The sequence below is a fragment of the Mesorhizobium sp. M8A.F.Ca.ET.165.01.1.1 genome, assembly GCF_004792065.1.
Classification (GTDB): Bacteria; Pseudomonadota; Alphaproteobacteria; order Rhizobiales; family Rhizobiaceae; genus Mesorhizobium.
This window is the reverse complement of the sequence record NZ_SRTH01000001.1, coordinates 689,118-804,460: the sequence shown is the minus strand read 5'-3', so window position 1 is coordinate 804,460 and position 115,343 is coordinate 689,118. Positions and strand designations below refer to the sequence as shown.

Sequence of the window (115,343 nt, the reverse complement as noted above, 5' to 3'; positions counted from 1 at the left end):
CTCGGCCTTGGTCAACCCGTGGATCGCATCGATACCCCATTTCTCGCTTTCCGACAGCGCGGCGGTCAGGACACCAGCCTGGCGCATCCACAACAGGGCGCGTGAGGGATCGGGGGCCGACAAAAGCTTCTTCAGTTCGGACCAGACGCGTTCGGCCGAGAGTTGGCCAAGGCCGTCCTTCAGCCGGGCGCAGGCCTTCAACCCCTCGGCATCCGGCCGGCCGTCGCCATACCAGGCAAAGAAACGGAAGAAGCGCAGGATGCGCAGATAATCCTCGCGGATGCGCGCCTCCGGGTCGCCGATGAAGCGCAGCCGGCGCGCCTCGATGTCGGAAATGCCGCCGACAAGGTCGACAACACTGCCGTCGGCCTCGGCGTAGAGCGCGTTGATGGTGAAGTCGCGCCGCTCGGCGTCGAGCTTCCAGTCGCGTCCGAACGACACCTTGGCGCGGCGGCCATCGGTCTCGACGTCGGCGCGCAAGGTGGTGACCTCGTAGGGTTTGCCGCCCGCGACCACCGTGATCGTGCCATGTTCGATGCCGGTCGGCACCGCCTTGAAGCCTTCCGCTTCGGCACGGCGGATGGTCTCCTGCGGCAGGCAAGAGGTGGCGATGTCGACGTCGGCGACAGGCTGGCCCATCAGCGCGTTGCGCACGGCGCCGCCGGCGATACGCGCCTCTTCACCGCCTTCGGTGAGCGCGCCAAGCAGGCGCTGCAGATGCTTGTCGGAGAGCCAGTCGGCCCTGCCCGCGATCGAAACACTCACGCATAGAGCCTTTCATAGAGCGTACGGATGATACCGGCGGTGACGCCCCAGATGCGCCGGTCACCATAGGGCATGTCGTAGAAGAACCATTCGAGATCGTTCCACATGCGGCTGTCGCGCTTGTGATTGGCGGCGTCCATCAGGAAGCGCAGCGGCACCTCGAAGGCGGCATCGACTTCGTCGGCGTTCAAAGCCAATTGGAACCCCGGCCGCACGATGCCGAGCACCGGCGCGATGCGGTAGCCGCTGCCGGCAACGTAATCCGGCATGCGGCCGATGATTTCGATACGATCCTGGCCAAGGCCGATCTCCTCGAAGGTCTCGCGCAGCGCCGCCGCCTCCGGGCTCGCGTCGGTCGCATCGATCGTGCCGCCCGGGAAAGCCACTTGCCCGGAATGATTGCGCAGTCTCTCGGCCCGTTTGGTCAGGAGAACCGTCGCCTCGCCGTCATGGTCGACCACCGGGATCAGCACCGCCGCATTGCGCAGCGGCTTGCCCGGGTTGAGGCGTGGGTGGCCGGGATTGAAGCGGTGATCGCCATAGTCGTCGCCGGCATGCGCGTCCGGCTGCGCGGCGAAGCGCGCGCGAAAATCCGCCGATGAGAACGGCGCCGGCGATATCTGGTCCATCACGCGCTCAACCGCTTCAACTGATCCGCAGGCATGATCGGAAACACGGCATTCTTCGAGCGCACCGAAAACATCGTCCGGCCGTCGATCTCGATCTCCTCGCCATGCCCCACCAACTCATACATGACCGGCCGCGCCACCAGCGCCTCCAGCCTGCCGCGCACCAGCAGATATGGCTTCAAACCGCCGGTCTCGTTCTCGTCGACGAAGCGCAGCGGCCGCTCCGGCCCGGCCTCGACCACGTCGCCGACATTGGTGCGGAAGGTGATGACCTGATCCTCGCCTTCGCCCGAAACATCCATCTCGACGGCGATGAACGGCGCATCGGCGACGCGGATGCCGACCTTTTCCACCGGCGTCACCAGATAGGTCCTGCCGTCGGCGTCCTTGCGCAGCACGGACGAGAAAAGTTGCACCAGCGGCATGCGGCCGATCGGCGTGCCCAGGTAGAACCAGGTGCCGTCGGCCTTGATCTCCATGTCGAGATCGCCGCAAAAGTCGGGATTCCAGCGCTCGACCGGCGCCGCGCCCTTGCCGGCACGGGCCGCGCGCGAGATCAGCGCCTCGAGGCCTCGGGCCTCGGTGGCCTGCGTAAGGCTTTGTTGGCGATGTTCGTGGTGTTCGCTCATCGTCACGAAATAGTCACTGTTGTTCCGCTTGTCAGCCTAAGTCTGTGATTTAAGTTCCAGCATAGGCGCTCCGCGAGGCCGAATCGCGGCAACCTATGGTATGGTGCGGGCCAGTATTTCCAAACCATGGCATTTCCAACCAAAGGGATCGATGCGGCATGAGCGTGATGGTCAAGGAAAGCCCGATTAGCGAAACGGACATGGTCGCCGAGGCCGAGAAGGCGCTTGCAGACATCTCCAGGATCCGCGACGGGGTTGGCCGGGTGATCTTCGGCCAGGAGCACGTCGTCGAGCGCACCCTGGTGGCGCTGCTTGCCGGCGGCCACGCGCTGCTGGTCGGCGTGCCGGGCCTGGCCAAGACCAAGCTGGTCGAGACGCTGGGCATCGTGCTCGGGCTCGATTCACGCCGCATCCAGTTCACGCCCGACCTGATGCCGTCCGACATCCTCGGTTCCGAGGTCATGGAGCAGGACGAGACCGGCAAGCGCTCGTTCCGCTTCATCTCCGGCCCGATTTTCGCCCAGCTGCTGATGGCCGACGAGATCAACCGCGCCTCGCCGCGCACGCAATCGGCGCTGCTGCAGGCGATGCAGGAATATCACGTCACCATCGCCGGCGCGCGCTACGATCTGCCCTCGCCCTTCCATGTGCTGGCGACGCAGAACCCGCTGGAGCAGGAAGGCACCTACCCGTTGCCCGAAGCCCAGCTCGATCGCTTCCTGATGCAGGTCGACATCCTCTATCCAGAAATCGAGGCCGAGCGCCGCATCCTTCTGGAAACCACCGGCGTCGAGGACGCCAAGGCCACCAACGTGCTGCAGCCGGCGCGGCTGAAGGAGATCCAGACACTGATCCGCCGCATGCCGGTGCCCGAAAGCGTGGTCGAGGCGATCCTCACCCTGGTGCGCTCGGCGCGTCCCGGCCAAGGCAATGCCGACACCGACAAGCATGTCGCCTGGGGCCCAGGCCCGCGCGCCAGCCAGGCGCTGATGCTGTGCACCAGGGCCCGCGCGCTCTACGACGGACGGCTGGCACCCTCGGTCGACGATGTCAGGGCGCTGGCCGAGCCGGTGCTGCAGCACCGCATGGCGCTGACCTTCGCCGCCCGTGCCGAAGGCACCAGCGTACGCGATGTGGTGGCGAAACTCGTGAAAGGTATTTGATGGCGCGTATCGGCGAGGTCCAGGCTCCGGCAGCGACGCGCGACGCGCTCGCCCGCGGCCGGTTGCGGGCTTCGCTCGTGCCTGACCTGCTGGTCGAGGCGCGCCGCATCGTCAACACCGTGATCGCCGGCTGGCATGGCCGCCGCAAGCGCGGCATCGGCGAGAATTTCTGGCAGTTCCGGCCCTACGTCGAAGGCGATTCCTCGCGCATCGACTGGCGCCGCTCGGCCCGCGACGACCACACCTATGTGCGCGACCGTGAATGGGAAGCCGCCCACACGGTCTGGCTGTGGGCCGATCCCTCGCCGTCCATGCTCTACAAGTCGACCGGCGCCGGCGTTTCCAAGCAATCGCGCGCGCTGGTGCTGACGCTGGCCATGGCCGAGCTTCTGTCGCGCAGCGGCGAGCGCATCGCCTGGCCAGATCTGACCGATCCGTTCACCGCCCGCAACGGCGCCGAACGCATCGCGGCCCAGCTCATGCATGCCGGCGAGCTGCCGGCAAAACCCGATCTCTCCGACATCAGGCGCTTCTGCGACATCGTCATCGCCAGCGATTTCCTCGATCCGGTCGAGGAGACCGTGGCCTGGCTCGACGTGCTCGCCCGCCACGGCGTGCGCGCGCATCTGATCGAGGTCGCCGACCCGGCCGAGGAAACCTTCCCCTATGCCGGCCGCACCGAGTTCACCGATCCCGAGACCGGCGACAAGCTGACCGCGGGGCGCGCCGAAATGCTGGCCGACGAATACCGCCTGCTCTACACCGCCCGCCGCCAGGAACTGGCCAGTTGGTGCAAGCGGCTCGGCTGGAGCTTTACCGTCAACCACACCGACCGGCTGGCGTCCGACGCGCTGGTGCGCCTGCACATGGCGATGACCGCCGATGGCGGTAAGCCCGGCATTTCCGCCGATGGCGGTAAGCCTGGCATTTCCGCCGATGGCGGTAAGCCTGGGAAGGCTGTCGCATGAGCTGGCTGCCGCTCTCCTTCGGCGCCCCCATGGTGCTGTGGGGCCTGTTGGCGCTGCCGGTGATCTGGTGGCTGCTGCGGCTCACCCCACCCAAGCCGCAGACCGAGGTGTTTCCGCCGCTGAAGATCCTGGCCCGCGTGCTGAGGCGCGAGGAGACACCGCAGCGCAGCCCCTGGTGGCTGACGCTGCTCAGGCTGCTGATGGCGGCCCTCGTCGTCGCGGCATTGGCCGAACCGGTCTTCAATCCGCGTGAAAAGCTGCCGGCCGAGGGTGCCGCGCTTGCCCTGGTCATCGACAATGACTGGGCCAGCGCCGCCGACTGGAACAAGCGCGTCGCCACGGCCGAACGGCTGATCAACGACGCCGGCTCGAACGGCGTGCCGGTCGTTATCGCCTTCACCGCCGAAAAGCCCAATGCGGAGATCGGCCCCTTCGATGCCGCCGCCGCACTCGACCGCTTGCGCGCCGCCAAGCCGCGGCCGATCCCGACCGACCGGCCCGCCGTCTATGCCCGCGTCGCCGGCGTGCTGGGGGGCTTGCCCGGCGCCAGCGTCGCCGTGCTCGCCGATGGCCTGGCGGCAAAGGGCGACGAGGCCGCCTTCAACACGCTGTTGTCGAAAAATGCCGCCCGCGTCGTCTGGGCGGTGGCCGACCGGCTTTCCCTGACCGGCCTGACGTCTGCCGAAAACCAGGTCGATGGCTTTGCCCTGACCGCCGTCCGCGCGCCCGGCGATCCCGCCCCGGCTCAGGTCACCGCCGGCGCCTTCGACGACAAGGGCCGCCGCATCGCCGATGCGACCCTGACCTTCGCGCCGGGCGAGGCCGCGGCCACCGGCACCATGGCGGTGCCGTTCGAATTGCGCAACGACTTCGCCTCGATCGCGCTCGATGGCGAGCGGCATGCGGGTGCCGTGCGCGTGCTCGACGAAAGCTCCAAGCGCCGCCGCGTCGGGCTGTTGTCGCAAGCCGAGGCCGACCAGGCGCAGCCGCTTCTGTCGCCGCTCTACTACATCAGGCGCGCGCTGCAGCCCTTCGCCGATCTGGTCGAGCCCTCCAGCGCCGATCTCGCCGACGCCATCCCGCAGATCCTCGACCAGAAGCCGGCGATGATCGTCATGGCCGATATCGGCACCATTCCCGCCCAGGTTCGGCAAAGGCTGGTCGACTGGGTCGACAATGGCGGCACGCTGGTGCGCTTCGCAGGCTCGCGGCTGGCCGCCGCCGGCAATGATGACGATTTGCTGCCGGTCCGCCTGCGCACCGGCGAACGTTCGCTCGGCGGCGCGCTGTCATGGACCTCGCCGCAGCCGGTCACCGAATTTCCCAAGGCCGGCCCGTTCGCCGACCTGGCGCCGCCGACCGAGGTCACGGTGACCAGGCAGGTGTTGGCCGAACCGACACCCGACATCGTCGAGCGCACCTGGGCCGCCCTTGCCGACGGCACGCCGCTGGTCACCGGGCTGAAGAAGGGCAAGGGCACGCTGGTGCTGTTCCACGTCACGCCCGAGGCGACATGGTCGAACCTGCCGATCTCGGGCAGTTTCGTCGAGATGCTGCGCCGCATCGTGCAGCTGTCGCGCAACCAGGGCGCGGCGGTCGCCAATGCCGAAGCCGCCGCCACGTCGCTGGCACCCTATCGCATGATCGCGGCCGACGGCTCGCTGGTGCCGCCGACACCCGATGCACGGCCGCTTGTGCCGGGCGCGGGCACGCTGCCGGTCACCTTCGAGAACCCGCCAGGCCTATATGGTTCGGAGACCGGCGTCTTCGCCCACAATCTGCTCGATGTCGCAAGCACGTTCGAGCCGCTGGCGCGCCCGCAACTGACGGTGCCGGTCACCACCATCCAGTATGCCTTTGACGAATCGCGCAACCTGAAGGGCGCGTTGGTCGCCGCGGCTCTGTTGCTGATGCTGCTCGACACGCTGGCGGTGTTGTGGATGGGCGGCCTGTTTTGGCGCCGGCCGCGCCGGGCCGGTGCCGCTGCAACCACCGCCGCCGTGCTGATCGCGCTTGGCGCGCTGTTCGGCCACGCCGACCTTGCCCGTGCCGACGACGCCAAGCCGGGTGACCAGGGCGCTATCGAGGCAATTTCGAAAACCCGCATCGCCTATGTGCTGACCGGCGTGCCGGGTGTCGATTCGATCAGCCGCGCCGGGCTCGAGGGCCTGACCCGCTTCCTGATCGAGAAGACGGCGCTCGAACCGGGGGCGCCGGCCGGCGTCGACATTTCGAAGGACGAGCTGTCCTTCTATCCCCTGATCTACTGGCCGATCGACCCGGCGGCACCGATGCCGAGCCAGGCGGCCATCGCCCGCATCGACGCCTATATGCAGCAAGGCGGCACGGTGCTGTTCGACACGCGCGACCAGTTCGCCAACGGCATCGGCGCCGATTCCACCAGCCCGGCGACCGAGCGGCTGCGCGATATTCTCGCCAACCTCAACGTGCCGCCGCTGGAGCCGGTGCCGTCGGACCATGTGCTGACCAAGTCCTTCTTCATCCTGCCCGAATTTCCCGGCCGCTTCGCCGGCAGCCCGCTCTGGGTCGAGGCATCGCTCGATGCCAGCAATGCCGACAACCGGCCGGTACGCACCGGCGACGGCGTGTCGCCGATCATGATCACCGCCAATGATTTCGCCGGCGCCTGGGCGGTCGACGAGAATGGCGACCCGCTCTTGCCGACCGTGCCCGCCGACCCGATGCAGCGGGTCTACGCGCTGCGCGCCGGCGTCAACATCATGATGTACATGCTGACCGGCAATTACAAATCCGACCAGGTGCATGTTCCTATCCTGCTCGAACGTCTGGGGCAGTAGGATGATGCGTTTTCTTGCGCCCCTCACGATGATCGATCCTCCCCCGGCGCGGGAGGATAGGGCATGAACTGGTCGATCTCCTTCGAACCGCTTCTATCCTGGCCGCTTTTGGCCCTGGTGCTGGTGCCGTTGGCGCTGCTGGCGCTCGTCGGCCTGTGGTTCCGCCAGCGCGGCGCGGTCCTGCGCTTCGTCGCACTGCTGGCGCTCGCCGCCGCCCTCTTCAATCCGGTGTTCCTCAATGAGGAACGCGAGCCGCTGAAAAGCGTCGTCGCGCTGATCGTCGACCGCAGCCAGAGCCAGGATATTGGCGACCGCACCAAACAGACCGACGAGGCAGTGGCCGGGCTCCAGCAGCGTCTTGGCCGCTTCAAGCAGTTCGACGTCCGCGTCGTCGAGGCCGGCAAGTCCGACGCCGCCGAGGAGCGCACCGAAACACGGCTGTTCGGCGCGCTGGAAGGCGCCTTCCGCGACGTGCCGCCCTCGCGCATCGGCGGCGCCATCATGATCACCGATGGCGAGGTGCATGACACGCCCTCGGGCACGCCCGATTTCAACGCCCCACTGCACGCCTTGATCACCGGCAACGATCACGAAAAAGATCGCCGCATCCGCTTCGAGAACGCGCCGCGTTTCGGCCTTGTCGGCAAGCCGCTCGACATGACTTACCGCGTCATTTCGACCGAAAACGAGACCGGACCGGTCGACGTCCGGCTCTCGGTCAATGGCGAGCAGGTTTCGGTCGAGCATGCCACTGTCGGCCAGGCCATGCCGCTGCAGGTGACCATCCCGGGTGCCGGCCGCAACATCATCGAACTGGCCATCGACCGCGAGCCGGGCGAACTGACCGACACCAACAACCGCGCCATCGCGCTGGTCGACGGCATCCGCGAGAACCTGCGCGTTCTGCTCGTTTCGGGCGAACCGCATGCTGGCGAGCGCACCTGGCGCAACCTGCTGAAATCCGACGCCTCGGTCGATCTCGTCCATTTCACCATCCTGCGGCCGCCGGAGAAGCAGGACGGCACGCCGATCAATGAATTGTCGCTGATCGCCTTCCCGACCCGCGAGCTGTTCGTCGAGAAGATCAAGGATTTCGACCTCATCATCTTCGACCGCTACCAGCACCGAGACGTGCTGCCGATCCTCTATTACGACTACATCTCCGAATATGTCGAAAAGGGCGGCGCGCTGCTGATCGCCGCTGGTCCCGAATATGCCGGCGAGTCGTCGATCGCCCGCACGCCGCTGATGTCGGCCCTGCCGGCGATGCCGACCGGCGAGGTCGTCGACAAGGCCTTTTATCCCCGCCTCACCGAACTCGGCCAGCGTCATCCGGTCACGCGCGGCCTCGACGGGTCGGCCACCGAGCCACCGCATTGGAGCCGCTGGTTCCGCACCATCGGCGTGCAGAACCCGCAAGGCGAAGTGGTAATGAAGGGTGCCGACAACCGGCCGCTGCTGCTGCTCGACCGCAAGGGCGAAGGCCGCGTCGGCATGCTTCTGTCCGATCAGGGCTGGCTCTGGGCGCGCGGCTTCGAGGGCGGCGGCCCGCATGTCCAGCTCTACCGGCGCATCGCCCACTGGCTGATGAAGGAGCCCGAGCTCGAGGAAGAACGGCTGACCGCCGAGGGACGCGGCATGGTGCTGGAGATCCGTCGCCAGACCATGGCCGACGATCCCGGCCCCGCGCAGATCATCACCCCCTCCGGCAAGACGCTCACCGTCAAGCTCGACAAATCCGAACCCGGCGTCTTTCTCGGCAGCGTTCAGACCAGCGAGATCGGCCTCTTCCAGGTCGCCAATGGCGATCTCACCGCGCTCGCCCATGTCGGCCCGGTCAACGCACCCGAATTCGCCGACGTCGTCTCCACGCAGGAGCGGCTGAAGGCGCCGGCGGAAGCCACCGGCGGCAGCGTGCGCCGGCTGGCCTCGTCTACGGGCAGCGACGTGACGCTGCCATCCATCGTGCCGGTGCGTTCGGCCGGCGAAGCGTCGGGCAGCGACTGGATCGGCGTGCGCACCACCGACGACAGCGTGTTGAAGGCCGTGTCGCGCGTACCGCTGTTCGGCGGCTTCCTCGGCCTCGGCCTGCTGCTTCTGGCGATGGGCTCGATGTGGTACCGCGAGGGAAGGTAGCTTCCTTCTCCCCGTTCACGGGGAGAAGGTGCCCGAAGGGCGGATGAGGGGCAGCGCTGAGTCGCCGTGATTGGCGATCCCCTACGATGTGCTCATCTGAACTATTGTCACCCTCCGGCACCGCCCCTCATTGTCCTGCCGGACATTTCTCCCCGTATAGTGACGGGGAGAAAGATGCCGCCGCGGATGGTTTCGCCAATTGCCAGCGTTTCAGCACTGACCAAGCCCCTGCCCTACTCTTCCGGTTCCGTCGTGAACAACAGCGGATAACCCTTCGCCTTGCCAGCGTCGGTCGCCCGCGTCGCCTTGGTCTCGGCGACATCCCTGGTGAAGACCGCGACCACGCAGACGCCGTGCCGGTGCGCGGTGATCATGACCCGGTGCGCCTGGTCCTCACTGAGCTTGAACTCGCCCTTCAGCACCGTCACCACGAATTCGCGCGGCGTGAAATCGTCGTTGACGAGGATGACCTTGTAGAGCTTCGGCCGCTCTGTCTGCGGCTTGACCTTTACGCGCGGTTTTGTGGCGATTTCAGGCATTCGAACCGACTGTTTCGCGATCGAGCTTGAGTCCGCATTTTGCCACGGGCGGCAGCGATCGTCCATTTGCGGACCGTCGGCGGGCACGCCCGGTCCTTCACGATCATGTGGGAAATGGTCTGTCGCGGTTCAACGGCCCTGACGGCCGAAGATGCGGCGACTAGCATCGGCATCCGCCCGGCGTTCCAGCCATGCCGCGATCGGCCATCCGGCAACGCAGATCAGTGTCGCGCCGGCGAGCACGATCAAGAGCCAGGCCTGCACGGGCGTGATGTAATCCCAATTGCTGGAAATCGCCGGCGCGAACAGCGAGGGCTCGGTGCGCCCGCTTGCCGGATCCGGCACGGGGCTGGCGGTGAGCAGAATCAGCACCCTGGCGGCGCCGGTGGCAACCAGGCCGCCGATCACCATGGAGCGAAAAATGGACGAAGGCCGCTTCTTCATGCGGATTGTCCTACCGGGCCGGCATTGCAAACGGGTTAAGCACGATCGAGATGCGTGGCTGGAAGCCGCCGGTGTTCAGCTCATCGATCATGCACTTGGCAGAAGGCCGCCCCAGCCGGTTTGCGGCTGGAGCGGCCTTGCTAGAACTGACCTCGAAGCTGATCAGGGCTTCTTGGGAGCAGCCTTCGCGGGGGCCGCCGTCGCGGGAGCCATCTTCGCGGGGGCCGCCTTCGCGGGGGCCTTCTTGACCGGGCACTTGTGCTTCTTGGTCTCCTTGCAGACGGTCTTCTTGGCGACCTTCTTCGGAGCAGCCTTGGCCGGAGCGGTGGTCGTCGCGGCAGCAGCCGGAGCGGTGGTCGTGGTGGCGGCAGCCGGGGCAGCGGTCGTGGTGGCGGCTGCATAGCCGAGAACCGGCATCGAGAAGGCGAGAGCGACGGAGAGACCAAGGGCGGACAGGATGGACTTGTTCATGGCTTCATTTCCTTTTGTATGCGGGTCTTTTTGAGTCACTGGACCGGGTCGTTCGGTGTCACTCCAAGCAGCTTCAGAGCATTGGCGAGCATCCGGATGCCCTGCGCCTGTTTCTTGGCGGCACAGTACCGGTTGCCCTTCCTCTGAAGTGCCTTTGCCGCGGTGACCTGCGTTGCCGTGGCATGGGTTTCGATGGCTTCATCAAATTGGTGGCTGAGATTGGCGCACCGTTCGCTCCGGGTGAGCGGCGCCTTTGCATCCGATTGGCCGACAGCGGCAGTGAGCAGGCCAAGGCCCAGCAAAACTCCCAACAAACTGATCGACAATCTTGGCATTGGTTTATCCGTGAACCCGGAGACTAGCGTCGCAGCCGATGACCTGACCGCCACGGCACCTTTATGCCGACCTACCTTTTCAGGAGTTTTTCCCGATTGTAGAATTTTGTTTCTGGATTGTGTCTGGCCAGGCCGGGGCCGGGCCGGCCGTCGCTTTCCATGTGGAGAAGGCGGAATTCATTCTCCCTTGAAAAGCAAGGCACTGGCCAACATATGGCCCGAATTCTATCGTGTGGCTCACCAGCCAAGAATGGCTTGGCCGGCAAACCAGACAGGGCAGCTGTGAAATCCGATGCGCACATACTGATCGTCGACGACGACAAGGGCATCCGCGACCTGCTTCAGGAGTTCTTCCAGAAGCGGGGCCTGCACACCTCGGTTGCCGCCGACGGCAACGAGATGGAAGCCATCCTGCGCCGCTCGCAGGTGGACCTCATCGTGCTCGACGTGATGCTGCCCGGCAGGAGCGGGCTGGAACTGTGCCGCGACCTGCGCGCCCAGTATACGACGCCTATCATCATGCTGACCGCCGTCACCGAGACAACGGACCGTGTCGTCGGCCTCGAGATGGGCGCCGACGACTATGTGCCCAAACCCTTCGACCCGCGCGAGTTGCTGGCCCGCATCCGCGCCGTGCTGCGGCGCAATGGCGCCACAGAGCCCAAGCGCGCCACCAGCAAGCAGATTTACCATTTCGCCGGCTGGACGATGGACTGCTCGCGGCGCCGGTTGACCGCGCCCGACGATGTCAGGGTCGAACTGACCATGGCCGAGTTCAACCTCCTGCACACCTTCGTCAAGAGTGCCCAGCGCGTGCTGACCCGCGACCAGCTCATCGAACTGTCCGGCGGCGACAGCGACTATTCCTTCGACCGCAGTATCGACATCCTGGTCAGCCGATTGCGGCGCAAGATGGAAGATGATCCCAAGACGCCCAAACTGATCCTCACCGTGCGCAGCGGCGGCTACCAGTTCCTGCCCGAGACGACCTCCGAATGAGACGTTTCCTGCCGCAGACCTTGCCTGTCTGGGTGCTGCTGATCGTCATTGCCGGCCTGCTGATCAGCCAGGTCGCGACGCTCTACATCGTGTCGCGCGACCGCGCTGCTGCCAATGACGTGGTCGACCTCTACCGCCTCAACGACCGCGCCTTCTCGCTCGTGCAGCTGATGAGTGGCGCCACGCCGGAGGAGCGCAAGGCGACCGCCGCGGGCCTGTTCAACTCAACATACGCGCTCACCGTCTCGGACACGCCCGCCGTCACCTCCTCGATCGCCGGCGATGACGAACTGGCCGAGCTCGAGGACATTCTTGTCGGCCGGCTGTCGAAGTTCGGCATCACCGACGCGCGCGTGCGCCGCGATCCGGCGACGCGCGAAGCCGACGATGCCGGCGGCGCCGCGCCGGGCCCCGATATCGGCCAGGTCGAGCGGGACCTCCTGGTGCTGGCCGCCGATTTCGCCCAGAGCGACAAGCTGACGGCCTCGCTGCGCTTCGCCGACGGCCAGTGGCTGAACTTCACCGAACCGATAACGCCCGTCGGCCCGATCCTGAGCATCGACAGCCTGCCGCTCTATGCGCTGATCGCCGGGCTGGTGGTGATCATGTCGATCTGGTCGCTGCGCCGGCTGACCGCGCCCTACCGGATGATGGAAACCGCCGTCAACCGGATCGGCAATGATCTCAAGAGCCCGCCGGTCACCGAGAGCGGCAGCCGTGAGGTGCGCGCCGCCGCCAGGGCGATCAACGCCATGCAGAAGAGGCTGCGCGAATATGTCGAGGACCGCGAGCACCTCGCGGCGGCCCTTGCGCACGACCTGCGCACGCCGATGACAAGGATGCGGCTGCGTCTGGAACTGTTGCGCAGATCACCGGCGCGCGAAGCGCTCGCCCACGATCTCGCCGACATCGAAGGCATCGCGAGCTCGGTGATAGACTTCGCCAAATTCGAGGTCACGGAAGAGAAGGCCGAGAGGATCGATTTCTGGTCGCTCGTGGAATCGATCGCCGACAGCTACGAGACCGTTTCCTTCGACAATGACGACACCCGCTCACGCGGCCTGATCTGCATGGCGCGGCCGGTGGCGCTCAAGCGCTGCGTTACCAATCTTGTGCAGAACGCCGTCACCTACGGCAAGCATGCGCATCTCAGCCTCAGCCGCTCGGACGGCACGATCACACTCGCCATCCGCGACGAAGGGCCGGGCATACCCCAAGCCCAGATCGACGCCGTGTTCGGCTCCTTCGTGCGCCTCGAACACTCCCGCAACCGCCAGACCGGCGGGCTCGGGCTTGGGCTGACCATCGCCCGCAACATCGCGCGGGCGGCGGGTGGTGAAGTGCGCCTGTCCAACCACCCGCAAGGTGGGTTGCTGACGGAGCTGAGGCTGCCGCTGGCGGCTTGAGCCTTGTCGCTTGGGACCTCTACCGCCGCAGCACCGCGCTCAGCACATCCCTGATGCCGATGGCGCCGACGAAGCGGGACTGGTCGTCGAACAACGCCACCGGCGCCGTCTGCGAGCGGTGCATGGCCAGCATCACGGTTTTCAGCGACGTGCCCGGATTGGCCCAGAACACCTGACCTGCTTCTTCGGGCTGGCCCTCTATCCCGGTGCACGACGTCCACACCGCCGGCTTGCCGTCGCGTTCGGCCGCCGCCACCAGCCCGTGCTCGTCGATCTTGAAACGGGTCGTCTTGCGTCGGTCGAGCCACACCCAGCCGTCCGTGCCCTGTTCGAGATCGCGGCGGTCGCGCATCACGTTCCATGCGGTCAACACCGAGAGCGGGTTCACATTGGCGATGAAGTCGCGGACATAGTCGTTGGCGGGACGCAGCACGATGTCTTCCGGCGCGCCCGTCTGGACGATACGGCCGCCCTCCATGATGGTGATGTGGCTGCCGATCTTCAGGGCCTCCTCGAGGTCGTGGCTGACGAAGATGATGGTCTTCTTCAGCTCCGCCTGCAGTTGCAGAAGCTCGTCCTGCAGCTTGGTGCGGATCAGCGGGTCGAGAGCCGAGAACGGCTCGTCCATCAACAGGATAGGCGCCTCGGTCGCGAAGGCGCGCGCCAGACCGACGCGCTGCTGCATGCCGCCCGAAAGCTCATGGGCGTATTTGTTCGACCATTGATCGAGGTTGACCAGCTTGAGCTGGCGATGCACCCGCTCCTTGCGCTCGGCATCCGGCACGCCGGCGAGTTCGAGACCCAGGCCGACATTCTCTTCCACCGTGCGCCATGGCAGGAGGCCGAACTGCTGGAACACCATCGCCACCTGTTTCTGTCGCAGCCGCCGCAAGGTTGGCTCGTCGCAGGTGACGACGTCGACCGTACGGTCGCCGTCCTTGACCAGCACTTGTCCGCGCGACACCACGTTGAGCCGGTTGACCGCGCGAAGCAGCGTCGACTTGCCGGAGCCCGACAGGCCCATCAGCACCGAGATTTCGCCTTCATGCACGGTGAGGCTGGCGCCTGCGCAGCCGAGCACATTGCCGGTCTTCTCGAGGATCTCGGCCCGGGTAGCGCCCTTGTCGATCATCGCCAGCGAGCCGGCCTGGTCGGCGCCGAAGACGATATCGACATTCCTGAAATCGACGGCGACGGTCATTTCTTGCCTCCAACGCCAATGCGGGTCATCCGGTCGAGCACGATGGCGAGCACGACGATGGCGAGACCGGCCTCAAGGCCAAGGTCGATGCGGCGCGAACCGAGCGCCCGGTTGATTTCCGTGCCCAGACCACCGGCGCCGATCAGGGCCGCGAACACCACCATCGACAGCGACAGCATGATCGACTGCGTCAGGCCCGCCATGATGGTGGGCAGTGCGGAAGGCAGCTCGACCTTCCACAACAGCTGGCTCTTGGTGGCGCCGAAGGCCTCGCCGGCCTCGATGATCGACTTCGGCACCGAGACGACGCCGAGATGAGTGAGCCTGACCGCGGTCGGGATGACGAAAATGATGGTGACGATGAGGCCGGGCGCGTTGCCAAGGCCGAACAGCGTCAGCACCGGGATCAGGTAGACGAAGGTCGGCAGTGTCTGCATCAGGTCGAGCACCGGCAGCATGACGCGGTAGACCTTCGGCTTGTGCGCCGCCCAGATGCCGAGCGGCACGCCGATGGCCATCGCCATGGCGGCGGCGGCCACGACCAGCACCAGCGTCTGCACCGTCTGTTTCCAGAGATTCTGGTTGATGATGAAGATCAGGCCGAGGAAAACGCCGATGGCGAGCGGCCGTGAGCGCTGCAGCAGCCAGGCGACGATGGCGATCACCAAAGCGAGCAGCACCGGCGGCACCATCAGCAGGATGTTGACCAGCCCGTCGAGGATGAAATTCAGGCCATTCGAGAACGCCCTGAACACAGTGTCGAAATGGTCGGTGAGGAACCCGAAGAAAGCCTTGCCCCAGGGCCCGATGGGAATCTTGTAATCGATCAGGAATTTGGAAATCGGATCCATCTTGCCCCTCTTTGGCCTGCGCCGTCCTTGCCGGACGGTCATCTTCTCACAGCATATGAAAAAGGGCAGCCTTTTCCAGTGGCTGCCCTGTTTTTGAGGTCATGGCGAAATCAAAGCCGGCTTAGCCTCCCAGCGCGGTCTTGACCGCCGCCGCCGCGTCGCCGCCGTCGAAGGTGGTCACGCCGGCGATCCAGGGCTTGACCGCATCCGGGTTTTTCTTCAGCCAGTCGGTTGCCACCTTGTTGGCATCGCTGCCCTTCAGGATGGCGTCCATCATCTGGCCTTCCATATCCAGATTGAACTTCAGGTTGGTGATGAACTTGCCGACGTTCGGGCACTCGGTCGTGTAGCCCTTGCGCACGTTGGTCGAGACGGTGGCGGCGCCGAAACCGCTGTCGCCCATGCCGTCGAGATAGGTGATCTTCATGGCGCCCATCACCGGATGCGGCGTCCAGCCGAGGAAGGCGATCCACTCATTGTTCTTCATCGACTGCTCGGCCTGCGTCAGCATGCCGGCCTCCGAGGATTCGACCAGTTCGAACCCGTCGAGATTGTCCTTCGGGTTCTTGATCATGTCGAGGATGATGCGATTGCCGTCATTGCCGGCCTCGATGCCGTAGATCTTGCCGTTGAACTTGTCCTTGAACTTGCCGAGATCGGTCAGCGTCTTGACGCCGGCATCCGCGACATAGGTCGGCACGACGATGCCGTAACCGGCGCCGGCCAGGTTCTGGCTGACGGTCTCGACCGAACCGTCGGCCGTGTAGTCCTTGATGTCGTTGGTCATCGACGGCATCCAGTTGCCGAGGAAGACGTCGAGGTCCTTGTTCTTCAGCGACGCATAGGTCACCGGAACCGAGAGCTGGATCACCTGCGGCTCGTAGCCGAGCGCGGTGAGCAGTACCGAGGCCAGCCCGGTGGTGGCCTGGATGTCGGTCCAGCCGACATCGGAGAGGCGAACCGCCTTGCAGCTCGCCGGATCGCCGGCGAAGGCGGCACTCGTGGACAGGAAGGCCGCCAAGCCGAGGCCGGCGACGAAGGAATTCATACGCGACATCTGTATTCTCCCATTGCGATTCTTTGGCGGGGCGAAGTTACGGTTTTTGTGTCCGCCTTGTTTCGTCAGCCAAACACCATTCTGGAGTGGTTTCAAGCGCTAAGACAATCACGATCAACGGCGCTGGCTGGCCAATCAGCGACACCGCTGACGCTTTCCGTGCCAAGCCTGAGCGCAATCTGCCTCGGCAACGGCGGCTTTTTCAGGGGAATGCGGCGGCGGCCCCTCCCCGCGCGGCGGCAAGTCGGCTTAAGGTCTGTTTGGATTCAGGTCAGGCCGCGCCGAAAATGGTGGGCTCCGAGAACCGGAGCGGAGCGTACTTTGAGTACGCGAGCACCGGAAGCGGAGGAACCGCCTTTTGCAGGCCGGCCTCACCTGAATATGAACAGACCTTAAAGGGCGGCATGGCCAAGCTGTATTTCCATTACGCGACGATGAACGCCGGCAAGACGACCATGCTGTTGCAGGCATCGTACAATTACCGCGAGCGCGGCATGACGACGATGCTGTTCGTCGCCGGCCATTACCGCAAGGGCGATACCGGCCTGATTTCGTCGCGCATCGGGCTGGAGACGGAAGCCGAGATGTTCCGCGACGGCGACGACCTGTTCGCCCGCGTGGCCGAGCATCACCAGCACACGGCGGTGCATTGCATCTTCGTCGATGAGGCGCAGTTCCTGGAGGAGGAGCAGGTCTGGCAGCTTGCCCGCATCGCCGACCGGCTCAACATCCCGGTCATGTGCTATGGCCTGCGCACCGATTTCCAGGGCAAGCTGTTTCCCGGCTCGCGCGCGCTGCTGGCGATCGCCGACGATCTGCGCGAAGTGCGCACCATCTGCCGCTGCGGCCGCAAGGCGACCATGGTCGTGCGCCTCGGTCCCGACGGCAAGGTGGCCCGGCAGGGCGAACAGGTGGCGATCGGCAAGGATGTCTATGTCTCGCTCTGCCGCCGCCACTGGGAAGAGGAAATGGGCCGCGCCGCACCCGACGACTTCATCGGCTTTGTCAGCCGTTGAAACGAAGGCCCGCTGGACGTCGGCCTCGGGTAGCCGGCTGCCACCTCTTGCAGCCACGCCATTCTATGGTGCCTTTGTTAAGGTCAGCGCCGTAGTTTCACGCGCTCAGCCAGAACTCTCCGGGGTCAGCCATGCTTCGAGCCGTCTTGTCCGCCAGCCTTGTTTTGCTTGCCACTTCCCTTGCCGCCCGGGCCGGAGGCGATCCCATCCTGGGCAAACATGTCTTCAATCGGTGCATGGCCTGTCATGAGGCGGCGACCGACCACGACAAGGTCGGCCCGCATCTGATGGGCGTCGTCGGCCGCAAGGCGGGGACCGCCGAAAGCTTCCTCGGCCATTATTCGGATGCCATGAAGAACGCGGGGGCTGCCGGTCTCGTGTGGGACGAGGCAAATCTTGCCGAATACCTCAAATCGCCCAAGCTGAAGGTGCCCGGCAACAGGATGGCCTTTGGCGGCCTGGGCAATGACGACGACATCGCCAACGTCATCGCTTATCTGAAAGCCGATCCCAAGCCCTGAGCAGCCGTTCGTTGTCGGACGGGGCGACTTGTGCGCGCCGGGTCGGGGCTGCAAAGCGCCAGTTGTTGTCGAGTTTCAGAACGATCCGCTTCGGCGTCGACTGATTGCTTTGCCGGCATGAAAGTTCAAAATCAGCTGAACCAGGCTTGGCCGGCCAGTTGATCCCGCCATGACCACGGCTCCATTACCATTCAAGGGTTCGGCCGAATATTTGTTTTCGCGCCGCGCACTCTCTTCACGTCTTTCAATCCCCTGATACCCCACATATATTCGCCGCTGTTCGCAACCAGCGAGCGGAAGCCGAAGCGGGAGGCCCCTATGGCGACATTGCAGAATTTCGATGCCGAAATTGCCAAGACCAAGCAGGTCGTCCAGGATATGCGCACCAAGATCGAGCAATCCGGCACCGTGCTCGACACGCTCGCAACCGCCGACAAGAAGATTGGCGACGCCAATTTCGACATCGAGAACGCCCGCATCGAGGATGTGCTGAAGCAGCAGAAGGTGATGGAAGGCAACATCGCCGACCTGATCATCGGGCTCGAGGACGCCACCAATGTCTTCGGCGCCGAGTTCGAGAGCATGAAGAACTATACCGGCTGGGAAAACTTCGTCGGCGTTTTTTCGGCGCAGCGCAAGCAGCGCATGCGCACCGACCGCGTGCGCAACATGTCGCTCGCCGGCAATTTGCAGGAACTGCTGGCCAAGTCCGACACCATCGTCGGCATATTGAAGGCGCAGAAGGAAGTTCTCGACCAGCGCTACAAGACCTCCGAGGCCAGCCTGTCGCAGGTTATCGAACGCCGCAAGACCACCATGAACAACCTCGAAGCCGTGCAGAAGCGCATCGAGGAGCTCAATCCGATGTTGCTCGACATTGAGAACAAGATCGCCGCCTCGACCAGCCAGAAGGACCGCACGCAGCTCGAGGGCGAGCGCTCCAAGCTCGCCACCGAATACAATGAAAAGCAGGCCAAGGAGCAGGAGCTGCTGGCCGAAAGCCAGACGCTGGAGCGCTACACCTCCATGTTCCAGACCTTCGTCGATTCGCTCAACAACCAGATCGCCGCGCAGTCGACGCTGATCAACAAGCTGACCATCGATACCGAGCAGCGCATCGTGCTGTACAAGGCTTTGGAAGATTCCTTGAAGACCGCCGCCCAGCAGGACGTCGCCCACAAGATCAACACGCTGGGCAGCCAGGTCGACAACACCGCCGAGGAAACCATGGCCGGCATCGGCGCCGCCTCGCAGAAGCACATTGGTGACCTGCTGGAGATGCACGAGAAGAACATGGTGGCCAGCGCCGACATCCAGCGCCGCAAGAAGCTGGCCGACGATGCCTTCGCCCGCCGCTTCGACGAGGTGCTGAAGAAGCACAATTCGGCCAACTACGTGCAGTCATAATTGCCGCGCGCACCGGTGCGACAATCCCAGGGCTGACAGCATGACCCCCGAAAACGACGCTGCGGCGCGGTATTTCTCGGCAATCACGGCCGCGCTTAGCGGCCTTGAAGTGTTCATGCGCGACGACCGCTCGCCGCTCTACCGGCACGGCATCGTCGCCAGGATCGTTGCCGAATACATCGCCCGGCTCGACAAGTCCTTCTCCTGCTGGCGCAATCGGCTGGGCTTCATGGACACGTTCCGCATTTCGCGCGCCGAAAGCGGTTTCCCGGTGTTCCAGAACCTGCTCGAACTGGAGAACGACCGCCGGCAGGCTGATGCACGCCTTGCCAACATCCCGCTGGCCGGCGAACTGCGCGAGGAGATGGCCGACTTCATCCTGCGCCACAAGGCGTTCCCCGAGGCGCTGCAGAAATCGATGGCCGAGCGGCTCTATCTCGAGGACGTCAAGAGCGAACAGACCTTCGGTCCGTTCACGCTGGCGCAGACAGCCAAGGTGTCGGTCAATCCGAAGACGGCGCGGCCTTATTATCTGGTCCACTGGGCGACCTTCGACGGCAGCGCCAACTTGCCCTTGATCTACATGGTGACGGTGGAGGATTCCTCGGAAAGCATGGTCAGCCAGCTTGTCGACCGGAGCGGCAAGCTCAACGACAAGGTCGACATTCCGCTGCCGGTCGACGGCTTGCTCAACCCCGAGCTTGCCCACCGTTTCGACGATTTCACCGAGAAGAATTCGGCCTATACGCTGTCGCCGGCGACCATCGCCGTCAACCTCGACAAGGATTTCGAGCCACTGCACCCCAAGCAGCTGAGGCGCGTGGTGCTCGGTCCCTTCTATTCGGCGGGCATTACCGACAACAATTCGACGGTGACGGAAGTGCTGGCCAAGGTGCGCAAGCCGGAAAACGCCTGGCTTTTGACCTGGACCATCCAGGAGGTCTACTCCAAGGGCGAGAAGCCCGGCCGCAGGGGCCTATTCTCCAGCGAGAAGACGACGCAGGAATTCTTCATCAACACCGACGACCTGGAGGCCGCGCGCCAAGGCGTATCGAGCTACGAAAACCACGCGCTGATCCCGCACGAGGCCTACCAGGCGCTCTACGCCGCCGGCGAAGCACAGAAGATTTTTGCCGGCTACAAGGTTCACATCCTGTCGAATGGACAGGTGATATCGGATGTCTAGGAACCTGCTTTGCGTCATTGAAAACCACACAGCACCGAGGCGCCAGCAATGACCGCCGCAGCTAAAATATCCGGCAAGAAGCGGCAGCTCGATGCGCTCAAGAGGAGAGTTCGGCCCGGCGCCCTGGAAGGCTTGGAACACAGCCAGCGTATCGACATAACGTACACGTCGAACGCGATCGAGGGAAATACACTGACGGCGGGCGAGACAGCCCTCGTTCTGGAAAAAGGCATCACGATCAGTGGCAAGCCGCTCAAGGATCACCTCGAGGCAATCGACCACGCGCGCGCATTGAGTTGGGTACTCGAAATCGCTTCAAAGGACGACCATCCGATCATGGAGGCGGACATCCGCAATCTTCATCATCTGGTCGTGGCGAATTCCAAGCCGGAGATAGCCGGCCAATACGCCGACAGCGCTCGTTACGTGAATACGAATGTCGGCGTATTCAATTTTCCCGCCCCCGTGGAGATTCCAGCGCTGATGGAGGTTTTATGCCGGTGGTTGAGCGCAGCGCCAAGCACACCACGAACTGCCTTCGAGGCTCATCGGCGCTTTGTCGCCATTCACCCGTTCAACGACGGCAACGGACGTACAGCGCGCCTTTTGATGAATCTGGTGTTGGCACGCGGTGGATACCCGCCGGTAGCGATCCGCCCGGAAGATCGCCCCGATTACATTGCAGCGCTTGAGATCGACCAGAGCGGCGGCGGGCACATTGCTTTCGACAAGCTGCTTTTCGAAAGGCTGGATCAGACTTTGGACATCTATCTGGACGCAGCGCGTCAGGCGCAGGATCGTTCTGCGGAAGCCGGGAAAGTAATCCCGATAAGGAGCTGACCATGGACACCGGCCTGACCACCATTCCGGAAGCGGCGATCGAAAAGCACCGCGCCACCGCGCAGAGCTTCATCACCCGCATCGTGGTGCTGGAGGATCCCTCGCGCGAATCCGGCACCGCACTCGCCGGCACCAACCGGCGCTTCGTCTCCACCGTTTCGGTCGGCTCGGTGCGCCGCACGCGCGAGGTCGAGCTGTCGAAGACCGTCGGCGCCGTCCATCCCGACGACCAGTTGCTGACCATCCCGCAGCACACGCTGCTCTATCGCGCCCGGCGCGGCACGGCGATCGCACTGGCGGTATCGGACGTGTTCGCCGAAGGCTCCGATCTCGAGAGCCTGCAGGCCAGGAACACCCGCGCCCCGCTCGAAGGCGACGAGGCGTCCGCCTTCAAGAAACTGCTGTCGGCTTCGGCCTATATTTCGGCCTTCAGCCTGTCGTCCTATCTGTTCCAGCTGATCGACAGCGACGGCGAGGCGCCAAACGACATTCCGGAACCCGACTTCCTGTTCGACTCGCCGCAGGATGCGGTGAAGTCGATCCTGGCAGGCCTCGACAAGGCAATAGCGGGCTCGTCCGACGACACCGACCTGATGACCAGGGCGCGTGCCTTTGCCCGAGTCGCCATCGACGGGCTTTTGGCCCGCAAGGGCCGCTTCGACGGCATCGGCCCGTTCGAGAACGCCCATATCCGCATCGACGCCGACGACTTCACCCTCGACGGCTTCGATGTCGCGCCGGGCAAACGCTCGAAGCCGCTGGTGATGACCTTCAAGACGCCGGAAGAGGTCGTCGGCAACCACATCGCCAAATACCAGTCGGTCAAGCTCGCCAAGATGCTGATGGCCTATGATTTCGAGCGCGAGCTGAACCCTTTCGTGGAACTCGGCGGCTTCCTGTTCACCTTCATTGGCGACGGCGCGCCCGGCACCGGCAAGACGACGCTGATCCAGATGATCGCCGGCCTCGTCAACGGCTATTGCCAGGTTGCCGGCTATCCCTTCGCCTATGAGAATTTCGGCGTCGACCAGATTTCGTCCTACCAGGGCAAGTCGGGCCAGAACTGCCGCCAGTTCATCAACAATGTCTTGAACCCGCGCGTCATCGGCTTCGGCACCATCGACGACATCGACCAGGTGGCCGCCAGACGCTCCGACGACCGCGCCTCGGCCGGCCAGCAGGAGATCACCGGCGTGTTGATGGATGCCTTCGCCGGTGCCGCCACCGTGGTGCGCGGCAATTGCTCGTTCGGCATGTTCTCCAACTACCCGGAAAACGTCGACGACGCGCTGCGCCAGCGCGCCGGCGCCCGCTGGTTGGTCGACGGGCCGCAGACGCGTGACGACTATATCGACATTTTCGTGCTGCTCGCCGGCAAGAACCACGAGATCCCTCTGGGCAAGCACGAGCTCTACGCCGCGCAGGAAATCCAGCGCGCCGTGACCGAAGCCTATGAGGAGCATGAAAAGCCGCAGGAGGACGGGCTGATGCGGGTCTATGAGCGCTACATGAAGGAAAACGGCGCGCCCAGGACCATGGCCGACATCGGCACCTACCTGCACCTGATCAAGGACGCGGAGCCGCGCTTCACCGGCCGCGCCATCAAGAACGTCACCGACGCCATCAAGATGCGCGCCATGGACATCGAGCTTCCCGACGACTGGTTCGAGAAGCCGGAAGCCTTCATGCACAAGAGCTACGACGACAAGAAAGCCATGATCGAGGAACTGCGCGGCCCGTTCTCGATGGACATGGTCATGCAGGAGATCAACCGCTACGCCGACAGCGAGTTCAGGTATTCCGACAAATCCGACGATGCCGCGGTGGAAAAGCTGCTGCGTGACGCAAGGCTGCGCGAACGCGCTGCGCGTGAGATGGAGGAGATGAAGAAGAAGGGCCTGTGGAATGCGTAAGGTGAGCCAGCCTTCCCTTCTCCCCTTGTGGGAGAAGGTGTCGCCGCAGGCGACGGATGAGGGGTGCTCCAGCTTGGCAAGGACAGTGTTCCTTCGCGCACCCCTCATCCGTCTCGGCGCTGCGCGCCGATCCACCTTCTCCCACAAGGGGAGAAGGGAAGCCCGCGCCCCTCATCCGCCCTTCGGTCACCTTCTCCCCGTAAGCGGGGAGAAGGCATAATGCCCCACGCCAAAAAGCCTGACCTCCTTCGCGACAACGAGCTCATCTACGGCCGTTTGCTCACTGTCGACGAAGCCCATCTCATCCAGCGTTACAACAAGGCGCTGGCCGCTTTCGGCCTCAAGCCGACCAAGCTGAAGAGCTTCCAGATCGACCGCACCGGCTTTTCTCCCGAAGTGGCCGAGGAGTGTGGCGACTATGACTATCTCGATCCCAATGAGGTCAACCGCCGCTTCATCATCCTGACGCCGTCGCAGATCGACCTGCCGGTGGTGCACACCGCCTTCTCCAACACCTCGCAGCTGATGTTCGAGTTCATGTCCAGGAACCAGCGCGCCATCGACGCGCTGACCATCAAGGACGTCATCTACGGCGAGATCGAGGATTCCGTTCCCAAGGTCAACGACATCGAGGATCTGCTGTCGATCAACCAGGTCGAGTTCAAGGTGCTGTCGGCGGAAGACGTGCTGGGCAAGGCCGCGGAACTCGGCAAGCTCGTCGACCGGCTGAAGCAGGAGCCCGACGCCTGGCGCGACAATGCCATGCTGACCCGCATGGTCGAACTCGCCAAGGTCTGCGGCGACATCCGCGAGAACGCGCTGGTGCCGGACCAGGTGATCTTCCGCCACAACGCCTACTGGACCAGCCATTTCGGCGGGGTCTACGTGTTCGTCGATCCCGACATGACGACGGTGATCAGCGATCCGGCCGCTCCTGGCTTCCGCCGCTCGCGGCCCTGGCAGGTGAGCTATCTCTCGATCAAGGATGCCGACAAGGTGTTCAAATTCCTGGCAGCCACCGGCCGTATCGAACTGCCGCGCGCCTCCTGGATCGAGGCCTCGGGCTACCTCGAGCATCGCGCCGAAATGGTGGTGCGCGCGCTGATCCGCGACGCCGAGCCGGACCGCAATTTGACCGATGTCGACAAGGTCTGGCTGCAGACCTGGATCCAGAGCCACGCCGACTTGATCACCAAGGACGGCAATTTTCCCTTTCTCAACGCCGCCAAGCGCGAGATCGCGCAGCTCGGCCACCTCAAGATCGAGGATGTCTTCCCCCAGCAGCGCTTCCTGGTGGTCCGCGCCAAACCGGACCACCCCGACGCCTGGCTGACCAACCGGCTGATCTCGGATTTCGTGCCGTCGGACTTCGTCTCGCGCTACATCTTCAACAAGGACGGCTTCTACAAGGACTATGACGGCTTCAGCGACGCCTGGCGATCGCATGTTGTGGACGTTCTGAAAACCACATATTTGAAGGACAAGGTGGCGTTTCGCACACGCCTCTACGGCCTGACCGACTAGAACGAAATGAACCGTCATTCCGTTCTAACTTGTTGTTTTGGTGCATGATGTTATCCAAAAAGTCTGCAACTTTTTGGCATCATGTTGAGGGGGTGACATCGCCATGCTCGATCCGATCGTGAACTTCTTCACCGGGATTTTCCAGTGGATCGGCCGCGGCATCGGCCTTTTGATCGGCGTGATCCTGTGGCCGTTCATGTGGGCCGGGCGCTGGTACGGTCAGCGCGGCTGGATCCTGAAGGCGATAGTCGGCCTGGCCCTTTTGGTGCTGATCGGCCTCTACGCCAACTTCTTCTACGCCACCCAGTGGTGGAACAATTTCAACCCGAACTACCCGGACACCTATACGTTCGAGAAGCGCAATGTTTCGGCCGGTGAGCAGGTGGCCGCCGGGACCGGCACGGACACGGCCAAGACTTGCGGCAACTCCGGCATCGCCCAAGTAGCGGCGGACCTGACGGACTTCAACGTCAACCAGAATGCCTGGATTTCGTCGATGATCCTCTACAAGCTCGGCCTGTTCGGCATCGACTGGGACAACACCCCGTGGATGGACAACAAGGCCTCTTTCCAGCGCGGCATCAACCAGGCGGTGCGGCGCACGGCGACCGAGCTTGCCGACAATCTCGGCCGCGTCCGCACCACCTCGCAGATCGACGCCGACCTGCAGGACGCGCGCGGCAATCTGCAGTTCGACGAATACACCTGGTATTTCGGCGTGAGCCCGTTCGGGCCAAAGACGCCGACACCGAGCTACTATCGCGACGCGGTGCGCAAGCTGCGTTCGTTCAATGCCCGGCTCGCCACCTGTCAGGCCACTTTCGATGCCCGCGCCGACAATCTGAAGCAGTATATCGACCGCATCGCCAGTGACATCGGCTCGACTTCCGCCATCCTCAAGGAGCGCGCCGAGAACCACAACAATGGCTGGTTCGACACCCGCGCCGACGACCGCTACTGGTTCGCCTATGGCCAGCTCTATGCCTATTACGGCCTGATGAAAGGCGCCCAGGCCGATTTCGAGGACGTCCTCAAGGAAAAGCACCTGCAGAGCCTCTGGGATACGATGGACGCGCAGTTCGTGTCGGCCCTGCGTATCCAGCCCTTCATCATCGCCAACGGTCGCGAGGACGGCTGGCTGCTGCCGACGCATCTGACGACGATGGGCTTCTACATCCTGCGGGTGCGCTCCAACCTGGTCGAAATCAGCAACGTACTGACGCAGTAACGGCATTGGCGGGCAGCGACGGCCCAATGCATGTCGCCCAAAAGTGATCCCGGTTTTGGGAGAACGACATGCATCAGAGATGGCGAATTTGCGCCGTCGCGTCTGTCGCATTCCGTGCATTGTGCGGCTGTTTTGAGACGGCGGAAGCGTCCCTGCTCTGGCTTCTATACGGCGCGGCAAGCGGAGCCATAAAGAACCGGGGATAGGTCGGCCCGCCGCAGAGGAATTTTCTCTATAGGAAACATAGTTGCATGAAAGTTGACGCAACCGCAGCGACAGGGTTAGATGCCCGCGCGTCCGGTTCCAGCCTTCTTGCAAGAGACATCAACCCCGTCCCCTCCACCGTCCAATCCAGAGGAAAGCCGTCATGGCCGAAGTGAAGTCCGACATCGAGATCGCGCGTGGCGCCAAGAAAAAGCAGATCCAGGAGATCGGCCAGAAGATCGGCATCCCGACCGAGCATCTGCTGCCCTACGGCCACGACAAGGCCAAGATCTCAGCCGAATTCATCAAGTCGGTAAAGGGCAACAAGGACGGCAAGCTGATCCTCGTCACCGCCATCAACCCGACGCCTGCCGGCGAAGGCAAGACCACCACCACCGTGGGCCTCGGCGACGGCCTGAACCGCATCGGCAAGAAGGCGATCGTCTGCATTCGCGAAGCCTCGCTCGGCCCGAATTTCGGCGTCAAGGGCGGTGCCGCCGGCGGCGGCTACGCGCAGGTGGTCCCGATGGAGGACATGAACCTCCACTTCACCGGCGACTTCCACGCCATCACCACGGCGCACAACCTTCTGTCGGCGCTGATCGACAACCACATCTACTGGGGCAATGAACTCGGCATCGACACCCGCCGCGTGGTGTGGCGCCGCGTCATGGACATGAACGACCGCGCGCTGCGCGAGATCATCGCCTCGCTCGGCGGCGTCGCCAACGGTTTCCCGCGCGAAGCCGGCTTCGACATCACCGTCGCCTCCGAAGTCATGGCGATCCTGTGCCTCGCTACCGACCTGAAGGATCTGGAAAAGCGCCTCGGCGACATCATCGTCGCCTATCGCCGCGACAAGACGCCGGTTTTCGCCCGCGACCTCAAGGCCGACGGCGCCATGGCCGTGCTGCTCAAGGACGCCATGCAGCCGAACCTGGTACAGACGCTGGAGAACAACCCGGCTTTCGTCCATGGCGGCCCGTTCGCCAATATCGCGCATGGCTGCAACTCGGTCGTCGCCACCACCACGGCGCTGAAGCTCGCCGACTACGTCGTCACCGAAGCCGGCTTCGGCGCCGATCTTGGCGCCGAGAAATTCTTCGACATCAAGTGCCGCAAGGCGGGCCTGAAGCCGGCGGCAGCCGTCATCGTCGCCACCGTGCGCGCCATGAAGATGAATGGCGGCGTCAAGAAGGAAGACCTCGGCAAGGAAAACATCGAGGCGGTGAAGAAGGGCTGCGCCAATCTCGGCCGCCACATCGAGAACATCCGCCAGTTCGGCGTGCCGGCGGTGGTTGCCATCAACCACTTCTATTCCGACACCGACGCCGAGATTCAGGCGATGAAGGACTATGTCGCCTCGATGGGCGAAGAGGCTATCCTGTGCAAGCACTGGGCCAAGGGCTCTGCCGGCATCGAGGACCTCGCCAACAAGGTGGTGGCGCTGGCCGAATCCGGCGCCTCGCAGTTCGCGCCGCTCTATCCCGATGCCATGCCGTTGTTCGAGAAGATCAACACCATCGTGCAGCGAATCTATCGCGGCTCGGAGGCGATCGCCGACAAGTCGGTGCGCGACCAGTTGCACGCCTGGGAGCAGGCCGGCTACGGCAATCTGCCGGTGTGCATGGCCAAGACCCAGTACTCCTTCTCGACGGATCCAAACCTGCGCGGCGCGCCGACCGGCCACACCGTGCCGGTGCGCGAGGTCAGGCTTTCGGCCGGCGCGGGCTTCGTCGTCATCATCTGCGGCGAGGTCATGACCATGCCTGGCCTGCCAAGCAAGCCGTCGTCGGAGAAGATCTTCCTCAACGAGGCCGGCCAGATCGAAGGCCTGTTCTGATCCTCTGTCCCGACAATTGAAAAGGGCGCCGCATCGCCGCGGCGCCCTTTTTGTTTGCGGATCGTGCTACGCGGCGCTGCGCGCCAGTGCCCGCTGGTTGGACACGTAGATGGTGTCGCGTTCCGGCAGCGTGCCGGTCTTCAGGCAGTCGATCCATTCGGCGGTCTTGAGCACGGCAGCGAAACGGGACTGCAGGATGATGCTCACCACGCGATGGATTTCCTCGGCCGAGGCATAGCCGGCGCTGTTGGCGTAGGGCACCGAACCGGTTGCGTCGGACAGGAACTCGACCGCGAAGCCCATATGCACGGCGTGGATGATGGTCGACAGGTCGCAATTGTGCGTCATGTAACCGATGACCGCGATCGTATCGACGGCGTTGGCGCGCAGCCAGGCCTCGAGATCGGTGCCGGTAAAGGCGCTCGGCAAATTCTTCTCGACATAGTGGTCGCGACGACGCTTGGCGATCTCGGGATGCAGTTCGCCGCCATGGCTGCCCTTGGCGAAGATCGGCGACGTCTCGGGCGCCATCTGCTTGACGACCACCACCTTGATGCCGGCAGCGGCGGCGGCATCCATGGCGCGTGCTACGTTGACGACGCTGTCGCGGAACGGCGGATGCTGGATGGCCAGGTTACCGCCGTCATAGTCGTTCTGGACGTCGATGACGACGAGCGCCCGGCGCGGCGCGGTGTTGGCTAGGTCAGACATGGGGTTTTCCTTCCGGCTTGAATGCGACGGACCGAAAATAGGATGGTTGGCGGACAGTCAAAAGTGGCCCGATTGACATCATTCGAAAGAATTGGGACAATCCGCATTCACACTGGAAAATCGCCTCATGACCGCTCCCATCATCGCCGTCCTCGCCTTCGACGGCATCAGCCCGTTCCATCTCTCCGTGCCTTGCCTGGTGTTTGGCGCGGACCGCACCAGCCTTGGCCTGCCGCGCTTCGACTTCCGCGTCTGCGGGATCGAGGAAGGGCTGATCCGGACCGATGCCGGGCTGAGCATCATGGTCCCGCACGGGCTTGCCGCGCTCGAGGACGCCGATATGGTCATCATCCCGAGCTGGAAGGATCTCGAGGCGCCTCTGGCCAAACCGCTCGAGGACGCGCTCGGCCGCGCCCACCGGCGCGGCGCGCTGATCGTGGGCCTGTGTCTCGGCACCTTTGCCATCGCCGCCGCCGGCCTGCTTTCGGGCCGAAAAGCCACCACCCACTGGGCCTATACGGAGCAGTTGCGGGCTCTCCATCCCGACATTTCAGTCGATGCCGACGTGCTCTATGTCGATGATGGCGACATCGTCACTTCCGCCGGCGTCGCCGCCGGGCTCGACTGCTGCCTGCACATCGTGCGCGCCCGCTACGGCGCGGAGGCGGCGCTGCGGCTCGCCCGGCACGTCGTGCTTTCGCCGCACCGGCAGGGTGGACAGGCGCAGTTCATCGAGCGTCCCGTGGCAAAAAGCGCCAAGGCCGACCGCTTCACCGGGGCGCTCGACGCGGTTCGCGCGACGCTTGGCGAAACGCACAGCCTCGACAGCGTCGCCGAAGCCGCGGGCCTGACGCGGCGCACCTTCACCCGGCGCTTCCAGAAATCGATCGGCACCAGTTTTGGCGACTGGCTGACCAGCCAGCGGATCGAACTGGCGCAGCGCTTGCTGGAAGCGACGGAGAAATCGATGGACATCGTCGCCTTCGAGGCCGGCTTCGGCAGCGCCACCTCGCTGCGCCAGCATTTTTCGGCGCGGCTCCGGACCTCACCGGCGCAATACCGGCGTGAATTTTCCAGGCGGAGCGAGCGGGACGAGCGCACGGCGGGCGCCCTGTCGCATTGATTGCCGACGAAAGCACCCTCAACCGCGCTTGACCACCCGCGCCGGATTGCCGACCACCGTCGTGTTCGCCGCCACGTCGCGCGTCACCACCGCCCCGGCGCCCACTATGGCGCCCTCACCGATGCTGACGCCGCCAAGGATGACCGCGCTGCCGCCGATCCAGGCATCGTCGCCGATCATGACCGGCCTGGCGATCTCCAGGCCCGCCTGCCGACCTGCCGGCTCCTTATGGTGCTCGGCACAATAGATCTGCACATTCGGGCCAAGCAGCGTCCCTTTGCCGACGCGCACCGAAGCAGTATCGAGGATGGTACAGCCGGCATTGAGGAAGGCGCCGTCGCCGAGAAAGATGTTGAAGCCGTAGGCGCAATGGAAAGGCGCCTCGATGCGGGCGCCCTCGCCCACGCCGCCCAGCAGTGTCCGCAGGGCTGGCCCGAGGTTCCCGCGCTGACGGGGCGGCAGCGTATTGTGTTCGAACACGGCATCCGCGGCCACGGCGCGCAACGCGCCAAGATCGTCATCCAGGCACCTGTACCATTCGCCGGCCGCCATTTTCGCACGTTCGCTCACAGCCATGGCAGTGCCTCCGTTTGAGATCACTGCCAAAGCACAGTTGACCCGAACAGAAAAGCGCCGAGGCAAGGACCAAGCCGTAAGCCTATAATCCGGATTGGCCGAAATTTGCGCGCCTTGCGGTCACCGTAAGATCATGACCTTTGATCGCAAGCGGCCATTCGCGGCCTGTTCCGGCGATGAAAATAGTTCAAGACCGCTGTCGATTTCCGGGTACCTCATTCGTCCTTCGATAGGAAGCCGAGGAAATTCGCCCAAGCAAGGAAACGGATGCGATGACGATCACGATCACGGCGTTTGAACGATCGCCCGATGGCGGCAAGGGACTGGCGCGCGATACGCGCGTTCGCTGGGCGCTGGAAGAAGTGGGGCAGCCCTATGAGGTTCGTTTTGTTTCCTTCGCGGGGATGAAGGCGCCCGAGCACCTGGCCATCCACCCCTTCGGCCAGATCCCCACCTATGAGGACGGTTCTCTCTCGCTGTTCGAGACCGGCTCGATCGTCTTTCATCTTGCCGAGCAGCATGCGGGGCTGCTGCCGAAGGAGCGCGATGCCCGCGCGCGTGCGATCACGTGGATGTTTGCCGCATTGAACACCATCGAGCCGCCGGTCCTCGAATTGACCACGGCAAGGATTTTCGAAGCTGACAAGCCCTGGAGCGAGGAGCGCCTGCCGCTGGTAAAGGACCGTGTTCGCGCCCCGCTGGACAGGCTCTCGGCTCATCTGGGCGTCGCCGACTGGCTCGATGATGCGTTCAGCGCCGGCGATCTGTTGATGGTATCGGTGCTGCTGCGACTGAGAATGTCAGGCATTCTGGACGAGTATCAAAACCTGGCTGCCTATGTGGCGCGCGGGGAAGCGCGGCCAGCTTATCTCAGGGCTTTCGCCGCGCAATTTGCGGTCAACGCTCCATCAGCCAACTGAAACATTGGCTCATGGAGCCGAGCATGTTCGCTCGGCGCTTCCATCTCGACCACGTTTGCGCGCTCATGAGTCTGCGGCCTAGCCAAATATCCGGCCTATGGTAGCCTGCCGTCTCAGGGCCGTCCCGGCCCGGGATCGAGGGGGATCGACCATGCTCTACATTCTTGCACTTCTGATCGGCGTCATTGCCGGCCTGCGCGCCATGACGGCACCTGCCGCCGTCGCCTGGGGCGCCTATCTCGGCTGGCTGCCGGTTGCCGGCACCTGGGCGAGCTTCATGAGCCATTGGGCGGCTGTCGGCATCTTCACCATCCTGGCCATCGTCGAACTGGTCACCGACCAGCTGCCGTCGACGCCAAGCCGCAAGGTGCCGCAGCAGTTCGGCGCCCGCATCCTGCTCGGCGCCTTCTCTGGCGCGGTGATCGGCGCGGCCGGCGGCGCCACCATCGTGTGCCTGATCGCCGGCGCCATCGGCGCGGTCATCGGCACGCTCGGTGGCGCCGAAGCGCGCGGCCGGCTGGCGGCCGCCTTCGGCAAGGACCCGCCCGCCGCCTTCATCGAGGACGCTGTGGCGATCATCGGCGGGCTGCTGATCGTGGCGGCGGTTGCATGACGACGAAAACCTTCGACGCCATCATCATCGGCGCCGGCCAGGCGGGGTCGCCATTGGCGGGCCGGCTGACGGCCGCCGGCATGAGCGTGGCGCTGGTCGAGCGCAAGCTGGTCGGCGGCACCTGTGTCAACACCGGCTGCATGCCGACCAAGACCATGGTCGCCAGCGCCTATGCCGCGCATCTGGCACGGCGCGCCGCCGACTATGGCGTGACCCTTCCCGGTCCGGTCGGGGTCGACTTTCAAAGGATCAAGGCGCGCAAGGACAAGGTGACGAACGACGCCCGCGGCAATCTGGAGACCTGGATCGCCGGCATGAAGGGCTGCACGCTCTATCGCGGCCACGCGCGCTTCGAATCCGCCAACACGGTGCGCGTCGGCGAAGACCTTTTGACCGCGCCGAAAATCTTCCTCAACACCGGCGGCCGTGCCTCGGTTCCGGACCTGCCCGGCATCCACGACATCGACTACCTGACCAATTCCTCGATGATGGATCTCGACGTGCTGCCGCGCCACCTCATCATCGTCGGCGGCAGCTATATCTCGCTCGAATTCGCGCAGATGTTCCGCCGCTTCGGCTCGGACGTCACCGTCATCGAAAAGAGCCCGCGCCTGACCGGCCGCGAGGACGAGGACGTCTCGGCCGTCATCCTGTCGATCCTCGAAAACGAAGGCATCGCCGTTCATGTCGGCGCCGACGACATCGGCTTCGCCAGACAGGGCGAGGACATTGCCGTGACTTTCTCCGCCGGCCAGCCGCCCGCGATAGGGTCGCATGTGCTGCTGGCGCTGGGACGCACTCCCAACACCGATGACCTCGGCCTCGACAGGGCCGGTGTCGAGGTCGACAAGCGCGGCTTCGTCATTGTCGACGACCAGCTGCGCACCAGCGTGCCCGGCATCTGGGCTATGGGCGATTGCAACGGCAAAGGCGCCTTCACCCACACCTCCTACAACGACTACGAGATCGTCGCCGCCAATCTGCTCGACAATGACCCACGGAGGATCAGCGACCGCATCGAGGCCTATGCGCTCTACATCGATCCGCCGCTCGGCCGCTGCGGCATGACCGAGACGGCGGTGAGGAAATCCGGACGCCGCGTGCTTGTTGGCCAGCGGCCGATGACGCGCGTCGGCCGCGCCGTCGAGAAGGGCGAGACGCAAGGCTTCATGAAGATCCTGGTCGACGCCGACACCAGGGAGATCCTCGGCTGCTCGGTGCTCGGCCCGGGCGGCGACGAGGCGGTGCATTGCGTGCTCGACCTGATGTACGCCAAGGCGCCGGTCGACACGCTGGCGCGCGCGATGCACATTCACCCGAATGTCTCGGAACTGCTGCCCACCATCGCCCAGGAGCTGAAGCCGCTGGCCTGAGCCACTCTCGTCAAGCTCCCGACTTTCTGCATTGCTGCATTGCGGCAATAGACGTTGTGCCCGGCAGGGATCCTCGCGCAGTCTGAAATTGAACCGATTCAGTCTGGACCTCCCATGCCTTTGCCGATCCTTGCGCTTGCCATTGCGTCCTTCTGCATCGGCACCACCGAATTCGTCATCATGGGCCTGCTGCCGGAGGTCGCCGCCGATCTCGGCGTGACGATCCCGGCCGCCGGACTGCTGGTCACGGGCTATGCGCTGGGCGTCGTCTTCGGCGCGCCCGTTGTGGCCATGGCCACCGCGCATCTGCCGCGCAAGCCCGTGCTGGTGGGGCTCGCCGCTTTGTTCGTCGTCGGCAACCTCTTCTGCGCCATCGCGCCCAATTACTGGCTGCTGATGGCGGCGCGCGTCTTCACCGCTTTCGGCCACGGCGCCTTCTTCGGCATCGGCTCGGTCGTCGCCGCAAGCCTGGTGCCGCGCAACAAGCGCGCCAGCGCCATCGCGCTGATGTTCGCCGGCCTGACGCTCGCCAACATCCTCGGCGTTCCGGCCGGCACCGCGCTCGGCGAAGCCTTTGGCTGGCGGGCCACGTTCCTGGCCGTGGTCGGCATCGGCCTGATCTCGGTCGCGGCCATCGCCTGGCTGGTGCCGTCGGACGTCACGGAACCGAGCGGCGGCGGTCTGCGTGCCGAAGTCCGCGTGCTTGGCAAGCTGCAGGTGTGGCTGGCGATGCTGATCGCGGCACTGACCTCGGCCAGCCTGTTCGCCGTCTTCACCTATATCAAACCCTATCTCACCGACGTGTCGGGCCTGTCGACAGCGGCGGTCACCTGGGTGCTTCTGCTGTTCGGCGCCGGCATGACCATCGGCAACATCATCGGCGGCAGGCTGGCCGACTGGAAACTGATGCCGACGGTGATCGGCACACTGCTGCTGATGGCCCTGCTGTTCCTCGGCTTCATCCAGTTCGGCGCCATCGCCAGCGTCGCCATCGGCATCGTCTTCCTGTGGGGCGTGCTCATCTTCGTCGTCGTGCCGCCGCTGCAGATCCGTGTCGTCGAGGCGGCGTCGGAAGGACCGAACCTTGCCGCCACGCTGAACCAGGGCGCCTTCAATGTCGGCAATGCCGGCGGCGCCTGGATCGGCGGCGTGGCGCTGTCGGCGGGCGTTTCCTATGCCGATTTGCCGCTGGTCGGCGCGGTGCTCGCCCTGCTGGCGGTTGGCGTGGCGGTGCTATCGCAGGCGCTGGACAGGCGCGCGCCGGTCGCCGCCCTCCAGCCTGCCGCCGAATAACTGCCTGTCCTCCCAAAAGTGCGCAGCGGTTTTGGGTCAACGACATGCGGCAAGGCAAAAGACTACTCTTGCGCCCATAGCGCGGCGGGCTGGACCAATCGACATCGGCACCTTCAAATGGGCATGTCTTCTCGCTCTTGATGGAGAACGTCATGCAGAAATCGATCGAACGCATCGCCGGTGACAGCGACGGGGTTTCCTACGAATTCCCCGTGTTCCGCTTCGACGGCGCCGACAAGGCGGCCCCGTCGACCTACCTGCAGGCCGCACTCCATGCCGGCGAATTGCCGGGCGTCGTCGCCATCGATGCGTTGATACCGATGTTGAGCAAGGCCGAGGCCGAAGGTCGTATCAAGGGCAACATCACCATCGTGCCCTGGGCCAACCCGATCGGCCGCGCGCAATATCATTTCGGCGAGCACCAGGGCCGCTTTCATCTGGGCACCCGCACCAACTTCAACCGCGGCTTTCCGCTGCTGGCCGCGCCCGACGCCAGGCTCTTGCCAGACGCCACCTTTGGCGGCGCCGACCAGCGGCTGAAGTCGCGCCTAGTGCAGCTTTCGCTCGGCCACGACATCGTGCTCGACCTGCACTGCGACGACGAGGGCCTTGCCTATCTCTATGTCCACTCCAGCCTCTGGCCAGCCATGGCCGATTGCGCCGCCGCCATGGGCGTCGATGCCGTCGTGCTGTGGAGCGAGGACACCGACGGCACTTTCGAGGGCGCCTCGATCATGCCCTACCAGAACGCATCAGCCGATGTGGCGAAGCTTGACAGGCGCGTCGCCACCACCGTCGAATATCGGGGCATCCTCGATGTCGATGGCGCGCTCGCCTCGGCCGACGCGGCAGGCCTCTACCGGCTGCTGGCGATGCGCGGCGTGATATCCGACACCACCCTCCCCGCACCCGGCCCGTTCACGGGTGTCGCGGCGCCGCTGGAAAACATCGACATGATGCCCGCACCCCGTGCCGGTGCCGTCCTCTATGACGTGAAGCCCGGCGACCGCGTCGCCAAGGGCGCGCGCCTCGCCACCATCGTCCACGCACCGGGCGAAGCCGATGGCCGCACCGAAGTGTTCGCGCCGCAGGACGGCATCATCCTGACGCGGCGCTCGCGCCGCATCATCCGCGCCGGCGAGGACCTGTTGAAACTGGTCGGCGACAGGAAGAGCGGCGACGCCAGGTCGGGCACGCTGGAAGACTGAGCCTCCGTCGAATCCAGTTGCGCCGCCGCCCAATCGCCGCTAAGGGAATCGCCATGAACATGCGTTCGACCAAGACCATTTGGTGGTGGGCCTGCTGACAGCGGCCTGTTCGAACGCGTGCGCGTGAAAAGAGAGGTGGCCGCAACGGAATGTCCGGGCGGCCATTTGTTTTTTCAAGCCATTCCCGGGTCCGTTGCCCAAAATGGAGACGGCAATGACGACGATTAAGGTTCTGGACAACGGCGCCGAGCGTTTCGTGACCGAGGGTGGCATCACCATCACCCGCGAGCGCCATGGCCGGCCCTATGAAGGGGCGATCGACGCTTATGTCGATGGGCTGAATTCGCGCCGGGGCGCGGTGTTTTCCTCGAATTACGAATATCCCGGCCGCTACACGCGCTGGGACACCGCCATCATCGATCCGCCGCTGGTCATCTCCGCGCGCGGCCGTGCCATGCGCATCGAGGCGTTGAACGGCCGTGGCGAGGCACTGTTGCCGGTCATCGGCAGGACGCTGGGCGATCTCACCGAGGTCACGATCGCCGAGACCTCGAAACAGCTGATCCGCCTCGACGTCGCCAAGCCCGGCCGTGTCTTCACCGAGGAGGAACGCAGCCGCGTTCCCTCGGTCTTCACCGTGCTGCGCGCCATCACGGCTCTGTTCAAGACGGCCGAAGATGCCAATCTCGGCCTCTACGGCGCCTTCGGCTACGACCTCGCCTTCCAGTTCGACCCGGTCGACCACACGCTGGTTCGCAAGGAAAGCCAGCGCGACCTGGTGCTGTTCCTGCCCGACGAGATCCTGGTCGTCGACCACTATTCGGCCAAGGCCTGGACCGACCGCTACGACTATGCGGGCGAAGGTTTTTCGACCGAAGGCCTGCCGCGCGACCAGATCGCCGAGCCGTTCAAGACCGCCGATCGCATCCCGCCGCGCGGCGATCATGAGCCCGGCGAATACGCCAATCTGGTGCGCCGGGCGATGGACTCTTTCAAGCGCGGCGACCTGTTCGAGGTCGTCCCCGGCCAGATGTTCTACGAGCGCTGCGAGACGCAGCCATCCGAGATTTCGCGCAAGCTGAAGTCCATCAACCCGTCGCCCTATTCCTTCTTCATCAATCTGGGCGAGAACGAATACCTGATCGGCGCGTCGCCTGAGATGTTCGTGCGCGTCAACGGCCGCCGCGTCGAGACCTGCCCGATCTCCGGCACCATCAAGCGCGGCGACGACGCCATTTCGGACTCCGAGCAGATCATCAAGCTGCTCAACTCCAAGAAGGACGAATCCGAGCTCACCATGTGCTCGGACGTCGACCGCAACGACAAGTCGCGGGTCTGCGATCCAGGCTCGGTGCGCGTCATCGGCCGCCGCCAGATCGAGATGTATTCGCGCCTGATCCATACGGTCGATCATATCGAGGGGCGGCTGCGCGAGGGCATGGACGCTTTCGATGCGTTTCTCTCGCACGCCTGGGCGGTCACCGTCACCGGCGCGCCGAAACTGTGGGCCATGCGCTTCATCGAGCAGAACGAGAAGAGCCCGCGCGCCTGGTATGGCGGCGCCATCGGCATGGTCAACTTCAACGGCGACATGAACACCGGCCTGACCTTGCGCACCATCCGCATCAAGGACGGCATCGCCGAGGTGCGCGCCGGCGCTACATTGCTCTTCGACAGCATTCCCGAGGAAGAAGAAGCCGAAACCGAACTGAAGGCATCCGCCATGCTCTCCGCCATCCGTGACGCCAAGACGGGCAATTCGACCAGCACCGAGCGCGCATCCGCGCGCGTCGGCGACGGTGTCAACATCCTTTTGGTCGACCACGAGGACTCCTTCGTCCACACGCTGGCCAACTACTTCCGCCAGACTGGCGCCAATGTCTCGACCGTGCGCACGCCGGTGCCGGAGGAAGTCTTCGACCGGCTGAAGCCCGACCTCGTCGTGCTCTCGCCCGGACCCGGTACGCCCAAGGATTTCGACTGCGCGGCGACCATCAGACGAGCGCGCGCCCGCGACCTGCCGATCTTCGGCGTCTGCCTTGGCCTGCAGGCGCTGGCCGAGGCCTATGGCGGCGAACTCAGGCAATTGCACATTCCCATGCACGGCAAGCCGTCGCGTATCCGCGTCTCGAAGCCGGGTATCATCTTCTCCGGCCTGCCGAAGGAAGTCACCGTCGGCCGCTACCACTCGATCTTCGCCGATCCGGTGCGCCTGCCGGATGATTTCATGGTGACCGCCGAGACCGAGGACGGCGTCATCATGGCCTTCGAGCACCGCAAGGAGCCGATCGCAGCGGTGCAATTCCACCCGGAATCGATCATGACGCTCGGCCACAATGCCGGCATGCGCATCATCGAGAACATCGTTGCGCATTTGCCGCGCAAGGCCAAGGAAAAGGCAGCCTGACGGTAATGGCCGAAGCCGAGAACACCATGGCGATCGCGGCGAAAGCCGCCGCGAAGCGCAAGGTCGCCAACCTTGCCTTCTGGTCGATCGTGATCGCCTTTGTCGTGCTCGCGCTGAAAGCCGCCGCCTGGTACATAACCGGATCCGTGGCGCTCTATTCGGACGCGCTGGAATCGATCGTCAACGTCATTGCCTCGATGGCCGCCTTCTGGGCAATCCAGGTCAGCTACAAGCCCGCCGACCAGGATCACCCCTTCGGCCACCACAAGGCCGAGTATTTCTCGGCCGTGCTCGAAGGCGTGCTGATCGTGCTCGCCGCGCTTTTGATCCTGAACGAAGTCTGGCGCTCATGGCAGACGCCGGCTCCGCTCGAACAGCCTTGGAAAGGCCTTGCCGTCAACGGCGTCGCCACCGTCATCAATGCCTTCTGGGCCTGGACGCTGATCCGCGTGGGCCGAGCCGAAAAGTCACCGGCGCTGGTCGCCGACGGCAATCACATCATGACCGATGTTGTAACCTCGATCGGCGTCTTCGGCGGCTTGGTCGGAGCAATCCTGACTGGCTGGCAAATCCTCGACCCGGCACTGGCCGTCATCGTCGCGCTCAACATTCTGTGGCAGGGCTGGCATGTCATCGGCTCGTCGATGAACGGCCTGATGGACCGAGCCGTCGGCACGGCGGAGCACATGCGCATCCGCGACATCATCTCGGCCAATTGCAAAGGCGCGATGGAGGTGCACGACCTCAAGACCCGCATCGCCGGCCGCGCCACCTTCATCGAATTCCATCTGGTCGTCGACGCCGACATGTCGGTCGGTGCCAGCCACGTCATCTGCGATCGCATCGAGGACGCGCTGAAGGCCGAACTCCCTTCGGTGCGGGTGACCATCCATGTCGAGCCGGATGATGAGGCAAAACTGCCCAAGGGTACGACGGCGGTGCCGTTCGCCTGAGGCGGTTCACCAAGTCTCGATTGAGAGGCCGTTGATGCGCTCGAATTCCCGGACGTTGCGGGTGATCAGAATGAGGCTTCTAGCGCGCGCCTGCCCGCCAATGAGCGCATCATAGGGGCCAATTGGCGTCCCCAACGCTGCAAGCGTTGCCCGAATCTCTCCGGCATGCCTCGCGTCCTCTCGATCGAATTCAAGCACCGGGAATTGCAAAGCTTCGATGCGCGCCAGATTTTCAGCTCTTCTCTGGCTCCTTTCGGCACCATAGTACAGTTCATGTGCCACGATCGCCGAAAGCGCAAAATCCTGCGGCGTGTGCTGTTTCAGAAGCGCGAGTAGACTCGCGTCACCTTTGATGACGGCAATAACGGCGTTGGTATCAAGCAGATAGATCACTTGAAGATGTCGTCCAAGGCAGGTCTATCCTGCCCCTCCTGCCGTTCCAGCGCCGCTTCGACAAAATCCTCGTCGACTGGTCCGATCACCTGGTCAAGCCACGCCCAATCCTGCACGAGTGGCTCAAGTATGACAGTATGCCCATGGCGACGGATCGAAACCTCGTCCGTTTCGAAACGAAACTCTTTGGGCAGACGCACAGCTTGTGACCGGCCCGACCAGAACACCTTTGCCTTGTCCATCATGCCATCCTCAAATGAGATATAGCAAAGATATATCCCTTCGCGGCATTGTAGACAAGCCCGTGCTTACGGCGCACACGCCGATTGCGGCATCGCCTCCAGCCGATAGACCTTGTCATCGGACTTGGTTTTGCCGTCGGCGGCTTTCGAGCACAGGTCGACGATTGCAATGCTGCTGTTGGGATTGGCCAGCATGATAGTGCCGTTGGCGCCGCGCTTGAGGAAGATTTCCTTTTGCGCGATGTCGCACGAAAAATCGCTCATCTTCGAACTCGCGGCGCAACGCCACTGGTCGGCCTCGCCCTGGCAGGAATAGGTCTGCGTGACCTTGGCCCCCTTCCGCCGTGTCGTGACCGAGACGGCGATGTCGGCGCCGTCGGGCCAGTTCGCGACATCACCGCCCGAGGCGTAGGAAGCGAGTTCCACGGACCCGCGGAACACCCGGATCGACTGCGTCAGTTGATCGGGATGCGAACTCATATGCGCTGCATCATAGTCGCGCCCGTAGCAGAAGGCCTGATCGGGTTTGAACCGCTCGCGCAGTGGCGGCCCAAGCGCCGGGTCGATCGGATCGATGCGTGCGAACTCGGCCTTGCAGGTCGCCGCCGGCATCGGGTCGAGGCGAAAATTGTCGTCCTCCGAACCGAGCGCCTGCCTGACATATTCCGCCTTGCCGAGCTGCTCCTCCGAATCCGGATCGAGGTAGATATCGGAAGACAGGTCCGACAGGATCAGCCGGCCCTTGTCGTCGACCTTCAGCGACGCCAGCGTACGGTCGCAATCCATGCCGCAGCGGATCGGGCCCGATTTGTCGTCCTCGGACTCGTGATTGCACCAGCCGCCGGCCCATTCCGGCGCCTTGGCGCCACGCACCGTGGTGGTGAGGAAACCATTGTAGGACGTATCGGAATTCGCGCTCGGTTCCTCATTCGGACGGCTGACCGGATCATGGCCGTAGTAGAAGAAGATCCGCGCCACTTTCTGCTTCGGATGCGCCTTGAGGTGCGCCGCGTCATAGACCCGGCCGAAACAGGCGTCCGCCCCGTTGGGGCTGAGTTCGGTGAGCTTGAGCGTATCATCGGCAAAAGCAGAACCCACAAGTCCGCCAAGCAGTGCGGCGCCAAGTCCGGCGCCGGCGAACGTCTTCCATTCCCAGAACGCCATGTGCCCCCCTCCTCCGCCTCGACAGGACGTAAGGTCAATTTATGCTAGTATTGCGGCAGCGGCCACGCAAATTGCGCTGCGCCGGCAAGCCAGGGAGGGGACGCCATGCGCCGACGTGACATGTTCCGGGCGGTTCTCGCCGGAGCCGGAACGCTTCTCGGCCTGCGGGCGGTCCGGGCGGCAACCACCGAGCCTGCCAGGCTGAAGGTCGTCTATCACCTCAGCGACCTCGACAAGGTCAATTTCGTGCTTGGCAACATCAAGAACCACTATGAGGGCACCGGCGGCAACGTCGAGATCGCGCTGGTCGTGCATGGTCCAGCCCTTGCCGGCTTCAAGTCGAAGGGCATATCGGCGGCGATTTCGGGTCGCTTTGCCGGTCTTGTCCAGCAAGGGCTCGACCCGCATGCCTGCGGCAACACCATGCGCGGCATGGATATTACGCTCGCCGACCTGCTCGACGGCTTCCATGCCGCCGACCAAGGCGGCGTCGTCAAGCTCGCCGAATTGCAAAGCCAGGGCTATGTCTATCTCAGGCCTTGAAGCGGCACCGCCTCGAATGCAAGGGTGGCAAGACCCGCCAACAATATCGGAATCCCCGGAGGAACAGCAGTGCCAGAGACAGCCCTTGGTCTTGTCATCCCCGATCTCGCCGGCAAGGCGGTGCTGGTCACAGGCGCCTCGACCGGCATCGGCGCGGCGCTCGCGCTCGCCTATGCCGAGCAGAAATGCAGGGTGGCGCTGCACTACAATTCCAGCCGCGACGCCGCCGAGAAACTCGGCCAGACCATTCGCGACCGCGGCGGCGAGGTCTTCCTCGTCCAGGGCGATTTTTCTCTTCCCGCCGATGTCGAGCGCGTCGTCGAGGACAGCGCGCGACATTTCGGCCGCCTCGACGGGCTGGTCAACAATGCCGGCGGCATGCTTGGCCGCATCCCCTATGCCGAGCAGACCGAGGCGCATTACGACGCGGTGATGGATCTCAACGCCCGCTCGGTGCTGACCGCCTCGCGCAAGGCGATGCCATGGCTGAAGAAACAGGGCGGCTTCATCGTCAACACCTCGTCGATCGCCGCGCGCAATGGCGCCGGCGGCGGCGCCGGCCTTTACGGCTCGGCCAAGGCCTTCGTCTCCAACGTCACGCGCGGCATGGCCAAGGAACTGATCGGCTTCGGCATTCGCGTCAACGCCGTGGCGCCGGGCACCATCCTCACTCCCTTCCACGAACGCTATTCGACCGACGAGCAGATGAAGGGCATGGTCGCCACCATTCCGCAGGGCCGCGCCGGCACGGCGCAAGATTGCGTCGGCGCCTATCTGTTCCTCTCATCGGACCTGTTGAGCGGCTACATCACGGGCCAGGTGATCGAGGTCAATGGCGGCCAGTTGATGCCTTGACCAGCGACCGGCATACTGGACACACTCCTTTCGCGCCAACCCTGGGGGAGACGACGACATGTACGGACTGATCGGCAAGATGCGGGCGGCGCGCGGCCAACGCGACGCTGTCATGACTGTGCTGCGCGAGAGCACCGGCGCCCTGCCCGGCTGCCTGAGCTATATCATCGCCACCGACCCGGCCGACGCCGACGCGATCTGGGTGACCGAAGTGTGGACCGATCAGGCAAGCCACAAGGCCTCGCTGCAGCTTCCGGAAGTCCAGGCGGCCATCGCCAAGGCGCGGCCCTTCATCGGCGGCTTCGAGTTCCAGGTGGAGACGCATCCCGTCGGCGGCTTTGGGTTGGCTGAGGCCAAAACCGGCTGAGGCGCCGGGACCTGCTTTTCCGGTACGCCGGGGTTCGCATTTTTCGCATCCCGGTCTAAGACCAGAGCATGGATTCCGCGGCCGAGCAGCCACCTCCCGACCAGCCCGCCGTCGAGCGCATGACGCGGCTGGGCAAGCCTTGGCAATGGCTGATCCTGCTGGTTATCTCCGCGCTGTTTGCCGGTGCGCTGGAACTCGCCGCCTTGCCGGCGGCGCTGCTGATCGGACCGATGCTGGCGGCCATCGTCGCCGGCACCAATGGCGCCACGGTGCGTGTGCCGCGCCTTCTGTTCGGCTCCGCCCAGGCTATCGTCGGCTGCCTCGTCGCGGCTTCGATCTCGGCCGATATCTTTCCGGTCTTCTACAAGGAATGGCCGCTGTTCCTCGGCGTGGTGATCGCCACGGTCGCGGCCTCCAGCCTGCTTGGCTGGCTGATCAGCCGCTGGCGCATCCTGCCCGGCACCACCGCCGTCTGGGGCTCTTCGCCGGGGGCGGCTACCGCCATGGTGCTGATGGCCGGCGCCTTTGGCGCCGACCAGCGCCTTGTCGCCTTCATGCAGTATCTGCGCGTCATCTTCGTGTCGATGACGGCGGCCCTCGTCGCCAAGATGTGGGTCGACACCTCGGGCATCGAGGTCCCGGCCATCGTCTGGTTCCCCGAGATCGATCCGCAACCATTCGCCGCCACGATCGGCATGGCAATCATCGGCGGCCTGGCGGGCAGGCTTTGCCGGCTGCCCTCGCCCTTCTTCCTCGGCAGCTTCATTTTCGGCACCATCATCCATCTCGGTCTCGGGGTGCCGATGCAATTGCCGCAATGGCTGCTGGCGCTCAGTTACGCGATGGTCGGCTGGTCGATTGGCCTGAACTTCACCAGGCCGATCCTGCGCCATGCGGCGCGCGCGCTGCCGCAGATCATCGCTTCGATCGTCGCGCTGATCGCCTTTTGCGGCGGCCTTGCCTTTCTCATCAGCCGTCTCGCCGGCGTCGACCCGCTGACCGCCTACCTGGCGACCAGCCCCGGCGGCATGGACAGCGTCGCCATCATCGCCGCCGCCGCGCACAACGTCGACATCTCCTTCGTCATGGCGCTGCAGTCGGCGCGTTTCCTGATCGTGCTGCTCGTCGGCCCGAGCATTGCGCGGGTGGTGGCCAGAAGCATCAGGGAGTGAAAAGCCCGGCACCGGGCGATGTTACCGCGCCGCCGCGAGCCGTTCGGGAAGGAAATCGACGAAGACGCGCACCTTTGGCGACAGATGGCGATTGGAGGGCCACAGCATCCGGAATTGGCCGCGGCCGTCGATATGGTCGTCCAGCACGGTACGCAATTTTCCTTCGCGCAGCGCCTCGCGCACCAGGAAATCGGGCATGCAGGCGATACCAAGACCGGCGATCGTGGCGCCTTTCAAGGCTTCCATGTTGTTGCAGGTCAGCATCGAACGGATCAGCGGTTGCGCGCTCCCGGTGATGAACGGCCAGTCCAGCAACCTGCCGCTGTTGAGATAGCGGAAGTTTATGCCGAAGTGCCCGATGAGGTCCGCCGGCACGCCGGGTATGCCATGGCGCTCGAGGTAGGAAGGCGCCGCGCATAGCAGCATGCGAAAGGGCGCAATGGGTTTCGACACCAATCGTGAATCGGGCAGCTCGCCGCTGCGGATCGCGACGTCGATGCCCTCTTCGATGACGTCGACGATCCGGTCGTTGAAATCGATATCGAGCTCGATCTCGGGATAGCGCGCCATGAACTCCGACAGCACCGGCAGCAAGAGATGATAGGTGACGATCGGGGTCGAGACGCGAAGCCGCCCGCGCGGCGTCTCCCGTGTCCGCGACAGCATCGCCTCGGCATCGTCGATGTCGTCCAGGATGCGCCGCACGCGCTCATTGAACAGCTTGCCCTCTTCGGTTAGGCCGATCCGCCGCGTGGAGCGCTGCAGCAGCCGCACGCCGAGCTCCTGTTCGAGCCGCGCGACACTTTTGCCTACCGCTGAAGCGGAGATGCCGAGTGCCCGGCCGGCGGCGACGAAGCTGCCGAATTCGGCCGTGCGGGCGAAAGCCAGAAGGCCGCTGAGGCGATCCATCGGGTTGCTCCATTCGAGCGTTTCAGTCCGTTATGTCGAGATATTTAACACTATTTTTCCGGAACTGTCGCTGACCTATCTTGGTCGTCATAGCGGCGCCGCGATTGCGCGGGCCGCCGGTGCAGACTGCTTCAGATAGGAAAATCCATGACCTCGAAGACCACCAGCGGCCCAGCCGAGAGATGGCTCGTGCTTTTGTCGGTATGCCTTGCCGCCATGACGATGCCCCTGACCTTCACCGGCCCGGCCGTCGCGCTCTCCCGCATCGGGGCCGACCTCGGCGGCAGCCCGATCGCGCTCAACTGGGTGACCAACGCGTTCATGCTGACCTTCGGCGCCACCCTGATGGCGGCGGGCGCCCTGGCCGACAATCATGGCCGCAAGCGGATCTTCCTCGTCGGTCTCTCCCTCTACATCCTCGCTTCGCTCGGCGCGATGCTGGCGCCCGACATCGCCTGGTTCGACGTCTTCAGGGCCGCGCAAGGGCTGGGCAGTGCCTTGGCCTTCGCCGGCGGCGCCTCCGCACTTGCCCAGGAATTCGAGGGACCATCGCGGCTGCGCGCCTTCTCCTTCCTCGGCACCAGTTTCGGCATCGGGCTGGCCTTCGGCCCGATCGCTTCCGGCCTGCTCATCGCCGCATTCGGCTGGCGGTCGATCTTTGTTCTGGTCGTGGCACTAGCGGTTGCCTCGGCGATCCTCGGCCTGCGCACCATCAGGGAATCACGTGACCCGGATGCGACCGGGCTCGACTGGGCGGGCGCCGGCACCTTCACGGTCGCGCTGGCCTCGCTGACCTATGGCGTGTTGCAGGCGCCGCAGAGCGGTTGGGCCGAACCTCTGGTGGTAACGCTTCTCGGCGTTGCCGTCCTTTGCTTCGTGCTGTTCGTCATCGTCGAGCGGCGCGCGCGCCGGCCAATGCTCGATCTCACCCTGTTTCGCTTTCCTCGCTTCGTCGGCGTCCAGTTTCTCGCGGCGGCGCCCGCCTATGGCTTCGTGGTCCTGCTTGTGCTTTTGCCGATCCGCTTCATCGGCATCCAAGGGATGAGCGAGATCAAGGCCGGGCAATTGATGATCTGCCTCTCCGGCCCGTTGCTGGTCCTGCCCTTGCTCGCCGGCCAGCTCGCGCGCTGGATCGCTCCGGCCACCATTTGCGGCGCCGGCCTGCTCGTCGCCGCGGCTGGCTTGGTCTGGCTGAGCCTGACGCCGTCCATCGACGTCGCGCTGGTCACGCCGCTGATCCTGATCGGCGTCGGCATCGCCTTGCCCTGGGGATTGATGGATGGCCTGGCCGTCAGCGTCGTGCCAACGGAGCGCGCCGGCATGGCGGTCGGCATCTTCAACACCACGCGTGTCGCTTGCGAGGGCGTGGCGCTGGCCATCGTCATGGCGACGCTGTCAGGCTTCACCGCGGCGCAGCTCGCCGCTCGAGGCGCTGCGCCGTCCAGCGACGCGGCTGCCGCGGCGCAATTGCTGGTGACCGGTAATGTCGGCGGAACCGCGCAACATTTGCCGGCGGCCGGCGCCGCCGTTCTGGTCGAGGCCTACGAAACGGCGTTCGACAGGCTGCTGATCGTGCTGGCGGCAATCACCATCGTCACCGCCCTTGTCGTGTTCCTCGGCCTGCGCCGAGGATCCGCGCCCGAACACGAAACCGTACCGGTGCCGGCCTGCCAGGAAGGGTAGGTGCGGCTGATGTCGGCTGATGACAAGGCAAGCGGCGGATGGGCTCTGGTGTGGTCATTCATGGGCGCGCAGGTGCAGTGAGATTCAGGTCAGGCTGAGTCGAAAATGGTGGCTTCCGAGAACCGGAGCGGAGCGTACTTAAAGTACGTGAGCACAGCTCTATTGCGACGCAATAGAGCGGGGAAGCGCAGGAAGCCGCCATTTGCAGGCCAGCCTCACCTGAATATCAATGCACCTCAATCCAGCCTGTGCATCAGATCGTCATCCAGCCAGCGGCCGAAGAAATAGACCAGCTGCTTGTGCCACCACGGCCAATCATGGCTGACGTCGCCGCCCCAATAGTCGACCCAGGCAGGAATGGACTTGTCGCGCAGGATCTGTTCCAGCTGGCGCGTCTCGACCAGCATGCGCTCTTCCCAGGCGCCCTGCCCGCAACAGAAGATCAGCCTCAGCGCCTTCAGCCGCGCCAGCAATTTCGGGTCGACGATGCCGGGCAGATAATCGAGCGGCGAGTTGTAGAAGATATCGCCGTCGAGCGCCTTGCCGAAGAAATCGCGGGCTGAATAGACACCCGACAGGGAGATGACGCCGCTGGCGAGTTCGGGAAAACGGAAGACGAAGTTCGAGGAATGGTAGCCGCCCATCGAACAGCCTGAGAACAGCGGCTTCAGCCGCCGTCCGCCATTGGCCTGCGCGGCGGTTTCCAGAAATTCCGGCAGCGCCTCCTCTCGCACATAGCGGAAATAGGCCTCGTGGCGGGCGATGCGGTGCGCGGGGTCGGCACGCTTGTCGAAGAAGGATTCCGAGTCGATGCCGTCGACCGTGAACAACTGGATGCGGCCGGTGTCGATGAACTCTGCGAGCGCGCCCACCCCGCCGGAATCCTCGAACTGGTAGAACCGCCCCTGCGAGGTCGGGAACACCACGACCGGCCGGCCGGCATGGCCGTAGCGCTTGTACTCCATGTCGCGGCCGAGATTGCGGGCGAAAGCCTGGTGATAGGAAATATCCATGTCCTCAAGCCTTTTCCGCGTGGATATAGGCAACCGCCTCGCGCAGTTCCGCCTGATCCTTCGAGCGCATCTGGTAGGCGTAATCTCCCATGGCGCGGCTGAAAACCTTCTCGATGGCCTGATGGTGGACGATCTTGTCGCGGTGCGCGGCTAGCACGTCCGCATGGCTATGCAAATAGTCGAGGTGGCGCTTGCGGCTGGCATAGGCGGTGAAATACTTGCCTTCATAGGGGCCGCCGGCTGCGTCCTTCACGACCATGTCTGCCCAGGCCGCATAGACGTCGATGTCGAACGTGTAGTTGATGGCGTCGGTCATCCAGGCGCCCGGTGGGCGCATGTTGACCTCCAGCGCGATGATGCGGTCGTCCCTGGTCTCGAACAGTTCGATGTGGAAAAAGCGTTCGCGCACGTCGAATGCTTTCAGGATCTTGCGGCCGGCCTCCTCGACGACAGGCCTGATCCGAGGAAAGCAGGTGTAACTCATGTGGCGGTCCTTGTTGACCACCTCCATGACGCTCTGGTCGTAGCGATGGCTGGCCGCCAGCACCACCTCGCCGTCGCGGTTGACCAGCCCGTCATACGTCACCACCAGCCCCTCGATGAACTGCTCCATGACGAAGGTCACATCCTCCGGCTTGTCCCGGAAGAACTGGTCGAGCTCTTTCGCATTCGAGATCTTGAACGTGTTCGAAGCGCCGGAGCCAGAATCCGGTTTTACCACCACGGGATAGCCGACGCGGCGGATGAAGGTCATGGCGCCGGCCCGGTCGGAGCATTTGCGCTGCGCGATGGTCTCGACGCCGCTCTTGCGGAAGAAGGCGCGCATGCGGCTCTTGCGCTTCAGATTCTTCACGAAATCGAGCTTGGTGCCGTAGATGTTGAAGTCGGTGCGGATGTTGGCTTCCAGTTCCAGCCAATGCTCGTTGAGCGATTCGAACCGGTCGATGCGGCCCCATTTGTGGATGAAATGTCCGATCGCCCGGAACACCGCATCGTAGTCTTCCATGTCGGCGATACGGTAATATTCCGAAAGCGCTGCCTTCAGCTTGCCGTCCAGAGCGTCAAAGGGTGCGTCGCCAATCCCGAGCACGGTCGCGCCGGCCTTCTTCAGCCGGTCGCAGAAATCGGCGCCGTTGGCGGGAAAATGCGGCGAGAAGAACACGAAATTCATGGATGACCCCTGCCGGCGGCACCCCGCCACCGTTCAAGTCTGGCGCATTTGCAGCGCGCGGGGAAGAGCATCCGCGTTAGGGATAAAATTCGACCGGGCCGGCCCCGCTTGCCTCCAACAGGCCGCTCCTGTATGAGAGCGGCCATGAACACGCGCGCCACCACCGCTTCCCGTCAGACCGGCTTTGCCGGCGAGACCGTTCGCGCGCTTGCCTCGACCCTGCTTCTTCTCGGCCTTATCGGCGATCGCCGGGTTCGCTGAAGGAGCGCCCGGCGGTCGAACCGCCGCGCAAGCGCATGCTCCTTGGCAAATCATATCAAGCGAACGAAAATCTGGTAAAGGCGCCGCTTGGCACCACATCCGCCTGAAAGGTGGACCGCCAGCCGCCGGGAGAAACGACGATGAACGCACGAGAAGACATCCGCGCCAGCGAGGCCGCGACCGGCAAGCAGGTCGGCCGGGGCATGCCGGACGCAGCCCGAAAATACCAACCTTATCCTACGGTCGGTCTCACCGACCGGACCTGGCCCTCGAAGGTGATCGACAAGGCCCCGATCTGGTGCTCGGTCGACCTGCGCGACGGCAACCAGGCACTGATCGATCCGATGGGCCACGAGCGCAAGGCGCGCATGTTCGCGCTGCTGCTCGACATGGGTTTCGAGGAGATCGAGATCGGCTTCCCGTCGGCTTCGCAAACTGACTTCGACTTCGCCCGCTGGTGCATCGAGGAAGGCAATGTGCCGGCCGATGTGTCATTGCAGGTGCTGGTCCAGTGCCGGCCCGAACTGATCAGCCGCACCTTCGAGGCGCTCAACGGCGCCACCAACCCGATCGTGCATTTCTACAACTCGACCAGCGAATTGCAGCGCCGCGTCGTCTTCGAGAAGGATGTCGGCGGCATCAAGCGCATCGCCACCGACGCCGCCAAGATGATCACCGACATGGCGGCCAAAGCGGGCGGCGGCTACCGTTTCGAATATTCGCCGGAGAGCTTCACCGGCACCGAACTCGAGGTCGCGCTGGAGATTTGCAACGCCGTCACCGAGATCGTCAGGCCGACGCCTGACAACAAGCTGATCATCAACCTGCCGTCGACCGTCGAGATGTCGACGCCCAACATCTATGCCGACCGCATCGAGTGGATGTGCCGCAACCTCGACGCCAGGGAAAACCTGATCATCTCCCTGCATCCGCACAATGACCGCGGCACCGGCATCGCCACCACCGAACTCGGTCTGATGGCTGGTGCCGACCGCGTCGAAGGCACGCTGTTCGGCAATGGCGAGCGCACCGGCAATGTCGACATCGTCACCTTGGCGCTCAACATGTACACGCAAGGCGTCGATCCGGGCATCGATTGCTCCGACATCAACCGGATGAAGGACGTTTATGAATATTCGAACCAGCTGAAGATTCCCGAGCGCCATCCCTATGTCGGCGAACTCGTCTACACGGCCTTTTCCGGCTCGCACCAGGACGCCATCAACAAGGGCATGAAGGCGCTGAAGAAGGCCAACACGCCGCACTGGGAAGTGCCCTATCTGCCGATCGACCCGGCCGATGTCGGCCGCAGCTACGAGGCGATCATCCGCATCAACTCGCAATCGGGCAAGGGCGGCATCGCCTATGTGCTGCAGGCCGATTACGGCCTCAATCTGCCGCGCAACCTGCAGATCGAGTTCAGCCAGGCGATCCAGGCGATCACCGATGCCGAAGGCAAGGAGGTTCCGGCCAAGCGCATTTACGAGCGCTTCCTGGAGACCTATGTCGACCAGCCGGGCGCGCGGCTGAAATTCCTCGACCACCACACCTATCCCGATACCGAGGTCAAGGGCCGGCGGGTGATCGAGGCGGTCATCCTCGACAATGGCAAGGAAGTGACGATATCAGGCACCGGCACGGGCCCGATCGACGGCTTCGTCGATGCGCTGTCGCGCCATGTCGGCGTCGACATGTCGGTGCTCGATTATTCCGAGCACTCGTTGCAGCGCGGCTCGAACGCGTCGGCCATCTCCTATGTCGAGATGGAATATCCCGGGGGCAAACTGTTCGGCGCCGGCATCAACACCAACATCGTCGCCGCCTCGCTGGAAGCGGTGACGTCAGCGGCGAATCGTATCGTCGGTCGCTAGCATCGGCCGGTCGGCGGCGCGGGAGGCAGGAACAGCTCCCCACGCCGCCATTTTTCAAGCCCTCGAAAGGCTTTGCCTCGACTGGCTGATGTTGGCTCTCACGCCCATGCACTGGCCGATACCGGCAGGCTATTAACCACCGGAGAATTCTCCGGTGAGGTACGCGATCGCATAATGGGTGCAGACTTGTGTGCCGGTGCGGGAACTATATGATCGCACCTCAACCTGTGCCGACTTCGAGAGGATCGACACTTGCAGCATGCCACGCCTGCCGCCCCCGCAGTGCGCGAGACACTAGAGCGACTGCTTGCCAGCGAAACGTTCGGACGATCCGAGCGTGCACGCAAGCTGTTGCGTTATCTTGTCGAGCGCGAACAGGCAGGCGAAGCCGACCGGCTCAAGGGCTTTTCCATTGCCATGGATGTCTTCGGCAAGGATGGCGATTTCGATCCTTCGACCGACGCGGTGGTACGCGTGCAGGCGGGCAGGCTACGCGAGCTGCTGCAGCAATATTTCGCCAATGAAGGCGTCGCGGAGCCGTTTCGCATAGCGATACCGCGCGGCAGCTATGTCCCGGCCTATGAGCTCAACGCGATCCGCTTGCCGGAACCTGCGAAACCCGCCGAGCAGATCGAAGCCGTAGCGGCACCATCCGAGCCCCCCGGTGATGCCATTGCCGCCGCTGCATTGCTGGCACCGGCGGCGGCGCCGGAGCCCTCGGTGGCACGCCATCTCCGGTTCTTCTGGATGGCGATCGCCGTGGTCATAGCCATGCTCGGCGTTCTGATATTGCGTCAGGGCAGCGGTGCGCTGCTGGCAGGCGGCGACCCTGCGGCAACGCTCGAGACCGCGACCCTGACCGGCAGCATCGCGCCGTCCGCCGCCAGCGAGGCTTTGCCGCTGGTCTACATCGCCGTCAAGGCCAGTGGCACGGATGCCAGCCGTGTCGCCGCAACGCTGCGTGCCGGACTGAGCGGCTTCGATACGATCGACTTCATCGGTCGCGACATCGTCAACAAGGCCGATCCGGTCGCTAGCGCGACGAGCTTCATCTTCGATATCCTGCCTGGGCCGGATACGGGTGACATCACGATCGAACTGCAGAGCGTGGCCACCGGACGGGTGCTTTTGTCGCGCAACCTGACCGCCTCCGACAGCGCGCCGACCACCGTCGAGAGCCGTATAGCCGGCATCTTGACGTCCGCCCTTCCCGCTTCCGGCACGATCTACGGCTATCTCGAACAGAGCGGCATACAAACCGCCCTCACGCAATGCCTGACGCTCAACGACAAATATTATCTCGACCAGAACGCCAGGACCCACGAGGCCGCCTATCGCTGCCTCGAAACCCTCGCCGAAAACGGCGCCAAATCACCGTTGGTCTATTCGGAAATCGCCTCGCTCCACCTGGAGGCCGTGAACGACCACTACGCCTATCCGCCGGATGCCACGATCGAGAAGGCGATGACATTCGCCCATCGCGCCGTGCAGATGGGGCCGACCAGTCCCTACGCGCATCGTTCCTACGGCTACATCAATTCCCGTCTTGGCAACGCCGACGAGGCGCTGCGCTGGATGCGCAAGGCCTATGACCTCAATCCCTACGATCTCGCCATGGCCGCCGCTTATGGCTACGGGCTGATTTTCGCCGGCCGCTATGCCGAGGGGACGCCGATCCTGGCCCAGGCGGTGGACGCCTCCAGCGGTCATCCGACATGGTGGGATTTTGGACTTTTCGCCGGCGAACTCATGCTTGGCGACACCAACAAGGCCGCGATCGCCAGTTCCTCTCTGAGAACAACCGCAACGAAGTCGCACTATCTTGCCGCCCGGCTGATCGGTGCCAAGATCGCCGGTCAGGACAATCTGGCGCGCAAGCTGGTCGACGAGTTGACCGCCAAATTTCCGAAATTCGCCGCCGACCCGCGCGCGACCTTCATCGACCGGAAATATCCGCCCGACCTGACCGAGCGGCTGGTTGGGGCCCTGCGCGCGGCAGGCCTCGGCAACGCGAGCTGACGTCCCACGGACAGGACTGTTTGGACCAACCAAATTGTTGGCCGCCGAAGCAGGTGGCAAAGCCCCGATATGACTGGTTTGCCGGCTTTGTCGCGCGAACCCGCGAGATCGAGAGGTCGCAAGCGCCAGTCGTCGTGAAGATTTTACTGGCCATCGTTCTGGACAAGGAGCAAACCACCCGCATTTCCCACCTTGCCGTTCCGCAATAAAGCTTTCAGATTTCATGATCGCATCGCTTCACGCCGCCGAAAAGGGTGTTGGCTCGAAGGCCATCGTCTTGCTGCATGGCTTCGGCGGCTGCCACGATATTTGGCACGAAGTGATCCCGGCGCTGTCGCCTGCGGTGCGCACACTCGCTTATGATTTGCCGGGGCACGGGCTGTCGCTCGATTTCCCCGGTGCCGGCCCGGCCAAGCTGGCGGCAAGGGCCGTCCTGGCCGATCTCACCGCGCGATCGGTAAAGCGCTTTCATCTGGTCGGCCACTCGATGGGCGGCGCGGTTGCGGCGCTGATGGCGCTGGCCGAGCCCGACAAGGTGGCGTCGCTGACACTTCTGGCCCCTGGCGGCTTCGGCGCCGAGATCAACGGTCGGCTGTTGCGCCGCTTTGCCGCCGCAAGGGACCCATCCGACATCCAGGCGTGCCTCTTGGCGATGTCGGGACCACTGACGCGGCCTATCGATCACACCTTGGACGCCCTTGGGGACATGCGCGGGCGACCCGGCCAAGTCGAGAGACTCATAGAGATCGCTGCCGCCATGACCAGCCAAGACCGGCAGGGCGTCATCCCGCGCGACCGCTTGGAAACACTGACCATGCCGGTGATGGTGGTATGGGGAAGCGATGACCCGATGCTACCCGTTGCCCACACCGACAATCTGCCCGTGCAATTTCATGTGCACCACGTCCCGGGGGCTGGCCATATGCTGATCGAGGAGGCGCCAGAGCTGATCGCCACGATCATCCGGCGCAACATGAACCGCCGTGCCAGGCCCTTGCGCCCGAATTAGCCGCGACCGGCTGGGCCAGCGCGACACCACCCGGGCGCCTCGCCGTCTTGATCGCGCCAGTGCATTTTGCCGGCGGCTGTGTTAACTGCGTGTTAACCAACCCCGCGAGGCAGACGCCGATGAAGGACGCAGGCGAGAAGATCGATCCGTCAAGCAAACTGTCCGATGCCATCCGTGACGTGAAGAACGCCTTCGCTGACCGCGACGATGTCGTCGTCGACATGCGCGAGGCGCACCGCATGCGCCTCGACCTCCTGGCCGCGGACCTCGCGCCCGTCTTTGCCGATGTTCCGGCCGACATGGATAATTTCGACTTTGTCGTCTCCTCGGGCCTACAGCCGCGCCTGTGGATCGACGCCGTCAGCCATGTCGCGATGGGGCGCGACCGCCGCACCTACCGCTTCCTCAAGGACACTCGCATTGGCCGTGTCGTGCTTGCCGAATCGACCGAGATGAAGCCGGTCGCCGATTCCGTGACGCGTTATGTCGCCGAGCGCATCGTCGAACGCCGGAGAATGATGGAGGGTGGCGTCGAGCCGGCGGTCGCCGGCATGAGACGCGCCGAGGTCACGGAAGCCGAGCCGCCGCTGCGAGCCTCGACGCAAGGCAAGGGCTGGTCGGCCTTCCTGTCGGGCCTTGGGCTGGTCGCCGCCGGCGGACTTGTTGGTCTCGCGGTGTCGGCGGCGCTGTTGTGGGACCGCGTCTCGGCCATGGTTCTCAACTGGCGACCATAGCCGCGTCGGGCTCGACACCGAGTTCCACGGTCTGCAGATCGGAAGGCGGTATGGACGGTCCGGTCAGGCCGCGTCGCGTCAGGCGGATGCGCCAGTTTCCCTTTTCGCCGTCGATGTCGAACAGATTGTACTGTGCTGCCGGGTGATTGCCGCCCGGCGCCTGGCCGGCGGCGGCGACCCCGACGACCGGGACCTTTGCATCGCGAGGCCCGATCTGGAACAGCGACGGCAGGTGCGAATGGCCGTGCAGCACGAGCTCCGCGCCATGGCGGCGGATGATCTTGTGGAAGCGGGCGATGCCGAACAGCCGCTTGTGCTGGGAGACGGCGCCCCGCACCGGCGGGTGGTGGATCATGATCGCACGGAACAGCCCTTGCTTCGCCGCGCTCTCGAGGATCTTGCCGAGGCGAGCCGCCTGCCCCTCCATGAAGAAACCATTGGCCATGAAGGGCGCCGTGGCGCGCGCCGTCGAGACGCCGATCAGCGCGACATTGCCGCGCACGCGCAGATAGGGAAATGCATTGCGATCGACCGGCGTGTTGACACCGTCACCGCTCATCCACGCCGCCCATGACCGGCAGATCTTGTCGAAGGCACCGGGCACATAGGCGTCATGGTTTCCCGGCACGACCGAAACGTCATGCGCCGACCCCAGCGTCTCGAGCCAGTGTTTGGCCATCTCGATCTCGCCGTCGAGCGCCAGGTTGACGAGGTCGCCGGTGACAGCGAGATGGTCCGGGCTTTGCGCCTTGATGTCGGCGACGATGGCGTCGATGACGGCATCGTGCATGTGGCGGCGGCGGTTGCGCTGCCAGTTGACGTAGCCGAGCACGCGCTTGGAGGCGAGATCGCGATAGGATACATCGGGGAGCGGCCCCAGATGGACATCGGAAATATGCGCGAGCCTGAACATTCCTCCTTCATAGGCGACGTGCACGCCCCTTTCCACCCACGGTTTCGCTACTGATGCCGACCGACGACGAAGCCGCGTTCCGCCAGACCGGCTGGGCGGGGTTGAGGGCCCGGCTGTTCCATCTCTATTTCGTGCTGCGGCGGCCGATGACGCTCGGTGTGCGCGGCCTGATCCACGATGCCGCCACCAATTCCGTCTTCCTCATTCGCCACACCTATGTGCCCGGCTGGCAGCTTCCCGGCGGTGGCGTCGAGGTTGGCGAGACGCTGGCCGAGGCGCTGGCCCGCGAACTCGCCGAAGAGGGCAACATCGCGATGGCCGCCACGCCGGTGCTGAAGTCGATGCACTTCAACCGCCGCGCCAGCCGGCGCGATCATGTCGGCTTCTATCTCGTCGAAAATTTCAGCCAGACCGCGCCGAAACGGCCCGACCATGAAATCGCCGAGGCCGGCTTTTTTCCACTCGATCGCCTGCCGGAAGGCACCACACCGGCGACGCTGCGGCGGATCGCCGAGGTTTTCCGCGGCGTGCCAGCATCGCCCTATTGGTAGATCAGGCCGCCGCCCTCGCGAACTTCGCCCGATCATGCGGCGCGCCATAGTCAAGCTCCGGTCCCGCCGGCACGATCCGCGTCGGATTGATCGTTTCGTGGCTGCCGTAATAATGCGCCTTGATGTGATGCAGGTTCACCGTCCCCGCCACACCGGGCACCTGATAGAGGTCGCGCAGATAGTTCGACAGGTTCGGATAATCGGCGATGCGGCGCAGGTTGCACTTGAAATGGCCGACATAGACCGGGTCGAAGCGCACCAGAGTGGTAAACAGCCGCCAGTCGGCCTCGGTGATGCGGTCACCCACCAGATAGCGTTGCCTGGACAGGCGGTCCTCCAGCCCATCGAGCGTCGAAAACAGCTCGCCGAACGCTTCTTCATAGGCCGCCTGCGTGGTGGCAAAGCCGGCGCGGTAGACGCCGTTGTTGACGGAGGGATAGACCAGCGCGTTGATCGCGTCGATCTCGCCGCGCAGCGCCTGGGGATAGAAATCGAGGCCGGCATCGCCCCATTGATCGAAGGCTGAGTTGAGCATCCGGATGATTTCGGAGGATTCGTTGGAGACGATGGTCTGTTCCTTTTTGTCCCACAGCACCGGCACCGTCACCCGGCCCGAATAGGCGGAATCCGCCCTGGTGTAGATTTGGTGCAGGAAGTCGAGGCCATAGAGCGTGTCGCCGGTGGCGCCGTCCTCGGCGACAAACGTCCAGCCGTTGGCGCCCAGGAAATGATGCACGATCGAGATGGAGATGATGCCTTCGAGCCTCTTCAACGCGCGAAAGATCAGCGTCCGCTGAGCCCAGGGACAAGCGAGCGAAACATAAAGGTGATAGCGGCCGGGCTCCGCCTTGAAGCCTCGGCCGCGGCCTTCCGCCGGTGCACCGTCGCGCGTGATCCAATCTCGCCACTGCGATTGCGGCCGCACGAACCTGCCACCGCTGTCCTTGGTGTCATACCAGCGGTCTTGCCATTTACCGTCGACCAACAATCCCATGGAATATCCTTTCGCGTTTCCACCTCATGTAGAGCGCGATGCGGCAAGACGGAATTAGTCAGGACTGAACAGATCGTCAATCGATAGGGCCAGCGGACGGGCCGATTGCGGCGGCGCAAAATTGATGCTAGCGGACACTTTGCATGTTCGATTTTGCTTTGATCCGGTTTGACCGACGACGAAAGGGCGCCCGCGCTTGATGAAGCGCTGACTGGCGAATGCTGCCGTTTGCAGCAACCTTTCCTCCTCTACCGGAACGCAAAGACCATGAGCCTTGCCGACGTGAAGTACCTGCCGGAAACCCCGGCGCACGATCCTGAAATCGAAGCAATCAATGACGAGGCCTTCGGGCCCGGCCGTTTCGTGCTGGCCGCCTACAAGATCCGCGAGGCCGGTGGGCATGAGCGTGCTCTGTCCTTTGTCGCGGTCGACGGCGACCTCGTCGTCGCCTCGGTGCGCATGACGCGCATAGCGGCCGGTGCCGGCCGGGCGCTGATGCTTGGGCCGCTCGCGGTACGGCCCGCCTTCAAGAATCTCGGCATCGGCCGCCGGCTGGTGGCGATCGCACTGGAGGCCGCCGCCAAGGCCGGTGCACCCGCCGTGATCCTGGTCGGCGACGAGCCTTATTACGGGCCGCTCGGCTTCAAGCGCATACCGCGCGGCCAGATTTCGATGCCGCGGCCTGTCGACCTCGACCGGCTGCTGTCGCATGAGATTGCGCCAGGCGCGGTGGCCAGGCTTTCGGGCGAGGTCGGCCACGCCAGCCAGGCCAGGATCGTCGAGCACGCCTAGGGCGGCTCCTGGAAAGTGTGGACGGGTTTTCCGTGGTTCGCCGTTTCTGCAAGACGGCGGCCCTCTCCATCTTGACCTTGTCGGTCGATCCGGGCCTGATCCGTCCCGTTCTCACGCAAAAGCCCGTTCACACGCATAAGGATGACGCCATGAATCCCAACGGCCAGATCGCGATCGTCACCGGCGGCGGCTCCGGCCTTGGCGAGGCGACAGCGCGCGCGTTTGCCGCCAAGGGCGCCCGCGTCGCCATCCTCGATGTCGGCATCGAGCGCGCCGCCAAGGTCGCGGCCGAGATCGGCGGCATCGCCGTCCGGTGCGACGTCGCGAGTGCCGACAGCGGCAGCGCCGCCCTCGCCGATGTCGCCGCCAAGCTGGGCGAGCCGCGCATCCTGGTCAATTGCGCGGGCATCGCCATTGGCGTGAAGACGATCGGCAAGGACGGCCCGCATCCGCTCGACCAGTACCGCAAGGTGATCGAGGTCAATCTGATCGGCACCTTCAACATGATCCGCCTGGTTGCCGACCGTGCCGCGAAACTGGAGCCGCTGCAGGGCGGCGAGCGCGGCGTCATCGTCAACACCGCCTCGGTCGCCGCCTATGACGGCCAGATCGGCCAGGCGGCCTATTCCGCCTCCAAGGGCGGCGTGGTCGGCATGACGTTGCCGGTGGCGCGTGATCTCGCCCGTTCCGGCATCAGGGTCTGCACCATCGCGCCCGGCATCTTCAAGACGCCGATGATGGCCGGCATGCCGCAGGACGTGCAGGATTCGCTGGGCGCCGCGGTGCCCTTCCCCTCACGCCTCGGCGAACCTTCCGAATATGCCGCACTTGCCCTGCACATCATCGAAAATCAGATGCTGAACGGCGAAACCATCCGCCTCGACGGCGCCATCCGCATGGCGCCGAAATAGTGCGAGCCGAAGTTGGCGGAAGACCGAATCCGGCCGGCAACACCGACAAGCGTGACAAATTGTGGCGAGCGCTTCGATGCAGCGAAATCAAGATAGGGATGTGATCCGAGAGACCGACGCCGAGGCGATCCGGTTGGCGAAAACGCTTCTGCGCAGTGCCCGCTTCGGCGCCCTGGCGGTGCTGGAACCACGGACCGGGGCGCCGCTGGCGAGCCGGGCCGGCGTCGCGACCGACATCGACGGCGCGCCGCTTATTCTGGTGTCGATGCTCGCGGCGCACACGTCGGCGCTGCTTGCCGATCCGCGTTGCTCCCTGCTGCTTGGCGAACCCGGCAAAGGTGATCCGCTGGCGCATCCGCGGCTGACGCTGGTCTGTCAGGCATCGCGGCTGGAGCGCGGCTCGCAGGCGCATGCCCGCGCCGAGCGCCGCTATCTCAACCGCAATCCCAAGGCGAGCCTCTATGCCGGGCTCGGCGACTTTTCGATCTTTCGCCTGGAGCCGCAACGCGCCAGCCTCAACGGCGGGTTCGGCAAGGCCTATCTGCTCGAACGGGCCGACCTCCTCACCAATGGGCCCATCATCGAGGAACTTGCCGGAAGCGAACAATCGGCCGTCGAGCACATGAATGCCGACCATCTCGACGCGATCGCCATCTATGCCCGTCATTTCGCCAAGGCACCTGGTGATGGCTGGACGATCGCCGGTTTGGACGCCGATGGCATGGATCTGGTGTCGGGGGACAATGTCTGCCGGGTATTCTTCCCGCAACCGCTGGTAAAGGCTTCGGAATTACGTCCCGCCCTGGTCGAAATGGCCAGGATCGGCAGGGCCGCATCGGAGGCATAAGACGAAACTAAATTGCATTTGATCAAAAGCAACCCTTGAGATTTGAAAGAAATGTTCTAGGCTTAGCTGTGGTGCTGACTCGTCGGCACCTTCACAAGTGAATTTATGGATTCAGGCACCATTGCCCCCATGGCGCCTCGATGAGCAAACAGCATGGGGCATCAATGGTCTCGACAAAGCTAATCGCGAACGCCGAATCGGCTGCCGAATTTCTGATGCTGATGGGCAACGAAAAACGGCTGTTGATCATGAGCTATCTGATCGACGGTGAAATGTCGGTCGGCGCCATCGCCGAAAAGGTGATGCTCAGCCAATCCGCCCTCTCGCAGCACCTGGCCAAGTTGCGGGCGCTCGACCTCGTGGACACCCGCCGCGATCGTCAGATGATCTACTATTCCTGCAAATCCGATGCGGTGCGCGAACTGCTCGCCGTGCTGGACGGCATCTTCGGCAGCAGCAAGGAAGATCTGTCCCAGATGGCGCAGAGATTGCGCCGCGCCGGGACTTGACCGGACGCTGCCGCGGCCGTTTACCTCGCTGACGATTTCCGGAGCGTGGCTCATGTGTCTTTCGCGGCACACGAGCCACGCTCTTTATTGTTGAGCGGGACATGGACCCAATTCGCATCGACGATCCACGCGACCCACGTGTCGCGGCCTATCTTGATATCCGCGAGCGCGACCTGGCCGGCCGGCAAGGCCGCTTCGTCGCAGAAGGTAAGGTGGTGCTCGACCTGCTTTTGTCGTCGAGCCGCTTCAGCGCCGAATCCATCCTGGTCTTGGAAAACCGGCTTGGCGGCCTGGAGGACATACTGCGCAAGACACGAACGGACCTGCCGGTCTATGTCGTCGCCGGCGCGGTGATGGACGCGATCGCCGGATTCCACATGCATCGCGGCATCCTGGCCATCGGCCGCAAGGAGACACCCCTGCCGTCGGGGTCATTGCTGGATGCCTTGCCCGCTCAAGCCCTGGTCGTGGTGCTTGTCGGCATCGCCAACCATGACAATATGGGCTCGATCTTCCGCAACGCCGCCGCTTTCGGCGCCGATGCGGTGTTGATGGACGCGACATGCTGCGATCCGTTGTACCGCAAGGCGATCCGGGTTTCGGTCGGCGCCGCGCTCAAGATCCCTTTCGCGTCCTTCGCCGACACGGCGGACTTCACGGCGGACCTCGATCGGCGGGGTTACGACCAGTTTGCGCTGTCGCCGCGCGGCCGGATCGACATACGCGATGCACGGCGCGGCGAGCGCCTGGCGCTCTATCTCGGCACCGAGGGCGAAGGCCTGCCCGAAAGCCTGCTTGCCCGCTTGCAAACCGTGCGGATCACCATGTCGAATGGCTTCGACAGCTTGAACGTCGCTGCCGCCTCGGCCATCGCCCTGCATCATTTCTCGCGCTGACGGGCGCCGTCTGAGGCCAAGACGCCGGCAGGCCGCCAGCCCGCACCGCGTCAGTTGGCTTCCGCCTTCTGCAAGGCGCGCACGCGGTCGGCGAGACTGCGGTCGTGGCCGGCGGAGCGGTTGTCCTGCGGTGCCGCCAACGCCTTGGCGATCGGTGAATCCGGTCCTTCGAGCTTGGCTGTCAGGTGGACGACCTCCGCCGCCAGTTCGTTCATCTGCTCACGCAGCGCGGCGCCATTGCCATTCGTCAAACCCGACGATGCCACAGCGCCGAGATCCGCCTTAAGCCGCTTGTTCTCCCGCGCCAGCGCCGTCAGCCTGGCCTCCAGCCGCTCGCGGTCGCTGTCGAGCTTGGCAATCGCGCGGTCCATGTCGTCGCGCTTGCCTGCCTCGTCATGCCGGTCCGACTCATCGGGCTTGCCAACCAGCCGCAAGGCTGGGGCGCCGTCCTCGGCTTTCGTTCTTTCCCGCAACCGCGCCAACTCCTTTTCGCGCCGATCAAGCTTGTCCTCACGGTCGGCGAGCGTTGCCAGCAGCCGCTCGACCTTCTTGTCGAGTTCGGCGGCCCTTTTCTTTTCGGCCTTCAAGGCATCGCGCGCGGCCTTGCTTTCGGCCGCGATCTCCTGGCCGCGCCGATCCGCTTCCTTGCGCTGGCCACGCAGCAGCGAGATGTCGCTGGCGAGCTTCTGCAATTCGGATTCGCGGGCCACGAGTTCGATCTGGCGGCTGCTGGAGGCAAAACTGGCGTCGTCATACATGCGCTCCAGCTTCTCGAGCTCGAGCGCCCGCCTTTCCAGCTTTCGTTCGGTTTCCTTGAGCCGCTCCGAAAGCTGATGCAGTTCCTCTTCGCGCCGCCGCAACGCTTCGCCCTTGGCGCCGAGTTCGGCGAGCGCGTGGTCCTTTTCCGCGCGCTCGACCGCGAGCCCCTTCAGCGCCTCGCGGCCCCGGTTGATCTCGACGAGCTGTTCGGCCACCTTTTCGCGCAGCGTCTTGACGTTGATTTCGAGCCGCCGCGTCGTCATGGCGTACTCGGCCCGGACCCGGTCCTTGTCGGCCTGGATCTCGGCTTGCGTCAGCGGGATGGAGGCCTCGATGCGCCTGCGGGTCAGGGCGACGGCGCGCCGCCAGACGGCCGGAGCCACCATCAGCGCCAGAAAGCCGGCACAGAGAAAGCCGAGGGCAAAGAACAGGACCGACTGAACCAAAGGACTACCCGTTATCGACGACAACTTGGAAGGCTGGACTGTGCCATCTTGGCATGGCGGAAATCCGGCACCGCGGCAAGGGCTTGCCGCGGCTCATTCGGGGCGTGGGCTCGGGAATCCGGTCAAACTGTCCGCGATTCGATCATGTTGGACAGATCAGAACGGGTTCCAGGTCGCCCGCTCGGTCAGTTTCAGATAGCCGAGATTGACGCCGAGCCGGGCGCCGACGCCGGTACGGATCGGCACCAGCAGCACATTGTTGTTCTTCAGCACGTTGAAGCCGACACCCGCCACCACATAGGCCGAACCGGCGACGCCGCCATAGCGATTGTAGAGGTTGCCGACATCGTCGAGATTGTAGACCAGCATCATCACGCGTGACCCCTCGCCGCCGAAATCCCAGCCCAGCGACGGGCCTTGCCAGAACACTTTGTGATCGCCGGCATTCTTGGTGTAGAGCGTGCCTTCGCCATAGGTCAGGCCGCCGATCAGCGCACCGGATCCCTCCTCGCCGAGCAGATAGCCATTGGGCAGACCGTAGGAGGCGAAAATCTTCTCCACGACGGTGGCCAACCCGCCCGACGTCGCGCCGAAGAACTTGTGGCCGGAATCGATAATTTCCTGAGCGGTGTACTCCTGGGCCCGCAAGGGCGATGTCGTGAAGACGAGAACGCCCATGAGCGTGATCGCCATTGAGAGGACGCGGAGAAAACTCCGGTCATAGAATCGGGAAAACATGCTTCCAATCTCCGTCATGAAGCACTTTCGCCGACGCCTCGCATCCGTACGGCTCTTTTTAGGCGGCCGTTAAGGATGACTGTTAGGGGCAAACTATGCCGTAATCCTTTTTCAACCATTAAATTCCCACATGAAGATGGCGGTTCGAAGGCTGTTTGGGGAGCGCGCGGGGCCGGCAGCCTGGGCGAACACGCCATTTGCCCCGACGACAATCTTGGATTTGTTGCTGTACGAACGAGTGCTGTGTATTCAGAAAGCCTCGGGTTGGAACGTGATTCGTGTGGGTAGCGCGATAGCAGGTCGCCCGGTCACGACTAGTGGAATTTGCAGGGATTTTCACCGATGGCCGATCTGTTCACCCTCACCGCCCCCGATCTGGCGGCGCTCTTGTGCAGCCGCGTCTGCCACGACATCATCTCGCCGGTCGGCGCGATCAACAACGGGCTTGAACTGCTCGACGAAGGTGGTGCCGACGAAGACGCCATGCGGCTGATCCGCCAGAGCGCAAAGAACGCCTCCGCCCGTTTGCAGTTCGCCCGGATCGCCTTCGGCGCCGCCGGCTCGGCCGGCATGATGATTGACACCGGAGATGCCGAGGCCGTCGCCATCGCCTTCCTCAAGAACGAAAAGCCGGAATTGGTCTGGAACGGCATCCGCGCGCTGCTGCCCAAGAACAAGGTCAAGCTGCTGCTCAACCTGCTCCTGGTTGCCAATGCCGCCATTCCGCGCGGCGGCAAGCTGGTGGTGACGCTCGAAAATCTCGAAGCCGAGCCGCGTTTTTCGCTTTCGGCCAGCGGGCCGATGCTGCGTGTGCCGCCGAAATTCCTCGAACTGCATTCCGGTCACAAGCCGGAGGAGCCGATCGACGCGCATTCGGTGCAGCCCTATTACACGCTGCTGCTGGCCCGCGAGGCCAACATGACGATTTCGATCCATGCGACGGCTGAAGAAATCGTCCTTTCGGCGGCCTGAAATCGACGCTGGCAGCGCGATCGAACAAAGTATTTCAATCTGAAATATTTCATTGACGCCCCAATCGGGGTGCGATGAACTTTGCCTGCGCGGCAACGCCGAAGCATCCGCAAGGAAAAGCGCGTCGAACGGTATCTTTGCAAAAATTTTACCTAACGGCTTTTCGGCTTCTTTACCAGATCGGTCTAGGCTACGCCGCAGATGCCCCGCACGACCGGATTGCCAAAGGGCAAAGAGGACCCGGAAAATGAAACGCTGCATGTTCGTCGACGATTCAAGCGTCATCAGGAAGGTCGCAAAACGAATCCTGGGCGGTTCCGACATGATGGTCATCGAGGCAGCCAGCGGGCTTGACGCACTGGAGATGTGCGCGGCCGACATGCCCGACATCATCGTCGTCGACGGCGCCCTGCCGGACATGCAGGCGATCGACCTCATCCGGCGCGTGCGCGCCATGGAAAGCCCGATCAAGCCGCAGATCCTGATCTCGCTGGTCGAACTCGATATCGCGTCAATCATGCGCGCCAAGCGCGCCGGCGCCCAGGGCTATCTGTTGAAGCCCTTCAATCGCCCGCAACTGCTCGAGCGCTTTCGCGCCTTGAAGATCGCTGCCTGAACGCTGTTCCAGAAGAACCGCGGCGGCCGGCCGTCTGTCCGGCAGTGCGCAAAAACAAATGATTGTCGGCCTACAATGCAAAAACCCGGCCATGGCCGGGTTTTTTTAGAAAAGCTCTGCCGGCTGCGCTCAGGCGCTGACGCGGATGTCTTCCGGTTCGCGCAGCACATAGCCGCGACCCCAGACGGTCTCGATGTAGTTCTGGCCACCGGAAGCGGCGTCGAGCTTCTTGCGCAGCTTGCAGATGAAGACGTCGATGATCTTCAGTTCCGGCTCGTCCATGCCGCCATAGAGGTGATTGAGGAACATTTCCTTGGTGAGCGTGGTGCCCTTGCGCAGCGAGAGCAGCTCCAGCATCTGGTATTCCTTGCCGGTCAGGTGCACGCGCTGGCCACCGACCTCGACGGTCTTGGCGTCAAGGTTGACCACCAGATCGCCCGTGGTGATGACCGACTGGGCGTGCCCCTTGGAGCGGCGCACGATGGCATGAATGCGCGCCACCAGCTCGTCCTTGTGGAACGGCTTGGTCATGTAGTCGTCCGCGCCGAAGCCGAGGCCGCGTACCTTGTCCTCGATGCCAGCCATGCCGGAGAGGATGAGGATGGGCGTCTTTACCTTGGAGAGGCGAAGCGTTCTCAAGACCTCGTAGCCGGACATGTCGGGCAGGTTGAGGTCGAGAAGGATGATGTCGTAGTCGTAGAGCTTGCCCAGATCGACACCCTCTTCGCCGAGGTCCGTCGTATAGACATTGAAACTTTCCGATTTCAGCATCAGCTCGATGCTTTGTGCGGTTGCACTGTCATCTTCTATCAGCAGAACACGCATTTCATTCCCCTTTTCTGCCGCCGGACCATTTCACGACCCGTCCTGCCCCGGAGCAGTGGTTGCCTTGTAGAGAGGCTGCCATCGAATGGTTAACAAAACCTAATTTCCCGTTCATTACGGTATCAGATTTTTTAACCCCTTTCTACACCCTCTTGAATCTAATAACGAATCACAGACCAAAATTCCTAATGCGACACATTAATAACCTGGACTAAGTGACTCCAGGGACTCATCGACGCGGCTTCGCTTCGGCGGCCGGAATTTTTACCCGGCCTTAAGCCCTGACCCGTATGATTAACAATGCCCGTAAACGAATGGTTACCGTCGGCAAAAAACTTTAGGGTTTTGTTTCCCATAGTGCGGGGAAAGCCGGTGGATACGGGCAGTGCTTGGCCTTTCCAAGTGGTTTGGACGATATGTGCGGGTGTGCGTTTCCGGGAGTACCGAATCATGAAGTCACGTGAAAACCTCGTCCGGCTGAAGCAGTTTCAGGTGAATGAGAAGCGGCGGCAGATGCTGCAGCTCGACATGATGATCGCCGAGTTCGAGCGCATGGCCGTCGAACTGGAGCTTCAGATCACCGCCGAGGAAAAGAAAGCCGGCATCACCGATATCAACCATTTCGCCTATCCGACCTTCGCCAAGGCGGCGCGTCTGCGCCGCGACAATCTCAGGAACTCGCAAGGCGACCTCGCCCAGCAGCGAAGCGCCGCCGAATCATTACTCGGCGAAGCTGAAGCGGAGCTTTCCAAGGCTGAGATGCTGGAATCGCGCGATACTAAGATTCGCGAGGCCGAAACCGGCGGCCGCAGCGCCATGATCGGCTGAACCGGCCGACATCGGCGCTATTCGGCACGCGCACAAGCGCGCCCGCTGTCGGGACGGCAGCCTGAACCAGCGCCGGCTGGCGCCGCGAAGTGCTGCTGGCGCACAAGACCTAGGCCGCCCAGTCCGCCTCATTTCCGTTGGTCGCCCTTGCCCGGGCATCCTTGATATCGGGCGCATGCTGCTCCGCCCACGATCTGATCTGGGTAAGCAGTTCCGCCAGGTTCTGGCCGAGCTCGGTCAGTTCATATTCCACGTGTGGCGGAATGACCGGATAGACCTCTCGCCGCACCAGGCCGTCACGTTCCAGCACACGCAAGGTCTGGGTCAGCATCTTGGGCGTGATGCCTTCGAGCTTGCGGGCAAGCGCACCATTGCGCATCCGGCCTTTGCGCAGCGCGCAGACAACCAGATAGACCCATTTGCTGGCCAGCATTTCCAAAACGGTGTGCGACGGACATGTCCGCCGGAACGCGTCATAGCCAAAGGGGGAGTCGCAATCACTATCCATAAGGTACCTATATATCAGAGAGGTACATACTAGACAATAGGTCTTTACTCTCCAAATGATAGTGGCATCGATCAACAGGAGAGATTTCATGCGTGCCGTTACCCAGAATGCCGTCGGCGGACCCGACGTTCTTGTCATCGCCGAATTGCCCGATCCCACGCCGAAGGCCGGCGAGGTGCTGGTCCGCGTCAAGGCGGCCGGCATCAATCCCGTCGATGGCGCGGTGCGCGCCGGCAACTATCCGCTGCTCGGCGAGCCGCCTTTCATCCTTGGCTGGGATATTTCGGGGACGGTCGAGGCACTGGGCGCCGGCGTCACCAGCGTCAAGGTCGGCGACGACGTGTTCGGCATGCCGCGCTTTCCCAAGCAGGCCGCGGCCTACGCCGAACTGGCGGCCGTGCCGGCCGATGAGATCGCGCCGAAGCCGAAGAGGGCGGACCACATCCGGGCCGGCGCATTGCCGCTGGCCGGTCTCACCGCCTGGCAAGGCCTTGTCCGCCATGGCGCACTGCAATCAGGCCAACGCGTGCTGGTGCACGCCGGAGCTGGCGGCGTTGGCCATCTGGCCGTGCAGATCGCCAAGGCGCGTGGTGCTTACGTCGTTGCCACGACCAGCCCGGGCAAGCTCGACTTCGTGCGCAAGCTGGGCGCCGATGAGGTGATCGACTACACCAAGGGTGATTTCACCAGCCAGATCAGCGACATCGACCTGGTGCTGGAGCCGCTGGGCGGCGACCATGCCGATCGCTCCCTGAAGGTGCTGAAGCCCGGCGGCGTGCTGGTGTCATTGCTCAATGTCAACGACGCCACGCGCGCCGACGCCAGTTCGCGCGATATCAGGGTCGAGCGCCTGTCGGTGATGCCCGACCGCGAGGGCCTGCTCGAGCTCGCTGGGTTGATCGACGCGCAAAAGCTTGCCGTCCACGTGGCCAGGACTTTTCCGCTCGACCAGGCGGGAGCCGCCCACGCCTTTCTCGCCACCAGGCCGATCGGCAAGGTGGCACTGACGATCTGAGCGGCGACACCGTCGCTCCGAAAGAAAAAGGGCGCGGCTTGCCGCGCCCTTTGATCGTGGTGAGGCCGGCCTAGTGCCGGTATTGCTGGATACGCGTGGTGCGCAGCCCGGCAAGGCCGTATTCGTCGATCGACGCTTGCCAGGACAGGAATTCCTCCGTGGTCAGCTTGTAGCGCTGGCATGCCTCTTCAAGGCTCAAAAGTCCGCCGCGCACCGCTGCAACCACTTCCGCCTTACGCCGGATGACCCAGCGACGCGTGTTCGTCGGCGGCAGATCGGCAATCGTAAGCGGGCTGCCGTCAGGCCCGATAACATATTTGACTCTAGGTCTAACCAGATCGGTCATCGTACTCTCTACAAAAAACTCAAAGACCCAATCCCCGCCACGTTACCGCCACAGCTTTAAAAATTGCCTAAGCAGACCCTAATGACTAGGTAAGGATCGTGAACGCCGCGTTAGTCTTTTAGCGGGCATTTGAAATATGCGGCTGGAAGCCCTGTTTTGGCCGGGAGAAATGTATCCATTCGCAGCGTTCGCGACGCGCCGCCGGTCGCCCTGCAAGCTGGCGCAGCAGGAAAGCTTGACCTATATTCTCGACATTGGCATTCAGACGCCGCGTTAGAATGAAAGCACCATGAACAGCCTCGACCTTCCCGGACGCCCAGAAAACACCCGCATCGTCGTCGCCATGTCGGGCGGCGTCGATTCATCCGTGGTCGCCGGCCTGCTGAAGCGCGAGGGCTACGATGTCGTCGGCGTCACCTTGCAGCTCTATGATCATGGTGCGGCAACGCATCGGGCCGGATCATGCTGCGCCGGCCAGGATATCGACGATGCCCGCCGCGTCTCCGAGACGCTGGGCATTCCCCACTATGTGCTCGATTATGAGGAGCGGTTCCGCAAGGCGGTCATCGACCCCTTCGCCGAGAGCTATGTCGCCGGCGAAACGCCCATTCCTTGCGTTTCCTGCAACCAGACGGTCAAGTTCGCCGATCTCCTGGCCACGGCCAAGGATCTCGGCGCCGATGCGCTCGCCACCGGCCACTACATCCGCTCCGGCGCCAATGGTGGCCACCGCGCCCTCTACCGGCCGGTCGACGCCGACCGCGACCAGAGCTATTTCCTGTTCGCCACCACGCAGGCGCAGATCGACTATCTGCGCTTTCCGCTTGGCGGCCTGTCGAAGCCGCAGGTTCGCGCCATCGCCGAGGAGATGGGGCTGACGGTCGCCGCCAAGCAGGACAGCCAGGACATCTGCTTCGTGCCGCAGGGCAAATATTCCGACATCATCGCCAAGCTGAAGCCGGCCGCCGCCAATCCGGGCGACATCGTCCATATCGACGGCCGCGTGCTTGGCCGCCACGAGGGCATATTGCGCTACACGATCGGCCAGCGCCGTGGCATCGGCATCGCATCGGGCGAGCCGCTCTATGTCGTCCATCTCGATGCCGAGCGCGCCCGCGTCGTCGTCGGCCCGCGCGAGGCGCTGGAGACGCACAAGATCTATCTGCGCAACATGAACTGGCTGGGAGACGGCGCACTCGCCGATGTTCCCGCTGGCGGCATCGAGTTGTTCGCCAAGGTGCGCTCGACCAGGCCGCCACGGCCGGCGGTGCTGCGCCACGAGGCAGGCGTGACCTCGGTCGAACTGGCCGATGGTGAATCGGGCATCGCGCCCGGACAGGCCTGCGTGCTCTATTCCGACGACGGCAACGAGGCCCGCGTCTTCGGCGGCGGCTTCATCGAGCGTTCCGAGCGCGGCGCCGAGGCCGAGGCGATGCTGAACCGGCTCGCCGCCAAGCCGGCGCGGGTGCCCGCCGAATAACACCCTCTCAAAGACCGTTTCGAAATCCACTTTAGGCAGCCATCAGATGGCCGCCCCAGTAGAATTTCCAAACAGTAGAATTTCCGAACAGTCTCAGGATTTGGTGTGAGTGACGGTGCCAGCGGTCAGGATGCGCAGCACCCTGATCGCTTCCTCGCCGCTGGTGCGCGGTTCGGCGCGCGTCTCGATGCACTGGATGAAATGCTCCAGCTCGCGCGTCAGCGGCATGCCCTGGGCAACCGCGACATAGGACGGCTCGTTGGTGGTGAACGCCCACTGGCCGCTGTCCTGCCACACCGCGTGGCGGTAGACCGCAAGCTTACGCTCCCATGGCTCGACATCGTCGAACACAGCCATCGCCTTGGTGCCGACCACGGTCAGCCGGCGCTCGCGATAGGGGTTGAGCCGCGACGTGAAGAGATGGCTGCGCAGCCCGTTGGGAAAGCGCATATGCAGGTGCGCGAAATCGCTGAGATTGTCGAGGAGTGCCGCCCCCTCGCCGCGCACCTCGATCGGCTCGGTGCCGGTGATGGCCAGGATCATCGACAGATCGTGCGGCGCCAGGTCCCATAGCGCATCGTTCTCGGTATGGAACTTGCCGAGCCCCAGCCGGTGCGAATGGATGTAACGGACCTCGCCGAGCTCGCCCTTGTCGATCAGCCCTTTCAGCGTCTCGAAGGCGGGATGGAAGCGCAGGACATGGCCGACCATGAACACACGCTTATTGTCCTTGGCCGCCTGGACCGAGCGCTCGGCATCGGCCACCGTCAGCGCGATCGGCTTTTCCACCAGCACGTCCTTGCCGTTCTCGACGGCGCGCACGGCGAGGTCGGCATGGAACTGCGGCGGCAAGGCCATGATGATGGCGTCGATGTCATCGCGGACGAACAGCTGGTCCGGCTCGATCGCCAGGCAGTCCTGTTCGCTGGCAAAACCTTCGGCGCGGGCACGATTGGTGTCGGAAACCGCGTGCAACGCGCCGAGCGCCTTGAGGGTGCGGATGTGGTTTGAGCCCCAGTATCCGCAACCGAGGACTGCAATGCGCGGCTTCATCTGTTTCAAACTCTAAAAACTCGTGGCCGAGACATAGCGACGTGCCCCGTCGAACTCAACCCCGGCGGCCGCATCCAGGTGTTCGCGCGGCAAAGCTTTTCGCCATCGAGAATATGCGGCCCTATCGAATGCATCGAAGCTTGACAGGCTCGCCCTCCCAACCTTATATCCGCCCGACCTTGGCGAACGCCTCGAAATGCCTTGCGATTTAAGGCGGATTTCGGGCCTTTCGCCGCCCTGGCGGGGTAGCTCAGTTGGTTAGAGCACGGGAATCATAATCCTGGGGTCGGGGGTTCAAGTCCCTCTCCCGCTACCACCCTAAACCCACTATCGTACGTAATAGTGGGATCTTGCCTGTGGCGCTCCTCGGCCACCGCGCGTTCCCCAGCATAGCGCGCTTGGGGAAATGTGTTGCCGCCGATGAGGGCGGCAAGCTTGCCTTTGACCTCGACCTCAATACCCTGTCGCGCCCCTTTGGGATGAACCGTCACACTGTGAACGAGCGCGCGGAAGCTCTTCACCAGCGCGCCTTGATCGTCATTCGCATCGGCGTGATGAGCTAAGACCGAAGCTAGCTCATCGACCGTTTTGACATACCTCTCTATCGCCGCTGGATGTACCGTAAGGGTTGATGGCGCCTCTTCAAGATTGGCGAGTTCTGCCTCGGCCTCGATGCGTCGACCTTTCAGTTCGGCAATGCGTTCTCGGGCATCGTCGTCCCCAATGACTCCCTTGACTACCAAGTCAATGTTGCGTTGTCGCTCGGCTTCAATCCGTGCGATCTTTGTCTCAAGGGTGATCCGAGCATTGTTCGCACCGGCTGCCAGCCGTTGACGCTCTTGATTATAATTCCGCACATAGATCTCAATGAGACGCGGATCCTTCAGCTCATCACGCATTCCATCCAATACAGCATTCTCTACGTTCCGCAGGTAGACTATGCGACGATTGGAGCAGCTGCCGCTCTCACGAACTGTCGAGCAGCGGATTCGTGTTTTGCCAGTCTTGTTGCGGTCGTGCACCGACATGCCCGAACCGCAGCTGCCACATCGCAACAGGCCCGAAAGGAGGTGCGGCGGCCGACGCTTCACACTCGATTTCAGGCGAGATTTTTCTGTCTTCAAGGCCTGCGCGCATCGCCATATCTCTTCATCAACGATACGCAGCTGTTGGACGTCAATTGTCTGCCACTGGTCGCGGCTATTCGGACGGGACAGACGCCTGCCGGTATCTGGGTCCTTAACCATCCGAACCTTGTTCCAGACGATGCGTCCAAAATAAAGCTCGTTCAAAATCATCCCCGCGCCGCGTTGTGCATTGCCGTTGATGGTCGAGGCGTTCCAGCGACTGCCGCGAGGCGGACAAACGCCTTCGCGATTGAGATCTTGCGCTATTTCGCGTGGTGGCCGGCCAGAGGTATAGGCCGCAAAAATCCGGCGAACAACCTTAGCCTCCTCTTCAACGATCTCCAGTTCACCGGGTCTCCCGGGAACTGCCCTATAGCCGTATGCGCGACCGCCGGCATGGCGCCCGTCCCGAACCACTCCGGCCATTCCTCGGCGCACCTTTTTTGCACCGTCCTCGCGCTGCATCTGGCCCACCAGACCTCGAATTCCGATCAAGATTGCGTCGGCCGTACCGTCGTGAACAGCTTGGATCTCAATCCCCAGGAATGACAGTCGTTTGTGAAGCCCAGCGAGATCCTCCATATCGCGCGAAAGGCGATCGAGTGCCTCAACAATGACGACATCAAACTTTCGTTCGCGCGCCGCATCCATCATTCTTATCAGGCCATCGCGGCCAAACATCGAAGCGCCAGAGCGAGCTTTGTCCTCGTAGGCCGCAACCACATCAAGCCGATGCCGCGCAGCATACGCGCGGCAAAGGACTATCTGATCATCGGTGGATTTCTCGTTCTGCAGCTCGGTCGAGAACCGGGCATAGATGGCTGCGCGTGTCATTCATGAACCTCGCCGTTACGGCCAATTGCTTCGACATCCCAATTAGATGTCGAAGCAGATAGCCTCACGGCGAGATGATCGCGCCTAGCGTCGGCAATCGCAAGAGCTTCCACGAACCGAACTAGCATAGGATCGAGCGCATGTTGCACCGCCCGACGCGTGCAGGCATTTGGCCCAGCGGGATTCCGCCTGTTCACCGATTGCTTCATCGGAGTGAAGGATGTGGGGCCGTGCAGCGATAAGGAAGCGGGCCGAGCGCATGTTCGTACAGATCGGACACGACGACGTGCAAAAGGGACAGGCGCCGGCGGGATCATCTGGCCAACCCGCTGGCTGTCGATTCGAAGCCCGAGGTCCAAAATCACTGACTGCATTACCAAACCCGAGATTCGTTGATCGTGCCGATTTGATCATGCCAAGCCGCATCGCTCAGACAATCATGGTAGGCCCGGAGGGACGCTGTCTTTCAACAAAATCAAACACGGCTGTTCTTGCGGCGCGCCCAAGGCTCGCGGACATGATGCCCATTCGATTGCTTAAAGCATATAACCCATTGAAATTACTGGCAAATATTTCACGCAACCGCATAAAGCCCGACATCAGAGCCGCCAAAAAAATACGCTTTTGATTAAAGGGAAAATTGGCGAAAAAAAATATTTTGAGGTTCATCAACTATCGGCATCAATCGGACGATTTTTGCGCGTGGTGACGTCCGACAACATAGGACAACTTAGCCTAAAAGTACTGTTACGCAGGCCGACGTTTAGCCCTCGAAAACGCGAAGATATCGCCGGCCCTGTTGTCGCAATTGCCGAGTTGGCCAAGATCGTCACTTCCACCGGAACGCAATCCAACTACAGTGAGTGATGAGTTCATCGTCTCCTGGTAATCCAGCTCTTTCCGCAAGGCTAACGAAACTCGACGATCACGCGGGCCACACCCCCGCTATCATTTAATGTCAGATCGATCCGTTCAAGCATTGATGCGGCGCCTTGGGTTCGACCAATGCTAACGAGGTCCTCTACGAGGCTGGCCGCCACCCCACCCAACGAGCCCAAATGCCCCCGGTGGCCCAGCGCCGGCAGACCGCCAATGATCTGCAAGGCATCTTTAATCAACTGCTCGTAGTTCGCCACGCCGCGCCCATTGTATGCCACAGCACCTGCTATGAGTCGGCTATCCGAAAGATCGCTGAATAGGTAAGCCGGATCCCCCGGGGTTGTGTTAATTCGGTGGATTAGCCAAAGGATAGCCCACACGTAGCTGTGGTGGGGACTAAAGCCAGCGTCATCGTGGCCGGATATCTTGCCGATAAGGGAGAGTGACGCAGCAGCATCAAAGTCGTTGCTGGCCTCCGCCGCAGCCGCGATCTCACTGGTATACAAGTTGGACAAGCCCGGGCCTCGAATAAAGCGTGATTTCTCTCCCAGTTGCCCCGTAAGTTCTTTCCAGTACGGATCCTTCGGATTTCCGCATTGCGCAGGATCCCGAATAGGCTGGCTCGGACCAACAGTGCCATGCTTGCTTTCAACCCAAGAGACGGCCCTGAAAATGGTCAGGAGTCGCGCGACAGCATTGGCGTCAAGAGGCTCCTTTGCCTGGCCCATACGACATCCGAGGAACCCGATTGCAAAGGCGACGGCGGCGCTTGCGATGTCTTCTTGCAAAGCCCACAGGCCCTTTTCGCTGGCACGCATAGACTGAATGAGCGCGGTCGTTTTCTGAACTGTCAGAGTGTTCGGACGATCACCGAGTGGCGTTTTATTCCACTTTGACCAAAACGCCTGAAAATCATTTTTCTGAAGGCCGACGCACCCTTCGGTACCCGCTACGTTGCCATCCGGATGAATGCCTATACCGGTCCTGCTCGTGGAAAAATTGGGGCTAAGTGGGATGAAGAAACATAACTGAGCGCCGTTTTGGTCCGGGAGGCAGTAGCCGACCGGCATATCTGGCCCAGTCTGCACATTCCGGACCTTCACAGTATAGTCGCCGATCTCGATGTACCCGTTGCCGTATGGCCCGCTTACAGCGGCGAATGCATCACCGTCCCACACAACTCGCCCGACTGCTTCCTGGCCATTGCTGGTGTCTGAGACGCTATCAATCAGAAAACTGAACATAAGGCCTCCAAGCCTGCGTTAGTTAAAGCACCGGAATGGGCGGAGAGATGGAGATAATTCTAGCCTGAGCTTCTGGCATTGAGGAAAGACGTACTGGGCTAACGGCAACACCTGCGTCTAGACCTGAGCCTGTGAATAGCCAGTCCCATGAGAATGCTGTTGGATCCTGCCCAGAGGACAAAGTCAGCATCGAGATGTCGCCCCAGAACGCGCAAAGAGATTTGCCTTTGCCGTCCAGAAAGTTGCTCGGCACCAATGTAATGGACTCAAACTCGCCGAAAGGCAGCGTCGGCGTACCATCGACAATAGATGTCTTTGCGGACAATGCTTTCCCGTCAGTGAAGACACAGGTCGATAAAACCTTTCCATCGACGATTGAAAATCGCACCGAGTTCAAGGCACTGGAGTTCACTGGGACAGTGATATTGAATGTGAATTTCGCGGCCTTGTTGTCCGGATTGATCGAAACTGTAAAAGCTATCTGACTCAACGCTTTGTTACCCGTGGTGTCACCCAGGGGACGGTAGAAGAAAGTTAGTCCAGCGGGTTTGGACGACCCAACAAATTTGTCTCCAAGCACAGCATACACATCAAAGGTAGCTCTATTCATCTCAGGAAGCTGCGAGTCGAATGCGATCGGTCGCGCTGGTGTCTCGAATGTCACCAGCCGCAAGGCACCCCCAGCCGTCTTGTCCGGCATACCATTGATGGCGCTTCCAGCCACAAGCCTTGCCCCCTTGTAGATCTCGATTGGCCTGCCGATCCCTTCTGCCCATTGGGTCGAGATCGCCGCTGCGTGCCTATGGACGAATAGAGGGTTCTTTTCGAGACGTGGGACAGCGGCGATCACCAATTGGTCGGTTTTGCGGACCAGGTTAGCGACTTCGTTGTCTTTCAGCCGAAGAACAGTCAACTCGCGCACATCGATGCGTTCTTCGCCGTTTGCGTGCAAGGCTTCGATCACATCGAAGGACTTGCCAGTGCGTGTCCAGTTCATGTGAGTGACAGCGCTTGCTGCCGTTGGCGCGATGCGTGGGACGACGTTGAAATCCAGGGTCAAAGCTTCGGGAGGGACGGTCCACTCGAAGCTTGCCATGACATGAGGCAGGTTGCTCTCCCCCGCGGCGATGCTCCCCGCACTTCTGAAGTTGGGTTTGGGACTACTGGTCATCGCCCCCGGCAAAGCAAAAAGAGTGAGCGAAGCACGTCCCTCTTCCAGTGGTAGATGCAAGAGGGCCATCTGACTGGCAAAACGTTGCTCCGCTGTCGCAATCTCGCATTCTGGCAGTTGTTGTGGTCCCTTTGGATCGATCATTACCGGCAAGACGGATGCGATCCATTTCCCATTGACGGCTTTTACTCTGAGCACGTCTCTGCCGAGAACGGAGAGTGTAAAGTCCTGTCCGAATTCAATCCAGGCGGTTTCGGAGGTCAGCACTTTCTTGGGGGCGATCTCGGCATCCAGCACCCAGCGGTGATCAAGATAGCGACGCATGGCAACTGAGAGGAAATGTTCCTCAAGAGAGCCAGCACCTGCATCCTGTTCTCGCGCGAACCGGGGCTTGAGCAGGTACGCACAATTGGCGTAGGTCGGCGCCGGAGCGGTTGGCGTATCGAAGGTGAGACCAATCGGCCCTTCGCTCTCAAGTGTCAGTGCCCTTGCATCATTTTCCGAGGTGGGTCGATAGTGCAGTCTCGGATCTGGCCCGAACTCCTTTCGCGAATCGACTACATGAACGCCAGGCGGTGTTGTTTCGAAACCAAACCCAAAGCCGGTTCGAATCTCGGCGCTGATACGATCTGCAAGACCACCGTGCGCAAATGGCCGCTCATCCAGAACGGCCATCACTGGAGGCGCACCGGCATCGCTGTCGCGCTGACTTGCTGCCACAGTGAGCGGCATCAGTGCACGCAATTGCGGTCGAGTCAGTTGCAGACGTGTCGGGTCAGCAAGCATTGCCATGCGAACCCAGTCTCCTGACTCGTAAGCTGGCTGCGTTGATCTCTTCGAAGGCAGGATCGCCCCGGCATAGCGGCTATGCAAAGTGAGCCTATGCCGAAACATCGTGGCCGACTGCTCTGCCCAAGGGAAACTTTGCAACAGTGTCGCGGCAGGGGCAGGATCGAGTTGTTTGGCCGGAGGAGTGTCGCCATCCTCATCGTCATGATCGAAGAACGCTTCTGTCTCGAACTCGTTCAGTCCGTTTACGGTGTCTGCGATCCGGAATGCAGGCTCGAAATGTGGCTTGCCTTGCTTTGGATCGAGCCAGCTGTAGATCGGCCGACCGGTGAAGCGCCAGCGTTGTGTCTTGGTTTCAATGCCGCCCAAGATACGCCAGTGCCAAGCATCAGCTTCTCCGATGAGCAAGCTGCCGTCTGCCAATAGATCATAGCTGCGCTGCCGTCCTGCTGGGCGCACCACCAATGCCCGTGCCGCAAGGTTGGGCCAGCCGTGTTCGACATCGTCCAGCACTCCAGTCATGGCCTCGATCGTGAGCGTTGGCCCCTCAAACTGGTACATTCCGCTGGAATGCGCCACGGCCAACTGGCGAATGCCTTTATCAATGACTGGCTGGGCAGATTTGCCTTCGCCAAACAGCGTCTCCGAAACCAAGGCGCGTATCTTAAGTTTCGCGACAATCCCCTTCGGAACGATAACCGTTACCTTCCATCTCGGAATGCCGGGCCCCACCTTCTCCTCAACTGCCTTCAAGACGAGCTCTTCGCCTTCGCATCGAGCCTCCAGCCTGGCGGCGGCGGCATCCGATATCTGCTGAAGCATGCGATGGATCGAAGTTTCTCTGAGCTCAGGCCACTTGCCGAGCTCATCAATCGGGACATGAGCGTATTTCGGTGTCAGTTTGCTACTGGCAACCATTTTGGAAGGTGTCGTTTGATCCTTCTTTCCTACATCCAGACCATCAACTGCGGTGAGTTCCAACTGCAGGCCGCTAACAGCGAGGTCGGGTAACTGATCGGCAAGTGCTGACAGGGCTTGGTTCTGCATCCGGCCGACATAGGCAGTCATCACATTGATATGAAAAACTCCTGCGTCCGCATTCTTGGGGGGAAAGGCCGCACCCTTGAGCGTGTCGCTTGCGATCCATCTGTCAAAATCAGAAAACGTCATGCGAGGGAACTGAACAAGCCCGTTTACCGGTTTCCTGACTTCCGGGCGCCATACGTTTGCGTCGTTCTCAGCCAGCATCAGAGTACTGTCGCCACCACGCCGCGATGCCGAACTGCTGGTCAAGGAGGCCCCCGTGGGGTCGGCAAAGCTGACGCTTGCTCCCTGGCTCTTGCTTACAAGCCGCAACCGCAGCCACAGAGGGTTCTTTGTGACCGGGATCGGCGATGGCACTTCTGTCAATTTCGCGACTGCATCGCCTGTCTGCGATACACCTATCCAATAGGTGTAGTCTTGTGCGTCTTTGTTGTAGTCGATCCGGATAGCGATCGAACCGCCGCAGAAGGGTGCTGTCGCGGGGAATGAGAATGGGGTTTGCCCTTCCAGATCAGGCAGCGCTTTGGCTTGGTTAAGAAAGGTTGCTGTCAATGTGCCTGCGTTCGCCCACCACCACATATCCTTGATTACGATTTCGACCCGTGGATTGTCATTATCAGGAAGGCTGATCGAACCGGTTCCATCCGAGTTGCGGAGGACGTCCAGCAATCCGTTGGATGTGTTAGAGGCAGAAAGGCAGAGACGAGGATAATCTTTGGACAACGGCAAAACACCGCTCAGTGCGGTTCCGATCCGGGGATCGTCTCCTGGCGACAGTCTTTCCGTCAGCATTACACGGCCGATTGCGGTGGTTCGCCGGTACGCATAGGTCTGGACCAGATGTGGTTTGGTCGGCACAACCGGGGTTGGTGGCATTGTCGTTTCGGACGGTATCGTCCCCGGCAACCACGGCGTTTGCGGCGTGATTTGCAGATTCTGTGGCAGCGTGCCCGCTTTGCCGATGACATGTGCTGCTAAGTCGTAGGTCTCGCCATAGGCCAGAGCCGGAAGCTTACCGCCGATTGGTGCTGCTGGATCGTCGACATCATAGAAAGGCTTGAGATCATCGGCCTTTGGCGCATCCACGGATTTGGTGTCGATAAACGCGCTCGAAGCCAGCGGCAGTCCGCTATACTCGAAATACAGGCTCCTCTCCCCATCAACGGCGATTGGCTGCAGCGGCTCTATTGTCTGCTGAGCGAAGGTATAGCCGTCTATCTGATAGTTCTGCTTGAGCTCGGCCAGATTGGCATAACGCCATGACGTTCCTTGGCGGCGAACGAGAAGTGCGATGCCGTTGTAGCGTTGGTGAAAAGTGTCTGCGTCGTTGATGTCAGTATCGACTGCTATCTGGACAGGAATATTGCGCGGCACCGGGTCGGGCAGGAAACGGCTCGTCGCAGCCGGAAAAAGATCACGTGCGACTAAAAGCAGGGCTTTGTTGAGTGACCTTTCGAAGGATTGCTTAGCGCCGGCCTCAAGCCAATCCGTCGAGACACCTGGAAGACACTTTGCCAGCTCCATCATCTTCGGCGAGGACACCTTGTTCGCTTTCGACGGATCAAAGAGGCGAAGCCTGGCCTCAAACCATCTGGACCTGACAAGCCGTTCTTTCAGGCAGTGATCATCCCATTCCCCGCCTTTCATCTCCGTTCTTGCATCCGAGACGAGGTGCGACTGGAAAAGAGAGCCCTGCGCAAGACGCGTGGCATCAAGCCCGTTGAAGCTGTCGTCAATAAGGCTGTGAAAGCGCACAATCATGTTCGCTGCGTGGGCTGGACCTTCTGTTGGCTTGTTCGTGATGAGTCCCAGCAGCCAGGCGGCATCGACACCAGCTTGCGCCAATACATTCTTGGCAACCTCTTCGAGACCGGACTCCTCTTGCATTTTTTTGGAAAGCAGGCCGAGCTCGGTGAGAACCTGCCGTTCCAGCGTCGTGCCGAAATGTTGTTGCCAAGAAACGGCGGCCGCGGCTGCGTCCATCGGAAGGTTGGCTGGAGCGTACTTCTTAAACAGACTCAGTAGCAGCGGAAGCAGGGTCGCCTGCCCGTCGAGCGGGTCGGCAGGCTCAGGAATGTTAAATGCCGTCGAGAGCAATGTTCCGAGTGTTGATGGAACGGCGGGCTCGTTGGCTTTGGCGTTGCCAAGGGCAGCTGCTACGATTTTGTCCCTGACTTTTGTTGCGAAACCGGTGAGATTGAATTCGATCGGATTTTGATTGTTCTTCTGCTGCTCCCGGTTCTCTTCCTCTAGCAAGGCGATCAGCGCTGCGACGAACGGACCTTCGCGCTGGCTTTCCGCCATGGTCAAGGCAAGGTAGGCCGGGTCGAGAAGAGTAACGAGGCCGTTGACCCCGAGCCACAGGGCGCGCTTCAAATCCGTAAGGGTTGGGGCCACTGTGACTGCCCCCATCATGGCCTTGTCGTCCGGCAACAAGGACTGGACCTGTGGCAACGTCCACAGTAGTGATGGGCCAGCCTCGCGTATCCGCTTCAAGGAAACTGCTGTTTGCACGTTGCGCGGCTGAACCTTTAGGTATCCGCTTGCCGCATCGATCAGGCTTCCAGGATCTTCAGTCGGGATTAGAAGAGTACTCGCCTTCACATCGTAGTCTGGCATCGCCCCGTTGCCAGGCACCGAAACCCTCACAGCGGTCTGACCGTCTTCACTGCCCTGTCCCAGTTCGCATGAGATCTCATCTGGAGGCGCTCCTGGAGCCTTATCAAACATTGGCAGCAGCACCACGGAACTTTCTTTGATTGCTGTGGCTGCCGTAGCCCGAACGAGCCGAACAAGCCCTGCGACCTGCGGCAGCGGTGCTGGCCAATTGGCAACGGAGTCTAGCAAATGGCCAGCACCGAGATCGTGATAGTCAACTTCGCCTGACGGCACAGATTCCGACCATCTCCCCCCTGAACGGTCGGTCAACCATTGGCCAAGATCCTTCGCCAGTCCCAACGGTGAACCCCATTCACCCATTTCCGCGCTGACGGTATGTTCCCTAACCAGTTTGCCCTTGTTCATGGGGTCGTTGATGTCAACTTCGAGCCGATAGGCAAGAAGGCGGACATCCTTAACGTTGGACAGGAAGTTTCTTACCGCCGCCTCAGCTGTCGAGAGGTCGTCGCTGGCAAAACCGAACGCGGCGGAAAATATATGCGTCCAGCTGGGGGCAAGTATTGTGCCGTGAAACTCTTGGGGCTCGAATTGTGTGGTGATCTTTATGGTGATCGTCATGGTCAACCCCGCGCCTTAAGCAGTTTGTCGGCCTTGTCTTTCGCCTTCGCCAAATCGGCGTTGTCGACTTCAGTCTTGCTGCTTAACGAGGTCGTCGTTTCAGAGCGCCCCCCGCGCATCTTGTACTGGACGTTGGCGCGTGCCCTGAGCGTGAAAAACATCGAGATGCGGACTGACACCGTCAACGTTCCCGTGGCATCGATTTGGCCTGTGTCTCGATAAGCCAAGCGTAGCAGCAGTCCGATATAGACGGTGACGATGCCTGCGATACTGACGTTGCCGGCGATCAGAAGCACCAGTGAAACGGTTAGACCTCCGCCGCTGCTCCCGATCAGCTTTCGGTAGGCGAGTGCCACCGAAAGAGTGATCATGATGGAGCCCGAGACAGGCCCGAACGCAAAACCGAGTGATGCCGAACCGCCTGCGGCCGCCTCAACGACGACCATCAACTGGTTATCGAACGGTCGATATTCCGTATCGACGGTGATGTAGCCGGTTCCACCAATGATAAAGATCGAGAAGATGAAAGGCAGTTCAGGCTTGCTCAACGAGAACCTATCCGAGATGACGAAGTCGGGGTAGGCGACAAGCCCGAAGTGGTTGGAGATCTGGATGTTGGTGACGCCGCTCGTGCCGTACATAAGGTCGATCGGTGGGACCGAGAACTCGTGCTCGAGGCCGACCGGGATGCCATTCAACTTGATGACTTTCAGTCCACCAAAATCGTCAGGGAACAGGCTACCCAACGTGTCTTGGATGAATTGGAAAGTCGGGTTGAGCTTGATGTTTTTCGGATCGAAATCGATCTTCAGACCCGTCGAGCGCTCGTAGTGAATTGCTACTTTTTGTAGGGACACCATCATCTGGCCGCCCACCACAGCCTCGATGTCAGTGGATAGCGTGGCCCTGCCAGTCTGCTCTACGCTATCGGTGTCCTTGCTCGCCTCGAGCCTCACCTGTGCAACGAAGCGGCTTCTCACAAAATCGAGTTCAAACGGCCCAATATTGAACAATGCCCGTCGCTCTGGGAGCGGCAAGTCGATGTCGATCTGCACCCAGGCGCGGAACAGTTTTTTGTCGAAGGCATGAGTGACCTTGACGTGATCCATTGCCCCGTCCGGGAGTTTGTCACGAAGCATGCCATTGAAATTGAGGCCCGCGAGGTTGAGGAACTTAAGATTGTCCAGTTCCAGTCGGTCACTGATCTGTTGGAACGAGAAGTTGATCCCCAGCGCCTTCAACTCATCGCCCAGCCGTCCGAACCAGGCTTCCACGGGTGTCGTGTCGATGACGTCGTTGAGTTTGTCGAAGTAGTAACCGATCCGTTCCCGCGCGAAGTCGAGGTTCGGCAATTCGGGAACCGACGCGACAGCCGCATAGAGTTTCAACACATTGTTCGGCAGCGACTGCAAATTGCCGGAACCGATGTTTCCGGCTGTCTCAAAGACCTTTTCGGCGTAGCCCGTTGCAGCCGAATAGGTTGCACCGAGCTGGTTGCCAATCAGGCGGACATCCTTATCGATCTGGCTAGCAAGTGATATGAGCTCCTTCGGCGAGCCGAGCACCTTATCGATACTTGCGATTATGGCGTTGGCGTCGTTCTGAAGTTCCTTCCCCAAGCCCGCGAACTGCCCCACTGCGTTCTCAAGCCCGCCGCCGAGGGCGGTGCAAGCCTGCGTGAGCTGTGCGCTTGCCGCGCCGATGTTTTCTGAAACGTATTTGCCGAATCCATCACGCGCTGTTTCAGCAAACAGCGAAACAATTATCGTCAGCCGTTCTTTCGTCGGTACGTCAATGTCGCTTACGCCAGTGAAAATGCGTTCGACGACATTCTCGATGAAAGGCCTTATGATCTTCGCGATAAGATCGTCGCCGCTGAGAAGCGCTTCGAAGGTGGCGACCTTGCTGGAAATCACATCAGCGGTATCCGAAGCAAGCTTGATCGCCCCTTCGATCTTTGCGACCACGCCGTCCCTAAGCGCATTGCGGATAAGCGTATCGGTTCTATCAACGGCCTTGTCGATGATCCCGCCTACCGAGACGAGGTCAGACACGACCGCTTCGATGTTGGCGGTGAAATCGTCAGCGACAGCCTCGAATTCCTTGGCGAGGTCGGCTGCACCGCCTTGGCTGATCGCCTCTGTGATGTCGATGGCCTCGGCCGCGATCACACTTGACTGTCGGATCGGCTCGACCACGGCGTCCACCGAGCTGGTGATAATTCCAGCTAGCGCTCTGCTGTCAGAAGTAGCCTTTCCCTTCAGTGCCAGAAGGTTATCGCCGAGCTTCTTGACTGTGACGCCGATGGTTTTGATTGGCTCCTTGAGGTCGCTGATGCGTTTGTCGTTTGGCGCGGCCACCTTCTTGGCTAAGTCATCCAATTTGGCATTTATGCCGTCGAAGAAGCTTGGCGTCGGCGGTTGCGGAAAGAGCGTCGCGATCTTGTCGATGACCGGATCGAGGCGTTCCACTATTGCAGTCTCGGCTTTACGGAGATCGCCAAGTGCACTTTCGGCGCTAATCTGCGCCAGGACCTCCGCCACGACGGCCCCAACCCGTCGCGACAAATCGTCAAGTTCGGTCGAAAGCCTGAGTTGTGCGTCGGAGACAGCCGAATTCACCTCTCCGAGGACGCTGTTCCGTTCGGCGTCCAACGTTTCCAGAACCACGCGCACGCGTTCGGGCGACCATGGCTTGCCATCATCGTAGGCGCGCCGCATATCTGCCAATCGCCTGCTGAGCGTCTCTTGGACTGAAAGTACGTCGCTCTCGAAATCGCGCACGATACCGCGTGCCGCCTCAGCGCTATTGCCAAGACCGAGTTGATCGGTGCCCATGCCAGACAGTGCTGGCTTGATGGCATCGACTGCACCTTCCTTTATCGCGTTCTTGAGATTCTCTATATTTCCAGGAAATTGACCGATCAGATCGTAGGCTTCGTTCTCGTATGTTGAGAGACTGTCGAGGATCAAAAGCTGTTTGCGTTGAAGCGAGCCGAGATAATCGTCGACCAGCTTCTCGCAACGGCTTTTCAGTGCTGGAAGGATTTTGTCGACTCCGTCCAGCGCTGCGGCTGCTGCTTTCGCGTGCGTCAAGTAGCCCTTGAAGTCCTTATCCGTATCGACGAAGCGATCCCTTGCGGCCTCCAGCTCTCCCTTTAGGAAGGTTGCCGTTGTTGTGGTGTCTGTTTGGCTGCCGGAGGCCGCAGCTTTGAGAAATGCATCGAGGGCCGATCCCAGGTCCTTAAAGGGCTTCGGCGCCTGTTTTGCATGAAGCCAGGAAGGCAAAACATCAACGCCCACAGGGAGACGCGGGATCGCTGCGGTCGCCGTCGCCGCTTGTGTAACCGCTGTTGATGGTTGCGCGACCGAGCGCATAAAAGTAACGGAATCCAGACCTGCAAAGATCGGCTCCGCGGACCGCCCGGCATTGAGCATGGTCTTAAGCGAAGGCGGGGCCAGCCGCCATGTGTAACGCCTATGGCCGCGCGGTATGCGCAGAGCGCTCGGCTGGCGGCTGCTGCCGTCATCGGCCAGAGGTGCTTGCCACCCGTGCGCCGGCGCAGGAAGGGCGCTCAGATCGATGCCGATCCGTGGCTGCCAGATATCGGTGTTGTCGCCACCAGCCTTGAAGTCGGCGAAGAAGTAAAGGTTATCTGGGTCGAGGCATTCTTGAGCGGTTAGCGGGTTATCGCCGTCGCCTTCAGCGCGTGTAACGAAGGCCACGTCAGGACGGGGATAGACTTGCGGCCTTTCCCGCGCGCTTTGCCTGTTCCATAGCGGGATTTTCCAGCCATAGTCGCCTACGTCCTCGCTCCAGGCGCTATCTACGTTAATGATCTTCGTGTTGAACCGTACTGAATCGAGGAACCCGGCGCTGGCGACCTTCGCTACAGAGAAATCCGGGTATGCGCGCTGTGGCTGCAGGAGTTCGACATACTCCGACACCTTGCGCAGAACAGGACGGCGTGTGCGTGTTTTGATGCCACCAATTGGCGTGAATTGCGCCGTTGGGTTCACAGTACGTTCGTAGACAACGACGTGCTTGGCTCGATGCCAAAGTACTCCGATGCGTCCGATCACTTCAACCTTGTGGCGCTGTACGAAGCCATTACGGGTCTCGGAAATGATCGCCACTTGTCGACTGAGAAATTTGGCGGTCTGGTCCGCATCACCGCCATTTGGCGAAAGTGCAATTCGCTCGATAGATCCACCATCGGAAGAAGGGCTTGCGAGAAGTATATTGAACAAGTTAGCGGATTCGATCGGCCACAAGGCCCCTCCGCTGAGACCATGTGGGCGCGAGCGTGGTCGTCCATTGGCAAAGTCGGCTGGCTCGGTCAGCAGCCCCTGGGCAACAGCCGGACGGTGTACCGCCGTGCCTCGCAGTGAAAAGGTCACCCCATCCTCGAAGCGCGCCGGAGCGAAAGCGGCGCTGCTCTTCAGATCGCGGCTCCAGATTTCCAGCCGCTCGGGACGACGTGCCAGGGCTCGACTGACACCGTCCCATCGCTTTGTAATCGCCTGGTCCGGGTTAGAGGCCCGCGGCTTGCCAGGCGGCCGACCAGTCAGAGCCTCTATCTCAGCAACGCGCGCGCCGCGTGCGATGCCCGTCTCACGCGAGACATCGACACCTACACTCAGGCCGTAGAGAAACTCGCCGCGCAATGCTGCGAGCGCGGAACCAAGTCCGTAGGCTCCACTCTGTCTGAAGATTTCATAGCTTGCCCATTCCGGCAAAAAATAGCCGCGTTCGACATCACTCGGCTGCACCCAAATTTCGGTAGAGGGGGCAAGGCGAAATTCGACTGCGCGCCATTGGGGCGGTTCGGGCAACTTTGCAGCGCTCCCAGATGGGGGCGGGTAAATCACCGGCTCCAGCAAGGGGCTGGTGTCGGCAATTTCCGGATCGTGAATCTCCAGCCGGCGTGGCTTATCCATACTTTCGCCAGCCACCTGCGACGGCAGTTCATAATGGTACCTGTCTTGGACAAGCTTGAACTGCCAGTTGCGCGTATCGCTATCGTAACTGGCTACCTGTGCGTTGTCCTGGGAACCTCGGTTGCCAAGCGTCGCCGAGCGGAATTTCAGGATGCTGAAAGGTTCTTCGCCGAGCACGACATATTGGCGGTCGATCCCTGCGCTATCTGCCCCTGCACCTTGATCGAACAGCACCGCAGTCAGGTGCCTGTCGTCATCCGCCGAAATCGTCTCGTTCAAATCCAGAAGGAATTTGCCATCATCGCTGCCCGGATTAAGTGACAACAGAAGTGGCCTCGGCCGCCCACTCCGGTCTCCCCATGAAACGTCGGTGCCTCGCGGAATGACTGTATCAATTGCGAACCGCAGCCGGATATCGATGCTTGCAGAACGGTAGACACGGCCTGGGTCGGCTCTATCGCTTATCGGCGCACGCTGGCCGAACCTCCAATAGCTGTAGTCAGCTTCCCCTGGGTCCTCAGCAAGATAGCGGGTAGTAGGGGTTTGGAACTCCACTCCTCCCACCCGACCTGTCAGGGCCTGAAGCTTTGCTGAAGGCATAACAGGATCGGGCGGTGTTAGCCTGAAATGCGAAAACTGGCTGCTCATGCCTTTCTCCGCAGCCCCGTCGTACTCTAACGTTACCACGACAGTCTGTTGCCCAGAGGGAAAGGCAAACGAATATGGAGTGATCGTGGCCTTTAGCTTGGCTTGGAGCTCGACAGGTTCTTTAGGGTTTTTACCACCAAGGAATCTCAGTTCGGGCCAAAGTGTGAGCTTCAACGGCGCGCCAGACCAGCCGATACCCGGCGAGCGCGTTCCCAAATCGAGCGAGCCATTATTGGAAAAGCTGACCGCAACCTGTCCCGTCAAAGCAAATCGGATGCCCCGTCCCTGGACTTCAATCTCGGACAGGATCGATTGTGGCTGCGGTGCCTCGATGTGCTGAAGATCGAGTCGCGCAAGCCGCATACCACGAACGGCGTCGGCGAAGAGCGTTGATAGGTTTGTATTTCCCGGTTGATTGGAATCAATGCTGGTTTTGCCGACGGAAACACTGATGTCATCCTCGAAGCCGAGGCGGACGGTGACGGAAGGGTCGCCAACGTGAACTTCGCCAACTCGCCAAATGTCCTCAGATGCGAGTTTGTAGCTCAGATCTAGTTCTACGATCAGGGTATCAGTATTGGTGGTTATCCATTCAGAAGGCCTGTCGGGATTGAGGATCGACAGAAAGTGATAGGTGTGCGGCTTGCCTCCGGGGTTTACAGTCACATCACGGACTATCAGATCACCTATTTTTTGTGCGCTCGGGCTCATGCCGACGACCGACGAACGGAAAACCATTCGTGTCGTTGGACTGTTGGGGTTCACGGTGTCGATTGGAAAGGAGACACTGTCCGTAAAATGGCCGCTTGTGTCTCCATCGGTGGTGACCCGATGTTGAAAGGTCCAGTTCCCCCCTTGCAGGCCTGCCATGTCGCCGAGGCGACCAAGGACCGCGTTTCGATATGTTTTTTGGTCGTCCAGCCAATAGCGAGCCCGTGACGCATTTGTCTTCGAGCCCCGAGGGAAGTATATAAAATCGCTCGCGCCACCCGTCCTCGAGAACCCCATCCCCCCGAGCCATTTATCCTTGATGACGGCAGGCGTCGTAATCTCGATGTCCCTCTGTGCTCCAGTGGCCGTTGATCCAGCCATGAAAGTCGCCACATCGAGGGGTTTTTTTGGGTCGATGTTCGAGGTGATGATAGGCGAGTAGGTCACACTGAACGGGAGCGCCTGGACCGGTTTTTTGTTCACCATACTTTGGGGGGTCAGTGTCGGTAGTGCCAAGTTGAAGCGGATCGTGGCGACTGTGGTCTTAGCTTCGGTGACAGCACCAATCACCACCTCGCTAAAGAACGTCTTGTCACCCTGGTCATAATCTGATGCCAGGATCCACCGCGGATTGGGGACGGGATCGCCACCCTCCGTGAAATTATTCTTAGGATCGAGCGCGAACTGATCGAATACCCGGGCACCACGAAACAGAAGTCGATCACCTGTGCCGGCTGCGAGGGAGCCCTTCCCATCGAGACGCAGACGGACCTCGACGACCGATTTGAACATGTGTGCAAGAGACTTCGCGTCGGCTTCCTGCAGCTGAGGCAATTCTGCGAAGTCTGCGGCAGTCAGGTTGAACTCGGTCGAGACGGCGCCACTGAGACTGGAACGCGGCAAAAAACGGAGGACCGCGTTGAGGTTGCCCTGGTCTTCCAGATAGTGAATCTCGAGCACGCCATCGACGATCATCGTCGGAGAGGTGTTTGGAAGTGGCGGCCAATCAAACGTTCCGAAGATGCGAAAAGCAGTATAGCTCGGAATCGTATCGGCCATTTCACCAGACCCACTGTTAGCACGAAAATTCCGCACAGCCACAATGCACGGGATCTCCGGCAGATGATCCTGAGAGATTTCGTCCCGGCGAAAGGACTCCGAAAGATTTACTCCGAATATTTCACAATTATGTGGAGCACTTCCTTGCGATCTTTCGCCGAACAACTCGGAATTTCGATCACCTCACGATACATATACGCTGACTCTTTTGCACTATTCCGCGCAAAAAAGCCACAATATATTTCCCAAATTCGGAAATAATGAAGAGTTGCTTAAAACATCGCATGCCGATCGTAAATTAGCAATACTGAAAATTGGCGAATTGCCAAGCTCTCAAGAAAATTCCATCTTCTCAACTTCGGTTTCTGTTCGACCTAAGTGTACTGCCAGACGCAATAGATCGACGGTCTCTGATACCTCGCCGCCTGCAGGTGCTTTGAAGTTTAGCGGAGAGCGCCGAGCGGCTCTAAAGAATCGCGCCCAGGTGCACTGGTGACAGAGGCTGACGTGCGACATCGCCGCCGTTAGTGTCCACAGCAATTGCGGGCGACCCCGCTCCCTTGCGCGTTGAGCAATAGAATATTGTGACGGCCGCGAACTGATCGCTTGTTCATTGGCCGGGCCACGCTAAGGTTCGCTTCGGGGGAATGATATTGCTGCAACCGCAACTGGGCTGGGTCTGGCTCTCTCAATCGGAACGCCAGGCTGCAGAGGCTAGTCTCGCCGACGCGGGACCGGACGGTACGCGCGACGAACTTGGGTTCGGCGTGATCCATTTCGCCTATGCCGACCGGTTTTTCCCCGGCACCTCGGTCCAGCACACCAGCCTACGGTATGTTTGGTTCATCTGCTGGGCGCTGCAGGAGTTGGCTGCGCGATCCCCTGGCGGTTTGTTCTCTGACACGACGTTCGCTGAGATCGAGGACCGTACCGGTCACAAGCTGCTCGAGAATTACGGTCATAAAGACGGCACCGGGATCATTGGCGGTCGCGTCCTGCGCAAAGGGGGGAGCCCGGTATCCAAGCCCAGCGGCATCTACTGGAGCGCGCTCAGAACATGGGGCCTGCTCGCTCCACTCGAGTCCACCTCGGCTCCGCCGTATCGCAGCGACCTCAATCGGCATTGGGATCTGCTGACGCGCCGTGACCGCCCAGAGGTCGACGCCAGCAGCGAGCGCCGTGCCATGTTCGTCAATCCGCCCGACATGCCGACAGGATGGGCGAGGAAGAAGGGAGGGCTCAGTTTCGACCTCGATCTAGGGAAACGGGAGGATGATAAGATCCGCGCTGGTTGGTCGAAGCTGCGCGACCCGGAAGGAAACATATCGCTCTTGTCGCGTCTCGCCGAGCGCCGGCAAGCAGCGCCTGCAGCGATCACCAGTCCGGCGGTTCGCAAGCTCTGCTCTTCGACAGAAATTCTGAAGCTCACCCGCGCCGATCAAGCCGCATCGCTCGTCTGCCTGGCGCGCGCACTTTACATCGCCATGGTCGGGGATCTCAAAAGGGCGGACGGGTCTACAGTGCGATCGCCTGACCAAATGCTGGCAAGTGCCCTTGGCACGCATAAGGCGAAAGCGCTGGCGCTGGACATCGACCTTCTCGAACGGGAGGACGTGCACGCGCTCGGCGGGCTGAAACCCCTCCTTATGGCCGTCCAGAACTGGGTGGCGAGGGAGATGTCCGATTACAGCAATCTTCAACCGACGTTCCTGAAACGCGAATACGCGCTGAAGGATGATCGGGCGCTTCTGCTGAACGGCTCGGGCGATCGACGAAAACCGTGGGAGCCGTTCGAACCATGGCCCCTGACCTATCGCTGGGAAAAGGTCTCCGGCTTCCTCAAAGAACTGGCGCCGGCGGCATGAGCGAACACACCGCCTTCGGCGCACAGCAGGCCTATTCGGTGTTCGAGGCGATGCGACCCGACCGTGGTCTCGGCATCGACCGGATGGCATGCCTCACATACTCGCTCGACCTGGTCGCGGTCACGGCGATGCTCATATCGATGACAGGCGCGGTCGATGACGAGTTGAGCGGTGGCCCGATGTGCCTGGCCGACGCGCTCGGTTCGCTCGGACCGCGTCTGAGGATTCTCTATCAAAAGGGCAGATTGCAGCCCGCCCGAAGCCATTTCGGGATCCTCCATCTGTTCGACGGCGTGTTGCATGCCGTGAGGCCGCAACCCGGTGCCTCCTGGCATCCGAAAGCCGTTCTCACCCGATACCTGGGAGATGACAAGTCGATCCGGTGGCGATTCTGGCTGGGCAGTCGCAACCTCACCATCAGCACCGATCGCGAAGCTGGTCTCTTGCTGCACGGGATGCCGGCCCGAAAGGGGCAGCGGATTCCGGAGATCGCCGAAATGATCCGCGCCCTGGCCGGACAGCTCGACTGGCCCGAGGCGATCCTGGTCGAACTCGCAGACCTTCGCTGGCAGGCGCCGGCGGGCGTCAGGTTTCGCAAATTGCACTGGCGGGCGCTCGGCTCGACAAAGCCCTTTTTCACGCCGCTGCCAAAGTCCACGCGCACCCTCATTGTCAGCCCGTTCATCAATGCCGGCGGCCTCAAGGCGCTGGCACCGCGGCCTGTGGGCTCAACCATGGAGTTGCTGACAATCCCTACGACAGCCAACGCGCTGGGCGAGCAGCCAGGCATGAAAATGCGCGTCAACGAACCGCCCCAACCGGACCGGCCAGCGTTGGTGGCCACAAAGGACGAGACGTCCGAAACGGAGGCGCCCGATCCGATCAGAATGAGTGGACTTCACGCAAAACTCATCCTGCAAAAGAGCGATACCCGCAATCGGCTCTGGATCGGGAGCGCTAACATTACGGGCCGCGGGCTTGTCGGCCGCAATGTCGAACTTGTGGCCGAGCTCGATGTTGACGACGCCATCGCCGGTACGCTGGAAGCTTTCGTAGAGGCGCAGGAACTGGCTTCTTTTGCACCTCCGAGCGAGGAAACGCTGGAGCGGGAGGCAGCTGACCGCGCGCTCGACGACGCGCTGCAAGCCGTTCTCGACTTGGAGTTTGTCCTTACCAGCGACGATGATGGTCTCTACCTCGAGGCGTCCGACAGCTTGGATGCATTCCTCGAAGACTACCGGCTCGAGGCTTGGCTGTTCACTTTTCCGGATTCGGCGGTCGAATGGCCAACGGCCTCGCGACGGATCGTCCTGCGGCCGGGTCAGGTGCCGCTCAAGCTGCAGACGTTTCTGGTGAGTTTCCGAGCGGTGTCGCGGCGGGATCCAGTGGTGAAAAGAGGCTGGGCCCAGGCGGTGCAATTTCCAGGATTCGATGCGCCAGCTCGGGATCGCGCCGCAACGGCCGCCTATATCGGGGCGTCCAACCTTGCCGCCTGGTTTCGCGCGCGCCTGCAGGGTATCACGCCAACCGAATCCACCACGTGGGCGGGAGCGGACAAGAACGGCGCCTCCTGGGGTGTCGGCGACGGTCCGTTCGGAATGGGCCGGTTCGCTCTGGAAGAAGTGCTCGCGGCCTGGGCTCGCAATCCCTCGCAATTCGAAGAGCGTGCGACGGCTATTTCCGAGGTTCTGGACGGCTTTCGACTGGATCTTAGCGAGCGCGAGGATGAGGAAGGCGTGGAGGCTTTGCGGCAGCTGGACGAAGTCGAGTCCTTCTGGTCCTCCGTGCGCGCCTGCCTTGACATCGGTGCTCCCCATGGCGCTTGAACCCTTCCAGCAGAACACGGTCGAGGCCGCCTTGCACGCGCTCACGAGCGATACCGGGAGTCGTCGGTTCCTGATTGCGGACGAGGTTGGCCTGGGCAAGACCATATCGTCGAAGTCGGTCGCTCAGCGCCTCAAAGCACTTCGTGATGGCCCGCTCAATGTTGTCTATCTTTGCCCGAACCTCGACATCGCTTCGCAAAATCTCACCAAGCTGACTACGCTCGATGTCAGTTGGGAAAGTCCTCCCGATCGGCTTTCGCTTGCGGCAGCGATGACCGGCACCGAACCTGTGAGCGAGTTCCGTCTCTTCTCCTATACGCCCGACACCAGTCTTCCGGGATGGAAAGCCGTGCAACGCGGCGGCAAGGTCGAAGAACGTCAGCTCATCGCGTCACTCCTTGTTCGTGTCGCGCCAAAATTCTGGCGGCGCCTGAGCTTGCTGGATGAACGAAATGCCCAAGAGGGCCATCATCAGCATTTCGGCTGGAAGCCCAAGGCGCCCAGGCACCTCCCTGCCCCGTTTCGCGCTGCTCTGGTAACCATCATGGGCCTCGATGGCGTCGATCTCGACGCTGAGCTCCGCGCCTGGCTGGACGCGAGGGCAAACGACATTGCGGAGTTCATTCTGCGCGCCCGTGCGGCGCTCGCGCTGGTCGCGCTGACGAATCCCGTTACGCGACCGCATTTGCTCATTCTCGATGAGTTTCACCGCTATGCGGATCTCATTCTGCCCAATGACGATATCACACTGGCTGGTCTCAAGGCGGAACGGCAGGAAGTCCAGCGCCTTCTGATCCGGACTTTGCTGGGCGGAGACAATGCACTCCAGCGCCCTGCCCTGTTGCTGATGTCGGCGACGCCCTATCGACTGTTGCGGGTCGACGGCACCGAGGTCGAGGCGAGCCGATATCGCAGCTTCATCAAGCTGGTGCGGTTTCTATTCGGGGACGAAGCTAAGGCAGCGGCAGAGGTGGCGGCCGAGCGGATCGCCGAGCACCATCGGTCGCTTCAGGCCAAGGGCGACCGCAAGGCCGCGCTCGCTGCTGTCAAATCCGCCAAGCTCGACGTCGAGGTCGCGCTTCGGCCGGTTATCGCCCGCACCGAGCGTGCGACGACGATAACCGGCGAACTGTTCGATCGTCGTTCGCACAACGCGGTTGTCGAACCGAACGATCTCCGCGTTTTCCGGCATTTCGCGGGGGCTGTCTCGAGGACCATGCCGGAGATGAGCGGATGGGTGACAACGCTTTGGTGCTCTGTTCCGTATCCGGCTGAGACGCTGTTCGAGTACAAGGTGGGCAAGGTCTTCACCGATTTGCCCAAGATCACCAGCGCGCTCCCGATCACACAGACGGCGCACCCCCAGATCCGCGCGCTCGTGGTCGCCGATGTGTCAGCTGATCCGGTCAAGCCACCGCCGGTCGATCTCGCCCTTCTCGGTTTGCCGTGGGCCGTTCCGACCGCCCCCTGGTGGAAACTTGGTGGACCGTGGGCGGAGCTGTTCGCGCGCGAACACCCCGTCGGAAAGGCACTCTTGTTCAGCCGCTATATCGCCACTCCGCTTGCCGTCAGCGCGGTGCTCAGCCTCGACGTGCAGCGCAGGCAGAAGGCAGCCAAGACCATCCAACCCTATCTCCGCTACGAAGCGAAGACCCCTTGGCCACTGATAGCCTCATTCATGCCCTGGCCCAATCTCGCCGAAGCAATCGAGCCAGCGCGGAATGCGACGCGCATGATAGCGGACGTAGGCGAATTGGCCAAAAAGGCGCTCGCCGGGTGGCTCGACGACAGGGGTTTCACGATCGCGGAGCGGGACGACACCGATCGTAAGCCCTGGGAGCTGGCTTTCGACATCGAGATGGCGCTCGATCGCACAGGCGCTATCGTCGAGGCGCTGCGGCATGTGACCGGTTTGCCGACCCGTACCCGGAAATCCTGGCTGAAGCACAATCCTCACCAACATAAAGGCACGATCTCGAAGGCCGAAGTGAAGCTCCTTGCCACTTGGTTGTTGTCCGCGCCGGGCATGGCCATCGGAAGAAACCTGCTTCGCCACCAACCCGAGCTGTTGCCTGAAGACGACGGGTTGGCGCACGCGTTCAAATTTTGCTGGCACGAACTGCGGCCCTATCTTGGCCAGCGCATATTCGGGCCGGCGATCCTGCCGCGGCGCAAGCCCAAAAAGCGGATTTCCTATCCCGATGCCCTGCGACGCGCTATCCTGATCGGCGGGTTCGAGGCAGTGGTCGACGAGCATCTCGCGGTTATGCGCCTGATCGGCGACGCCACGCCGCTCGAACATCTGGGTCAAGCTTTTTTCGGCCGCGCGGGACGGGTGCGCATGCGCAAGGACAAGGTGCGCAAGCCCGAGCGCGTCAGCGTCCACGCAGTGGTCCCTTACGCCGGGGCTGAACGCAGCAAGACGAAAACGGCAAAAGACAAGAAGCTGCGCTCCGACAGCTTGCGGCGCGCCTTCAACTCGCCGTTTTGGCCGCACGTTCTGGCGACGACCTCGGTTGGCCAGGAAGGGCTCGATTTCCATGTCTGGTGCGATCGCATCGTGCATTGGGATCTGCCACGCGATCCGGTCGACTTCGAGCAGCGCGAAGGCCGGATCGCCAGATATGCGAGCCTATGCGTCCGGCGCTCTCTCGCCAATACCTATGCCGGCGCTGGCCTCGAGGCCGGGGCCAGGGCGAGTCCATTCTGGGCCATCTTCCAGGCGGCGCGCGAGGGGAAAAAAGAGGGCATGGGCCTGGAGCGCTGGTGGTCGCCGCCTGCGCATAAGCCGATCAGCATCACCTTCGACGTGCGCTTCAGCCAGAACGCGATGCGGCTTAGGGACCTGCAGGAGGATCTGACCCGCTATCGGCTGGCGCTGGGCCAGCCCGAGCCAGGGCTGTTCGAGGACATGATCAAGCATTTCGAATTGAAGCCAGGCGAAGCGCGCGCGCTGGCGCTCGACCTTTCGGCGCCGAACACGGAGGCAAAGGCGGGTGGAATGGAGCATCCGACGCCTTGACGTTATCGCGAGACTTCATCTCAATCAGGAACGACAAGCTTCCCGGCGTCATAGCAGCGATCCTCGGGCGACCTGCCGTCCGCTAATGTTCGAACGCATCGGTAAGCTATCCAGTTCGAGGGAAGTCACCCCAAGCGCCCGCCCCTTCTCACGATGCGATCTGTCGAGATGGACGCTTGGATCTCGGACCATCGATTGCGCGCCCATCTCGAATGGCTCCTGCATCGCGTCGACGCAGAAGCCCGCCACCGCGAAACTTCCAATTCTCGCTCTTCAGCGAGAAGCAGACGTTGCCTCTTGATTGACCATCATTTGGCAGCGAGCCTGATTCCTAATCTGTAGGTCACAGGTTCGATTCCTGTCGGGATCACCATGCATTTCAAGAACTTAGCGAAATGCTTCCGTACTTTTTTGCCAATTAGTACGGAAATTAGTACGGCGTTTTTGATGGCCAGTTAGCGGCCCAGACATGTATCCGCGTGATGTCGCATTGTCTGCCTGCGGGAACACCCACCACCAAATACCAACTGTCGCGCATAAGTCGGATTTGAGAAGGCCGAACTCCTTCGCCGGACGACCGATGAACATCGGTGGGCCCGGATGGTCACCATTTTCTACACGAAATCAATACGTTAGCGGATGGTTCGCCAAGCCGTTTCCTTCGTATTCTCTCGTATGGTCTGGCGAACCAAAGGACCAAGAAGACGACTAGTTTCCATGCGAGCGGCGCCTCAGTTCTGTCCACAAAGAGGGTCAATAATGCATCTTGACCATAGCGCTATGAGCGCGGCCGCATTTGGGCCGGAAGGTGACTGTCCGCTACCAAGATGGCACAAGGATTCGCGGACCGCGCCTAACGCGGCGACTTCAACACACCAGACGAGAGGCAAGGTACGCCAAAAGGCTTCATCTCCCGTTTCATGTTCGCCGTTTCAGCAGGGCTTGCGTGAGGTGTAATCATCACTTGGTCGATGAACGTCTTCGCCTCGATGTCGATATAGACACCCTCTCTCAATGCCTGCTTGTCCAGCCAAAGAAGTCTCACCTCGTCTTCGAACTTGAAGGCACGCCGCTTGTGCAACAGCATGGTCGCGGCCATCCGGGTAACTTCTTTCTTCGATCCTTCTGCGACCGACTGCGCCAGACGAACAAGAGTTTTCTCGCCACGATACTGGACGCGGCCTAGAAAAGCGGAGCCGTCGCTGTTCTTGAGGAGGCCTTTTGCCGCGTTCACCATAGCGTCCACCCGACTGCGGATTCGAACAATAGGAGTTTCCTTGTCGGGACCAAAGCCTGCCATTCGCCAACGCGGTTCGTCATGTGCACCCGTGGTCCAGCACGAGCCGTACGGCTGAAATCCCGACAAGGGACCGGGGCGATTGAACAGACCATCGCACCACCACCGCTCATAGGGGTCCTGCCAACATCGGACGGGCGAGAGCCGCAGTTTGTTAGTTTCGAAAATCAGCTTGGCGTAACGCCATTCGAGCATGTGATAGAGGAATGGTTTTGTGAGTGCGGGGTCCTTCATAACTTTCCGGCCGTCTGCGCCGCGCTCGACGAGTGACCAATAGATAGGATGCTTCTGGTCGATGATCACGACAGTTTCCCAAGAGCCATCTCGGCACTCTAGTCAGCTATGAACTCTCTGTCATTTGGCATCACGCGTTCTAAACCCAGGCCATTCAGACGTAGCGGTGCACGGCAGGCGGTATGGTCTTGCGCTATTCCGGCCAGCCGCCTAGAATATCCCCATGATTGATCTAGCAACCCATGCGTTTGAGCTGCTCACGGCGCTACTTGGATTGGCAACAGCAAGCCTTCCTGCGCTTTTGTTTTTTAAAAATACCTAAAAAATCGATATCTGTTTTTTTAATGCAAACGAAAACGCCCTCGCCAGATCATAATCTTGAAGGACATTGGCACAAAGGACTGGAAGGACCTTTGCGAGACTTCTGGCGCAAGCCAAGATAAATGGCCGACAGTCAAATCTCGGACCCAGAGTTTACCCGGACGGTAGCGGCGGGGCAACCGGCGCCTCAGCCGCCTCAATTGACCGCCCAATGCTAGCGCGCCTCAATGTGCGAAAACAGACATGACCTCCCGAGAGAACAAAGCTGACCGTACCCGACAAAATAGAACGGCAATAATTCAGCGTCCTCTTCTGCCTCGCATTTAAAACGCCCTCCCCTGCTCCATAGCCTTCACCCGTATTATCTTCGCGGGGGATATACAAAACTGCACCTTCCATGGTGAGACCTTTTGGTATGACGCTCAGGGCTGGGTTGATCCTGACCGTGCGATGGTAGACCATTAGAAACGTGTTAAACTCTCTTAGCGTGCGGTGTGTGCGGTCTGGCTGCCTGCATCAGCGAGACCGAAGGCACAGCAGTCACTCCACTTGGCGGACATCGAACGGTTGAGAGTGCGCGAAGTGCCATGCGGCAAGCCTCATTCACCGCATTATGCAAGGTTGGCTCCGCGACTTGCTCGCCGACAGGCAGACCATCTCTCGAACTATCAAGATACAGCATCCACAAGGGTTCCATCGACACATCTCCGCCTACTCGCGCCGCGGGTCGCCATGGGTATCCTTGCTCAGCCCAGGGTTCGCCTTGTCTATTGCGTCTGGGCTTCGGGCCCTGGTCCCCGAGCGAGACTCTTTGCAGGCCTGCGTGACAAGAAGGCCGGGTCTGCGATTCCTAATCGCGCCGTGACCACGTTAAGATCTTCCTGGGTACAGTCCGCGACTACACCGACCGGTTGATGCCGCAATGACACGGCCGAAGCCGTTTTGCGCTCATTGTTGAGCTTGCGGGCAATAGCGAGAAAGCTTCGAACCATGGGATTGCTGAGCGACGCGCGCTGCGCCTTGATCGCGATTTGAGTTTCCTTTTTGATCTCCGATGGGCGAATTGCACGTATCGCCCCAGCCGCTTCCCAGGGCTTTGCCATATGCGAAGGCAGGAACCCTAAGTGACGGCCAGCCAACACCAAAAACAGGATCCCTTCGGTCTGGTGTGACGTCGCCCGCGGCTTCAGATCGAGTTTGGTGATCAGGCTGGTCTCCGCGGCCGAGTAGCCGTGTTGAACCACAGTACAGCTCGATAGCGTGTCATTGGTGATTGCAGAATCGTTGACGCGGTACAGTTCGTGGTCCCGCCCGCAAAATAGATAGCTGGTCTCCCTAAGCACGGGAATGGAGACCACCTTTGTGGAACGATCCGAGACCATAGATACACCAATATGCAGTCGGCGTTCCTGGACGGCACGATCGATCTCACTACCCGAACCAATAACCAGCTTTAGCGTCAAGCCTGGGTGAGCTTTTACATAATCTGACATGATCTGCTGAAGTAACAAATTTTCATTGGTAACGAGATTTTCAATGAAGCCTATATAGAAGGTACCTACAAGCTCGGAATGAAATGCGTTAACTCGTGAACGAAATTCCTCAAGCGCGACCAAGAGCTGAGTTGTTGAATCGTAGACAACCTGCCCTTCCGAAGTGAGTGCGAATCCACTCCGCCCTCGCTCGCATAGACGGACCCCCAGTCGAATTTCCAAGTCACTGACGTGCTTGCTGATTGCAGACTTGGTGAGCCCAAGCTCGACTTCTGCTGGCGAGAAACCACCGCAGTCCACGACTGTGCGAAACACCCGAAGCAGCTTGAGCTCAAAATCGGTAAATTGGTTGGCAAATATGCGATGAGGCCAGCTCACGAATACCACCTACGGCGAAATTTGCGTCCGCGTTCTAGGGCTTCGCTGGGCATGGATTTTCCTCAAGAGCGGACATGCTTTATACACATCAGCTTATCTGATGAGTTGGCATCCTGTAAAGCGGCATGCCGCGATTATCCACTGTGTGCGTGTCGATTTTTGTGAGCGCAATAATGATGGAAAGGCGTGACGGTTAGAAGTAAAATGGAGCCGGACTCACCAAGTCATTTTCCGCCCGTGTGACGCTGCCGTTCCAGGCAGGCATAGATGGATTCTATCCATAATACACATGGGTAACGGTCTGCCATTTCTGCAGGATAAATTGGTTGCGCTTTTTGGAAAGTGGGGTTGCCATCTGCTGCCTGACGCTATCGTTTCGGAGACGATAAACTCCGTCCAGTGCACGCTTCCACTATAGGATGCGCGCACGTTTTCTCATGATATTTCGGAGTGCCATTATGAATGATCTGATCAAAAGAGAGCCGATCCACGACCCCCAGGAATTGGAGCGGCTGCTGGTATCTAGAGAAAACGCGGGTGATGTCGATGGCATGACGGCCTTGTTTGAGCCGGATGCAGTCATTGAGCTCAACGATGGGATGAACGACGGCCAGCTGTTGCGAGGCAAAGAAGCTATCCATGAGTTTTTCACCAAACTCCAGCTGACCGGGATAGGACCGGAAGGACGAAGATTCAGGCTCGGGGAGCAGCGCCCAGCACTTATCTGCGGTGATCTGGCTCTCACCTCAACGCGAAGCATTGATGGTGACATAACGTCTGAGGTTGCGCGGCGCCAAGCGGATGGAACGTGGCTTTGGGCAATCGATAGGTATTCCGTCAACTGGTGAGGGCGCTCTGCCAATCAAGGGACCATCGTCTGCCTGATCTGCCGTGCGTTGTTCGTACTTATCAGATTGTCTGATAGGTACGAATAACCAGAGCGATCGGCTGGACGGAAAATGGAGCCGACTTATCAATGATTCTTCGTTCTTGGCATGGCGTCGTACCCGATCGCCTCGGCGATGCGTTCGAACAATACTTTCGGAAGGTGGTCGTCGATGAAATCGAGAACCTTTCCGGCAATCTTGGCGTGTTCTTTCGGCGAGAAACTCAAGGCGAGTTCACTCATATCTTTCTCATCACCTACTGGGATGATTGGGCGTCTATCCGCCGGTTTGCGGGAGCCAATGCGCACATTGCGGTCACCTACCCAGACGATTTGAAATATGAGCTCATCTCCGACCCTATCGTGCTTCACCAGGAATGCTTAACGATCCAGCCTTGGTATGGAGAATCTTAGCGGCCTCCACCAAGAGGCGATTGCGTCAGCCTCCCACCACCCGCGCGGAGCAGACTTTTCACACCGGCATCTGCTCTCAGAATCGGCGAGCGAACTCGACGATCTGTTTAATGGCCTCAGCGGTCTCGGGCGCTTCCAGCGCGCCGTGGTAAACGTGGGGCAGTCCTTCGGCGACATGGAGTGTGACGTCGACCCCAACGTTTGCCGCAGCCTCGGCGAGACGTTCGGAGTCGCTCAGCAGAACCTCGGCACCGCCAACCTGGATGAGCAGGGGTGACAGTCCGGCCTGAGAAGCAAACAACGGAGAAGCTGTCGGGCTGCGAGCATCGGCACCGTTCAGATAGGTAGCTCCCAGGCTAATTACCGCCTCGCGGGTGAAAACAGGATCTTGTTCGGCGCGCGTGGTCATGGAGGCACCCGAAGCAGTCAGATCGAGCAGTGGGGAAATCAGTAACGTGGCAGCCGGCAACGGTTCGCCAGCGTCGCGAAGCGTATGCAACAGCGCGAGCGCCAGTGCAGCTCCGACGGAGTCGCCAGCAAGGAGCACCTTGCCGGGATCGATACAGCCCAGAGTTACGAGCCAGCGCCAGGCAGCCAGAGTATCGTCGAAAGCAGCGGGAAAAGAGTGCTCGGGCGTGAGGCGATATTCGGGAAACAGCACCCGGCGGCCAGTGGCTCGACCTATGTGAGCGACCAGCGGACCATGACTGCGCAATGATCCCAGGTAATATCCCCCGCCGTGCAGGTAGAATAGAACATTCGACGACGTCGCAGCCTCCGGCGCGGTCAACCAATATGCCGGGACACCGTCCGCGTCGAGGATATCGACAGCGATGTCATCCGAAAGCGGGCGCAATTGGCCGACCGGCGCGAAACTGTCGCGGGATACAGCGAGTGGTCGTGGCGGGCTGCTCGCACGAATGACCCTGCGCCTTTTCAAAAAGTCGATGATTGTCTGCATTTCCGGACTAGGCATGCGTTCATCCCTATCGTGAGCCAAAGAGGTCACTGTTTGCTCGTCCATCGTTCATCAGCTCGCCGTTTTTTGAGGACCCGTAACAGGGGCGAGATTGCTGACTGGCCCTACTATTCGGGGGCTCGTCTATTGGCTTTGCCAATTGCAGTCAGTTCCTCAACCAGGTGGTCGATGTCTCGAGACGTGTTGTAGAGATGGGGAGAAACGCGAAAATAATCGCGTCGGGGCGATACGAAGATTTTCTTCTCGCCAAGTTCCTGGACAACGGTCTTGGATTCAATATGCGGGAACTTGCAGCTGACAATTGAGCTACGTGCCTCGCGAGACATCGGCGAAACCACCTGGATATCGAGCCCCGAAATCCCCTTGATGAGTTGGTCTGCCAGCGCCAGGTTCTGGTTCATGATGTCGGGGATGCCGATCACTTGCAGATACTCGATGCTCTTTGCAAGCGCTCCCGCGCACCCGTAAGCCATGGTTGAGAACTCGAAGCGGCGAGCGTCGTTATGATACACGCAACGCTTGGCCTGCAGATCGTAGATTTCGGAATGAGACCTCCAGCCGGTAATACCTGGGTCCAGGACTTGCTGACGCTTGGGTGATATGTACGCTAGACCGACGCCGAATGGGCCGCACAGCCATTTGTAAGACGTTGTTACCAAGGCATCGATGGCAACTTCGCGCACGTCAAGCGGAACTGCGCCAAGAGACTGCGACGCATCGACCATGAAGAATGCACCTACGTGCGCTGCTGCATCCGCGATGCGCTTCAAGTTGAAACGTTGGCCAGTGGAATACTCGACATGAGAAATCGAAACGACCGACGTTCGATCATCGATTGCGGCGATAAGCTCCTCTTCGTCAACGACGTCGTCGCGGGCGGCAACGTAATGCATCTCAGCTCCTGTATGCCGTGCCACCCTTGCCCACGGATACGACGTGCTTGGAAATACGACGTCGGTTGTTACAATCCGCGTTCCAGCCGCTGGCATGACTGCCCAAGCGATGGATGAGACAAATTCGCTCGCGGATGAAGCAACGGCGACATCAGTGGCACCCGCGCCTATGAGCTTGGCAAACGCTCCACGAACCTCGTCGAACACGAGATCTTCTGCAACTTCGTCAAAATTCAGCGAGCCGTTCTCGGCTATATCGCGCTGCCAGGCTTCGACATAATCGGAGGCTGACCGTGGCATCAAGGCGACGTTGGCCGCGTTCAGGTATGTTAGCTTAGCTGAGGCTGGAAAATCGGTTTCAATTGACATGTGGGATGGAACCGTTCGTTTGAGTTGATGGGCCGGTGCATTGGCACTCCACCAAGGATGTCACTTCGGCTGAATGAATTGGTTGCGCTTTTTGGAAACTGGGGTTGCCATAAGCTGTCTGACGCCGTCGCCTTGAAGACGATACGAGAACAAGCCGGCTATGATCCCCAAGCCTTTGGGCCCGTGGATCGAGGTATCACTTGACGCGCGCACGGCGCAGGCGAGCCGCATGCATGTTGCAGCGGACGTTCTGTGGAACGCCAAGCGAAGGAAGTTGCACCGTGGGACTTTTCCCGCGTCATCCGGGTCGATTTGCTTGCACGGATTGTGGAGCCAGTGACCTCGACGATCGCTTCGGCACCGAGCCTAGGCAGCGCACCGCGTGGCAGGGAAAGTCGATCGAGCCCCCCAACTGACGATGTTCTCACCCAAGGCACCAGGGTCCATTGAAGCCTTTGATGCATAGCGCATCGAAAAGCTTGTCGAATCCCCTACGCGGTGATCTCAATGGTCGCTTCCACCTCAACCGGTACACCTTGAGGAAGAGAGGCAACGCCAACAGAGGTTCGTGCGTGCTTTCCCGCATCACCAAACACCTCGACCATCAAATCCGAGGCTCCATTCATCACCAGATGCTGTTCCTTAAAATCTGGCGTCGACGCGACATAGCCGACGAGGCGAATGACGGAGGACACTTTGTCGAGGTCCCCGATTGCCGCCTTTATCTGCGAAAAGATGTTCAAGCAGCAGAGCTGTGCAGCTCTTTGCGCCTCCTCCACGTCGATATTCCTACCCAGGATTCCCACGAACGCGGTTTTGCCGTTCAGGCGGGGCACCTGGCCGGCTATGTAGAGAATGCTGCCAGAAAGCCTGAAGGGTACATAGTTCGCCGCGGGGACCGGCGCTGTTGGCATTATCAATCCGCGCTGGATCAGTTGAGCTTCACGCAAGCCTGACATGACATTCTCCAAATCTTGCAACCCACTTCGCTAGAGATTGGCAAGTTCAACAAGCGTTCGAGCGAGCACGCGGGTCCCCGCCACCATGTCGACGAGCTTCGCGCTCTCCGCTTCGTTGTGGCTGATGCCACGCCAACAGGGGATGAATATCATTCCGGCCGGCGCCAACTCTGCAATGTAGCGCGCATCGTGACCCGCTCCCGAAGGAAGGGCCATGTACGAGTAGTCGAGGCTTTCGACGGCCTTCAAGATCGCTTCAGGGACGGGCCCCTTGAAGACGACGGGGCTCGAGTGGCGAAGTTCGCTGACAGTTACGTCACACTTGCCGGCGTTTTCCCGGGTCACGACTGCTATCCGGTCGCCTAAGGACTGGAGGGTTTCAGGGTCCGGATGCCGAAAGTCGATTGTAAATGTCACTGATCCCGGAATAACCGCCATCGCGCTTGGAACCACATCCATCTCACCAACTGTAAAGCGAACGACATCGTTGGGGTCGTGGAAGACCTTCCGCAATTCGCTGAAAATCTGCATCGCGGCAACCAGCGCGTCTTTTCTGAGCCGCTCGGGTGTGTTGCCTGCATGCCCCGCTTCCCCGGTCACCTGGACCTTGAAGCTTCGGTGACCTTGTATCGCCGTGACGATGCCAATGGTCTTGCCTCGCGCTTCGAGTTCGGGGCCTTGCTCGATATGAGCCTCGACATAGTAGGCGATTGGCGATTGGAATGCCCTGTGGCCGACGCAGAGATGGTCTTCCATCAACTCGGCGAGCGCTTGCTTCACAGGGATGTTCAGGTTGTTTCTGATCTCTAAAAGCCTCGGCAACTTGGAGGGGTTCGCGTAGGCTTGAGACCCGAGACATCCAACGCCGAATTGGGCATCGGCCTCCTCTGCCGTCCAGATCACGGCTTCGATCGGGCGTCGTGTTGGAATTCCCGCATCGTCAATTGCCTCAAGCGCTTCGAATGCCGCCAACACCCCGTAAATGCCGTCGAACCGCCCGCCATTTGGTTGTGTGTCGCTGTGAGAACCACTCACGACCGGCTCCAGGTCCTTTTCAGTGCCTTCCCGACGCACGAAGATGTTTCCAAAATCGTCCATCTCTGTTCCAAATCCTCGTGCGGTGGCCCAGGATAAGAACAACCGCCGGGATTCCGCATCTTCCTTGCTGAACGGAAGCCGGTGTACGCCGCCCAGCGGCGTAGCCCCGATGCTCGCCATGTCGAGGTGCCGCTGCCAGAGCCGGTCTTGATCGACGTGTCCCGCCAGCATTTGAAGTGAGTTAGAATTCGCATTTCCGGACATACAGAGACCACCTTGAAGGACAGGGTAACAAACCCAAGCGTTGCGTCCTCGCTACCGCGCGCAGGCGTGCAATTCAGCCAATTATTGGCATTTCACGAGGTGCGCGCCGGTTCAACAAACTCACGCCATTCGCGGTGACAGCAATGTTTTCCTCGTGCACGGACACGTATCTGCGTGTCTCGCCGTCGACGTCGATTTGATAGGCCATGCTGGGTTCGATGGTCAGAACCATTCCAGGCTCGACGACTGTATCCACGCCGGGCGCGATAGACGGGGTTTCACACATGCGTAACCCCAGACCATGCCCCATACGTCCAAGCTCGAACGGTTTGAACGGCAGGCCGATTGCCTCTGAAGCCTGTTGCATCGAATCCGACATCTGCTGCCAGATGTCCCCCATCGTGCGCCCCGGTTCAGTCGCGTTGATCCCAACCTCGGTGGCGTTCCAAACGATCTCGTAAATCCGCCGGAGCTTTTCGTTGAGAGGCCCGAACGCATACTCCCTATTGAAATCACAGAAATACCCGTGTCGCGTGCTTCCCGTGTCGATCACAAGCACGTCGCCTTCGGAAATCTTTTTGGCAGACGGATCGAGGTTGATGCAGGGGTAACCAAAGCGCTCCGCCACTCCAATCACATAGGGAGAAGTTTCAGCGCCGCGCTCCAGCAGTTCATGGCGGAACGCAGTGCATGCCTCGCGTATGCTCATACCGGCCCGTAGCCGAGCGGGGAGCGCCTCATATGCCGAAGACGCAATCTGGCCGATCGCCCGGATCTTTTCCACCTCAGCTGCCGACTTCCGCACCAGCAATTCGCGCAGCAAGGGATACGCGTCGACCAGGTCGGTGGAGGATATTTCGCGACCCAGCCGAAGAAAGTCGCCCGCCGGCATTGTGAGACGGCTTTCGGGACCGAGTTCGGCGCCGACACGACCGTAGCGGCTGGGTACGCTTCTGATCGCATCGCAAAGGAGCGAGATCCCGTCGTCCTCCGGCTGCGGCGAAATCCAGGTGCGAACGTCCCTGACCCACGAGGTGCGCAACGCGATCTCGGTGTTGCTGGTCGGAATGATGAGAATGATGTCGCCCTGATACGGCAACACCGCGTACCGCGGTCTCGTCAAGTTCACCCAAGTTGGGCTGTTAAATCCGGTGAAATACCTGAAATGATCTTCGCTGGTGATGAGAATAGCATCAAGGCGGTCACGCCGCATAAGCCTTTGAGCCGCTTCAAGACGGTTCTCATACTCAACGACTTCAAAATCAAACTCGCTCACAACTTGTACCTTTATTGTTTTCCCAACTCATCACGTGCTCACTTCGCGTCGAGCAATTTCTCAAAATCGGCTATTGTCGCTGCTTCGAACACGCGTGGTGGTGCGTTTCTGGTTTGATCCATCCACCGTTGGCCCCCGGCAGTCAGAACACAGACCACTGGCCGACCACGGTCAAATCCATCAGCCCTGCAAAGCTTAGGCAGGCACGCAACCGGCAGCGCCGAGCTGCTTTCAACGTTGAGGCCTTCCTCGGCGAGCAAGCTCGCTGCATTTTGGATTTCTTCTTCACTAGCAGACAGGCCAAATCCTGCGGATGCTCTGATTGCGCCCAGCGCGTCGTCGCTGCTGACCGTTTCGGAAGTGGATTTCGCCACGCTCTGAAAGGGAGGCAATTCAACGGCGCTGTCGGACCCACGCGCAAGGGATACTTCGATGGAGTTAGCTTTCTCTGGCTGAGTGGCTACAAGGCGAGGAAGGGCTGCTATGACGCCTGCTTCTCGACAATCCAGGAAGCCCTTAAATGCGCCATAGAGCCCATTTCCCCGCGCGCACGGGAATAGCATCGCACCAGGGGCTTCTCCGAGTTGTTCAACAACTTCATAGGCGAATGTGCGATAGCCCTCCACGCCGAAAGCGTTCTGAACGGGTTTTGCCAGGAACAGGCCAATCGGAAACCAATCCGCCCGTCGCGCAGCCGTCTCAAGTGCAGCAAATCGTAGATCCCGCTCGGTAACGGCAATGCGCGCGTTATAGAAACTCGCCTCCGCCAGAATTCCGGCCGGCGTTCCGTGCGGCACGATCACCATGCTCTCCATTTCAAGGGCCGCAGCATAAGCTGCAACTGAAATGGCGAGATTTCCCGTTGACGAGACCACGATCTTGCGAAACCCGAATGACCGAGCGGCGTTCGCGGACATCGCCACGAAGCGATCCTTGAACGATGCTGTTGGATTCTGCTGCTCGAGCTTGAAATAGAGGTGGGGAATTCCCAGCCGCCTGCCGATGATGCGGGACGGAATCAATGCCGTTCCGCCTGCGCCCAGCGACAGAAATGCGCCTTTGTCCTGAACCGGCAAAAAATCAAGCCAGCGATCGAGCCCCCGTCCGACACGTTTTGCGAAACCATCTGAATTGAGCGGAGCGGTACGCACCAGCTCAAGCAAACCTATTTTGCCGTGTATGGCGCATTCCGGGCAGCCGCGCACCATCGGGCCGACATCATAGACCGTGCGACACGTTTGACACCGTAGCCGCCAGTCCATCTGGCTCGTGGAAATCATCTTGGTCGCTTCCTCATTTCAAAAAATGCACAAGGAAGGTCGTTCGCCGGCAAGGGCGCAACAATATTCCTTGTTCAGTGGTGCTTAGTTTCGTTCTGGGTCGCCGTGGCTCTCAATAACGCGAGCCGAGCTGAGAATGTGAGCAGCCATTGCCTCACGTGCAGCGATCGGGTCACGGCGTTCTATTGCTGAAAGAATTGCGAGATGTTCCTTCACATCGCGTTGCGGCATTAGCGGAGTCTCTCGCATCATTTTTTCCCGATACTCTCGCACTTGCACGACCACGAGATTTATCGATTCAGCCAAAACAGGATTATGGGCAGCCGTTGCGATAGCCTTGTGGAACAAGGCATTCTGCTGAAAATAAACCCGACCAGCTCGCACCTCGCGCTCGACGGCTTTGTGCTGCTGCTGCAGCTCTGCAAGATCTTCAGCTGTGGCGCGGCGCGCTGCAAATTCCGCCGCCTTGGTTTCAAGGGCTTCTCGAACATCAAGAAGATCCAGCAGAGCACGCCTATTGAGTTGATCGACGTCGACACTCCGTCGAATGGAGGCAAAGGGACTGGAGGCCTGCGTGCTCACCACCGCGCCTACACCCTGGCGGTTGGTAACCAGCCCGAGAGTGACCAAGCCACGCATTGCTTCCCTCACGGTCGAGCGACCGACGGAGAAGGCTTCCATCATCAGTCGCTCCGAGGGCAGTCGCTCCCCTGGCTTGAGCCGACCGTCTCGAATTTCCGTCAAAATCTGATCGAGCACATTTTGACTCATTGACGTGCGTGAGGGCGGTTTAAAACGCCGCGGCTCAGGCCTAACGCGCTCGCTGCCTTCCGCGTGACGTTCGACCTCCGGCAAGGACTTAGACTTGGTTGACCGACCCACGGAAAATCCTCCTCATTAAAACCATAGCAAATCCGCTGCGGCGCGTGGCGGCGCCGACTGAACCTAATGCGGGGAGACCGCTGCTGTCACGCCACATGAAATGCGCAACGAGAGCAACGTCGAAACTCGCCATCTGCTTATCAGACATGTTCGCGCAGTGTAAAGCGGGAAAGTGTTTGGAATGAGCAAATTTCGCCCATCGGGAATGCGGCATGCCTCTTTGTTGGGCGTCTTGAATCAAGCCTCTACGGCGACATTGCGTGCCAAAAAATGCAAATTATTAAATTATAACAATCATATAGTGGCTGACCATCGGTTTGCGACGCAAGAACGAAACCTGGCTTCGGACTGGATACTCCTTGCTAAAGGCGCCTCACCCTATTTACAAATTGGCAGCTTGTCTGATAAGCAGATATCTGCAAACGGGCTTTGACCCCAACAAAGGAGGGTAACTATGATTTCCAGGAGAACGTTTCTCGCGACGACCGCCGCTGCTGCTATGGCCGGCACGCTCAAGTCGCACGCCGGCTCTTTCGAAGGCCAAACCCTTCGCGTTCAGTTCTGGGGCGGCAGTGACGGCCTTGCTATCCAAAAATACGTTGCTGACCCTTTTATGAAGGCCACCGGTGCCAAGGTGGTGGTGGAAGAAGGAGTGACCTCAGCGTCGATCGCCAAGGTCACGGCTCAGAAGAGTGACCCGCAAATTGACGTCGCGTTCCTCGACGACGTCGGCGTCTTCGCTCTCAACCGACAGGGGTTGCTTGACAAGATTGATCTGGAAAAAGTGCCGAATGCCAAGGACGTTTATCCAAACTTCATCCTCGACGGCGGATTTGGGATCGGGTTTTGGACCTACATCACCACGATTTTGAACAATACAAAGAGCCCAGCGCCAACGTCTTGGGAGGACCTCTGGTCCCCTGCCTATCAAGGCAAAGTGCTTGTGCCCTCGATCAACGATACACAGGCTCTGCTTCTGACCGTCATGGCCGCGCAACTTGGCGGCGGAAGCCTTGAAAATCTTGCTCCGGCCTGGCCGAAATTGGCGGCGCTGAAGCCACAGGTTTTCTCTTTCATCGAAAACCGAGCGCTTGATGCCCAGGCCCTGCAGGCGGGTCAGGCAACCGCAGCGGTCGATATTCCCACGTATTTCAAGCCATACATGGCCGACAGTTCAGACATTGGCGTGGCCACAGACCTAAAGGAGGGCTATTTCGCCATTACGGGCGCTGCTGTGCTCGTGAAGGGATCGAGGGGCAACCGCGACCTGGCTCACGCTTTCATCAACCAGGCTCTTTCGCCCGAGGCTCAGGCCGGCTTCGCAACAGACGTTTGGTACGGTCCGACCAATCAAAAGACGATCGTTTCAGAGTCCGCTGCACCTTATGTTGTCCATACGCCCGAGCAGCTGGCGAAGGCCATCCAGGTACCACGCCTCGACCTGGTCAGCAAAAGACCGGAGATCGTGCAGAATTGGAACAAGATCTTCAATAGCTAACCACAAATCGCAGTGGCTGGGATCTAATGCAGTTGAAAACGCGTTTTAAGACTGACTGGCATGCACTTGGCCTGTTTGCTCCAGGGGTACTGGTTCTCGTACCACTGGTGGGTGCCTGCTGCATGCTGGTTCGATACAGTTTTAACGACTGGGATCCCATGCAGGCCATGGTGCCGACCTGGACGCTGAAGAACTATTTTTTCATCTTCACCGATCCTGCACAGATCAAGGGACTTCTCACGACACTGAGGATCAGCCTGACCGTCACGGTGGTGTGTCTTATCATCGGCTATCCCGTGGCGGTCGCTATTTCTCGATCCGGCCGCTATCGCGGCTTGCTCATGTTTCTCCTGGTCGCCCCTATGCTGACCGATGTCCTCATCCGGGCGTACGGCTGGATGGTGATTTTGGGACCTAACGGGCCGGTCAACAGCTTGATGACGGCGATCGGGGTTTGGACCCAGCCGAAAAGGCTGATCTACACAGAGCTCGCTGTGGTCCTGGAGCTGATCCATGAAAATATCCCCTTCATGGTCCTGCCATTGGCGGCGGTCTTGGAGCGGATTAACCCGGCCTTGAACGATGCAGCGATGAATCTAGGTGCCTCACCTGCGCGCGCCTTCTTTCATGTCACTTTGCCTCTGAGTCGATCGGGAATCATAGCGGGCACCCTTCTGGTGTTCGCCCTATCGACCAGCGCGTTCGTCGCGCCACTGGTTCTTGGCGGGGGAAACGTCAGCGTCATGACTACCCTGATGCAGCAGTCGATGCTTACGACACTCAACTGGCCGCAAGGCTCTGCGCAATCCGTTGTCCTTGTGGGGCTCGTCCTCATTCTGCTGACGATCTACGGATGGGTGCTTTCAAAGGGAAGGCGCGTCGCATGAGGTTCCGCGTTACGAGAAATGGACTCCTTCTGGCTTATGTCACGGCATTCTTCATTTATCTCGAAGGCCCGCTGGCGGTGATCGTGTTCGCCTCGTTCAACAGTGGGCAGATCGTTCGGATCCCTCCCGACGGCTTTTCGCTAAAATGGTACGGTGCGTTGCTGGATCTTGTGCGGAACACTCCGGGGATGAAGACGGGCCTGGTGGACGCAGTCTTCACCAGTCTTTGGCTGGGAGTGGCGAGCACAATCGGAGCTGTCATCGCGGGGACACTGGGAGCGTATGCGCTGCAGCGGGCCAAATTGCCCGGTATCCAAATACTGCGACATCTCTTCCTGCTCCCACTGCTCTTTCCCCAAATCGTAACCGGCATTGGCCTGGTCCTCTGGTTCAGTGCGGTTGGCGGTGTTCCGACATGGCTGCGACTGCTGCTTGGGCATCTGATCATCACTTTGCCCTGCGTCGTTATCACCGTAACCGCAAGTCTCGAGACTCTCGATCGGAGTTTGGAAGACGCGGCGATGAACCTAGGGGCAAATCGTGTCGCAACGTTTTTCTACATCACGTTGCCAAGCATTCGAGGTGGCGTGCTGGCCGGTGCGATTTTCGCATGGCTGACGTCATTTTCCAATTTCACTGTGACGTTCTTCCTATTTTCGGGCGAGATGAACCCGCTTCCTCCCTGGCTGTACCAATACATACAATACTACATCGACCCGGGCGCTGCGGCCCTCTCCACCTGCGTCCTTTTGATTACACTTTCCGTTCTGTTGATGATCAATCGCCTGCAGGCACTCGGTCGAGTGGTGTCGGTGTCCAAATGAGCGTTGTTGAAATGAATGTTTCCGGCCAAACAAAAGCCCGAGCTGACGCAAAACCTATCCTGGAATTGCAAGGCCTGTCCAAGTCGTTCGGGGCGATAAATGTCGTCAAGGACGTTTCTCTCGACGTCTGGCCGGGAGAGTTTGTTTCGCTGCTCGGCCCGTCGGGATGCGGGAAAACGACCACGCTGCGAATGATCGCAGGTTTTATCGCTCCTAATGAAGGGCGGATCGTTCTGGGCGGCAAAGACATAACCGAAGTGCCGTCGTACAGGCGCGACGTCGGCCTGCTATTTCAAAGCTACGCACTTTTCCCCCACATGACGGTCCGGGGAAATGTGGGCTTCGGCCCGAAAATGCGTGGCGAAACAAGCGGCGTCATCGCGGATAAGGTCCGCTGGGCCTTGAGCCTCGTCAAACTCGAGGGCTACGAGGATCGCCGGCCGAATGAGTTGTCCGGCGGCCAACAGCAGCGAGTCGCGATCGCGCGCGTCCTGGCCGGCGGAGCGTCGATGTTGTTGCTCGATGAGGCGTTTTCCAATCTCGACGCAAAGCTGCGCGGTCGAATGCAGGAAGAAGTTCGCGAGCTTCAGCTTCGTCTCGGCATAGCTACGGTCCTTGTCACGCACGACCAGGAGGAGGCTCTCGCCATGTCAGATCGAATCGTGATCATGAATGGCGGCAAAGTCGAGCAAATCGGCACGCCCAAGCAGGTCTACAGTGCCCCATCTTCCATGTTCGTCGCCGACTTCATGGGCCGCTGCAATCGGATCGAAGGAACACTGCGTCAGGATCGGAGGGCAAAGGCCTGGTACCTCGACTGTGGCCCCTCAGGGACCATCAAGCTCGAAACCATTCCTCATCCGGATGCCCGGGAGGGCGAGGAGTGCCCGGTTTTCGTGAGGCCAGAACATTTGAGGCTAACCCAATCCCTGGAAAATCACGAGGGCGAAGGACTCAAAGGCAGGATCGAGCGGGTGGTTTATCTCGGGTCGCGATCCGTTGCATATGTAACCCTGGAGGGGAATATTCCCCTCCAGGTCCATCTCCCCAACAAGCCTGGCATATCGGACGAGTTTTCCATAGATCGACCTGTAGTCGTTGTTCCACTGCCCGGCGCCGTCACTCCCTTGCCTGAATGAGTTATCGGCTCGCTCCTAGCTTAGCTGAGAAACTTTTATGCGGATGGACGCGATGGCAAATACGCCGGAAGACAGTTTTGACTACATCGTTGTAGGTGCCGGCAGTGCCGGATCTGTGATCGCCAATCGTCTTAGTGACGACGGCAAGTCGAATATTCTAGTGCTCGAAGCTGGCGGACCAGATCGCAATCCCTTCCTCCATATCCCCGCAGGTTACGTCAAGACTCTCACCAACCCCCAACTAACCTGGCCGTTCAGATCAGAGCCAAGCCCAGGCAGCGGTGGAAGAGCAATTACTCTTCCCCAAGGGCGAGTTTACGGAGGTTCGAGCTCGCTCAACGGCCTCGTTTATAATCGGGGGCAAGCAGCCGACTTCGATGAGTGGGCTCAGTTGGGCAATTCAGGTTGGGGGTATGAGGATGTTCTTCCGTACTTCCGTCGATCGGAGCGACGCATTGGTCCGGGTGAAGCGCGCTACCACGGGCGCGAAGGAAATATCACTGTAAGTGACCCCAACTGGAAGAATGAACTTTGCGAGGCCTTTATCGAAAGCGTGGAGACGACAGGAATCCCGCGCAATCCAGACTACAATGGCGAGGCGCAAGCGGGTGTGGGCTACTTCCAGCGCATGATTGGGGGCCGTTTTCGGGTCTCGGCCGCCACAGGTTTCCTTCACCCCGCCTTGAAAAGGAAAAACGTTCAGATCCGTCCGTTCGCCCAGGCGTGCGACCTTCTTATTGAAAATGGCCGCGTCTCCGGTGTCTGGTACTTCAAGGAAGGCAATCCGTCGCTGCGCACGCTCGTGCACTGCCGGCGCGAGGTGGTCCTCTGCGCTGGTACGATCAACACGACGCGCCTCATGCAGCTCGCCGGGATCGGCGACGGGGCCGTGCTCTCGAAAGCCGGCATTGAGACCCGGCACCATTTGCCCGGTGTGGGCCAAAATTTTCGCGATCACTACTTCATTCACATCAACCAACGGATGAAGAAGGGCGTTCTGTCCCTGAACGAGCAAGCAAAAGGATGGCGGCTTGGCCTCGAGATCCTGAAGTGGCTGGCAGGGGCGCCGAACATCCTCTCTCTCAGTCCATCGGTGGTCTACGCGTTCTGCAAGTCGCACGCCTCGGTCGACAGGCCGGATCTGCAGTACATTTTTACGCCCGGAAGCTACAAACCGGGTCATGTCTACGTTCTGGATGATTTCCCTGCGGTAACCTGCGGGTTCAGTCAGCACCGGCCTGAAAGCGTTGGGCACATTTCCGTCACCTCGCCTGATCCAACGGCATCTCCGGTCATCCAGCCAAACTACCTGTCGGCTTCTATGGATCAGACCGTTGCAGTCAGGGCACTTCGGCTGGCTCGCACCTTCCTCGCGGCGAAGCCCCTCGCTCGTTTCGCGGAGGGCGAGGAGGAGCCGGGGAAAGCCGTTCAAAGCGATGAAGCGCTGTTGGACTTCGCGCGAAGCACCGGCAATACCGGCTATCACTTTGTAGGCGCCTGCAGCATGGGGCCGCGGAGCGACGCCCTGGCGGTCGTCGATCCGGAGCTCAGGGTTTACGGGCTCGCTGGGCTACGCATTGTAGATGCATCTGTGATGCCCACCATGCCATCTGCAAATACATATGCCTCCACACTCATGATCGCTGAAAAAGGCGCGGACCTCATACGAGGTATCTCGCGCGCCTGATGGACACTGATGGCGGACGGAATAAGCGCGTCAGGTTGATAAGAGGATCTCAAATGTACCAAGACACCCTGCTGCACATTGATGGCAACTGGCGCTCTGGATCGGCCAGCGAGACCATTTCGGTGATCAACCCTGCTACCGAAGAAGTGATTGGAACGGTCGCTAAAGCAAATGAGAGCGATCTTGAAGAGGCCGTGACCGCAGCCCACCGGGGCTTCCTGGTTTGGCGAAAAATACCTGCGCTCGAACGAGCAAAGGTGATGCTTCGCGCTTCTGCCCTTCTTCGCGAACGTGAAGGCAAGATTGCCCGACTGATCTCGATCGAACAGGGAAAGCCACTCCATGAAGCTCTCAACGAAGTTCGGTCGGCTGCAGAAACGAACGACTGGTTCGCTGAGGAAGCAACGCGTACGTATGGCCGTGTCATCCCTTCCCGCGGAGAAGGCATTCATCAGTTCACGGTTCGTGAGCCGATCGGGCCTGTTGCAGCCTTTACGCCATGGAATTTTCCCACAATCCAAATCGTCTGCAAAATGTCTGCGGCGTTGGCGGCTGGATGCTCGGTAGTCGTCAAGGCGCCTGAGGAAACGCCGGCCTCTCCATCGGAACTTCTGCAGGCATTTATCGACGCCGGCGTTCCTGCAGGAGTGATCAATCTGGTTTTCGGTAACCCGCCGCAAATCTCAAAATACCTTATTTCACATCCCCTTATTCAAAAGGTCTCGTTTACGGGCTCAACCGTCGTGGGAAAGCAGCTCGCTTCGCTGGCAGGGCTGCATATGAAACGTGCCACGATGGAACTTGGGGGACACGCGCCGGCGATCGTTTTCTCCGACGCTGATCTCGATGCGGCGGTCGATGACCTGAGTTCCGCAAAGTTCAAGAATGCAGGCCAGGTGTGCATATCACCCACCCGGTTCCTGATTCAGGAATCCATATTCGAGACTTTCGTTGAAAGGTTCTCCAAGAAGGCGGCGGCTATCAAGGTCGGCGACGGACTGACCAGCGGCACGATGATGGGGCCGCTGGCGAACAACCGCCGTTTGGACGCCATTGATGCCTTTGTGTCTGATGCCTTGCAATCCGGCGGCGAAATCAGGACCGGTGGCAAGAGGATAGGCAACCGTGGCTATTTCTACGAGCCCACGGTGATCGCTAACCCTTCCAATGACGCCAAAGCGATGAATGAGGAGCCTTTCGGGCCTGTCGCCCTGGTTAGGCCCTTCCGGACATTCGATGACGCGGTCCAGGAAGCAAATCGGCTCCCCTATGG

The 115,343-nt window shown here is 61.3% G+C and carries 95 protein-coding genes, 1 tRNA gene and 1 pseudogene (2 of these 97 cut by a window edge); 57 read left to right on the top strand and 40 right to left on the bottom strand.

All coding sequences use genetic code 11. The annotated features are described in order from the left end of the window. The 3 genes in view from EN808_RS03795 to EN808_RS03785 are tightly spaced (each overlapping or abutting the next) and all read right to left on the bottom strand, a layout consistent with a single transcriptional unit that may run on beyond the window. Window positions 1–765, bottom strand: the 5' portion of a protein-coding gene (locus EN808_RS03795) for a CCA tRNA nucleotidyltransferase (RefSeq protein WP_127280918.1). 498 nt of this gene lie to the left of the window's left edge; only the first 765 of its 1,263 coding nucleotides appear in the window; its start codon is at window positions 763–765; its stop codon lies beyond the left edge, outside the window. Next, a complete protein-coding gene (locus tag EN808_RS03790) occupies window positions 762–1,394 on the bottom strand; it encodes a CoA pyrophosphatase (RefSeq protein ID WP_127869773.1) in 633 nt (210 codons plus the stop codon). The genes EN808_RS03795 and EN808_RS03790 overlap by 4 nt, the downstream gene beginning before the upstream one ends. Next, a complete protein-coding gene (locus tag EN808_RS03785) occupies window positions 1,394–2,023 on the bottom strand; it encodes a DUF1285 domain-containing protein (RefSeq protein ID WP_127280907.1) in 630 nt (209 codons plus the stop codon). The genes EN808_RS03790 and EN808_RS03785 overlap by 1 nt, the downstream gene beginning before the upstream one ends. Window positions 2,024–2,181: 158 nt before the next feature. On the opposite strand from EN808_RS03785, the gene EN808_RS03780 reads away from it, so the two are divergent. From EN808_RS03780 to EN808_RS03765, 4 genes are all read left to right on the top strand, one after another. Next, entirely contained in the window at window positions 2,182–3,186 is a 1,005-nt protein-coding gene (locus EN808_RS03780) for a MoxR family ATPase (protein WP_127280906.1), read from the top strand. Continuing rightward, window positions 3,186–4,154: a DUF58 domain-containing protein gene (locus tag EN808_RS03775; RefSeq protein ID WP_135867495.1), complete on the top strand. Its 969-nt coding sequence runs from the start codon at window positions 3,186–3,188 to the stop codon at window positions 4,152–4,154. The genes EN808_RS03780 and EN808_RS03775 overlap by 1 nt, the downstream gene beginning before the upstream one ends. Beyond that, entirely contained in the window at window positions 4,151–6,973 is a 2,823-nt protein-coding gene (locus EN808_RS03770) for a DUF4159 domain-containing protein (protein WP_135915186.1), read from the top strand. The genes EN808_RS03775 and EN808_RS03770 overlap by 4 nt, the downstream gene beginning before the upstream one ends. 63 nt (window positions 6,974–7,036) lie before the next feature. After that, on the top strand, window positions 7,037–9,109 hold the full coding sequence (locus tag EN808_RS03765; protein ID WP_135915185.1) for a hypothetical protein: 2,073 nt from the start codon (window positions 7,037–7,039) through the stop codon (window positions 9,107–9,109). Between the two features lie 233 nt (window positions 9,110–9,342). On the opposite strand, the gene clpS is transcribed toward EN808_RS03765, so the two are convergent. The 4 genes from clpS to EN808_RS03745 all read right to left on the bottom strand — a co-directional run bounded on the left by clpS (window position 9,343) and on the right by EN808_RS03745 (window position 10,898). Beyond that, window positions 9,343–9,648: an ATP-dependent Clp protease adapter ClpS gene (clpS, locus tag EN808_RS03760; RefSeq protein ID WP_127278085.1), complete on the bottom strand. Its 306-nt coding sequence runs from the start codon at window positions 9,646–9,648 to the stop codon at window positions 9,343–9,345. Between the two features lie 129 nt (window positions 9,649–9,777). After that, a complete protein-coding gene (locus tag EN808_RS03755; protein WP_127278086.1) occupies window positions 9,778–10,092 on the bottom strand; it encodes a hypothetical protein in 315 nt (104 codons plus the stop codon). Between the two features lie 162 nt (window positions 10,093–10,254). After that, window positions 10,255–10,563, bottom strand: coding sequence for a hypothetical protein (locus EN808_RS03750; RefSeq protein ID WP_127278087.1), 309 nt, complete (start codon window positions 10,561–10,563; stop codon window positions 10,255–10,257). A 35-nt stretch (window positions 10,564–10,598) separates the two neighbouring features. Next, entirely contained in the window at window positions 10,599–10,898 is a 300-nt protein-coding gene (locus tag EN808_RS03745; protein ID WP_135915184.1) for a hypothetical protein, read from the bottom strand. 282 nt (window positions 10,899–11,180) lie between these two features. Between EN808_RS03745 and EN808_RS03740 the strand changes: the two genes are divergently transcribed. Continuing rightward, a complete protein-coding gene (locus EN808_RS03740) occupies window positions 11,181–11,897 on the top strand; it encodes a response regulator transcription factor (RefSeq protein ID WP_127278089.1) in 717 nt (238 codons plus the stop codon). Continuing rightward, entirely contained in the window at window positions 11,894–13,303 is a 1,410-nt protein-coding gene (locus EN808_RS03735; RefSeq protein WP_127278090.1) for an ATP-binding protein, read from the top strand. The genes EN808_RS03740 and EN808_RS03735 overlap by 4 nt, the downstream gene beginning before the upstream one ends. 19 nt (window positions 13,304–13,322) lie before the next feature. Here EN808_RS03735 and choV read toward each other — a convergent pair whose 3' ends face one another. From choV to EN808_RS03720, 3 genes are all read right to left on the bottom strand, one after another. Then, window positions 13,323–14,504, bottom strand: coding sequence for a choline ABC transporter ATP-binding protein (choV, locus tag EN808_RS03730; RefSeq protein ID WP_127869780.1), 1,182 nt, complete (start codon window positions 14,502–14,504; stop codon window positions 13,323–13,325). Next, entirely contained in the window at window positions 14,501–15,355 is an 855-nt protein-coding gene (choW, locus tag EN808_RS03725; protein ID WP_135881225.1) for a choline ABC transporter permease subunit, read from the bottom strand. The genes choV and choW overlap by 4 nt, the downstream gene beginning before the upstream one ends. Before the next feature lie 121 nt (window positions 15,356–15,476). After that, window positions 15,477–16,412, bottom strand: coding sequence for a choline ABC transporter substrate-binding protein (locus EN808_RS03720; protein ID WP_135867501.1), 936 nt, complete (start codon window positions 16,410–16,412; stop codon window positions 15,477–15,479). Between the two features lie 404 nt (window positions 16,413–16,816). Between EN808_RS03720 and EN808_RS03715 the strand changes: the two genes are divergently transcribed. The 9 genes from EN808_RS03715 (at window position 16,817) to EN808_RS03675 (ending at window position 28,094) form a co-directional block, all read left to right on the top strand. Further along, complete coding sequence (locus tag EN808_RS03715; protein ID WP_135915183.1) at window positions 16,817–17,428, top strand: thymidine kinase; 612 nt, start codon at window positions 16,817–16,819, stop codon at window positions 17,426–17,428. Window positions 17,429–17,559: 131 nt separating this feature from the next. Next, window positions 17,560–17,949 carry a cytochrome c family protein gene (locus tag EN808_RS03710; RefSeq protein ID WP_127278095.1) on the top strand — a complete coding sequence of 130 codons (390 nt, stop codon included), beginning with the start codon at window positions 17,560–17,562 and terminating at the stop codon, window positions 17,947–17,949. Window positions 17,950–18,267: 318 nt separating this feature from the next. After that, the gene (locus EN808_RS03705; protein ID WP_135915182.1) at window positions 18,268–19,356 is read left to right on the top strand and encodes a hypothetical protein; all 1,089 of its coding nucleotides are present in this window, start codon (window positions 18,268–18,270) and stop codon (window positions 19,354–19,356) included. Window positions 19,357–19,396: 40 nt separating this feature from the next. Continuing rightward, window positions 19,397–20,542, top strand: coding sequence for a hypothetical protein (locus EN808_RS03700; RefSeq protein ID WP_135881228.1), 1,146 nt, complete (start codon window positions 19,397–19,399; stop codon window positions 20,540–20,542). Between the two features lie 48 nt (window positions 20,543–20,590). After that, window positions 20,591–21,382, top strand: coding sequence for a Fic family protein (locus tag EN808_RS03695; RefSeq protein ID WP_135915181.1), 792 nt, complete (start codon window positions 20,591–20,593; stop codon window positions 21,380–21,382). A gap of 2 nt (window positions 21,383–21,384) precedes the next feature. Beyond that, window positions 21,385–23,295, top strand: coding sequence for an ATP-binding protein (locus tag EN808_RS03690; RefSeq protein ID WP_135915180.1), 1,911 nt, complete (start codon window positions 21,385–21,387; stop codon window positions 23,293–23,295). Between the two features lie 219 nt (window positions 23,296–23,514). Then, the gene (locus EN808_RS03685; protein ID WP_135915179.1) at window positions 23,515–24,819 is read left to right on the top strand and encodes a DUF6638 family protein; all 1,305 of its coding nucleotides are present in this window, start codon (window positions 23,515–23,517) and stop codon (window positions 24,817–24,819) included. A 103-nt stretch (window positions 24,820–24,922) separates the two neighbouring features. Then, a complete protein-coding gene (locus EN808_RS03680; RefSeq protein WP_135915178.1) occupies window positions 24,923–26,047 on the top strand; it encodes a DUF2333 family protein in 1,125 nt (374 codons plus the stop codon). 367 nt (window positions 26,048–26,414) lie between these two features. Next, window positions 26,415–28,094, top strand: a complete 1,680-nt coding sequence (locus EN808_RS03675; protein WP_127869788.1) for a formate--tetrahydrofolate ligase — start codon at window positions 26,415–26,417, stop codon at window positions 28,092–28,094. A gap of 66 nt (window positions 28,095–28,160) precedes the next feature. On the opposite strand, the gene EN808_RS03670 is transcribed toward EN808_RS03675, so the two are convergent. Beyond that, window positions 28,161–28,805, bottom strand: coding sequence for a cysteine hydrolase family protein (locus EN808_RS03670; RefSeq protein ID WP_135915177.1), 645 nt, complete (start codon window positions 28,803–28,805; stop codon window positions 28,161–28,163). Between the two features lie 127 nt (window positions 28,806–28,932). On the opposite strand from EN808_RS03670, the gene EN808_RS03665 reads away from it, so the two are divergent. Continuing rightward, the gene (locus EN808_RS03665) at window positions 28,933–29,928 is read left to right on the top strand and encodes a helix-turn-helix domain-containing protein (protein ID WP_135915176.1); all 996 of its coding nucleotides are present in this window, start codon (window positions 28,933–28,935) and stop codon (window positions 29,926–29,928) included. 18 nt (window positions 29,929–29,946) lie between these two features. Here EN808_RS03665 and EN808_RS03660 read toward each other — a convergent pair whose 3' ends face one another. Then, a complete protein-coding gene (locus EN808_RS03660) occupies window positions 29,947–30,504 on the bottom strand; it encodes a sugar O-acetyltransferase (protein ID WP_135915175.1) in 558 nt (185 codons plus the stop codon). Between the two features lie 272 nt (window positions 30,505–30,776). Here EN808_RS03660 and EN808_RS03655 point away from each other — a divergent pair, with 272 nt between their 5' ends. The 7 genes from EN808_RS03655 to EN808_RS03625 all read left to right on the top strand — a co-directional run bounded on the left by EN808_RS03655 (window position 30,777) and on the right by EN808_RS03625 (window position 39,271). After that, the gene (locus EN808_RS03655; RefSeq protein WP_135915174.1) at window positions 30,777–31,424 is read left to right on the top strand and encodes a glutathione S-transferase family protein; all 648 of its coding nucleotides are present in this window, start codon (window positions 30,777–30,779) and stop codon (window positions 31,422–31,424) included. A 151-nt stretch (window positions 31,425–31,575) separates the two neighbouring features. Then, on the top strand, window positions 31,576–32,037 hold the full coding sequence (locus EN808_RS03650) for a DUF4126 domain-containing protein (protein ID WP_135915173.1): 462 nt from the start codon (window positions 31,576–31,578) through the stop codon (window positions 32,035–32,037). Continuing rightward, complete coding sequence (locus EN808_RS03645) at window positions 32,034–33,410, top strand: FAD-containing oxidoreductase (RefSeq protein WP_135915172.1); 1,377 nt, start codon at window positions 32,034–32,036, stop codon at window positions 33,408–33,410. The genes EN808_RS03650 and EN808_RS03645 overlap by 4 nt, the downstream gene beginning before the upstream one ends. Window positions 33,411–33,524: 114 nt before the next feature. Beyond that, window positions 33,525–34,703, top strand: coding sequence for an MFS transporter (locus tag EN808_RS03640; protein ID WP_135865443.1), 1,179 nt, complete (start codon window positions 33,525–33,527; stop codon window positions 34,701–34,703). Window positions 34,704–34,855: 152 nt separating this feature from the next. After that, window positions 34,856–35,911, top strand: coding sequence for a succinylglutamate desuccinylase/aspartoacylase family protein (locus tag EN808_RS03635; protein WP_127869794.1), 1,056 nt, complete (start codon window positions 34,856–34,858; stop codon window positions 35,909–35,911). 214 nt (window positions 35,912–36,125) lie between these two features. Next, complete coding sequence (locus tag EN808_RS03630) at window positions 36,126–38,318, top strand: anthranilate synthase (protein WP_135915171.1); 2,193 nt, start codon at window positions 36,126–36,128, stop codon at window positions 38,316–38,318. Window positions 38,319–38,323: 5 nt separating this feature from the next. Continuing rightward, complete coding sequence (locus EN808_RS03625) at window positions 38,324–39,271, top strand: cation diffusion facilitator family transporter (RefSeq protein WP_135915170.1); 948 nt, start codon at window positions 38,324–38,326, stop codon at window positions 39,269–39,271. Window positions 39,272–39,277: 6 nt separating this feature from the next. On the opposite strand, the gene EN808_RS03620 is transcribed toward EN808_RS03625, so the two are convergent. The 3 genes from EN808_RS03620 to EN808_RS03610 all read right to left on the bottom strand — a co-directional run bounded on the left by EN808_RS03620 (window position 39,278) and on the right by EN808_RS03610 (window position 41,070). Beyond that, window positions 39,278–39,664: a type II toxin-antitoxin system VapC family toxin gene (locus EN808_RS03620; protein ID WP_127278956.1), complete on the bottom strand. Its 387-nt coding sequence runs from the start codon at window positions 39,662–39,664 to the stop codon at window positions 39,278–39,280. After that, window positions 39,661–39,906, bottom strand: coding sequence for a type II toxin-antitoxin system VapB family antitoxin (gene vapB, locus EN808_RS03615; RefSeq protein ID WP_127278955.1), 246 nt, complete (start codon window positions 39,904–39,906; stop codon window positions 39,661–39,663). Before vapB ends, EN808_RS03620 begins: the two co-directional genes overlap by 4 nt. A 66-nt stretch (window positions 39,907–39,972) precedes the next feature. Next, on the bottom strand, window positions 39,973–41,070 hold the full coding sequence (locus tag EN808_RS03610) for a hypothetical protein (protein WP_135915169.1): 1,098 nt from the start codon (window positions 41,068–41,070) through the stop codon (window positions 39,973–39,975). 105 nt (window positions 41,071–41,175) lie between these two features. Here EN808_RS03610 and EN808_RS03605 point away from each other — a divergent pair, with 105 nt between their 5' ends. The 4 genes from EN808_RS03605 (at window position 41,176) to EN808_RS03590 (ending at window position 44,007) form a co-directional block, all read left to right on the top strand. Next, entirely contained in the window at window positions 41,176–41,613 is a 438-nt protein-coding gene (locus tag EN808_RS03605; protein WP_127278953.1) for a DsrE family protein, read from the top strand. Between the two features lie 69 nt (window positions 41,614–41,682). Continuing rightward, window positions 41,683–42,468 (top strand): SDR family oxidoreductase, encoded by a 786-nt coding sequence (locus tag EN808_RS03600; protein ID WP_127278952.1) that lies wholly within the window; start codon window positions 41,683–41,685, stop codon window positions 42,466–42,468. A gap of 58 nt (window positions 42,469–42,526) precedes the next feature. Then, entirely contained in the window at window positions 42,527–42,835 is a 309-nt protein-coding gene (locus EN808_RS03595; RefSeq protein WP_023770344.1) for a putative quinol monooxygenase, read from the top strand. A gap of 68 nt (window positions 42,836–42,903) precedes the next feature. Then, complete coding sequence (locus EN808_RS03590) at window positions 42,904–44,007, top strand: AbrB family transcriptional regulator (protein ID WP_135915168.1); 1,104 nt, start codon at window positions 42,904–42,906, stop codon at window positions 44,005–44,007. A gap of 21 nt (window positions 44,008–44,028) precedes the next feature. Here EN808_RS03590 and EN808_RS03585 read toward each other — a convergent pair whose 3' ends face one another. Next, window positions 44,029–44,916 (bottom strand): LysR family transcriptional regulator, encoded by an 888-nt coding sequence (locus EN808_RS03585; RefSeq protein ID WP_135915167.1) that lies wholly within the window; start codon window positions 44,914–44,916, stop codon window positions 44,029–44,031. Window positions 44,917–45,063: 147 nt separating this feature from the next. On the opposite strand from EN808_RS03585, the gene EN808_RS03580 reads away from it, so the two are divergent. Then, entirely contained in the window at window positions 45,064–46,599 is a 1,536-nt protein-coding gene (locus EN808_RS03580; RefSeq protein WP_135915166.1) for an MFS transporter, read from the top strand. Window positions 46,600–46,835: 236 nt separating this feature from the next. Here the strand turns inward: EN808_RS03580 and EN808_RS03575 are convergent, their stop codons facing one another. Both EN808_RS03575 and EN808_RS03570 read right to left on the bottom strand, forming a co-directional pair. After that, window positions 46,836–47,612 (bottom strand): alpha/beta hydrolase-fold protein, encoded by a 777-nt coding sequence (locus tag EN808_RS03575; RefSeq protein WP_135915165.1) that lies wholly within the window; start codon window positions 47,610–47,612, stop codon window positions 46,836–46,838. Window positions 47,613–47,616: 4 nt separating this feature from the next. Beyond that, the gene (locus EN808_RS03570; RefSeq protein ID WP_135915164.1) at window positions 47,617–48,783 is read right to left on the bottom strand and encodes an ATP-grasp domain-containing protein; all 1,167 of its coding nucleotides are present in this window, start codon (window positions 48,781–48,783) and stop codon (window positions 47,617–47,619) included. Between the two features lie 401 nt (window positions 48,784–49,184). Between EN808_RS03570 and leuA the strand changes: the two genes are divergently transcribed. From leuA to EN808_RS03545, 4 genes are all read left to right on the top strand, one after another. Then, window positions 49,185–50,915, top strand: a complete 1,731-nt coding sequence (leuA, locus tag EN808_RS03560; RefSeq protein WP_135915163.1) for a 2-isopropylmalate synthase — start codon at window positions 49,185–49,187, stop codon at window positions 50,913–50,915. 252 nt (window positions 50,916–51,167) lie between these two features. Beyond that, complete coding sequence (locus EN808_RS03555; RefSeq protein WP_135881244.1) at window positions 51,168–52,934, top strand: hypothetical protein; 1,767 nt, start codon at window positions 51,168–51,170, stop codon at window positions 52,932–52,934. A gap of 223 nt (window positions 52,935–53,157) precedes the next feature. After that, on the top strand, window positions 53,158–53,943 hold the full coding sequence (locus EN808_RS03550; RefSeq protein WP_135915162.1) for an alpha/beta fold hydrolase: 786 nt from the start codon (window positions 53,158–53,160) through the stop codon (window positions 53,941–53,943). 119 nt (window positions 53,944–54,062) lie between these two features. After that, complete coding sequence (locus EN808_RS03545; RefSeq protein WP_127280843.1) at window positions 54,063–54,677, top strand: hypothetical protein; 615 nt, start codon at window positions 54,063–54,065, stop codon at window positions 54,675–54,677. On the opposite strand, the gene EN808_RS03540 is transcribed toward EN808_RS03545, so the two are convergent. Then, window positions 54,661–55,590, bottom strand: a complete 930-nt coding sequence (locus EN808_RS03540; RefSeq protein WP_135915263.1) for a metallophosphoesterase — start codon at window positions 55,588–55,590, stop codon at window positions 54,661–54,663. The two genes, EN808_RS03545 and EN808_RS03540, sit on opposite strands and share 17 nt — an antisense overlap. 53 nt (window positions 55,591–55,643) lie before the next feature. On the opposite strand from EN808_RS03540, the gene EN808_RS03535 reads away from it, so the two are divergent. Beyond that, window positions 55,644–56,141 carry an NUDIX domain-containing protein gene (locus tag EN808_RS03535; protein ID WP_135865459.1) on the top strand — a complete coding sequence of 166 codons (498 nt, stop codon included), beginning with the start codon at window positions 55,644–55,646 and terminating at the stop codon, window positions 56,139–56,141. A gap of 1 nt (window position 56,142) precedes the next feature. Here the strand turns inward: EN808_RS03535 and EN808_RS03530 are convergent, their stop codons facing one another. Next, window positions 56,143–57,135 carry a glutathione S-transferase family protein gene (locus EN808_RS03530; RefSeq protein ID WP_127280712.1) on the bottom strand — a complete coding sequence of 331 codons (993 nt, stop codon included), beginning with the start codon at window positions 57,133–57,135 and terminating at the stop codon, window positions 56,143–56,145. Between the two features lie 267 nt (window positions 57,136–57,402). Here EN808_RS03530 and EN808_RS03525 point away from each other — a divergent pair, with 267 nt between their 5' ends. From EN808_RS03525 to EN808_RS03505, 5 genes are all read left to right on the top strand, one after another. Beyond that, the gene (locus EN808_RS03525; RefSeq protein ID WP_135865463.1) at window positions 57,403–57,927 is read left to right on the top strand and encodes an N-acetyltransferase; all 525 of its coding nucleotides are present in this window, start codon (window positions 57,403–57,405) and stop codon (window positions 57,925–57,927) included. Window positions 57,928–58,076: 149 nt separating this feature from the next. Next, complete coding sequence (locus EN808_RS03520; protein ID WP_135865465.1) at window positions 58,077–58,838, top strand: 3-hydroxyacyl-CoA dehydrogenase; 762 nt, start codon at window positions 58,077–58,079, stop codon at window positions 58,836–58,838. A 76-nt stretch (window positions 58,839–58,914) separates the two neighbouring features. After that, the gene (locus tag EN808_RS03515; protein WP_135865467.1) at window positions 58,915–59,685 is read left to right on the top strand and encodes a HugZ family protein; all 771 of its coding nucleotides are present in this window, start codon (window positions 58,915–58,917) and stop codon (window positions 59,683–59,685) included. A 164-nt stretch (window positions 59,686–59,849) separates the two neighbouring features. Then, on the top strand, window positions 59,850–60,194 hold the full coding sequence (locus EN808_RS03510; RefSeq protein WP_127280947.1) for a metalloregulator ArsR/SmtB family transcription factor: 345 nt from the start codon (window positions 59,850–59,852) through the stop codon (window positions 60,192–60,194). A gap of 101 nt (window positions 60,195–60,295) precedes the next feature. Beyond that, window positions 60,296–61,090, top strand: coding sequence for an RNA methyltransferase (locus EN808_RS03505; protein WP_127280946.1), 795 nt, complete (start codon window positions 60,296–60,298; stop codon window positions 61,088–61,090). Window positions 61,091–61,140: 50 nt separating this feature from the next. Here EN808_RS03505 and EN808_RS03500 read toward each other — a convergent pair whose 3' ends face one another. Both EN808_RS03500 and EN808_RS03495 read right to left on the bottom strand, forming a co-directional pair. After that, window positions 61,141–62,295: a hypothetical protein gene (locus tag EN808_RS03500; protein ID WP_135915161.1), complete on the bottom strand. Its 1,155-nt coding sequence runs from the start codon at window positions 62,293–62,295 to the stop codon at window positions 61,141–61,143. A gap of 156 nt (window positions 62,296–62,451) precedes the next feature. Then, the gene (locus EN808_RS03495) at window positions 62,452–62,988 is read right to left on the bottom strand and encodes an EipA family protein (RefSeq protein ID WP_245458768.1); all 537 of its coding nucleotides are present in this window, start codon (window positions 62,986–62,988) and stop codon (window positions 62,452–62,454) included. A gap of 387 nt (window positions 62,989–63,375) precedes the next feature. Between EN808_RS03495 and EN808_RS03490 the strand changes: the two genes are divergently transcribed. Together EN808_RS03490 and EN808_RS03485 are read left to right on the top strand one after the other, a co-directional pair. Then, window positions 63,376–64,005 carry a histidine phosphotransferase family protein gene (locus EN808_RS03490; protein WP_135915160.1) on the top strand — a complete coding sequence of 210 codons (630 nt, stop codon included), beginning with the start codon at window positions 63,376–63,378 and terminating at the stop codon, window positions 64,003–64,005. Between the two features lie 247 nt (window positions 64,006–64,252). Further along, on the top strand, window positions 64,253–64,621 hold the full coding sequence (locus EN808_RS03485; RefSeq protein WP_127869813.1) for a response regulator: 369 nt from the start codon (window positions 64,253–64,255) through the stop codon (window positions 64,619–64,621). A gap of 129 nt (window positions 64,622–64,750) precedes the next feature. Here EN808_RS03485 and ctrA read toward each other — a convergent pair whose 3' ends face one another. After that, window positions 64,751–65,446, bottom strand: coding sequence for a cell cycle two-component system response regulator CtrA (gene ctrA, locus EN808_RS03480; protein WP_006203583.1), 696 nt, complete (start codon window positions 65,444–65,446; stop codon window positions 64,751–64,753). 450 nt (window positions 65,447–65,896) lie between these two features. Between ctrA and EN808_RS03475 the strand changes: the two genes are divergently transcribed. Beyond that, window positions 65,897–66,274 carry a flagellar export protein FliJ gene (locus EN808_RS03475; protein WP_027146385.1) on the top strand — a complete coding sequence of 126 codons (378 nt, stop codon included), beginning with the start codon at window positions 65,897–65,899 and terminating at the stop codon, window positions 66,272–66,274. A gap of 109 nt (window positions 66,275–66,383) precedes the next feature. On the opposite strand, the gene EN808_RS03470 is transcribed toward EN808_RS03475, so the two are convergent. Then, window positions 66,384–66,782 carry a helix-turn-helix domain-containing protein gene (locus EN808_RS03470; RefSeq protein ID WP_127870022.1) on the bottom strand — a complete coding sequence of 133 codons (399 nt, stop codon included), beginning with the start codon at window positions 66,780–66,782 and terminating at the stop codon, window positions 66,384–66,386. An 88-nt stretch (window positions 66,783–66,870) separates the two neighbouring features. On the opposite strand from EN808_RS03470, the gene EN808_RS03465 reads away from it, so the two are divergent. After that, window positions 66,871–67,797 (top strand): NADP-dependent oxidoreductase, encoded by a 927-nt coding sequence (locus EN808_RS03465; RefSeq protein WP_135915159.1) that lies wholly within the window; start codon window positions 66,871–66,873, stop codon window positions 67,795–67,797. A gap of 70 nt (window positions 67,798–67,867) precedes the next feature. On the opposite strand, the gene EN808_RS03460 is transcribed toward EN808_RS03465, so the two are convergent. Beyond that, entirely contained in the window at window positions 67,868–68,143 is a 276-nt protein-coding gene (locus tag EN808_RS03460; protein WP_006203587.1) for a DUF1153 domain-containing protein, read from the bottom strand. A 289-nt stretch (window positions 68,144–68,432) separates the two neighbouring features. Here EN808_RS03460 and mnmA point away from each other — a divergent pair, with 289 nt between their 5' ends. After that, on the top strand, window positions 68,433–69,623 hold the full coding sequence (mnmA, locus tag EN808_RS03455; protein ID WP_127869815.1) for a tRNA 2-thiouridine(34) synthase MnmA: 1,191 nt from the start codon (window positions 68,433–68,435) through the stop codon (window positions 69,621–69,623). 93 nt (window positions 69,624–69,716) lie between these two features. Here the strand turns inward: mnmA and EN808_RS03450 are convergent, their stop codons facing one another. Further along, window positions 69,717–70,676: a Gfo/Idh/MocA family oxidoreductase gene (locus tag EN808_RS03450; protein ID WP_127869816.1), complete on the bottom strand. Its 960-nt coding sequence runs from the start codon at window positions 70,674–70,676 to the stop codon at window positions 69,717–69,719. 239 nt (window positions 70,677–70,915) lie between these two features. Between EN808_RS03450 and EN808_RS03445 the strand changes: the two genes are divergently transcribed. Both EN808_RS03445 and EN808_RS37770 read left to right on the top strand, forming a co-directional pair. Then, window positions 70,916–70,992, top strand: a tRNA-Met gene (locus tag EN808_RS03445). 40 nt (window positions 70,993–71,032) lie between these two features. Next, a complete protein-coding gene (locus EN808_RS37770) occupies window positions 71,033–71,239 on the top strand; it encodes a hypothetical protein (RefSeq protein WP_348630929.1) in 207 nt (68 codons plus the stop codon). Window positions 71,240–71,632: 393 nt separating this feature from the next. On the opposite strand, the pseudogene EN808_RS37765 reads toward EN808_RS37770, so the two are convergent. The 5 genes and pseudogenes from EN808_RS37765 to EN808_RS03420 all read right to left on the bottom strand — a co-directional run. Then, a pseudogene (locus tag EN808_RS37765) lies at window positions 71,633–72,637 on the bottom strand (recombinase family protein); the annotation flags it as partial. Window positions 72,638–73,066: 429 nt separating this feature from the next. Further along, window positions 73,067–73,306 carry a hypothetical protein gene (locus EN808_RS03435; protein WP_135915158.1) on the bottom strand — a complete coding sequence of 80 codons (240 nt, stop codon included), beginning with the start codon at window positions 73,304–73,306 and terminating at the stop codon, window positions 73,067–73,069. A gap of 239 nt (window positions 73,307–73,545) precedes the next feature. Continuing rightward, entirely contained in the window at window positions 73,546–74,760 is a 1,215-nt protein-coding gene (locus EN808_RS03430) for a hypothetical protein (protein WP_135915157.1), read from the bottom strand. 22 nt (window positions 74,761–74,782) lie between these two features. Next, a complete protein-coding gene (locus tag EN808_RS03425) occupies window positions 74,783–81,001 on the bottom strand; it encodes a hypothetical protein (RefSeq protein WP_135915156.1) in 6,219 nt (2,072 codons plus the stop codon). Between the two features lie 2 nt (window positions 81,002–81,003). Beyond that, window positions 81,004–88,359, bottom strand: a complete 7,356-nt coding sequence (locus EN808_RS03420) for a hypothetical protein (protein ID WP_135915155.1) — start codon at window positions 88,357–88,359, stop codon at window positions 81,004–81,006. Between the two features lie 653 nt (window positions 88,360–89,012). Here EN808_RS03420 and EN808_RS03415 point away from each other — a divergent pair. The 3 genes from EN808_RS03415 to EN808_RS36900 are packed head-to-tail and all read left to right on the top strand — an operon-like array spanning window position 89,013 to window position 95,072. Further along, window positions 89,013–90,224: a DUF6361 family protein gene (locus EN808_RS03415; protein WP_135915154.1), complete on the top strand. Its 1,212-nt coding sequence runs from the start codon at window positions 89,013–89,015 to the stop codon at window positions 90,222–90,224. Then, window positions 90,221–92,050 carry a hypothetical protein gene (locus EN808_RS36195; RefSeq protein WP_189524052.1) on the top strand — a complete coding sequence of 610 codons (1,830 nt, stop codon included), beginning with the start codon at window positions 90,221–90,223 and terminating at the stop codon, window positions 92,048–92,050. Before EN808_RS03415 ends, EN808_RS36195 begins: the two co-directional genes overlap by 4 nt. Further along, entirely contained in the window at window positions 92,040–95,072 is a 3,033-nt protein-coding gene (locus EN808_RS36900) for a helicase-related protein (protein ID WP_189524051.1), read from the top strand. The genes EN808_RS36195 and EN808_RS36900 overlap by 11 nt, the downstream gene beginning before the upstream one ends. An 853-nt stretch (window positions 95,073–95,925) precedes the next feature. On the opposite strand, the gene EN808_RS03405 is transcribed toward EN808_RS36900, so the two are convergent. Next, window positions 95,926–96,672, bottom strand: a complete 747-nt coding sequence (locus EN808_RS03405) for a hypothetical protein (RefSeq protein WP_135915152.1) — start codon at window positions 96,670–96,672, stop codon at window positions 95,926–95,928. Window positions 96,673–97,691: 1,019 nt separating this feature from the next. Continuing rightward, window positions 97,692–98,795, bottom strand: coding sequence for a LysR family transcriptional regulator (locus EN808_RS03400; protein ID WP_189524050.1), 1,104 nt, complete (start codon window positions 98,793–98,795; stop codon window positions 97,692–97,694). A 458-nt stretch (window positions 98,796–99,253) separates the two neighbouring features. Between EN808_RS03400 and EN808_RS03395 the strand changes: the two genes are divergently transcribed. After that, window positions 99,254–99,643 (top strand): nuclear transport factor 2 family protein, encoded by a 390-nt coding sequence (locus EN808_RS03395; RefSeq protein ID WP_135915150.1) that lies wholly within the window; start codon window positions 99,254–99,256, stop codon window positions 99,641–99,643. Window positions 99,644–99,771: 128 nt separating this feature from the next. Then, the gene (locus EN808_RS03390; protein ID WP_135915149.1) at window positions 99,772–100,095 is read left to right on the top strand and encodes an antibiotic biosynthesis monooxygenase; all 324 of its coding nucleotides are present in this window, start codon (window positions 99,772–99,774) and stop codon (window positions 100,093–100,095) included. 76 nt (window positions 100,096–100,171) lie between these two features. Here the strand turns inward: EN808_RS03390 and EN808_RS03385 are convergent, their stop codons facing one another. The 7 genes from EN808_RS03385 to EN808_RS03350 all read right to left on the bottom strand — a co-directional run bounded on the left by EN808_RS03385 (window position 100,172) and on the right by EN808_RS03350 (window position 107,924). Then, the gene (locus tag EN808_RS03385; protein ID WP_210235446.1) at window positions 100,172–101,071 is read right to left on the bottom strand and encodes an alpha/beta hydrolase; all 900 of its coding nucleotides are present in this window, start codon (window positions 101,069–101,071) and stop codon (window positions 100,172–100,174) included. A gap of 110 nt (window positions 101,072–101,181) precedes the next feature. After that, complete coding sequence (locus tag EN808_RS03380; protein WP_135915147.1) at window positions 101,182–102,336, bottom strand: aminotransferase class V-fold PLP-dependent enzyme; 1,155 nt, start codon at window positions 102,334–102,336, stop codon at window positions 101,182–101,184. Window positions 102,337–102,827: 491 nt separating this feature from the next. Continuing rightward, a complete protein-coding gene (locus EN808_RS03370; protein WP_135915146.1) occupies window positions 102,828–103,295 on the bottom strand; it encodes a RidA family protein in 468 nt (155 codons plus the stop codon). Between the two features lie 30 nt (window positions 103,296–103,325). Further along, window positions 103,326–104,597 (bottom strand): M20 family metallo-hydrolase, encoded by a 1,272-nt coding sequence (locus tag EN808_RS03365; RefSeq protein ID WP_135915145.1) that lies wholly within the window; start codon window positions 104,595–104,597, stop codon window positions 103,326–103,328. Between the two features lie 73 nt (window positions 104,598–104,670). Next, window positions 104,671–105,873, bottom strand: a complete 1,203-nt coding sequence (locus EN808_RS03360; RefSeq protein ID WP_135915144.1) for a Xaa-Pro peptidase family protein — start codon at window positions 105,871–105,873, stop codon at window positions 104,671–104,673. Window positions 105,874–105,911: 38 nt separating this feature from the next. Then, window positions 105,912–107,153 carry a pyridoxal-phosphate dependent enzyme gene (locus EN808_RS03355; protein ID WP_135915143.1) on the bottom strand — a complete coding sequence of 414 codons (1,242 nt, stop codon included), beginning with the start codon at window positions 107,151–107,153 and terminating at the stop codon, window positions 105,912–105,914. An 84-nt stretch (window positions 107,154–107,237) separates the two neighbouring features. Beyond that, window positions 107,238–107,924, bottom strand: coding sequence for a FadR/GntR family transcriptional regulator (locus EN808_RS03350; protein ID WP_135915142.1), 687 nt, complete (start codon window positions 107,922–107,924; stop codon window positions 107,238–107,240). A 292-nt stretch (window positions 107,925–108,216) separates the two neighbouring features. Here EN808_RS03350 and EN808_RS03345 point away from each other — a divergent pair, with 292 nt between their 5' ends. The 7 genes in view from EN808_RS03345 to EN808_RS03315 are tightly spaced (at most 53 nt apart) and all read left to right on the top strand, a layout consistent with a single transcriptional unit that may run on beyond the window. After that, entirely contained in the window at window positions 108,217–108,468 is a 252-nt protein-coding gene (locus EN808_RS03345; protein WP_135915141.1) for a hypothetical protein, read from the top strand. A 21-nt stretch (window positions 108,469–108,489) separates the two neighbouring features. Next, the gene (locus tag EN808_RS03340) at window positions 108,490–109,533 is read left to right on the top strand and encodes an ABC transporter substrate-binding protein (RefSeq protein WP_135915140.1); all 1,044 of its coding nucleotides are present in this window, start codon (window positions 108,490–108,492) and stop codon (window positions 109,531–109,533) included. A gap of 26 nt (window positions 109,534–109,559) precedes the next feature. Continuing rightward, the gene (locus tag EN808_RS03335; RefSeq protein ID WP_135915139.1) at window positions 109,560–110,420 is read left to right on the top strand and encodes an ABC transporter permease; all 861 of its coding nucleotides are present in this window, start codon (window positions 109,560–109,562) and stop codon (window positions 110,418–110,420) included. Beyond that, window positions 110,417–111,244, top strand: a complete 828-nt coding sequence (locus EN808_RS03330) for an ABC transporter permease (RefSeq protein WP_189524048.1) — start codon at window positions 110,417–110,419, stop codon at window positions 111,242–111,244. Before EN808_RS03335 ends, EN808_RS03330 begins: the two co-directional genes overlap by 4 nt. After that, entirely contained in the window at window positions 111,241–112,383 is a 1,143-nt protein-coding gene (locus EN808_RS03325) for an ABC transporter ATP-binding protein (RefSeq protein WP_135915137.1), read from the top strand. The genes EN808_RS03330 and EN808_RS03325 overlap by 4 nt, the downstream gene beginning before the upstream one ends. 52 nt (window positions 112,384–112,435) lie before the next feature. Beyond that, complete coding sequence (locus EN808_RS03320) at window positions 112,436–114,070, top strand: GMC family oxidoreductase N-terminal domain-containing protein (protein WP_135915136.1); 1,635 nt, start codon at window positions 112,436–112,438, stop codon at window positions 114,068–114,070. A 53-nt stretch (window positions 114,071–114,123) separates the two neighbouring features. Next, window positions 114,124–115,343, top strand: the 5' portion of a protein-coding gene (locus tag EN808_RS03315; protein WP_135915135.1) for an NAD-dependent succinate-semialdehyde dehydrogenase. Its footprint extends 208 nt past the window's final position; 1,220 of the gene's 1,428 nt are visible here — the first part of the coding sequence; its start codon is at window positions 114,124–114,126; its stop codon lies beyond the right edge, outside the window.

Excerpts from the sequence above, each read along its gene's own strand:
- EN808_RS03700 (WP_135881228.1), top strand. The coding sequence starts at position 19,397 with ATGACCCCCGAAAACGACGCTGCGGCGCGGTATTTCTCGGCAATCACG.
- EN808_RS03765 (WP_135915185.1), top strand. The coding sequence starts at position 7,037 with ATGAACTGGTCGATCTCCTTCGAACCGCTTCTATCCTGGCCGCTTTTG.
- EN808_RS03475 (WP_027146385.1), top strand. The coding sequence starts at position 65,897 with ATGAAGTCACGTGAAAACCTCGTCCGGCTGAAGCAGTTTCAGGTGAAT.
- EN808_RS03690 (WP_135915180.1), top strand. The coding sequence starts at position 21,385 with ATGGACACCGGCCTGACCACCATTCCGGAAGCGGCGATCGAAAAGCAC.
- EN808_RS03665 (WP_135915176.1), top strand. The coding sequence starts at position 28,933 with ATGACCGCTCCCATCATCGCCGTCCTCGCCTTCGACGGCATCAGCCCG.
- EN808_RS03695 (WP_135915181.1), top strand. The coding sequence starts at position 20,591 with ATGACCGCCGCAGCTAAAATATCCGGCAAGAAGCGGCAGCTCGATGCG.
- EN808_RS03450 (WP_127869816.1), bottom strand. The coding sequence starts at position 70,676 with ATGAAGCCGCGCATTGCAGTCCTCGGTTGCGGATACTGGGGCTCAAAC.
- EN808_RS03770 (WP_135915186.1), top strand. The coding sequence starts at position 4,151 with ATGAGCTGGCTGCCGCTCTCCTTCGGCGCCCCCATGGTGCTGTGGGGC.
- EN808_RS03635 (WP_127869794.1), top strand. The coding sequence starts at position 34,856 with ATGCAGAAATCGATCGAACGCATCGCCGGTGACAGCGACGGGGTTTCC.
- EN808_RS03535 (WP_135865459.1), top strand. The coding sequence starts at position 55,644 with ATGCCGACCGACGACGAAGCCGCGTTCCGCCAGACCGGCTGGGCGGGG.
- EN808_RS03790 (WP_127869773.1), bottom strand. The coding sequence starts at position 1,394 with ATGGACCAGATATCGCCGGCGCCGTTCTCATCGGCGGATTTTCGCGCG.
- EN808_RS03705 (WP_135915182.1), top strand. The coding sequence starts at position 18,268 with ATGGCGACATTGCAGAATTTCGATGCCGAAATTGCCAAGACCAAGCAG.
- EN808_RS03650 (WP_135915173.1), top strand. The coding sequence starts at position 31,576 with ATGCTCTACATTCTTGCACTTCTGATCGGCGTCATTGCCGGCCTGCGC.
- EN808_RS03540 (WP_135915263.1), bottom strand. The coding sequence starts at position 55,590 with ATGTTCAGGCTCGCGCATATTTCCGATGTCCATCTGGGGCCGCTCCCC.
- EN808_RS03505 (WP_127280946.1), top strand. The coding sequence starts at position 60,296 with ATGGACCCAATTCGCATCGACGATCCACGCGACCCACGTGTCGCGGCC.
- EN808_RS03355 (WP_135915143.1), bottom strand. The coding sequence starts at position 107,153 with ATGATTTCCACGAGCCAGATGGACTGGCGGCTACGGTGTCAAACGTGT.
- EN808_RS03510 (WP_127280947.1), top strand. The coding sequence starts at position 59,850 with ATGGTCTCGACAAAGCTAATCGCGAACGCCGAATCGGCTGCCGAATTT.
- EN808_RS03720 (WP_135867501.1), bottom strand. The coding sequence starts at position 16,412 with ATGTCGCGTATGAATTCCTTCGTCGCCGGCCTCGGCTTGGCGGCCTTC.
- EN808_RS03580 (WP_135915166.1), top strand. The coding sequence starts at position 45,064 with ATGACCTCGAAGACCACCAGCGGCCCAGCCGAGAGATGGCTCGTGCTT.
- EN808_RS03425 (WP_135915156.1), bottom strand. The coding sequence starts at position 81,001 with ATGACGATCACCATAAAGATCACCACACAATTCGAGCCCCAAGAGTTT.
- EN808_RS03430 (WP_135915157.1), bottom strand. The coding sequence starts at position 74,760 with ATGTTCAGTTTTCTGATTGATAGCGTCTCAGACACCAGCAATGGCCAG.
- leuA (WP_135915163.1), top strand. The coding sequence starts at position 49,185 with ATGAACGCACGAGAAGACATCCGCGCCAGCGAGGCCGCGACCGGCAAG.
- EN808_RS03460 (WP_006203587.1), bottom strand. The coding sequence starts at position 68,143 with ATGACCGATCTGGTTAGACCTAGAGTCAAATATGTTATCGGGCCTGAC.
- EN808_RS03775 (WP_135867495.1), top strand. The coding sequence starts at position 3,186 with ATGGCGCGTATCGGCGAGGTCCAGGCTCCGGCAGCGACGCGCGACGCG.
- EN808_RS03625 (WP_135915170.1), top strand. The coding sequence starts at position 38,324 with ATGGCCGAAGCCGAGAACACCATGGCGATCGCGGCGAAAGCCGCCGCG.
- EN808_RS03365 (WP_135915145.1), bottom strand. The coding sequence starts at position 104,597 with ATGTCCGGAAATGCGAATTCTAACTCACTTCAAATGCTGGCGGGACAC.
- EN808_RS03680 (WP_135915178.1), top strand. The coding sequence starts at position 24,923 with ATGCTCGATCCGATCGTGAACTTCTTCACCGGGATTTTCCAGTGGATC.
- EN808_RS03385 (WP_210235446.1), bottom strand. The coding sequence starts at position 101,071 with ATGCCTAGTCCGGAAATGCAGACAATCATCGACTTTTTGAAAAGGCGC.
- EN808_RS03605 (WP_127278953.1), top strand. The coding sequence starts at position 41,176 with ATGCGCCGACGTGACATGTTCCGGGCGGTTCTCGCCGGAGCCGGAACG.
- EN808_RS03660 (WP_135915175.1), bottom strand. The coding sequence starts at position 30,504 with ATGGCTGTGAGCGAACGTGCGAAAATGGCGGCCGGCGAATGGTACAGG.
- EN808_RS03550 (WP_135915162.1), top strand. The coding sequence starts at position 53,158 with ATGATCGCATCGCTTCACGCCGCCGAAAAGGGTGTTGGCTCGAAGGCC.
- EN808_RS03495 (WP_245458768.1), bottom strand. The coding sequence starts at position 62,988 with ATGGCGATCACGCTCATGGGCGTTCTCGTCTTCACGACATCGCCCTTG.
- EN808_RS03545 (WP_127280843.1), top strand. The coding sequence starts at position 54,063 with ATGAAGGACGCAGGCGAGAAGATCGATCCGTCAAGCAAACTGTCCGAT.
- EN808_RS03520 (WP_135865465.1), top strand. The coding sequence starts at position 58,077 with ATGAATCCCAACGGCCAGATCGCGATCGTCACCGGCGGCGGCTCCGGC.
- clpS (WP_127278085.1), bottom strand. The coding sequence starts at position 9,648 with ATGCCTGAAATCGCCACAAAACCGCGCGTAAAGGTCAAGCCGCAGACA.
- EN808_RS03675 (WP_127869788.1), top strand. The coding sequence starts at position 26,415 with ATGGCCGAAGTGAAGTCCGACATCGAGATCGCGCGTGGCGCCAAGAAA.
- EN808_RS03735 (WP_127278090.1), top strand. The coding sequence starts at position 11,894 with ATGAGACGTTTCCTGCCGCAGACCTTGCCTGTCTGGGTGCTGCTGATC.
- EN808_RS03780 (WP_127280906.1), top strand. The coding sequence starts at position 2,182 with ATGAGCGTGATGGTCAAGGAAAGCCCGATTAGCGAAACGGACATGGTC.
- EN808_RS03395 (WP_135915150.1), top strand. The coding sequence starts at position 99,254 with ATGAATGATCTGATCAAAAGAGAGCCGATCCACGACCCCCAGGAATTG.
- vapB (WP_127278955.1), bottom strand. The coding sequence starts at position 39,906 with ATGGACAAGGCAAAGGTGTTCTGGTCGGGCCGGTCACAAGCTGTGCGT.
- EN808_RS03585 (WP_135915167.1), bottom strand. The coding sequence starts at position 44,916 with ATGGATCGCCTCAGCGGCCTTCTGGCTTTCGCCCGCACGGCCGAATTC.
- ctrA (WP_006203583.1), bottom strand. The coding sequence starts at position 65,446 with ATGCGTGTTCTGCTGATAGAAGATGACAGTGCAACCGCACAAAGCATC.
- EN808_RS03655 (WP_135915174.1), top strand. The coding sequence starts at position 30,777 with ATGACGATCACGATCACGGCGTTTGAACGATCGCCCGATGGCGGCAAG.
- choV (WP_127869780.1), bottom strand. The coding sequence starts at position 14,504 with ATGACCGTCGCCGTCGATTTCAGGAATGTCGATATCGTCTTCGGCGCC.
- EN808_RS03470 (WP_127870022.1), bottom strand. The coding sequence starts at position 66,782 with ATGGATAGTGATTGCGACTCCCCCTTTGGCTATGACGCGTTCCGGCGG.
- EN808_RS03570 (WP_135915164.1), bottom strand. The coding sequence starts at position 48,783 with ATGAATTTCGTGTTCTTCTCGCCGCATTTTCCCGCCAACGGCGCCGAT.
- EN808_RS03670 (WP_135915177.1), bottom strand. The coding sequence starts at position 28,805 with ATGTCTGACCTAGCCAACACCGCGCCGCGCCGGGCGCTCGTCGTCATC.
- EN808_RS03590 (WP_135915168.1), top strand. The coding sequence starts at position 42,904 with ATGGATTCCGCGGCCGAGCAGCCACCTCCCGACCAGCCCGCCGTCGAG.
- EN808_RS03485 (WP_127869813.1), top strand. The coding sequence starts at position 64,253 with ATGAAACGCTGCATGTTCGTCGACGATTCAAGCGTCATCAGGAAGGTC.
- EN808_RS03785 (WP_127280907.1), bottom strand. The coding sequence starts at position 2,023 with ATGAGCGAACACCACGAACATCGCCAACAAAGCCTTACGCAGGCCACC.
- EN808_RS03575 (WP_135915165.1), bottom strand. The coding sequence starts at position 47,612 with ATGGATATTTCCTATCACCAGGCTTTCGCCCGCAATCTCGGCCGCGAC.
- EN808_RS03750 (WP_127278087.1), bottom strand. The coding sequence starts at position 10,563 with ATGAACAAGTCCATCCTGTCCGCCCTTGGTCTCTCCGTCGCTCTCGCC.
- EN808_RS03640 (WP_135865443.1), top strand. The coding sequence starts at position 33,525 with ATGCCTTTGCCGATCCTTGCGCTTGCCATTGCGTCCTTCTGCATCGGC.
- EN808_RS03350 (WP_135915142.1), bottom strand. The coding sequence starts at position 107,924 with ATGAGTCAAAATGTGCTCGATCAGATTTTGACGGAAATTCGAGACGGT.
- EN808_RS03745 (WP_135915184.1), bottom strand. The coding sequence starts at position 10,898 with ATGCCAAGATTGTCGATCAGTTTGTTGGGAGTTTTGCTGGGCCTTGGC.
- EN808_RS03525 (WP_135865463.1), top strand. The coding sequence starts at position 57,403 with ATGAGCCTTGCCGACGTGAAGTACCTGCCGGAAACCCCGGCGCACGAT.
- EN808_RS03335 (WP_135915139.1), top strand. The coding sequence starts at position 109,560 with ATGCAGTTGAAAACGCGTTTTAAGACTGACTGGCATGCACTTGGCCTG.
- EN808_RS03370 (WP_135915146.1), bottom strand. The coding sequence starts at position 103,295 with ATGTCAGGCTTGCGTGAAGCTCAACTGATCCAGCGCGGATTGATAATG.
- EN808_RS03340 (WP_135915140.1), top strand. The coding sequence starts at position 108,490 with ATGATTTCCAGGAGAACGTTTCTCGCGACGACCGCCGCTGCTGCTATG.
- EN808_RS03715 (WP_135915183.1), top strand. The coding sequence starts at position 16,817 with ATGGCCAAGCTGTATTTCCATTACGCGACGATGAACGCCGGCAAGACG.
- EN808_RS03490 (WP_135915160.1), top strand. The coding sequence starts at position 63,376 with ATGGCCGATCTGTTCACCCTCACCGCCCCCGATCTGGCGGCGCTCTTG.
- EN808_RS03380 (WP_135915147.1), bottom strand. The coding sequence starts at position 102,336 with ATGTCAATTGAAACCGATTTTCCAGCCTCAGCTAAGCTAACATACCTG.
- choW (WP_135881225.1), bottom strand. The coding sequence starts at position 15,355 with ATGGATCCGATTTCCAAATTCCTGATCGATTACAAGATTCCCATCGGG.
- EN808_RS03685 (WP_135915179.1), top strand. The coding sequence starts at position 23,515 with ATGCCCCACGCCAAAAAGCCTGACCTCCTTCGCGACAACGAGCTCATC.
- EN808_RS03610 (WP_135915169.1), bottom strand. The coding sequence starts at position 41,070 with ATGGCGTTCTGGGAATGGAAGACGTTCGCCGGCGCCGGACTTGGCGCC.
- EN808_RS03320 (WP_135915136.1), top strand. The coding sequence starts at position 112,436 with ATGGCAAATACGCCGGAAGACAGTTTTGACTACATCGTTGTAGGTGCC.
- EN808_RS36900 (WP_189524051.1), top strand. The coding sequence starts at position 92,040 with ATGGCGCTTGAACCCTTCCAGCAGAACACGGTCGAGGCCGCCTTGCAC.
- EN808_RS03345 (WP_135915141.1), top strand. The coding sequence starts at position 108,217 with ATGAGCAAATTTCGCCCATCGGGAATGCGGCATGCCTCTTTGTTGGGC.
- EN808_RS03330 (WP_189524048.1), top strand. The coding sequence starts at position 110,417 with ATGAGGTTCCGCGTTACGAGAAATGGACTCCTTCTGGCTTATGTCACG.
- EN808_RS03420 (WP_135915155.1), bottom strand. The coding sequence starts at position 88,359 with ATGGCCGATACGATTCCGAGCTATACTGCTTTTCGCATCTTCGGAACG.
- EN808_RS03595 (WP_023770344.1), top strand. The coding sequence starts at position 42,527 with ATGTACGGACTGATCGGCAAGATGCGGGCGGCGCGCGGCCAACGCGAC.
- EN808_RS36195 (WP_189524052.1), top strand. The coding sequence starts at position 90,221 with ATGAGCGAACACACCGCCTTCGGCGCACAGCAGGCCTATTCGGTGTTC.
- mnmA (WP_127869815.1), top strand. The coding sequence starts at position 68,433 with ATGAACAGCCTCGACCTTCCCGGACGCCCAGAAAACACCCGCATCGTC.
- EN808_RS03645 (WP_135915172.1), top strand. The coding sequence starts at position 32,034 with ATGACGACGAAAACCTTCGACGCCATCATCATCGGCGCCGGCCAGGCG.
- EN808_RS03515 (WP_135865467.1), top strand. The coding sequence starts at position 58,915 with ATGCAGCGAAATCAAGATAGGGATGTGATCCGAGAGACCGACGCCGAG.
- EN808_RS03325 (WP_135915137.1), top strand. The coding sequence starts at position 111,241 with ATGAGCGTTGTTGAAATGAATGTTTCCGGCCAAACAAAAGCCCGAGCT.
- EN808_RS03465 (WP_135915159.1), top strand. The coding sequence starts at position 66,871 with ATGCGTGCCGTTACCCAGAATGCCGTCGGCGGACCCGACGTTCTTGTC.
- EN808_RS03710 (WP_127278095.1), top strand. The coding sequence starts at position 17,560 with ATGCTTCGAGCCGTCTTGTCCGCCAGCCTTGTTTTGCTTGCCACTTCC.
- EN808_RS03530 (WP_127280712.1), bottom strand. The coding sequence starts at position 57,135 with ATGGGATTGTTGGTCGACGGTAAATGGCAAGACCGCTGGTATGACACC.
- EN808_RS03435 (WP_135915158.1), bottom strand. The coding sequence starts at position 73,306 with ATGAACCTCAAAATATTTTTTTTCGCCAATTTTCCCTTTAATCAAAAG.
- EN808_RS03755 (WP_127278086.1), bottom strand. The coding sequence starts at position 10,092 with ATGAAGAAGCGGCCTTCGTCCATTTTTCGCTCCATGGTGATCGGCGGC.
- EN808_RS03630 (WP_135915171.1), top strand. The coding sequence starts at position 36,126 with ATGACGACGATTAAGGTTCTGGACAACGGCGCCGAGCGTTTCGTGACC.
- EN808_RS03390 (WP_135915149.1), top strand. The coding sequence starts at position 99,772 with ATGATTCTTCGTTCTTGGCATGGCGTCGTACCCGATCGCCTCGGCGAT.